Raw genomic sequence first — 115,343 nt, 5'->3', positions numbered from 1 at the left:
GGCCGACTGGGCTTGGCCCCTGACGGAGCATCGACACCACGGACTGTACGGGAGCGGATGCACCGGGTGATAGCCCGTCCGCACACGATCGCTACGCGGGCAACGGTCGCTTCTTGCACTCCTGCTACGCGGCCTGCGCCGTGTTCAGCAGCCGTACTCGGCTACCGCGCGCGACACGCCGTCGAAGACCGAAAGCGCAGGGGCGCCGAGGAGCGGAAATCCCGGCTCGGTACGATCGGCAACATGGCAAAACACCTGTTATTCGTGACCCTTTTCGGACACGGACATGTCAATCCCACATTGCCACTGGTAGAGGAACTCGTACGCCGGGGGCACCGGGTGGACTATGCCACCAACGCGGAGCACGCCGAGGCGGTGACCAAGGCCGGTGCGCACTGGGTGGAGTTGAAGCTGCAGTCGCCCGCAGTGCTCACTCCGCCCCGCCAGTTCGACCTCGAAGAGATCCCCGTCTGGATGCGCAGCATGTTCGCGGAGATGCGTGCGCTGTACCCGGTGCTGCGAGAGTACTGTGCCGCAGAGTCGCCGGACGTGATCTGTTACGACTTCATGAACTGGCCGGCCCGGGTCCTCGCCGAACAACTGGGCCTGCCCGCCGTGCGGTCCGTTCCCAGCTTCGCCTCGAACGAGTCGTTCTCGCTGTTCGACGACGTCATGCGCGAAGTTGGCGACGAGAATCCCATGATGGCCGCGCTCGCCGCCGACTGTGCAGACTTCTCCGCCGAACACGGTGTCACGCTCGACCCGAAGAGCGTCCTGAACTTCACCGAAGAACTGAACCTTGTGTTCATACCCAGGGAATTCCAGCCCGCCGGTGACACCTTCGACGAACGTTTCCACTTCATCGGCCCCTCCTTGGGCAGCCGGGAGCACGCCGAACAGTGGTCGCCGGCCGACCCCGAGTCCCCCGTACTGTTCATTTCACTCGGCACGGTATTCAACGACCGGCCCGAGTTCTACCGCACCTGCATCGAAGCCTTCGGCGACGGGCCCTACCAAGTGGCCATGACCATCGGCAATCTGGACCGGGCCGAGCTGGGAGAAATTCCGCCCACCATCGACGTCCGACCGTACTTCCCACAGCCGGCCGTGCTACGGCATGCCGACGCTTTCGTCTCCCACGCCGGAATGAACTCCACAATGGAGGCCCTGTATTACGGGGTGGGACTGATCACCGTCCCCCAGATGCCCGAACAGGCCGCCAATGCCGGGCGCGCACAGGAACTGGGGCTCGGAGAGCAGCTGGACACCGCCACGGTCACCGCCGAGGCGTTGCGCGCCGCAGTCGCCCGAGTCGCCTCCGACACCACCGTGCGCACCAATCTCGATCGGATGCGCAAGGTGGTCAGGGACAGCGGCGGAGCCGTCCGCGGCGCGGAGGTGATCGAGGAATATCTTCGCTGAGGCCCGCCTCATGACGCCGGGGTGCGGGAGTCGGACTCCTGCACCCCGGTGCCCCGCGTGGAAGGCGTCAGCTGCCCTTCCTCCGTACACGAGCGGGCCGGTCAGCGTCGGCCAACGGGCCGGTCAGCGGGTCGGTCAGCGGCCCGATGACCTCCTCGAGCTCCAGAAACGAGGCACTGGCGCCCTTGGGCCGTCAGGAGGTGATCATCAATGGCCACCCTAGCCGCCGAGGACGAGGACGAAGACGTAGTTGTAGTTGTAGCCGCAGTCGCCGTAGCGACCATCGTCGTAGCCATTGCAGTCGCCCCAGCCATGGCCGTTGTAGTGGCTGGAGTAGCTGAACGCCGCATGCGTCGGGGCGGCGGAAGCCGTCCCGGCGGTGGTAAAGGCGGCCCCACCAGCCAGCAGCAGACCTCCTGCGGTCACAGCGAGGGCTCTCGTCAAACGCTTGGTGGACATAGGCCCACACCTTCTCACTGCTAGGGATCAAGCGGCCCACACCGATGGCAGGCCCCCGCGGCAAGCGGGAACCGAAGGTTCGGGAGGTGCCCTGGGCGCCGCCTTCTACTGGCCGCGCAATGGCAGGTCAGGTGTGCCGCATATCCATGTCTTATTCGAATTTTATACCCTCTCGAAGGGTCGAAAATGGGAGATGGATAGGCAAGAGAACTCCGGCCGGGCACCGAACCGAGGCCGGACACGCAATCAGCGCTCAGCGCTCACCCCTCACCGCAAGGTGATCGACGCTCCATGCCGGAAGCTGTCGGTGCCCCGGCCGGCACAAACCCGAGCCTGGCCGCCACCAGCTCCGCCGGTCCGCGATCGCCATCGGGACCAGGCGCGCCACGACAGCCCTGCCGGGGCGCCGCCACGGCCGCACCGCCCAGTCGTGCGCGTACGCCCAGGCCAGGTCCGCTCAGGCCTGATATTCCGTGAGGTCGATGCTGTGGACGGTCAGCGCATGCCCGAATTCCGGGTGCACGGTCTCCCGCTCGAAGGCCATTCCGAGCTTGCGCATCACATTCACGGAGGCTTCGTTGCCTGGCCGGTCGATGGCGATGACGCGGTCCAGGCCGCGGTCCTGCAGGGCAAACTCCAGCACCGCCTGAGCCGCTTCGGAAGCATAGCCCTGCCCCCAGAACTGACGGCCGAGGCGCCAGCTGATCTCAATTCCGGGGAGCGCCTCGGGCAGATACTCGGGTACGGACAGACCCACGAACCCGGCCAGCTCACCCGAGGCCAGCAACTCGACGGCGAAGAGGCCGAAGCCCTCCTCGTCCCACTCCTCCTCCCACCGTTCGATGGCCTGCGCGGTCTGCTCCAGGTCGAGGACGGTGCCGTCGCCGATCCAGTGCATGACCAGCGGGTCCGCATTGATGTCGGCCATCGGGACGAGGTCGTCGTCCTGCCAGTGGCGCAGGAGGAGGCGGGGGGTGTGGATCTCGGTCATGCCGCCATCCTCTCGAATGCGCGGGCGGATCGGTAATCGGCCGTTGCCCACATGTCCGCAGCCGTAAGCACTCCCGCTGTCGCCGAACATCGACTCGGCCAAGGCGAAGGCTTGGGCAACTGAGGCGACCGGGCGCTCATCCGCGTACTCCCCGCCCGCCGCTCGGATCCGGCACGGGTTCTTGCGGATCTCCACTCAAGGACGGAAACCGCGAGATGGGCGGCATCGTGGAGGGGGTGGACTACCGCAAGAGGTCTGTGACCCCGCGTCCCGGAACTGATGGGGTTACGGCCGGGTGCACAGCGCATGGCCGAGGCGCTCGGGCGACTGCGCCGATGACCGTTGTAGCCGACAGGTACGGTTTGGCCATGGATGTTTCCGGAACAAGCGCCGCCGATGAGAACACCAGGCCGGCGGCGGCCATCAAGACGACGGCGCGCCAACTGCTGCTGAAACTGGGTGCCGGAGGGCTGTCCCTGGAGGCCGTTGCCGGTGGCAGCGGTCTTGCCGTCACCGACGTGGAGGCCACCTTCCCGCATCGGGACGACCTGCTGACCGCGCTGGTCATCGACGCCTACAACGAGTCCGGCGCCGCGATGGAGCAGGCCGATCAGGCCGCCAGGGACGCCCATGCGTCGGCGGGCGCGCGGCTCCTCGCGGTGACTCGCGCACTGCGGCAGTGGTCCTTCGACAACCCCGCCGAATTCACGCTGATCTACGGATCGCCCGTTCCGGGTTACCACGCCCCGCAGACCACGGTCCCGCCCGCCTCGCGCACCCCCGCGGTGCTGGGCGGCATTGTGCGTGCGGCGCTGGAGGCCGGTGAACTCACCCCGTCCCGGCGGGCGGTGCCCGGCCCGCCGCTGCTACTGCCGGAGGCCGTGGAGGTCTTCGGCGGCGTGCCCGAGGCTCCGTTCTCGGACATCATCGAGCGCGGCATCGTGCTGTGGAGCAATCTGATCGGGCTCCTGGTGTTCCAGGTCTTCAGCCGTACCCACGACAGCGTCCGGGACGAGTCCGCGTTCTTCGACTACGCCATCGCCGTGGCGGCCGAAGGCATCGGACTCGTGGTTCCCCTGGGCGAGAACACCGACTAGACCGTCCGCCGCGTGTGCGGTATCGGCTGCTCCAGTGCCGCACGTTCACCATGGGTGCCCCGTCGCCGTGGGAAGCCCACCACGGCGACGGGGGCAGCCGCCAAACCGCTGGAATGGGCACGCAGTTACCCGTCGTACCGGGCCCTCAACCCACCCCGGCGGGACCGGTGGGAGTCCTCCCCGGACATCGTCCTGGAGCCGCCCGGGGCTTCGCTCTCCGACCTCAATTACCGCCTCCGCGTCTTCACGCTGTCACCCGGTGGTGGCCAGTCGCTGACGCCACCAGTCCACCGTCGCCTTGACCTGCTCATCGACGGGAGTCGCTCGTACCGCGAATGCGGCTTCGTAGGCGCTCGCATCCATCACAAACGGCCGGTCGAACTGATATCGGATCTCCTTCAGTTCGCGGATCAGCGGTGAGACGAGCGACACGGCACCCAGCACGGCCGGCGACAGGCGCCGCACCGCGACCGGCCCCGTTTCCGACTGGGCGGCAAGGTGGCCGACCATCTCCCGGGTGGACAGCGCGGGCTCCGTCGGGACGTGCCAGGCCCGTCCCCAGGCCCGTTCCTCGCCCGCGACCTCGACCAGGGCCGTGGCCACATCGGGGAGATAGGTCCAGCTGTGCGGGGCGTCCGGATCCCCGAGCGTGGAGACCGGCTTGCCGCGCAGCAGTCGCGGCATGACGCGCGCGGCCAGGTGCCCGCCGTCGGTCACGCCGGGCCCGAAGAAGTCCGAGGCCCGCACCTCGACCGCCTTGATACGACCCTGCTCATGCAGGTTCCGCGCCTGCTCCCAAACGGCGGCGCGCACCCGCCCCTTGACTCCGGTCGCCGCGAGAGGCAGCTCCTCGGTCAGCGGACCGTCCACCGGACCATAGCCGTAGAGGTTGCCCAGCATGACCAGGACGGCTCCGGCCGCCTCGGCCGCCGCGCAGACCGACGAGGCCAGCGGCGGCCATTCACTCGCCCAGCGATGGTAGGGCGGTGCGGCACAGCTGTAGATCGCGGTCGCGCCCTGCGCCGCCTCGATCAGTCGCTCGCTGTCCGTCGCGTCCAACGCGACGTGCTCGATGCCGGGCTCCGGGCTTCGGCCCGACTTGGTGACGACCCGTACCGAGTGCCCCTTCTCGACCAGCAGTCGAGCGGTAGCCGCCCCGGCGGGCCCAAATCCTATGACGACATAAAGGCTCACCCGCGCACACTAGCGCGATGTGTGTTGCTGTTGTGTCCGGTGAGAGTCAGGGGTGTGCCACGCAGAGGCGGATGCCTGTGGTCACGGTCAGCTTCACGGCCGTCCGAAGGTCACCGGTCTCCAGAACGGCCCTGCGCCGGCGCTTGATGACGACTCCCTGGCCGACGCTCTCAACACTGCCTGGTCCGAGGTCCCCTGGGATTCCCTCTAGGGCTGTGGTGAAAGTACTGGTCCAGGACGCCGCGAGGTGGTCCAGGTCTGTCTGGGCCAGCCGCAGTGTCGGCGGAGATGCCCCCGGGCCGACGAAACCGTCGTATGTGGCGCGTCGGCGCCTCGCGAAGGGCTTGCCCGTCCAGAGCGGACGATAAAGGCAAGGGGAGGTACCCACTCCTTGCCACTCTTAACTTATAGCGCACCGGGGGGCTTGCGGCAAGGCCCCGGTCCTACCGCAGAATCGCTGCTCGAGGCCAGAACCTGAGGAAATAGGAGATTCACGAGGTGCGTGTGTTGTTGTCGGTTCATTGGTTGTGCGGTGGCGTCGAGCCGGTGGTGGGACTCCCGCCGCGGTCGCAGGCACGTGGCGCCGAGGTGCGGGTGTGCGCGCCGCCGGCCGTCGCGGGCGCGACCTCAGATCGGGGCTGGTGACATGAACCCCGTAACCACCAGTGCGTTTGACCTTCCCGGCCGCCTCTCCCCCAAGGCCGAGCCGACGCTGATCGCCGGCGACGAGCAGCACTTCGCGGCCATCGCGGAGAGCCTCGAGCAGGCGATCACCGAACTGTCCGACCGCCTCGATGACCTGCGCAAGGCACCTGGCGGCCTGGGCCGGGCGGCGATGGACCGGGACACCGAGGTCCACCACCTGAGCGGCCGCCTGCGCGCCCTGCGACGCTTCGGCCTCGACCTGTGCCTCGGCCATGTCGTCGCCGCCGACGGCTCCGAGCCCCTGTACATCGGACGGCTCGGCCTCACCGACAGCGAGGGCCGCCGGCTGCTGGTCGACTGGCGTTCGCCCGCCGCCGAGCCGTTCTTCGCGGCGACCCACGCCAACCCGATGGGCCTGGCGAGCCGCCGCAGGTACCGCTGGACCGGCGGCCGGATCAGCGACTACTGGGACGAGGTGTTCACCCCCGACGGCCTCGAACAGCACGCCGCGCTCGACGACCAGTCCGCCTTCATCGCCAGCCTGGGCAGCAACCGGTCGGCCCGGATGCGCGACGTCCTCGGCACCATCCAGGCCGACCAGGACGCCATCATCCGCGCGGGCTCCCGCGGCGCCCTCGTCGTCGACGGCGGCCCGGGAACGGGCAAGACCGTCGTCGCCCTGCACCGCTCCGCCTACCTCCTCTACTCCGACCCGCGCCTCGGCCACCGCCGCGGCGGCGTGCTGTTCGTCGGCCCGCACGAGCCCTACCTGGGCTACGTCGCCGACGTCCTGCCGAGCCTCGGAGAGGAGGGTGTGCAGACCTGCACCCTGCGGGACCTCGTCGCCGAGGGAGCCGCGGCGGCGGCCGACGCCGACCCGGACGTGGCCCGCCTGAAGTCGTCCGCGGACATGGTGAAGGCGATCGAGAAGGCCGTCAGGTTCTACGAGGAGCCGCCCACCGAGGGCATGACGGTCACGACGGCCTGGTCCGACGTCTGGGTGAGCGCCGACGACTGGGCCGAGGCGTTCCGGGCACCGGACCCCGGTACTCCGCACAACGAGGCGCGCGAGCAGATATGGGAGGAACTGGCCACGATCCTGATGGACAAGCAGGGCATGGACGAGGAAGAGGACGGCATCTCGCCCGACCTGTTCCTGCGGTCGCTGCGGCAGGACCGCGAACTGGTCACGACCCTCCACCGCGCCTGGCCGCTGCTCGAGGCCGCCGACCTCGTCTCCGATCTGTGGACGGTCCCCGCCTACCTGCGGATGTGTGCCCCCTGGCTCGACCGCGACGATGTGAGGAAGCTGCAGCGCAAGGACGCTCCCCAGGCCTGGACGGTGTCCGACCTGCCGCTTCTGGACGCGGCACGGCAGCGGCTCGGCGACCCGGAGGCGGCACGGCTCAAGCGGCAGCGCAACGCCGCTGTCGCCGCCGAACGCGAGCGCATGGCCCGCGTCATCGACGACATCCTCTCGGCCGCCGACCTCAACTCGGCCGGCGACGACAGCGAAGGCGCGGTGAGGATGCTGCGCGGAAAGGACCTCCAGGACAGTCTGATCGACGAGAGCGCCCTGCCCACCGCCGCCCCGGACCGGCTCGCCGGACCGTTCGCGCACATCGTCGTGGACGAGGCCCAGGAACTGACCGACGCAGAGTGGCAGATGCTGCTGCTCCGCTGCCCGTCCCGGAGCTTCACCATTGTCGGCGACCGCGCCCAGGCCAGGCACGGGTTCACGGAGTCGTGGCAGGAACGGCTCGAGCGGATCGGGCTCGACCGGATCGACGTGGCCTCCCTGAGCATCAACTACCGGACGCCGGAAGAGGTGATGGCGGAAGCCGAGCCGGTCATCCGGGCCGTGCTCCCCGACGCCAATGTGCCGACCTCCATCCGCAGCAGCGGCGTCCCCGTCGTCCACGGATCTGCTGCGGATCTGGACTCGGTCCTCGACGCCTGGCTCGCCTCGCATGCCGACGGGATCGCCTGCGTCATCGGCGCTGGTGACATCGGCGAAGGCAGGTTCCGGGCGACGTCCCGCGTCCGGTCGCTGACCCCGGAGCTGTCGAAGGGGCTCGAGTTCGACCTGGTCGTCCTCGCCGACCCGGAGGAGTTCGGCAAGGGGATCGAAGGAGCGGTCGACCGCTATGTCGCGATGACCCGAGCGACCCAGCAACTCGTGATCCTCACGAGCTCCTGATGCCGGACAAGGCGACGTGACGTGATGGCCGCCCGGCGATGAGGAGGACCGCCACCGAAGGCAACAGTTCCCCCGTCGCAGGGGCCTTGGAGCGACCGGGTTCGCGGCCGTTGGCGGCGCGTCGACCCCCGTGCGACGCCCCGGTACGACATGGGGCGTCGCACGCACGCCGCGCCCGGTGCCCTCCCTCTTTCGCTGTTCCTCTCGCTTCCCGGCGGATCGTGCTTCGCAGCGGATCTCGGTGCTGACTTGCCAAGCATTGCGGGAGACGCTGGAATATCGATGAAATCTCGCTGATGCGCGGGAGCGGGGGGCTTCGGGATGGACCAGGATTCACCTCAGCGGCTTCGGATCGCGGTGCTCGGACCGGTGCGGGCCTGGTGTGACGGGTCGCCGCTGGACCTGGGGCCGGTACGGCAGCAGGCGGTGCTGGCCGCGCTGGTGCTGCGTCCGGGCACACTGGTCAGCTATGACCAGCTGCTCGACGACGTGTGGGGCGGACAACCGCCGAAGTCCGGTCGTCGGGTGCTGCCGAGCTACGTCTACCGGCTGCGGAAGGTGCTCGACGCGGAGGACACCGGACGGTCGGAGTCGGTGATCCGCAGTGGCGGGGACGGGTACCGGTTCGTCCTCGACGGGTTGCAGGTCGACGTGACGGAGCTGGCCGAACGGGTCGGTGCAGCACAGCACGCGAGGACATCCGGTGACCTTGGCACCGCGATGGACCGGTTTTCCGAGGCGCTCGACCTGTTTCGCGGCGAGCCCCTGGCCGGGCTGCCGGGGCCGTTCGCACAGGGCGAGCGGCAGCGGCTGTCGCAGCGGCTGCGCGCGATTCAGCAGGAGCGGCTGGAGTGCCTGGTCCTGCTCGGCCGGTCCGCCGATGCCCTGGACGACCTCGCCGCCTTGTCCGCGTCCGATCCGTACGACGAGTCGCTGACAGCGCTGCGGATGCGTGCCCTGTACGGCAGCGGACGCCAGGCGGCGGCGCTGAGTGCCTATCAGGACATGTGCGAGCGGTTGCGCGACGAGCTGGGGGTCGATCCCGGCGAGGAACTCCGCCGGGTGCACCAGGCCGTGCTGCGCCAGGATGAAGAGCAGCTCCTCGGCCCGGCGGTGGTGCCCGCTGCCGCCGTGCAGCCCCTGCCCCGGCCGCGCCCCCACCGCACGGTCAATGAACTGCCGGGCGACGCCGGCCCCCTCATCGGGCGGGAGCGCGAACTGGCGCTGCTGACCGAGCTCTCTCCGCCCGAATACGTATCGGTCGTGGCGGTGGACGGCGCTGCCGGGGTCGGCAAGACCGCGCTCGTCGTGCGCGCAGCCCATGAGCTGCGCTCCCACTACCCGGACGGCTGCCTGTTCGTGGACCTGCGCGCACACAGCACGGAACGGCAGCGGCTCGCGCCGCAGCGAGCGCTGCGGCGGTTGCTGCGCTCGATCGGCGCAGCCGACAGTGAGGTGCCGTACGACCTCGACGAACTCACCGCCGCCTGGCGGGCCGCGACCAGCTCGCTGCGGCTGCTCCTCGTGCTGGACGATGCTCTGGGTACGCAGCAGATACGGCCGCTGCTGCCCGCCGGGCCGGGCAGCAAGGTGCTGGTGGCCGGCCGACGGCGGCTGGCCGGTCTGGACGCCGAACGACGGGTCACCCTGGAGACCTTGGCGACCGGCAATGCGGTGTCCCTGCTCAGGCATATCGTCGGTGACGATCGCGCGGGCCGGGAGCCGGAGGCGACGCAGGAGCTGGTCCGGCTGTGCGAGGGGCTGCCGCTGGCACTGCGCATCGCCGGGACACGGCTGCAGACCCGCCCCGCCTGGACGCTGGCGTACCTGGTGGACCGCATGGCAGGCGACGAGCACCGTCTCGGTGAACTGAGCACCGGGGACCGCAGCGTGGAGGCGGCCTTCCGCCTCTCGTACGACCAGCTCCCGCCGAAGCAGCAGCGCGGATTCCGCGCGCTGGGCCTGGCGCCGACGGTCGAGTTCGACCCGCTGACACCGGCGGCGATGCTCGGGTGGTCTTCCCGCGACGCCGAGCAGACCCTGGAAAGCCTGGTCGACACGAGTCTTCTGCAGCAGCCTCGTCCAGGCCGCTACCGCATGCACGATCTGGTCCGCGTGCACGCGCGCCAGCTCGCGGAGGCCTCGTCCGACGAGGCCGGCGCAGCCCGCACCGCCGCATTCCGCCTCTACCTGGACGCGGGCCGCATCACCAGCGACTGGGGCCCCAGCGGCTTCCCCACCGGGCCGCCCATCACTGGAGCGCCCTTCGCGGACTGGCACGAGGCAGACAGGTGGCTGGAGGCCGGCAACGGAGAACTCGTCGACGTCGTCGGGCACGCCGCGGCGCTCGGCGAAGCCGACTACGCCTGCTGGATCGCCGAGGCTCTGAGTGACTACTTCGAACGCCGGGGCCGTTACCACGAGCGCCGGACAGCCCTTGAGATCGCACTCGCGCACGCGGACGAGGCGACCGACCGGCGGATGGCCCCGGCACTGCGGAACTGCATGGGCATGACCGACATGTACCAGGCCCGGTACCAGCAAGCACATGCCTGGTTCACCGAGGCACTCCACCTCAGCCGTCGTGGCACCCACCCACACGAAGAGGCACAGGCCCTGACCGGGCTGGGGGCCGCCGAAGTGAATCTGGGCCGGGCCGAGCGGGGGATTCCCCATCTCACTGCGGCGGTGGACCTGTCTCAGCGGCTCGAGCACCCCTGGACCACCGCGATGGCGCTCGGCGTACTGGGAATGTTCCACCACTCGCAGCGGCGCAGCCAGGAAGCGCTGGCGTGCTTGGCCGACGCGTGCACCTACGCCGAGAAGAACGGCAGGCCTCGCATGCTCGCCAGGGCCTTGATCTGCGCCGCCGACGTCCGCCTCGACCTCGGCCACTACGGTGAGGCCAAGGACCTGCTCCACCGGGCGGCCGATCTGCTGGAGCAGGTTGGGGACGTCCTCCTCCACACCCTCACTCTGACGCGACTGGGCACGGCAGAACAGGGTGTGGGAAACCTGAGCGCCGCCGTAGCCCTCCATCAGCAGGCCCTCTCCCAACAGCGGACGCTGTCCCCGCTCACCAACCCCCACTACGTCCGGTTGGAGATGCACATCCGTTGCCGACTGGGCCGCACGTTCTCGGCGGCAGGCAGCGTCCACGAGGCACGCAAGCAGTTCCAGACCGCGCTCGCACTGCCCGAAGCCAGTGCGTACCCCGAGGAGCAGGCACCGGCGATCGCGGGGCTCGAAGAGTGCGACGAGCGGGGGTGGTGGTGAGCTCGCGGTGGGGGCGTCGCTGATCTGCGAACGAGCTGATCAGGGCTGCCCTCTCCGGTCAGGGTGATACCGTCCATCGGATTCCAAACGATCTTGCGACTCGCTTCGGAGGTGCCAATGAGTGACGCTTACTCTCCCGTTGCGGAACTCAACAGGCTCAAGGAGTTCGACGAGCGATGTGGAAGCGAGTTCTACGCCACCGGCTTCGAGCTCGTCGAGTTCGGCAGGTCCTGCGGCGCCGAGACATACTCGGAGGAGCAAGAGTTCATCGGCAGCTTCTTGTGCTTCGCCCGCGCCAACGGTTCTGGTTCGGACTATGCGCTCTGGCGCGTCGACGACCGCGAGGACTTGGCCACCTTGCCTGTGGTGGTCTTCGGAGATGAGGGAGGAATCGGTGTCGTCGCCCGCAACCTCCGGGACCTGTTTCGGCAACTCGGATGCGACTGGTGGCAGTGGCCTTCCTGGGACGGAGCTCAGTTCATGGAGCCCGACACTGACGACAAGCCCAGTCCACGCCATGGGGATTACGTCGCATGGCTGAATGAGAACTTCGGCCTTATTTCACCGGACAACCCCAACGACCTCCGGGACGCCGCAGAGACCGAGTTCGGTGCTCAGTTGGAGAGCTGGGTGGATCGCTTCTACCAAGACGAGGACGAGCGGTAACCTGCGGCGCTCGGCAAACGGCCCAGTCAGTTCCCGATCATGCGGCGGTACTCGGCCAGCGAGGCGACCGCCGCCTCTTCGTCGGCGTCGCCGCTGCGGTGATCGCGTTCGGGCTCAAGCCAGAAAGCGGTTCTGGCAGGGGCAGACCGGCGATCACAGCGTCGCGGTGGCGGTCGATGGGACGATTGGAGCTTCCTCGCCGACCTCTACGAGATCACCAGATCCCCCACCAGGACACCGGCCGGCCGGGCACCGCCGACGGCATTGCCCTGGCCGACTTGCCGCTCACGTCCCCGACCATGCCCAGGAAGCTCGGCACCTCCCCGTAACGCATCAGCGGCAGGGACTTGAACCCCTCGAATGCCTCGCCGATCTCGTCGTACTGCTGCACGCTCACGTGCCGCCCCCCGTGCTTCGCCCAGTGCTTCGCCCTGTGCTTCGTCCTGTACGCGGCCACGCCGGTCCTCCGGATGCAGAGGCTCAACGGGTCGCGGTCGTGGCAGAGAGTCTCCTCCGCCCTGTCTGGCCGCCGTACTGGCAGATGACACAAGGAAGTTGGCTGGGTGATTCTCCTATCGCCCAACACCCCCTCCACACTCCGCCTCTCTCCCCTCTCAGAAGTTCACCGATGCCTGCTGGACGGGCACGGCGCACCGCGTGCTCACCCACGCTGCCATTTCTCGTGAACGGTCAGCGCCAGCAGTCCCCGTGCCAGCTCCCTCGCCGCCAGGTCCGGGTGCGGGCTTCCGTCGCACGGGAAACCGGAGACGACGCGGCGTGGGGAGGAGGCGATGAGCTCCACCGCGGGACGGGCCTCCGCCGGGAGCAAGCGCATCGCCGACAGTGCGCGCAGAGCGCCGAGGTGCGGCTGGTGCAGATCGCCGCGGCGGGCGAGCTGGTCCGCGATCACCGGCGCCGTATCGTGCTTGCGGCCCGTGACGCGCCAGATCGCGGCAGCCGCGTCCGCCCGGCTCTCCCGGTCCGGCGCTTTCAGCCGTTCCTCCACCAGAGGCAGCAACACCGCCGCACCCGGGCCGAGTTCACCCGCCACCCGGACGGCTACCGTACGCCGCGCCACGGCGTCCGACAGCGCCCGCACCACGTCCACCGCGGGCCCCGCGTCCCCCGTGACCCGCGCCAGCGCCATCGCTGCCGTCAGATCGCCGGCCCCGGCACATGCGCGCAGGGCCCGCGCCGCCACAGGACCCGCCGCCCGGCCCAGCGAGGCCAGCACATCGGCCGAGGCGGGCAGCAGACGGACCAGATCGTCGAGGCAGCCGACCGCGAGCGCGGGGAAGTGCCGCAGCACGTCCAGCCATTCGGCACGCGGCCGGGCCACGACCCGTCGTGCCACCGGCTCGGCAGCCGTGCCGAACACCTCCACCGCCGCGGGCACGACCGTGCCGGGCGCGGTGAACGGAGTCAGCTGCAACGTTGCCGCCTCCTCCGGCAGTTCGTCCATCAGACGCAGGACGAGACCGATCGCGCCGGGCACGCGCAGCCGCACCGCGGCAAGCGTCGCCGCCACCCGCACGGCCGGGTCCTTGGACCTCAGATGCGGCACCAGCCACGGCGCGGGCTCACCGCCCTCCAGAGCGGCGCCCACCCGCGCCACCCGGCAGAGGTCCTCCGCTCCCCCGGCCGACGCCGCGAGCCATGGCAGGACGTCCCTCTCCCGTTCGCGCCATGCCTCGGTGAGCTCCCAGGCCAGCGGCAGCCCTCGCGCCACCCCCCGGAGCGCCGCATCCGGGTCGTCCATCAGCCGTTCCATGAGCGGCCGGTAGGAGGCGGGCCATGGATGGTCCGTGTCGTCGGCAGGCGCCGCCTCGTGCGCGTCCAGCGCCGACTCCACCAGATCGGGCGGCAGCGGCAGCGGGGCCGTACGCAGCAGATCCGTCGCCGCTGCCGTGCGTACCAGCGGCTCCGGCGCGGACAGCAGCGCCCGGTTGCGCGCGCTCCTGATGTCCGGCGAGACATCGAGCAGGCCGAGAGCCGTGACGAGATCGGCCCGTACCTCGGCGTCCTCTTCCTCCTCCAACCGTGCCCGCAACAGCGGGAGCAGCGGCAGGGAAGCGTCCTCGCAGGCGGCGACGATCCACACCATCGCCCGCCGTACGGACCGGTCCTCGTCCGCCACCAGGCCCAGCACTGCGGGGAGGGCCGCGGCCACCGCCCGGCGCACCTGCCGATACTCGCGGCCGGTGCCGTCGGCCGCGCCGTGCAGCAGCCACAGCAGCGGCAGGCGGCTGCCGGGCCCGTCCAGGGCGAGCCGCGCGATGAACGGCACGGCGGCGGCCGTCGCCGAGTAGATCGTCCCCTGGTGGCAAAGCGACGAGAACAACTCGTCCAGCGCCGCGTCCCGCATCCGCACGTCCACGGAGCCGGCCGCCCGCAGCAGGCCGGGCACGTCGTCCGCCGGCCCGTACGCGTGCTCCAGCGCCGCCCAGTCGATGTCGTCCATGTCGTCGATCCCGTCCAGCATGCGCGTGACCCTATGCCAGAGGGGTGTCTGTCTCGGTGGGCGCGTCTGTCTCGGTAGGCGTCCTTCCGGCGGTCGGTAGGCGTCCTTCCGGCGGTCGGTAGGCGTCCTTCCGGCGGACGGACGATGATCAGGCCCCGAGTGGTCGTTCTCCGGTCGGCAGACGGCGACGCGTTCGAGCAGACCTGCCGTGGCTGAGGTGCCGGTCCACCCCCACTACGTGACGGGCATGACGCCGGGAACCCAGCCGGTCACCGCATCACGCGGGGACGCAGAGCCATCGCGGTCCGCTCCGCGCCGACATCACGTACCGGCCCTCTCGTACGAGCCGGGGCCGGCCGGAGCCGGGCCGGAACATCAGCTGCCGCGTCGGCGAGGTCGCTGCGGCCACGGCGTTTGCGCGGTTCCCGCGCCGTCGTCGTCCTGCCCGCGCCGAAGGTCCCGTTCAACCGGACGGTCAGCCGAGGACGAGCGGGAGTCTCGCGGCCAGCTCGCCCAGTTCGGCCTTCTCCGCGCCAGTCGGGGCACGCCGTCCGGTGCCGACCAGCAGCGCGTCCTTGTCGGAGAACGACGCGGGGAACGCGGTCCCGGCGATCCTCTCCAGCATCTCGCGGGACCGGGCGAGCCCCTCCGCGGGCGGTTCCGCCGCGTCCGGGAGGTGCGCGACCAGGTCGAGGTGGTGCAGCGTCCACTCCAGGACGTACGCGGAGAGGTAGTCGCCCACGGTGAGGACCACGTCCTGGGTGGCGACCCGCAGGCCCGGGTCGGCGAGTTCGGCGGCGCGGCCGGCGGCGGAGCCGACGTCGTCGAAGTGGAACTTGAGCAGCCAAGGCTCCTCGTAGGCGGCGGCCAGCCGGACGATCAGCGCGTCAAGGGGGTCGTCGCCGGTCGGCGGCGTTTCGGCAACGTCCCAGTAGGTCACCGCGTCGCGGGTCGGTTCCGTTGCGGCGGGGGTCACGAGGGTGATCAGGACGTCCTGAGCGTCGATGACCAGATGGCACACCAGGTCCCGCACGAGCCAGCCGGTACAGCCGGACGGCCGCGCGAAGTCCTCGTCCGGGAGTTCGGCGACCGCCGTGCGCAACGCCGTCCAAGAGCGTGAGAAGAGATCCACCTCGGCAAGGTAGTGCGGTGCCGCAATGGCGGACAAGCGCATTTGGTCGGTCGGCTGGGCTCGGCTCGCGTTCCCAGACGGTCGACCGTGCTCTTCCCCCGTTGTGGGGCGTTGAGGGGGGTGTGGGCGGGCGGTGCGTGGACCCCGTGACGTGCACGCCGCCACCCGACCGCCACAGACGCTGCGCCGGCGCATCGATCGCATAAGCGAGAACATCGACGCAGCATCAACTGACGCTTGGCAAGAGGGATTTCATCACCCACCGATGAAGGCAGCCCCGCCATGCCGCGGGTGCAGGCATCGGTGTGGCGGGCCACTCCACCTCCTCAGGCTCGGCGTCCAGGTCCACGTCGATGTCCTCGGTGCGGGACTCGCCGCACTCCACCTCCACCCGGCCAACGGCGCGGTGGGAGAATGGTGATATTGCCGCGCCGTCTTCGGATGGGATCCAGGCACCCGAGCAACGCATTGAGGGCCGTTCTCCCCTTTGTGCCGGACTCCGGCACAACGTGGGCACAGCGGTCCAGGACTTGTCCCCAGGGGCTGCTGCAGGGGCGGGCTGCGTGCCTACGGTCAGTCGGTTCCGGCGGTACTGACCGTGATCGGAACGGCGAGCGAAGTCCACCACGTTTTCCTCCGCGAACTCGGCGCCATGCCGGTCACCCACCGCCCGTGCCTGCCCGAGCGTGTCGCCGCGCTGCCCTCGCAGAACATCGACGTGGTACTGGGGACGCGGCCGGTAAGGGCGGACTCGCCGATCAGGGCCGCCTCACGGTTCGGCTGCACGAGGCGTACCCGTTGAAGGAAGCTGCCGCAGCTCACGAGGCCAGCGCCGGCGGCCCCAGCACGGGGAAAGCTCATGCTGCTGGTCGCGGCCCCTTCATCATGTGAAGGGGAATTTCCCCTGGCAGCACATCAGCCACTTCATCAGTTAGCGTTGCCACTTGAGCGAGGGGGAGAAGGCAGCACGTGATATCGACTGCGTTTCGTATCGGCGGGGATTTGAACGTACGGCGGCTCGGGTTCGGGGCCATGCACTTGCCAACAGAGGCGGGCCCGGCCCGTGAGACCTCTGTCGCGGTTGCCCGGCGGGCCGTCGAGCTGGGCGTCACTCTGATCGACACCGCGTATATGTATGGCGGGGGAACCAACGAGGAACTCCTGGCTGAGGCCCTGCACCCATACCCGGATGGGGTGCTGATCACCACCAAGGTCGGCATCGCCCGATCGGGCCCGTCAGGCGAGTGGAAGCTCGACGGACGGCCGGCTGTTCTGCGCGATCAGGTCGAGCAGGCTCTGCGCCGACTGCGCGTCGAGCGGATCGAGCTGCTTCAGCTGCACCGTATCGATCCGGAGACGCCACTCGCCGACCAAGTCGGCACGCTGCAGGACCTACGGGCCGAGGGAAAGATCGGCCGGATCGGGCTGTCCGAGGTCACCGTCGACGAACTCAACCAGGCACGGGAGATCGTCGACATCGCGAGCGTGCAGAACCGCTACAACCTGCTCGCCCGCGAGCACGAGCCTGTGCTCGCGGCCTGCGAAACGGCAGGGATCGCGTTCCTGCCGTGGCGCCCTGTCGCCTGGGGGGAGTCGGGGGCAAGAGCCGAGGTCGCCGCCGTGGCGGCCGAGGTCGACGCCACCCCCACCCAGGTTGCGCTCGCTTGGCTCCTCGGCCACTCGCCGGTCATCCTCCCGATCCCGGGCACCTCCCGGATCCACCACCTGGAGGAAAACCTCGCTGCGGAACGCCTCCACCTGCCCCGGGCCCACCGCGATCGCCTCGACCGTCTGGCCGAGCCGGCATAGGGCTCTGTCTCTTCGGTCATCGCCGAAGAGACAGATGAATGTACCGGTCCTCGTCAAAGCCCGGCGGCCGTCCGTCGCCTGAACCTCGGCGCAGACGGGCAGCCGTGTGATCCTTCTTCTCGGGGATCACATGCCAGATGCCGCGCCTGCGCAGGTACAGACGGATCTTGCGGTTGCTGTACGCCCTGGTTGTCGTACGCCCTGTCCACACCCACGCTGTCCCGGAGCGACCGAGAACCTCGCCTTCCGCAGCACCTCCTCCAGCAGGAGCCGCAGGCTTGCCTCGACTGGCATCTGAGCCAGCCAGTCCTTCCGGTACCCCCTTTGGTGCGGCGGGCGGCACCGGCGGCCGGGCCTGGAGCGGTCCGGCGGCATGCCGGTGGGGCAGGTAGGTGGGCAAGTAGGAGTCGGTGGGGAATCAGGAACCCCCGGCGCTCGTGGGAGCGACCGGGAGGCTTTGCCTCTGTGCCTCAGTGGCGCAGACTCGGCTTTATGAACGCCTGAGTCAGCGACTCGGGGACGGAAGGAAAGTACGGGGCCGCAAAGGGAGCCGGGGACATTGCCGGCTTCTCGCCCGTGCCGTGTACATCGACGCCGCACATCGCCTCTGCGGAGAAGGACCTGGACGCGTCATCGATCGGGCCCGGCTCGATCTGGCCATGCTCATCGAGCTGTTGGTACTTCGTCCGGTTGTAACCTATCGTCATCTGCCGTCGGCCATCCGGAGTGGAATAGGTCACCGATTCGGCACCCCAAACGGCTCCCGTGTGACCCCAGAAGCGCCCGCAGCTGGTGTCTACGGCTTGTATTCCAAGTCCGTAGCGCGCCTGCACCTTGCCGTGCTCGTCCTTGACCGGGACGGTGGTCTGCATTTCCCGGAGCTGGGCGGGGGGCAGCAAGGTGCCGCGTAGCAGCGCGCGGTAGAAGACGTTCACCTCGCCCATCGTCGAGACGAGCGCTCCTGCGGTGCCGCCCCAGGACATGTCATAGGTGCTGTAATCGCGTGCCGGGTCGACGATCCCGTAGAGCGACTCGTACATCTTGGAGTGCGGGCCGGCAATACGGGGAGAGTTCGGAAAATAAGTGTGCTTCAGCCCGGCTTTACGGATGACGTTGCGGGTGATGTACTCCTCGGCATTTTCGCCGGTAACCTTCTGCAAGAGCATTCCGACGATGATGTAGTTGGTGTTGGAGTACCTCCAGTTCGCACCCGGCTCGTTCGTCGGCTGCGCCGACAGTCCCAGGCGGGCCAGCTCCTCGGGGTCGAAGTGGCGGAAGCGGTTGTCGTCCAGGCTCGTGGCCGACCCCTTGAGCAGGGAGGGGAAGGCGCCGGGGATGTAGTCGGCGATACCGCTGGTGTGGTTGAGCAGCATCCGCACCGTGGTCTTCCGGCCGCGCTCCCCCGGAATCAGATCGGGAAGGTACCGCCCGATCGGCGCGTCCAACTCGATCCGTCCCTTGGCAACTTCCTGCAGCACGGCTACGGAGGTGAACGCCTTGGTGATACTGCCCATCCGATGCCGCATCTCGGGGCGCACGGGCCGCTGGGAGTTGACGTCGGTGACTCCAGCGGCGCCCCGCCACTCGTCCCTGCCGTCCCGCACAGCCGCGTAGACGCCGTACATGCCGGCTGCGTGTATTGCCGCCATCTTCCGGTCCAGGGCCTGATGATTCAGGGCTTGATGATTGCGGGTCTTGCGTTCATGTCCCTGGGTTTTCACTTCACTTGGAGAGAACGGCGTGGATACGGCATCCGTAGAGGCGGTGTTGGCCGCAGCTGCCTGCGTGGGAGCCGCCGCTGCCACTAAAGACAGCAGCACGGCCGTTGCCGTACCGACGGCCCGCGCTCGGCGGTGAGCCGTGTGGGACAGACGAGTTGGGTCAGATGGGTGGCCCGGTCGGGTCGGTCGGGTCGGTCGGAATGAGGTCATGGTGTCTCCCCCTCGCATCAGGGCCTCGGGATCACGGCTGGGCGATGATCTTGCTCCACATGATTCTCACCGCGCAGAAGGGACCTGCCATCAACCGCAGGGACGACCTCGTCTCATCAGAATCCGTGACGTTTGTCAGTCGTAAGGTGTCGATCGCGGCGGTATGAGGGAGGCTGCGTTTCTCCGAGCCGCGCCTGGCCCGCCGTTGCCGGGCCTCCTCCGCAGCTGCCCGCAGAGCCTGGCCTCGCCGGTGCGGACCAACTCGGCTGACTCCAGCAGCAAGTGGTGGATCTCTGTGATCACAGGCCAGTCCGGCATCTCTCTTCGCCGAGGACAGGCGTCCTGCTGGTCACGGGCTAGCCAGCCGGTCGGGGTGGCCAGATCACTCCCCCGGAAGGTGGATCAATGATGAATCGATGAACTGTCCCATGTCGCGAGGTAGCGCTTGATCACATCACTTGAGGTGTCCGTGAGACGGGTGCAGAGGTCGTTTTGATCTCTAGACTTCTGGGTGACGGCTGGGGCGGGACGGGACCTATGCCTGTCTCCTTCCAGGTCACCCCGTTCCGCGGCCGTGCTTCCGACGCGCGCCTGGGCGCATTCACCTCCGGGCGGTAGGTCCAAGTCATGAGTGAGCGACGCGCCTGTCCGAGTGATCTGTCCGATGCCCGCTGGGAGTTGATCGAGCCCGTCCTGGCGGCCTGGCGCCTCGAGCGCTGCGGCCGGGCCCTGGACTTCGGGCGGCCGCCGGAGCACGAGCTGCGCGAGATCATGGACGCGATCTTGTACGTCGACCGCACCGGGGTGCCGTGGCGCTACCTGCCACACGGCTTCCCGCCCTGGGAGACGGTCTACGGCTACTTCGCCAAGTGGCAGAAGGACGGCGTGTTCGCCCAGCTCAACGGCCTGCTCAGGGCGCTGATGCGGCAGAAGGAAGGCCGGAGCACGAGCCCGTCGGCCTGCGTGATCGACGCACAGAGCGTCAAAACCTCCACCAGCGTCCCCACCACGAGTCAGGGCACGGATGCGGGCAAGAAGATCGTGGGCCGCAAGCGGAGCATCGTGGCGGACACATTCGGGCTCCTGCCCGCGGTGTTGGTCACCGCAGCCAGCGCCCAGGACTCCGTGGCTGCAACCCAGCTGCTCGACCAGGTCGCCGCCGACCATCCCGGCATCTGCAAGGCCTGGGTCGACGGCGGCTACCGCCAGCACCTCGTCGAGCACGCCGCCACCCTCGGCATCGACAGGGAAATCGTCCAACGACCCCCCAGAATCAGGGGATTCACCGCGATACCAGAACGCTGGACTGTCGAGCGGACCTACGGCCGGCTGATGCTCCACCGCCGTCTCGCCCGCGGCTACGAAACCTCCTCGCCCGCTCCCAAGCCGTGATCCACTTGGCCATGACGGACCTCATGGCCCGCCGCCGCACTGGCGAGACCACCATCTCCTGGCGCGACCCGACACCCCACGAACAAGCACCGAATGCGCGAGGAAACATCAGGAGAAAGCGATCAGGTGTCCGACCCGAGTGGAGGTTCTCATCGTTGCGGTTCCCCGCCCGGCTGTAGCTTCACGACCACGGCTCGGATTGCGTTGCCGTATTGCGGACGTTTCCTGGACAGCGGCAAGGCAGTCTTGGGCGGTAGCGGAGCGTGGGCTGTCTGAGGGAACTCGTTGCGGACTTCAATGAGCACGTCATGCCATCTGGTGCCGTGGGCGCCGGCGGCGGCGTGGAGCGCGACGAGCACGGCTTTGAGTGGATCGGGGTCCGCCCCGACGATCAGGGCGAGAAGGGCCACTTCCTGTGGGGAGCTGTTGCTGCCGTCCGGCAGTGTGATGACGGTGTGGGGAATCTGCGGGTCGGCGGAGAGGAGATCCCGCGCTGTCGTCGGGGCATCCAGTGGCGGGGAGAGGGACAGGCCCCGGTCCAGTTCGGCCAGGCCGCGGGCGATCCAGTCCACACCACTGAGGCCGGCGACATCGCAGGAACGGTGTGCGGCCCAACGCGCTATCGCGCGCTGGGTCTCCGGCCCGGCCTCGTCGACCGCGTGTGCAAGAGCGACATCAAGTCTCCGCATCCCTTTCGCAGCACTGCCGACGGTGCGCAGCCGGTCACTGGGCAGCCGCCCGCCCCATTCCCTCTTCTCAGCGCGCTCCCGCCGCTCTCGTTCTTCCTGCTCCGCCTTCTCACGCTCCAGGCGTTCGGCCTGAGCCCTCTCATCAGGGGTCGGTGGCGGGGGCAGTTTCCTCGCGAACCGGTGCCAGTAGGCGGCAGATTCGCTGGTCTGCTTCACGATGCGGTCGCGCTCCTGCGGGGCGGGCCAGAACTGGAGCAGATACTCATCCAGCACCGGCTCGTCCTCCCACCGGTCTCCGCCGCGGGCCTCGTCCATGCCGCGGCAGTGGTAGCGGACGCGGTACGTGCCTGCCGGCAGACCGAGGCTCCACCCCTCGCCCTCCCACGGGACCAGATACGCGCCCTCCTCCGCCGCGCGGAAGGGCGTCTCCACGATGTCCTCCCAGCCGTCGAAGTCCACAGACGGCTCCCTTCCGTGCAGTTCGACGGTGAGGGGAACAGAGCCGGTGTGCAGGCCGGTCAGCAGCAACAGGTGTCCGGGAACAGCCGCCCCGCACAGTCCCGACCGCTGTCCCATGAAGCACTCGTGGAGACCAGCCTCCGGGTCTTCCTCCGCTTCGGCCTCGGTGCGGCCGTCGATGTACATCTGGCCGTAGGCCACGCTGAACTCGCCGTTGAAGAGTGTCCGCATAGCCACCAGGGTGCCCCAGGGCTCTGACAACGCCTGCGGACGCCTGTGGCCAGTACTGCGGCAGGGAGACTGCGCCGGTTCGGTCAGCCCGGACCTCAGGACTCGATCGCACCGATAGCCTCACCGGCACAAAACTCCCGCAGTGCAAAGCCGGGAAGCACCATCACATACCAGGTAGAAACGACCTCTTAGTCACCCACGAGGGGCGACCAGGGCAGGTGGGGCGATCGATGCATGCCGAAACGATTCCGTGCCCCAGCCTCTGACCAGGCTCCGAACGGAGCCGCTATCCGAGGCCAAAGGAAGCCGCTATGTCCCTGCGTCATCGTGCCGCCCTGGCACCAGCCACCGTTGCCACCGGTGCTGTGCCTCATCAACTACTGGTCCGAAGGCGAGCCCCTAACCCTTGACGGTGACTTCAGCCCCCGCACCGAGAGGTGGGTCGTTCACTTCCAGGACGTGAACGGTCTTCAGGTCGACGGAATCGTCGGACCGGAGACCTGGGGCGCCCCTGCGCGCGCTCTGACTGGCCGAGAGGTTCAACGCACGCACGGGTGCCGCTCGGCTGGTCGGTGTCGTTGCGGCCGGCGCTTCGCACCTTCCACGGCCGGGTTGCAGTATCTTTCGGCGCGGTTGCTCTTCTGTGGGCCCAATTGGCGTGCAGTGGCTCGGCGTTGCCGTCGCCGGGCGGGGTGCCGAGCACGTAGGCGGCAAGGGCGGCGCCTTCGAGTTGCGGGCCGATCCGGGCGTCCGGCGCTCACGATGCCCGCCGCGCTCTCGGCCACGGTGAACAGGGCGCGTCCTCGGCGCCGGAGGCGCCACCCTAGGACCACGCGTTCTCGCGCTTGACCAAGATCCCGTCGTACTCCTCCACGGGTGTGACAGCTGGGGTGGCGTCAAGGACTGCGCGGGCGCGGGCGAGGAGGTCGAGTGCCGTCATCAGGCGGCCTTACCGAGGTGGGAAGTGGCTCGCTTCGGGTCGCCCTTGACGAAGGTCACCACGTACTGGTGGTGCCGGCCCATCTTGCAGGAGGCACGCCATGGGTTGCCGATCCGCAGCGGCACCGTGCCGAGTGTGTTCATCAGTACCGCGTCGTACGGGGGCGTGATGTTCGCCGACTGGGCACACAACACACTGAAGTCCTACGAGGTCGCGATGTTGATGCACCCGCTCGGTCTGAGTGCGGCGATAGCCAGGTTCCGGAGGCGGCCATGGTCCGGAGTCCGACTTGCGTCTCACGGTGACCCATTCGTCAGCAGGAGGAGGAACACGTCGCCCCGGTAGAAGAAGGTGGCGGTATCGGACTTGCCGCCGTCGAAGTACGACAGTTCGGGGCAAGGTTCTTCGGTGTAGTACTCACTTGAGGGCAGGAAGTCGGGCTGCACGGCGGCGAACGACCATCCTTGCGAAAGCCATTGCTTGTGGCCCGCTTGCATGGCAGCAGAACCGCTGTGTGCGCTGCACACCTCCCACAAGAACGCCCTGATGATTTCTTGAGCATGTTCTTCCTGGAGATGGGTGCGATATGGGCTGAACGCCTCACAGAGCATCCACCGAAGTCGGGCGAGCAAGCCCGCTTCGTCGAGCGGGTTAAGGGTGAGGGGGACATCTTCGCGCACCAGCCACGGGCCCGCATCCATGGAGTTCGTCAATGACGGGTCCGGAGTCTGCCATGGGGCCTCGTGGAACATCCACCAGTCGCGCTCCTGGTCTGCCTCGAGCATCATCGCGTGGAACAGCGGGTCTCGGAGGAAGGAGTTCAGGACTTCTCGGTGGTTTGCGTGGGTGACCGGAGTGTCGGCGCTTGCCTTGAGGAGAAGGGTGTTGCTGTTCATGGTCGTGTCGACCGCCGTCAAGAACGCGTTGACCGCAGGACGTTTCAGGTCCGCAAACAAGGACCGCACTCCGATGTCCCCCACCATTCCGAAAGCCACACAACTTCTTGCTGGTGGCACACCCTTTATCCCGCGACCGACACAACCTGTCGTCGCTCAGGTCGCCACATCATCATCACGACCCCAGAAACTTCGCCTCTCATTTACGGGCGGCTTCTCCCCCACAGCAGCAGCCGTCGAGGCCATCGGCGCGCTCTCCCCCGTGGTCCTCGCCACCCATCCGGTCAGGATTGTCACTTGCTGCGGCGTCAACCGGTGGCGGAGGCCACGTGCTTCCCGCGCCCCGCCGATATTCCGTACGCGCCCTTCACGACGTGGAGGGAACGGCACGACGGTGGCATGCCGGAGCGTCCGAACTTCGAGATGGAGGGATTTCCCATGAGCGCGGGGCGTTGTCAGACCTGTCTGCGATGGTGTGTTGGGGGGGGGTGCAAGGAGCCGCCCGCATCGGCGCTGGAGGGGGCATGGTGGCAGGTCGGGATGGCGGCTGGGCAGGCGTGGGCAGGGAGGGCTGGCAGAACTACAACGAGATCCGGGGGCGCCTCGATCAGGGTGCCGATCCGGAGGTATGGCGCGGTGGGCGGCCTCTGCACCAGGCGGTTGGGGTCGGCTCACCAGAGGTCGTCGCGGAACTGGCACGACGCGTGGCGAACGTGGACGCACTTGAGTACGGGACGACCGCGTTGTGGGAAGCCGTGATGTGCAATCAACCGGACAACGCGCGTGCCCTCGCCGCTGCTGGAGCAGACCCCTGGCGGTCCTTGATCGGTGGCTGGTCGCCGGGGCGGCTCAGCTTGGCCGGGCCGACGGCGGACCTGTTCACGGTGCCTGAGGGAGAACGCGGGCTGACCGAAGCGGAGCGCGCAGCGTCGCAAGAAGGCAAACGGCTTGTCGCAGCACTGGGAGACCTGTGCTACGAGGGCACGGGACTTGCATGCGTCGCCGGAATCGACGCCCCGGAAGCGGTACGTCGCCTGGAGGCGACGCCGGCGGCGGGCCAGGATCTGGAGGAACTGCTGGAGGATCCGTCCGAGTACGACATGGATGAGGGCCTGCAGATCATCGGTGTGACGACCGTGCCGGGCGGCTGCGTCGTCACCCAGCCGTGGGGGTACGCGCCGCAGATGCCAGGCGTGCTGACCCGGCTGTCCAAGGCCACCATCTGCTACGGCCTGTACGCCAACCCCAAGAGCGGCAACCAAGGCAGCATCGCCCGCAACGGGACCATCGAAGGCTGGGACCTCCACCCTGGCGGCGGACCAGACGTGGACGGCACGCCCGAGGAGGTCCTCGCCTCCTACCTCTACCGCTACAACGGGGTGGCCTACTCGTGTGCCTTCGTGGGACTGCGGCTGACCGATGCGCGCGCCGTCGTCGGGCCACCCGACATGTGGGTCGAACTGCCGCAGCGTGACTATTGGACGCATTGACGCAGGGCTGCGGCGAGCAGTTCGTGTTGATGCCCTGGGAATCTCCCCGTACTGGCGAAGGCCGGAGCGAGATTCCGGAAGTGGGGTTTCTTCACGAGTGCTATCGAGGCCCCGAGAGTGGCTTCACCGCTCTGGAGAGTCGGGGCCCCGCCAGCACTCAAGGCGCCATCGAGACCGCCTACGACACCCTCGCGGCGCGGGGCTTTCACCCGCGCATCCGCCCCGAACTGCATGGGTGACTCTGTGCTTCAGTTGGCCCTTTAGTGCGTGAGTTGGCCCGCTGAGCGTGGGAGTTGGCCCGCAGGTGTGACGTTTCGAGACAGATGACTTCTGGTCGAGCGACCTGACGCCTCAGCGCAGTTCCCCACCATCGGCGGCGAGGCGAGTAAGTCGTCGAGGGGGCTGCCGGTGCCACCGTGATGCGGCACCTGGTCGCGGTCACCCGTCCCGACCGGGGCGATCTTCCTGTCGCGCCAGGGGGGTGGTGGCCCAGCCGTGTTCCAGCAGGGCGAACAAGTCACGCATGGTCCGGGCCGGGTCTTCGCTTGCACGGGCGATGCTGGGGGCTTCCAGGGTGAAGCGTGCCAGGCCGGTGACGGCGGAAGCGTCCGGAGCAAGCCCGGTGGCATCGGCAAGGGTGGCGGCCAGCGTCTTCTCGTGGCGCGACCACATGCGCCGGGCGTAATCCCGCAGCGCGGGAGTGGATTCGACGAGGACGAAAGTGGGGTCGTCGGTCCGCACGACGGTACGGGTGTGCACCATGTGGTCGCGCAGGGCGTGCAGCACGGACTGACCGGGGGCTCGGTCGCGAACGGCGGCGACCAGGGCGCTCTCAACGTCCGCGTCCAGGTCGAAGACGAGGGCTTCCTTGCTGGGGAAGTGCTTGAAGAGCGTGCTCAGCGAGACGTCGGCCGCCTCCGCCACCTCGCGTACACCGACGTTGTCGAAGCCATGCTCGGTGAAGAGTCGCGCTGCGGCATCTGCCAGAGCCTGCCTGGTCTGGGCCTTCTTGCGCTCACGGCGTCCTGTCGTTGTCTCGGCCATGCCCCCACCTTATCCCCTTGTGGGGACTCGATCGTAAAGGCGATCGGATGAAAAGTCGGAGCAGTTGTACTTTTGGAGCTGCTGTGTTTCTGTGTGCGGGTACGTGTGACCGGCACCCAGCCGCCGGAACCCGGGGAGCCGCGATGCCCCGCGCCATTCCCCAGGGCCTCGACACAAGACGCCGGCCACTCCCTTCATCCGTAGAACGGAGCGTGACCCTCATGTCCGCCACCCCTCGCATCGCGATCACCGGCGCCGGCCTCGGCGGCCTCGTCTGCGCGCGCGTCCTGCAGCAGCACGGCGTGCCGGTCACCGTCTTCGAGCAGGAGACCGACCCCCACTCCCGCGCGCAGGGCGGCACCCTCGACATCCACGAAGACACCGGCCAGGCGGCTCTGCGCGCAGCCGGACTGTTCGACCAGTTCCTCGCCCTGTCCCGGCCCGAAAGCCAGGAGTGGCGCCTGTACGACCGCCACGCGACCCTGATACGCCACGACCAGGCCGGCGAAAGCGATCTGAGCAGGCCCGAGATCGACCGCGGCCAGCTGCGCACCCTCCTGCTGGACTCCCTCGACCCCGGCACGGTCCGCTGGGGCCACCCCGTAAGGGCCGTCACCCCGCTACCCCGCGGCACCGCCCGCCTGCACCACCACGACGGCACCGCCGAGGACTTCGACCTGGTCATCGGCGCCGACGGCGCCTGGTCCCGGGTGCGCCCCGCGCTGTCCGACGCCCAACCCTCCTACGCCGGTGTCACGATGGTGGAAGCCCATTTCGACGATGTCGACCTCCGTCACCCTGGCATCGCCCACCTGGTCGACCGCGGCACCATGTCGGCCAAGGCGGGCCGCCGCAGCCTGGTGATGCAGCGCAACAGCAACGGACACGTCCGCGCCTACATCACTTTCCGCGGCCCCCAGGACTGGCACGCCGGCCTCGACCTCGCAGACACCGAAGCCGTACGCGCCCGCCTCCTCGCCCAGTACCAGGGCTGGCACGAAAGCCTGCTGGCCATCCTGCGCGACAACGAGGGCGGTTTCATCAACCGGCCCATGTTCGTCCTTCCCGTCCCTCACTCCTGGCAGCGCGTCCCCGGCATCACCCTGCTCGGCGACGCCGCCCACCTGATGCCGCCCGTCGGCGTCGGTGCCAACCTCGCCCTGCTCGACGGCGCCGAACTCGCCCAAGCCGTCATCGGCCACCCCACCATCGACGAGGCCGTCGACGCCTACGAGAGCGTCATGCTGCCCCGCGGCATCGACAATGCGAAGACCGCCCAGCAGATGCTCAGCACCCTCATGCCCGACACCGACACCGACGACGCCGCCTTCCCTGACACTCTCTGGCCGGCCAGTAACCTCCCGGACTCGCGCCCCGCTCACGCCGGTTGAGCCTGGCCGACAACGCACCGCCCCGACGCCCGCCGAAGGGACAGCAGTCCACCGGATGGCGCGCGCAGCAGCTACGCGACCGACCAGCGAAGCACCTGGGCCCAGGTCAGGCCATCGTCTCGATGTCATCCACTTCTCCTTCGCATCGAAAAGTCGCAGCAGGATGACGGATATGCGTCTGGGGTCTCGAGGAAAGAGGTACGGCTCAGCGCTCGCGACGCAGGAAGTCGCGGGCGCCGCGCAGCGTGGTGCGCAAGGTGCGTTGCGTCCGAGTGCTGTCCAAGCGGACGTCCAGCGCCCCTGGGGAACCGGTGCCGGCGCGGCAGCCGGCGGTCAGCACGGAGGCGTCCAATTCATCGCGGTCGGCGATCAGAACACCGAGCTCATGCCGGCTGACTGCCTCTGATCCTGCAAGGTGGCACACGCCTGCGTGATCGGAGGCAGCCAGCTCAAGGATGGCTCGGGCGAGGTCGGCGACATGAACAGGGCACCGGATGTCATCGGTGAACAGCACGCCATTTCGTCGTCCGGCGGCCAGATCGTGGAGGAATGTCTCGTGCACGGAGCCACCGTCGCCGATGATCAGCGAGGTGCGAGCGATGACGGCGGCCGGGGCGCACAGGCGGATCGCCGTTTCGGCCGCAGCCTTCGCAGCCCCGTATGGGGTGATCGGATCCGGCGTGGCGGACTCGTCGTAGCGGACGTCGGCGCCGGAGAAGACTGCATCACTGGACACATGCACCAGCCGGGATCCGTGCGAAGTGGCAGCCATCGCCAGGCAGATCGCGCCGTCGGCCGTGGTTGCCCAGTCGGCCTTGCGATACGCCGCATTGATGACAACGTCCGGCTGAGTCTCCCTGAGCGCCGGGGCGATCTCCTCGCTGCGACGTAGGTCCATGGACAGCCAGTGAATCCCGGGGATGTCGCCGGCGCGGGTCGCGAAAGTCGCCGTCACGGCGTGCCCGGTGGCCGACGCCTGCTGAGCCAACTCGCGGCCCAGAAAGCCACTGCCGCCTACGATCAGGATGTTCATGATCCGCCACGTTAGGGCCCCGCGTTTCGTCACGTCATCCGGCTACCGGGCCAGTCCAAGGCTCAGCCGGGCCAACTCAAGCGCTAAAGGGCCAGCCAACTGAAGCCCTCAGCGACCGCCCGCGACCGCTGGCGTCAGCTGGCACGCCTGAATATTCGCTTGAACGTCGGGCCGCTGCTCGGCATCGTGAACACGGTGAACGACGTACCCGAGCGGTGGAGCCAGGCCAGCGTCTACCCCGACATGTGGGCGGACCCCGAGGAGGATCCCCGCAACAGTGACGGGGTCAGCCCGGACGGTGAGTTGGCCACGCTGCAGGACTTCCTGAGCGGCTATCGACTGACCCTGCAGATGAAGTGCGAGGGGTTGGAACCGGAGAATCTGGCGCGCCGGTCGGTGCCGCCGTCGACCATGTCCTTGCTGGGTCTGGTCCGCCATCTTGCCGAGGTGGAGCGGGACTGGCGCAATTGGGTTGCGCCAGGAGACCCGGCACCGAAGCTGTACGGAGCGCGTGATGGCGACTTCGAGGGAGCCGTTGCGGAGCAGGCGCTGGTCGAGGGCGCCTTCGCCGATCTTGCTCGCGAACAGGCGGCAACCGATGCGGTACTGGCCGAGTATCCGGATCTGGGCGCGCGGGTGGGTCGCGACGGCAACACGGTCCGGGAGCTGTGGGTCCACCGGATCGAGGAGTACGCCCGCCACTGCGGGCACGCCGATCTACTGCGCGAATGCATCGACGGCCGGGTAGGGCAATAGCACTCTCGACCCGCGGGAAGTCCGTCCCGCGTCCGTCCCGCTTGAGCGGAGACAGCCGGGCGACGTCTTCGTCCCGGCTCTCGTGGCCCTCGGCCGTGGCGCCCTCGGTGTGGAGCTGGGCGACGGCGGCGTCGATGTACCACGTGACCAGGGAGCCGGCCACCCACAGCCCGGCAGCGTCGCCCGCCAGAACCGCTGGTCGTCCAGGCCGCGGAAGCGCGGGAAGAAGGTGTAGCCCACCGGACGCCACAGGCCCGCCAATCGTCGACCGGATGGAACCGCCCGGACCACACCGGGTCGACGAGACGAGGTGAGCGATGCAGCCGTGGCACAAGGACGCCGGCGCGGACAGCGCTGCGCCGGGCACTTGCGGTTCTCCCCCAGTCGGGCCCCGATTCGTACTGCTACGAGCAGCGGTTGCGCGGCCGCCGCGGCTGAGGACGCCACCCCCTCGCAGCTCGCCGCGGTCTCCCACCCAGCGCGCCGGCAGCCCCGTACGCAGCAGGCCACGCGGACCAGCTCTGGGCGCCGACCCGGGCGCAGATTCTTGAAAACTTCAACGGCCAGGGGTGCTCACGTTTCCTCAGTTGGTTGTGGGTGGGGGGAGGGCGGAGAGTGCAGAGCGCGACGGCGGCCCGCCGGCGGTGAGATCGGCGGGCCGTCAGGGTGCCGGGCCGGGGCACCCCGACGCTACCCAGGACGACCTCGAACTGTGGGGAGTCCCCGCGCTGCCTGGCGGTGATCACGATGGACATGGGCTTCTGCTCCTGCTCGACGGCCAGGTGGAGCTTGGTGGTCAGACCGCCGCGCGAGCGCCCGAGGCCGTGGTCGTCGGGCTCGGTGGTGACACCGCCGGGCCGTCCTTCTGCAGGTCAGGGCCTTCGCGTCGGCCCGGGCTTGGCGCTGGGTGAAGATGCGCTGCCAGGTGCCGTCGCGCTGCCATCGGCGGTACAGGTCGTACACCCGGCCCCACGGCCCGTACTCGGCGGGCAGGTCACAGCGCCGCGACGTCGAGCACCAGCTTGCCGGTGGTTGCCCCCGCCTCGATCCGGCGGTGCGCTTCGGCGACTCGCTCCAGCGGTAGGGCCTCGACCTGTACCTGCAGCTCTCCCTTGGCTGCGGCCTTCACCGCGCGGTGCAGTGCCCGGCCCGTCTCGTCGGGGTGGGCGGCGGCGAAGGCGGCCAGGTTGAAGCCGGAGACCGTCTTGTTGGTGAACCACAGTTCGTTGGCCGGGACGCCGACGTCCTCAGCGCCCGAGGCATTGCCCATGATCACCAGACGTCCCATGGAGGCCAGCCGGTCCAGGCTCGCTCGGCGGGTGGGGCCGCCGACCATGTCGACCACGATGTCGAACTCGCCGGCGTCGGCGAGCTGGTCACGGAGGATTACCTCGTCGTAGCCGAAGCCCTTGGCGGTGTCGATCTTGGCGGTGCTGCCGACCGTACCGACCACGCGGCCCGCGCCCAGTAGACGGGCGGCCTGGCCGAGTTGGCTGCCTACGCCGCCGGCAGCGGCGTGCACCAGGACGCTCTCGCCGGGAGCGATGCGGGCCACCCGGTCGAGCACCAGGAAGGCGGTGGTGCTGTTGGACGGCAGAGCCGCGGCCGTGCCCATTCCGATGTCCAGGCCGTCCAGCGGGGCGACCAGGTCCGCCGAGGTGACCGCCACCTCGGCGTAGCCGCCGGAATCGACGATCGTCAAGGCGGCCACCGGCTGGCCGGGCCGCAGATCCTCGACGCCCTCGCCGACGGCACGGACGTATCCGGCGACCTCGATGCCCGGTACGAAGGGCAGCGGCACATCGACCACGCCGCGGCGGTAGAGGATCTCGGCGAAGTTCGCCCCCGCGTAGGCCACGTCGATAGCGACCTGGCCCGGCCCCGGGGTGGGGATCGGTACGGTGTCGACGCGGAGCACCTCGGCGTCGCCGAACTCGGGGATGGTCACTGCCTTCATGTGCGTGTCGTTGCTGTTCATGGCAGTGATCCTGCCGCCTCGTCAGGGGACCGGACAGTGTCGGTTCATCCTGGGTGTGCCACTACCAGGCTGCGCCGCCGCATCAGCTCCTCCAGCCGCTGCTGGGTGTCGGTGCCCGGGCGGGGGTTGTGCAGGATCAGATGGTGCCCGGGGTGCTCGGGCAGCGGCAGCAGTGTGGCGTCGAAGACCAGAGTCCCGGCCGTGGCGTGGTCGACCGCCTTCACCGCACTGGTGTGCTCGGCCACATCGTGGCGCGCCCACAGCTCCGCGAACTCCGGGCTGACCACGGCCAGGTCGCCGGCGATGCGCTCGAACTCCGGATCGTCCGGGTAGCGCGCCGCATCGGCCCGGAAGCCGGCGGCCACATCCGGCGCGGTCTCGGCCCAGTGCCGGTGCAGTACCCGGTAGCGGGCGTTGGTGAAGAAGGAGACCAGGCAGTTGTGGTCGGTCTCGCCATAGCCGAACACCTCCCGGGCCATGTCGTTGACGGCCGTGAAATTCCAGTGGCGGTCACGGATGTAGCCGGGCCGCGGCAGCCAGGAGTCGAGCAGCCGTTGCAGCTCCGGCGAGGTGGGCATGGACGGCGCGGACACGTCCCGTGGTGGGTTGAGCCCGGCGAGCCGGTACAGGTGCACGCGTTCGGCCGCATTCAGCAACAACGCGCGAGCGATGGCGCCGATGACCTCTTCGGACACCGTGATGTCGCGCCCCTGCTCCAGCCACGTGTACCACGACACCCCGACCCCGGAGAGCACCGCGACCTCCTCGCGCCGCAGTCCCGGGGTGCGCCGTCGACCGCCTTCCGGCATACCGACGTCGGCCGGCGAGACCCGCGCCCTGCGGCTGCGCAGGAACTCCCGCAGCTCGGTGCGGCGGCGGTCACGAGATATGGAGGAGTCAGCACTGGCCATGAGTCAAACCTTAAGGCCGTGCCGTTGCACAGCCCGCAAAGGCCCTCTGGTAGGACTCCGTTAGGTCTTCCTGTCGCTCTTGATCAGGAGCATGTGGAGTGTGTGGAGTGTGTGGATGCACTCGAAGTGACCCGGGTTCGGGCGAAGTTGGCGTTGTTCGTGGAGGATGTGTTCGCCTCGGTACCGCGAAAGGACCAGCGGGCCAAGGGCGACTGCTATCTGCGGGGACTGATGCTGGATGGTCGCCGCAAGTCCGTCCAGGCCATGGCTTCGCGGCTGCGATTGACTCCGGGTTCCCCGGCGACGGATACAAGCGCACTGACATGGACGGCTACACGCAGTTCTACTGCACCGGTCACACCGAGGACGCCACCGACTTGTTGCCGCTGGATGACCGGCTGCTGATGCGCTGCGACATGGGGCACGGATCGTCGGGCGGCCCGATGGCCAACACCAATGGCCAGATCATCGGTGCCAACAGCCACGGTGAAGACGACAGCGACGGGCATCCGGCCAGCGACAAGCTGTTCTCTTCGGCTCACCAGGACAATGCGGTGGCCGTGATCAACAAGATCAACGAACTCAACTGACGTACCCAGCAACACCGGGGCCCCCGCATCCACGACAGGATGCGGGGGCCCCTTGCTGTGCGGCCCTACTCGGCGGCTGTATCGGTCTTGCGCCTGCGTGCTGCCCACACCACGGCGCCGCCCGTCAGGACCGCGCCCACTGCCACGGCGAGCGTCTGCGCCGGGCCCGTCGTCCACACGTCGCCCGGCTGCGGCCCGGCAAAACCTGGGTCGATGTTGTCGGCCTTGGGGGTGTTCACCGTCTGCTGGTGGATGTACCGGCCCCGGATCTCGCCGGTGGTCAGCAGCTCCCACCCGTCCGGCTTGGTCTTGCCCGCCTTGTCCAGTTCGGCGGTCCAGGCCGTAATGAGGCCCTCTCGGGTCTGCGGGATGGGCTGGGCCGCAGCCTTCGAGGAGACCGTCACCTGCGGCTGATGGTCCCAGGGGGATGCGACCGCGAGTGCCGTCGCCGCCCCGGCCGCGAACGCCACTGCTCCTATCGCCCATGCCTTCTTGCGTGTCACCGTGCTCCCTCCCGTGCCGCGCCCATCTCCACGGTGCCATATGGGTGGCGCCCTGTGCACTGGAGCGGCTTTCCGCCGTACTGGGCAGGGGAGTTGTGCGGCCCGGCACCTGGCTACTGGATACTCGCGGCGCCCTGTGCCGGTACACCGGGCGGGCGCCTGCGGTCCGCCGTGGTGCGGCGGCCTCCCATGCTGTGCGGCGTTCCTCCCACCGGTAGGTGTGGTGGTAGCCGACGATGCGGGCTTCGGTGCAGTGGTGGATGTCGGCGACCTGCCACAGGTCGTGTTCGGACCGGCCGATGGTGAGGAAGGTCCGCGCGACCCGCCACAAGATCAATTATCAGACACGGCCTGGTGTCCTGCGCCGGGAATTCGATCAAGATATGCGGCGAGGCGTTCGAGGATCTCGTCTGCGCTCTTCGTCCAGGTGAAGGGGCGGAGGTTCTCCTTCCAGGTCTTGATGCAGTCCCGGATGTCCCTCTCCAGCGCCTGGAGGTTCTTGTGGACCCCGCGTCGTATCTGCTGGTCCGTCAGGAGTCCGAACCAGCGCTCGACCTGGTTGAGCCAGGAGGAGTAAGTGGGCGTGAAGTGCATGTGGAACCTGGGGTGGGCCTCCAGCCGCTTCCTGACCGCCGGCGACTTGTGGGTGCCGTAGTTGTCGCAGACCAGGTGCACATCCAAGTGGCTGGGGACCTCCTCGTCGAGCTTGGCGAGGAACTTCTTGAACTCCACGGCCCGGTGGCGCCGGTGGATCGAGCCGATGACCTCGCCGGTGGTCACGTCCAGAGCGGCGAACAGGGTGGTGACGCCGTGGCGCACATAGTCGTGGGTGCGGCGCCCAGGCATGCCCGGCATCATCGGCAGTACCGGCGCGGACCGGTCCAGCGCCTGGATCTGCGACTTCTCATCCACACACAGGACCAGGGCACGCTCGGGCGGATCGAGGTAGAGGCCGACCACGTCGCGGACCTTGTCGATGAACTGCGGGTCGTTGGACAACTTGAACGTGTCCACCTGATGCGGCTTGTGGCCGAACGCCTTCCAGAGCCGGCCGACCGTGGACTTCGACAGTCCGCTCTCAGCGGCCATCGAAGCTCTCGACCAAGGGGTGGCGTCCTTCGGGGACCGCTCCAGCGTGGCGACAACCACCTCCTCGACCTGGTCATCGGTGATCTTCCGCGGGCCGCCGGGCCGGGGCTCGTCCACCAGCCCGTCCATCCGGAGTTCCAGGAAGCGCCGCCGCCACTTGCCCACGGACTGCGGCCAGATGCCAAGCTCCTCGGCGACCGGCCGGTTCGACTTGCCGTCCGCGCACCCCAGCACGATCCGGCACCGCTGAGCCAGCGCCTGCGAAGACTTCGCCCGCCGCGACCATCGCACCAACGTCGCCCGTTCCTCTTCGGACAACACCAGCTCGGCCATCGGCCGCCCCATCTTCGCTATGAAAGCAGTCTACTTATTCAACGAATTCCCGGCGCAAGACACTGGGCCCTGTCGTGAGTACTGGGTCCGCGTCGCTCCGCCTCGGTCCGCGTCGGTCCGGTCGATACCGGTCTTCAGGTCAGGCAGTCGGACGATAGCGGTCCGGTACGGGAGGTGTGGGGCAGGTCCTCAGGGTCGATGTCTCAAGGCTGCGCCAGGTAGTCGGCGAGGGTGCGGCGGTTTCGTTGGAGACCGTCGATACGCTCGTCCACGGCCGCCAACTCCCGTTCCAGGATGTCCCGCAGGTCCCCACACCAGTCGAACGCCGGCCGTTCGCCCTGGGCGCACGGCAGCACCGAACGGATCACCTCGGTAGACAGACCTGCCGTCAGCAAGACACGCACCTGCCGCACGGTGACCACCGAGTCCTCGTCATAGTGGCGGTAACCGTTCGGACCACGCCTGACGTCCAGCAGTCCCTGCTCCTCGTAGTACCGCAGCAACCGCGTGCTGACCCCGGTACGCCGGGACAACTCCCCGATCAGCATCTAACCCGCCCCGTCCGAGGTTGACCTTCCCATCGATGTGAAGGCATAACGTCGACGCGTGAGCAGGCATTCCGCGCGCGTCAACCGCGGTGCCGGCAGGCTCCGTTCTTCCGTTCACTCGATTACGTACTGCTGGAGTGATGTATGACCTCTTTCGTTGCTCAACGCAATGGCCGGGCGGCGACCGCCGAGGAGTTGGCGCCGCTCGCTTTCGCGGGCTACGCCCATTTCACTGTTCTGCAGGTGCGTGGGGGCCGGGTCCGGGGCCTCGACCTGCATCTGGAACGGCTGCGGTCCGCCTCGAAGGAGATGTTCGGGCAGGCATTGCCCGACGACCGGGTCCGGTCATATCTGCGGGCGGCGCTGGCGGCCGGACCGGCTGACCTCTCACTGACGGCCACGGTGTACCCGCCGTCGGGCGAGTTCACCGTGCCTGGGGCCGATGTCGAGCCCGAGGTGCTGGTCCGCACCGGACCGGCCGCGTCCGGTCCGCAGGGCCCGTTGGCGCTGGCGACGGTCGCCTACGAACGGTTCCTCCCGACCGTGAAGCATGTGGGTGAGGTGGCCAAGACGCATGCCCTCCGTCAGGCCGTTGGACGGGGCTTCGACGACGCCGCCTTCGTTGACCGTCAGGGCCGGCTCAGCGAGGGGTCCATCTGGAATCTGGCCTTCTGGGACGGCACCGCGGTGGTGTGGCCCGCGGCCGAGATGCTGGGCGGGACCACGATGGGCATCGTCCGCCGGCAACTGGATCGCCTCGGTGTCCCCCAGCGCGTCCAGGAGGTCACGCTCGCCGACCTGCCGATGTTGGCCGGGGGTGTCGTCATGAACTCATGGACGCCAGGTGTGGCGGTACACCGGATCGGCTCTGCCTCCTTGCCTGAAGCACCGTCCTTCTTGGAGCTGCTCCACCGGGCCTACCAGGCCGAACCCCTCACCTCGCCGTGAGCCGGGTCCTGCTCAGCCATCGGCCGGGCCCGGTCCGTCACCGCGGTCCATCACTCCGGGAGACGGCAGCTGCGCCGCCCGGTCCACCGGCTTCGTCGTCGAGCCGGTCGACGAGGAGCATCGCCGCATCGTCCGCCAGGAGGTCCTCGGTGTGGCGGAGCAACCCCTGCCGCAGGTGTTCCAGGAACTCCGGCGGGGTGCAGGCCTGCACCGCTTCCATCGCCTCGGGCAGGGGGAAGAAGTCGTTGTCGCGATTGCGGGCTTCGGTCACACCGTCGGTGTGCAGCAGCAGACGGTCGCCCGGTGCGAACGGATAGCTCTCCGCCTCGGCGGGGGAACCGGTGACAAATGCTTCCAGACCGAGAGGCGGCAGTGGCGAGGCGGGCGTCAGGGCCTGAGCCTTGCCCCGGTGCAGCACCAGCGGAGGGGGATGACCGCGGTTGACCAGCTGAACCACAGGCCCGTCCGGCACCTGGGCCACGAGCGCGGTGACGAATCCTTCTGCCAGAACTTCGTCGTCGACGGCACCGGGCACGGCGCACTCCCGTTGCAGCGCGGCCGCGCAGTGGTTCATGACCTCCACCAGTTCCTCCTCGTAGTGCACCGCCTCCCGGAATGCGCCCAGCACGGCCGCGGCCGAGCGCACCGCAGGCAGTCCCTTCCCGCGGACGTCCCCCACGATTATCCGGACCCCATACCGGGTCTGCACGGCCTCGTACAGATCACCGCCGATCTGCGCCCCGGTCTCGGCCGCGAGGTACATGCTGGCCGCCCGCACCGGGCCCAGCCGGGCGGATACCGGGCGCAGCAGGACCTCCTGTGCTGCCACGGCGATCCGGCGGACCTGGTTGAGTTCGTTCCGGCTGCGCGTCCGCATGGCTGTGCTCATGACGAAACTGGCCGCGGACACCAGGAGAAGAGCCAGGAGGTTGCTATAGACCTGCTGGCTCCCCCACGCCTGGTTGTAGGTGGCGGTGGTCACGCTGACGGCCAGGGCCAGAGCCGCCGCCGCGACGGTGCCCTTCGGACCCATCGTCACCGCGGCCAACGCCGGAGTGGCGGTGAGGAGAGGGCCGGTATACAGAAAGTGTGCGGGTGAGAGTTCGATGGCCACCACGAACAGTGCGATCGCGAAGGGCACCCACTGCAGGGATGTGCAGAGGACCCGGCTTTGACCGCCCGCTCCTGATCGAGGAGATGAGCGGGGAGGCGACCGCATGGCTACAGCCTGCCTCGGTGAGGCCCAACGTTCCACTCCGTGCGTCCGAGGCATGCGGTGCCACGTCACCGAACGGGGGCGTGGGACCGCGCCAGCTCTTGGCAGCAGGCATCGGCCCGTCCATGGTCAGGATGGCGGTGCAGCGTCTGCGGTGGGCCTCCGAGTGGGCCAAGATCGAGTTGTCGGCGGCCGACGGGACCGCCGTCGATCCGGCGTACGCCGCGTCGGTCCGCCAAGGATCCGCTGTGCCTGGACGCGACGCCCGGACCGCAGCCCATCCGCCTTGGAGCGCTGATGAGCAGATGACCAGCAACCCCAGCGATGCACCGGTTCCCTCGACGGCCGGTATCGGCAATGGCCCTGCCGTCTCCCGCGAGGAGTTCGACGCGCTCTTCGAGACGGTCCGTACGTGGGGCCGCTGGACGCCGGCCGACCGCGGCGCCTGGAACCGGGTGTCTGCGGAGCACGTACGGCGGGCCACCACCCTGGTCCGGTCGGGAACCGTCGTCCCGATGGGGCGCCCGTGGGACACGGCACCTGGACCGGACAACAGTCGGCCCGCCCTGCATTACATGTCTGACCTGGGTGATGTTGAGGCCCCCGAGCCCTCCGTGCACAAGGACTTCCTCGCCGTCGATTACCACGGCAAGGCCGTCAGCCATCTGGATGCGCTGTCCCACATCGCCTACCGCGGGCACCTCTACGACGGCGGCGCCGCGCGTGAGCTGGTCACCGCCGCAGGTGCCCGCTTCGGGGCCGTCTCCGCGCTTGGCCCCCTTGTGGCCAAAGGCGTGCTCCTGGATCTTCCCGCCGTTCTGGGCGAGAAGTGGCTCGAACCCGGACGGGCTGTGCACGCCGAGGACATCGTTGCCGCGGAGGGGGCGCTCGGCGTGACGATCGGCGAGGGCGATGCGGTGCTGCTGCGGTCCGGGCGCTTCCGCCGCCGCCGGGAACTGGGTGCCTGGAATCCCGACGCGGCGAGCGCGGGCTTCCACGTGGACGCCATGCCCCTCCTGGCCGAGCGCGGCATCGCCGTGCTGGGCGGCGACGGCGACAGCGATGTACGGCCCTCGCCGGTCGACGGCCTGCATTCCCCGGTTCATGCGCTCGCCGTCGCCGCGATGGGGGTCCCGCTGCTGGACAACCTCGACCTCGAGGCACTCTCCGCGGTCGGGGCCGATACGGGCCGTTACGAGTTTCTCTTTCTGGTGGCCCCCCTGAACATTCCTGGCGGCACAGGGTCGCCCGTCAACCCGATCGCGGTCCTGTGACGGCCGTCAACGCCATGATCACCTCGGTCGGTTCGCCGAATACCCGGAGCCCCTCTTCCCTGCCCGCGCTCGGCGGCGCCATCTATACATAGGCCTACAATTGGATCAAATGGGACGGCTGCTCCGGCGTACGGGTGGCCCTTGGCGGCACGTACGGATGTGGGAAGTGATTGGGATGGGGCTCGCGGGAGATGACATCGGTCCCGCACGCGCCCGTGAGCAGTTTCTTCGCGGTGAGCCGGTCGAGGGCGCCGTACGCAGCTCGATCTTGAATTCATGGCAGCGTTCCCAGTCGCTGGGGCTCTCACCGGACGGATGCGAGCTGCCTTACGACCAGGATCTCGACCTGGACGGCCGACTCGTCCGCGCCGCGGTGCCCGTACTGGACCGGCTGCAGTCCAGGTTCGCGGGCAGGACCATGAACGTGTCCCTTGCCGATGGGCGCGGTGCCGTGCTGCAACGCCGTTTCGGCCAAAGCGCGATGGTCCGGCATCTGCCACCGATCCAGAGCGTCCCCGGCTTCGTATTCGCGGAACAATTCGGCGGGACCAATGGAATCGGTCTGGCACTTGCGGAAAGAAAACTGATCAACGTTTACGGAGCCGAGCATTTCGCCGAACGCGCCCAGTCGAATGCATGTGCGGCGATTCCCATCCGGGATCTGCTCAGTGGGCGCATAGAAGGCATTCTTTGCTTCGGCTATCCGATGGCCGATGCGGATGCCGCGCTGAACGCCCTGATCCGCAGGGCGGCCGGCATCATCGAGCGCCGGATGCTGGAACAGAGTTCGACGCGAGAGCGCGCCCTGCTGCAGGCGTATCTCGACGCCAGGCGCCGCTCGCCGACCGGGACAGGCAACGGGCAGCTGGGCGAGCTCGCCGAGAGCGGGCTGGACTGGCGTGACCAGATGATCCTCAAGGAGCGGGCCACCGACCTGATCTCCTCGGCCCAACGAGCCGCCGTCGAGGTACCCCTGCCCGGCGGCCGACGCGTCACCTTGCTGAGCAGCCCGGTGACCAGCTCCTGCGGAGTGGAGGGCGTCATCATCGAAGCGGTCCTTCCCTCGCAGCAGCAGCCCCTCGCCGTCCGCGCCGAAGCCGGCGTGCCGCCCAACCCGCCGGCACAGCCGGTCCTCGCCCCCACCACCGCGCTGCGCGAGAGCCGCCCCGGCCCCGTACCCGGCCGAGCGGTCACGACGGCCCGCACGCCCGGCACCACCGGAAGTACCGGCACCCCCGGAAGTACCGCTGACGGTACGACCAGTGGGCTGGTGCTGCTGGGCGAGCCGGGGGTGGGCACGTACGCCGTGGCGGCCCGACGACGCCTGGAGCTGCTGTCCGAGGCCAGCACCCGCATCGGCACCAGCCTGGACGTGAGCCGCACCGCCCGGGAACTCGCCGAGATGGCCGTCCCGCGCCTGGCCGACTTCGTCACCATCGACCTTCCCGAAGCGGTGCTGCGCGGCGAGGAACCGACCGATCCGCGCGCCGGCCTGCACCGCACGGTGGTCCACGGCTATCGCGACGACTGCCCCTTCTACCCGGCCGGTGCGCGGGTCGATCTTCGCCCGACCACTCCCCAACTCCGCTGTCTGACCAGCGGACAGCCGGTACTCGAGCCCGACCTGAGAGCCGCTCCGGGCTGGATCGCCCAGGATCCCGCGGCCGCCCAGCGCATCCTCGGCCACAACGTCCACTCCCTGATCGCCGTCCCCCTGATCGCCCGCGGCATCGCCCTGGGCGTAGCAAGCTTCTACCGTTCGCGGGACCCCGCCCCCTTCGGGGACGACGACCGTTCCCTGGCCCAGGAACTCGCCACCCGCGCTGCCATCTGCATCGACAACGCCCGCCGGTACACCCGCGAACACACCATGGTCGTGGCTCTGCAGCGCAGCCTGCTGCCGCACAGCTTCCCCGAGCTGAACGCCGTCGAGGTCGCCTACCGCTATCTGCCTGCCGAGTCCGGAGTCGGCGGGGACTGGTTCGACGTCATCCCCCTCTCCAGCAGCCGCGTCGCCCTTATCGTCGGGGACGTCGTCGGCCATGGAATGCACGCCGCCGCCACCATGGGCCGACTGCGCACCGCCGCCCGTAACTTCGCCGAACTGGACCTCGCCCCGGACGAGGTCCTCACCCACCTCGACAATCTGGTGGGGCGCCTCGACCGGGACGAGGGCCATGAGGAATCCTCCGCCGATGGCACCGGCATCATCGGCGCCACCTGCCTGTACACGATCTACGACCCCGCCTCGCAGCAGTGCGTGATGGCCCGAGCCGGCCACCCCCCGCCCGCGCTGGTCCGCCCCGACGGCGCCGTCACCTTCCCCGACCTGCCGGCCGGCCCGCCTCTGGGCCTGGGCGGGCTCCCCTTCGAAACCGCCGAATTCCACCTCCCCGAAGGCAGCCAGCTCGTCCTCTACACCGACGGAGTCATCGAAGACCGCCACCGCGACGTCGACGCGGCCCTCGACCGGCTGCGCCAAGCCCTGGCGCACCCGAGCCGCCCGCCCGACGACACCTGTGAGGCCGTTCTCCGGACCGTGGTGCCCGACCGCCCCTCGGACGACATCGCACTGCTCGTCGCCCGCACCCACGCCCTGGACCCGCACCGGATCGCCACCTGGGAGCTGCCCGCCGACCCGGCGCTCGTTTCCGGAATCCGTGCCGGTGTCGCTCGCCAACTGACCGAATGGGGGCTGGATGAGGTCGTCTTCGCCACCGAACTCCTGCTCAGCGAGCTGGTCACCAATGCCATCCGCTACGGCACCGCCCCCATCCAGGTGCGCCTGCTCTACGACCGCACGCTGACCTGCGAGGTCGCCGACACCAGCAGCACCGCCCCGCACCTGCGCCAGGCGGCCACCACGGACGAGGGCGGCCGCGGCCTGTTCCTCGTCGCCCATCTCACCCAGGCCTGGGGCACCCGCTACACCACCGATGGCAAGGTCATCTGGGCCGAGTGCGCTCTGGAGGTACCCGGCACAAAGCCCGGCACCGTCGAGAGCTCTTTCGACGACATTCCCGCTCTCTCCTAGCCCATCCGGCAGAGAAGCCAAATAGGGCCTTAGCATGCGGAAATGCGGCAACAGGTGCTGGTAGGGCGCTGCGGGACCACACCACAGGACGCCATCACCACCGCGAAGCGCCCGGCGCCCTCGCCCCTTCAGCCAGGAAAGCCCTTCAGTCAGGAAGAACCAAAAGGCCGGCCCCCGGAGAATTCTGTGCCTGACGCCCATGAGACCGCCCCTCCCCCGCGCCGAGGCCCGGAGCCTCTCGTCCGCATACGCGGTCTCAGCAAGCGGTTCGGCGGCACACTGGCACTGGACGCGGTCGACCTCGACATCGACTCCGGGAGCATCCTCGCCCTGCTCGGTCCCAACGGTGCCGGAAAGTCCACCCTCATCAAGGTCCTCGCGGGCGTCCTCCACGCGGACCAGGGCGAGGTGACGGTTGCCGGGCACCCGCTCGGCACCGAAGCGGCCTCCCGCACCATGTCCTTCATCCACCAGGACCTGGGACTGGTCGAGTGGATGACAGTCGCCGAAAACATCGCTCTGGTGGCCGGCTATCCACGCCGCGCAGGACTGCTGTCCTGGCGGATGAGCCACCGGCAGTGCTCCGAGGCCCTGGGCATCATCGCCGCGCACCTCGACCCGCGCGCCACCCTCGGTGATCTCCCGCGGGCCGAACGCTCCCTGGTGGCCATTGCCCGCGCACTTGCCACACAAGCCGAGCTGATCGTCCTTGACGAGCCGACCGCCAGCCTCCCGGCGGCGGACTGTGCCCGTCTCTTCGGTGTGCTGCACTCCCTGCGCGACCAGGGCCATGCCATCGTCTTCGTCACCCATCGGCTCGATGAGGTGTACAAGGTCGCCGACACCTTCGCCGTCCTGCGCGACGGCCGCCTCATCAGCCGGGGCCCGCTCGCCGGCTACCGCCCCGCCCGGCTGGTGCACGACATCGTCGGCCACGAACCGGGCAGCTACCGGATCGCCCCCGCCTCGGGCTCGGCAGTCCTGAGCCTCGACGGCGTACGGACCGCGAACACGGCGCCGGTCAGCCTGGAAGTGCGCGCCGGTGAGATCCTCGGCCTGGTGGGCCTCACCGGCGCCGGACACATGGAACTGGGCCGCGCCCTGGCCGGCGCCCGCCCGATCATCGGCGGACGGGCCCTGCTCGACGGGCGCCCCTACGCACCGAGCACGGTCACGGCCGCAGTCGATACCGGCGTCGCCTTTGTGACCAGCAACCGTCAGGAAGAGGGCTGCGCGGCCGAGCTGACCGTACGGGAGAACTTCCTGGCCAACCCCCGGGCAGACGGCCTGACGGCCTTTCACTGGATCGGCCCCCGGCGCGAGCGGGCCGAGGCCACCGAGCTGGTCGAGCGGTTTTCGGTCCATCCCCGGGACAGCGAGGCGCCGATCTCCACCCTGTCCGGCGGGAACCAGCAGAAGATCATGGTCGGCCGGGGGCTCAGGACGAGCCGACGGCTGCTGATCCTCGAAGAGCCGACCGCCGGGGTGGACGTCGGGGCCAAGACGGCGGTCTACCGCCTGCTGCAGGACGCGCTCGCCGAAGGCCTCGCCGTCCTGCTCCTCTCCACCGACTTCGAGGAGGTCGCCAAGGTGTGCCATCGCGCCCTGGTGTTCGTCCGCGGGGTGGAGACAGTGGAGCTGAGCGGTGCAGCCCTCACTGTCACGGGACTCGCCCGCGCCGCTTCTGCCATGGCCCCTCTTACCGGGACGACGAGACGATGACCCCCTCCCCCTCCCCCCGTTCCCCGCTGCGCCGCCGGACGGGGCACCTCATCAGTTCCTACGGCCTGTTGGCGCTCACCGCCGTGCTGTTCCTGGCCTTCTCCCTCGCCCTGCCGGACACCTTTCCCACGCTGGACAACATCTCGGCGGTCCTGTCCAACCAGTCGATCCCCGCCATCCTCGCGCTCGGCGCCACGATCCCCATCGTCACAGCCCATTTCGACCTGTCCATCGGCTATGGTCTCGGCCTCGCGCACGTCATGACCCTGCAGCTCATCGCCAACGAATCCTGGCCCTGGCCACTCGCCTGCCTCGTGGTGATTCTCGGCGGGGCGGCAGTCGGTACCGTCAACGGTGTCGTCGTCGAATTCGCGAGGATCAACTCGTTCATCGCCACCCTCGGCACCGGCAGCATTCTCTACGCCCTCACCGGCTGGATCACCAACGGCGCCCGGATCGTCCCCGGCCCGCACGGCCTGCCGGCCGCCTTCACCGACCTCTACGACTCCAGGTTCCTCGGCCTGCCGGTCTCCGCCTTCTACGTCCTCGCCCTCACCGCCGTACTGTGGCTGCTCCTGGAACGACTGCCGCTCGGCCGGTACCTGTACGTCATCGGCTCCAACCCCCGCGCCGCCGACCTGGTCGGCATCCCCACCCGACGCTACGTCATCTACGCCTTCGCCGGATCGGGTCTGATCGTCGGTATCGCCGGTGTCCTGCTCGCCGCGCAGCAGCGCATCGGCAACCCCAGCGTCGGTCTGGACTACCTGCTGCCCGCGTTCGTCGGTGCGCTGCTCGGCTCCACCGCGATCAAACCCGGCCGCGCCAACGCCCTGGGCACCCTGATCGCCGTCGTCATCCTCGCCGTCGGCCTCGCCGGCATCGGCCAGCTCGGTGCCCAGTTCTGGGTCACCCCGCTGTTCAACGGCGCCACTTTGCTCATCGCCGTCGGCATGGCCGGCTATGCCGCGCGGCGACAACTACGGCAACGCCGGACGGAACCTCCCCGAGCGCTCCACGACAGGCCCAAAGTCCCCTCGTAACCACGCCTGTCGTCACCACGCCTGTCGTCACCACGCCTGTCGCGCCCCCGCCCATCGCACTCCGCGGTCACCACCACGCCCCGTCGCCACCACGCCCTCCCCTCCGCAAGGAAGCGCCCCGTGCACGCGAACCGCAGGACCGTCCTCGGCAGCGCAGCCGTACTGGCAGTCGCGGCCACCCTCATCGTCGGCTGCGAGCGCGGCACATCGACCGGTGCCGGCTCCTCCTCTGCACGGCTGGAAGGACCCGGTTGCCCCGCTGTCCTGGCCAGAGCCAAGGCGGCCGTGCAGCATGCCGAGAAGGCCCACTCCGCATGGCACGGACCGGCCGGTGGCCCCAAGGCAACCTCCGGCATGAAGATCGTCTATGTCGCGCAGACCATGACCAACCCCGGTGTCGCAGGCGCCGCCAAGGGCGTGGAGGAAGCCGCGAAAGCCCTCGGCTGGAACGTCCGGGTGATCGACGGCCAGGGCACGCCCGCCGGGATCCAGGCCGCATTCAGCCAAGCCATCGCCCTCCGGCCGTCGGGCATCGTCATCGGCGGCTTCGACCCCCATCTGACGTCACAGCAGGTCGCGACGGCCCACGCACAACACATCCCGCTCATCGGCTGGCACGCGGTCGCCGCTCCCGGCCCGAGCCGGGACCCCGAACTCTTCAGCAACATCACGACCAGGGTCGAGGACGTCGCGAAGATCAGCGCGGACTGGATCATCACGCACGCCAATGGCAACGGCGGAGTCGTCGTGTTCACGGATGCGTCGATTCCGTTCGCCAGGAACAAGTCCGAACTGATCAAGAAGGAACTTGCCACGTGCGCCGGCCTGAAGCTGCTGGCAGAGGAGAACATCCCGATCTCGGACACCAGCAGCCGAACCCCCCAGGAAGTCTCCTCGCTCCTCTCCCGCTTCCCTGACTCCTGGACACACTCCGTAGCCATCAACGACGTGTACTTCGCCGACGCCGCCCCGGCCCTGCGCGCAGCACGCAGGAAGGGCGCCGACGCCCCCTTCAACATCGGCGCGGGCGACGGCGACCCCTCCGCCTTCCAACGCATCAACAGCAAGCAGTTCCAGACAGCCACCGTCCCCGAACCCTTCGCCCAGCAGGGCTGGCAGATCCTCGACGAATTCAACCGCGCCTTCTCCGGCAAACCCGCCAGCGGCTACGTCGCCCCCGTACACATCTCCACCGCCGCCAACAGCAAAGGCGCGACAGCCTGGGACCCGCCCGGCTACCGCACGACGTACCGGAAGATCTGGGGCAGGTAGCCCCCGTAACACACATGACGTTGAGTAATCATCGGCAGGGCCGGCAACCGTGCGGTCGTTCCCCCACTCTGGGCACACTGCACCGCCCCGTGGGCCCTGGGGAGAATCTGGGGAGAATCGAATGCGGACCGGCCCGCGCGGCAGTCACTGCAGGCCGCATTCCGGGTCGTGTGGTTGCTACTGAACTTGATGGGGTGATATCAGGTCAGTTGCCTGACGGCACTGGGGTGGCCTCTGGGTGAGATGTGTGGTGACGGCCAACGCACGGCCACCTGAGGCGACCCGACGACCGCGACAAGTGCATCCGCCTGGTGCGCCGCGCGGTCGAACTCGGCGTGCAGCTCATCGACTCCGCCGGGTGAACTCGCCTGCCCCGGCGGGCTGGTCGACCGATCGCGTCCGCGCCTGGGATGACCTCGTCCCAGGTCACGCTTGCCTGGCTGCTGGCCCACTCCGAGGTCATGCTGCCATTCCCAGCACATCCAAGGTTGCTGCTCCATGCCCGGCCACGGATCGCACCTCACCGGCACTTCGGCTACCTGACGGCCCGATTCGAGGGGACGTGGAGGGAGCCGAGCAGGCCCAGGGCCTGGGCGCTGGGGCTGCCGGGTTCGGCCTGGTAGATGACGAGTTGCTGGCCTGGAGCGTCGCGTACGTCGAAGGACTGGTAGGTGAGTGTCAGGGGGCCGACGTCCGGGTGGAGGACGTGCTTGGCGTCCTGGTTCTTGCCACGTACGGCGTGGGCGTTCCACAGGCGCGTGAAGTCCGCGCTGTGCTCGGTGAGGGCGCGGACGAGTTCCCGCAGCCGCGGGCTGTCCGGGTCGAGGCCGGCCGCCTGGCGCAGGTGGCCCACGGTGGCCTGCGCCGTGTGGTTCCACCGGGTGTAGAACTGCCGGCCTGCCGGGTCGAGGAAGGTCATGCGGGCCAGATTGTCGGCCGGTGCGAAGGGTGAGTGCAGGGCATCGGCCAGGGTGTTGGCCGCGAGCACGTCCAAGGTCCGGTTGATGACGAACGCCGGGGCGCCCGGGTAACCGTCCATCAGCTGCCGCAGGGCGGGACTGACTCGGTCCGTGGTGTGGGTGAACTGGTTGCTGGGTGCTGTCCCGGCCAGCTGGTGCAGGTGCGCGTGGGCGTCGGGGCCCAGCCGCAGGGCGCGGCCGAGCGCGTCGAGTACCTGGGCCGATGGGTGGCGTTCACGTCCCTGTTCCAGCCGGGTGTAGTAATCCGCGTTCACCCCGGCCAGGACGGCGACCTCCTCACGGCGCAGCCCGGTGACCCTGCGCGCGCCGTGGCTCGCCATGCCGAGGTCCTCCGGCCGCAGGGCCGCCCTGCGCGCACGGAGGAAATCACCCAGGTGGTTGTCGGTCATGTCCTCAGGCTAGGCCGTAGGGGCGGTGTGCTGCCTGGGTGTACCGCACCCAGGGAGCACAGGTCCTGGTCGGCGGTCTCTGCCCCGCTCAGACTCGGTCGGGCAGGACAGATCCGCACCCATGGACGAGGGGAGTCCGTCGTGGCAGGGAACACGGCGCAGGACGATGCCGACGTGGTCGGCATGTGGGTGACCGCGGACGGTCACATCCGTCAGGAGTTGCGGGCGGACGGCCGGTACGACGAGGCCCGCGGTGACCGGCGCGGCGCGTACACGGGCCGCTACACCGTGACCGGCCGGCACATCGATTACGTCGACGACTCCGGGTTCACCGCGACGGGCGACATCCGTGACGGTGTGCTCTACCACGAGCACCTCGTGCTCTATCGAGAGGACAAGCAGGCATGACAGACGCAGCCAAGGTCGTGGTGGTGACCGGAGCGAGCAGCGGGATCGGAGAGGCGACCGCCCGCCGGCTTGCAGCCGACGGTCACCGTCTCCTCCTGGGAGCGCGGCGCACCGACCGTCTCGACGCGCTGACCAAGGAAATCGCCGCCGAGGGTGGCTCGGCGGCGTTCCAGCGGCTGGATGTGACAGATGCCGCCGATGTCCGGGCTTTCGTGTCCGCCGCCCGCGAGCGCTACGGCCGGATCGACGTGGTGGTGAACAACGCCGGAGTGATGCCGCTTTCGCCGCTGGAAGCGCTGAAGGTCGACGAGTGGGACCGGATGATCGACGTGAACGTGCGGGGAGTCCTGCACGGGATCGCCGCCGCGCTGCCCGCGATGCGGGCTCAGGGCGGCGGGCACTTCGTGAACATCGCCTCCGTCGGCGCGTACGAGGTCTCTCCCACCGCCGCCGTCTACTGCGCCACCAAGTTCGCCGTCCGCGCGATCTCCGAGGGACTGCGCCAGGAGTCCAACGGAAGCATCCGGGTCACCCTCGTCTCCCCGGGCGTGACCGAGTCCGAACTCGCCCACAGCATCTCCGACCCTGCCGCCAGGGAGGCCATGAAGACCTACCGCGCCGTGGCACTGCCCGCCTCCGCCATCGCGGAGGCCATTGCCTACGCCATTTCGCAGCCTTCGCAGGTCGACGTCAACGAAATCGTCGTCCGTCCCGCCGCAAGCGCCCAATGACCCGTCCGGGAAGGAACTGACATGCCGCACACCGCCGCCGACTACGACAGCCTGGCCTGCAGGCTGCGGGCCCTGGAGGACAAGGAAGCTCTGCGCGCCCTCATGATCCGCGGGTGGAGGGCGCTGGACACCAAGGACTGGCAGACCTGGATCGATTGCTGGGCCGAGGACGCGGTGCTGGAGTTCGGGCCGTGGGAGAAGACCCAGGGGAAGGAGGCGGTCCGGGCGAAGGTGGAAGAGGCGGAATCGCCTTACTCGAGGATGCAGCATCACATGCTCAACATGCACTTCGACGTAGAGGGCGACCGTGCAACTGGCATCGGCTACATGTGGTTTGTCGCCGTCACCGCACCCGGGAGAGCCTCCTCTCTCTACGCCATGGGCGGGCCCTACGACTGGGAGTTCCGTCGGGGCCCGGACGGCTGGCTCCTGGTCCGCCAAAGGCTCTGACGCCCACGGAGCAGGTGAAATAGGAAAGTACGGACGTACACACCACCGAGGCGACCGTGCCGAACGTCAAGGTGGCCTCCCCCGTCCAACAGTGCCTAGCCGCGCATAACCTCAAGCCCACCGAGCACTACCTCGATGCTGGCTGCCCCTTGGCCGACCGGATCACCGCCGTCCGCCAGCAGGGGATCACCATGGTCACCCCGCTCCTGCGTCCGTATGGCCACCAGCCGCGCCGACGGCCCGTCCGGCGGCTCCTTCGACGCGGCTGGCCCGGTCCCCTGGTAGCGGCGCCAGAACCTGCGGCTGCACAAAGCGCCGAACTCCCCGCAGGGGCGAGGTGTTTCGCCGTACGCTTGCTGCTCATGGAGCGCTTAGATCCCGTAAACCCTCCTGCTGTCAGGCGTGCAGTGACGCACGATGCGGTGGTGATCATCCCCGGAATCATGGGGAGTGAACTCGTCGAGGCCGACACGGGTCGCGTCCTGTGGGGGATGAGGCAGGCGCTCGCGTACGCCGCGCGCTGGCACCACAAGAGCGGGATGGCGGCGCTGGCCGTCACGGAAGACGAGCGGGCCGGGAAGGTCGGGCGGGTCACCGCACGGCGGCTGCTCAAGTTCGCCTCTTGGTCTCCGCTGCTGGGTGGTGTGGAGCCGTACACCAACCTGGTGAGGGGGCTCACGCCAGCCGTCGCCGACCCCGCCGCGATCTGCGAGTTCCCGTACGACTGGCGGCTCCCGGTCGCCTACAACGCCCGCCGACTGGCCGAGGCCGTCGACCGGCATCTGACGGCCTGGACCGCGCATCCCGCGTACGAGGCGGCTCGGCGCCACGACCCCGACGGGCGGCCCGCCGAAGTGGTCCTCATCGCCCACTCCATGGGCGGACTGCTGGTCCGGGAGCTGGCCCGGATCCCCGGGGCGGTCGAGCGCGTACGCGCCACACTCACCCTCGGGACGCCGTTCCACGGCGCGGTGAAGGCTGCGGCGATCCTCAACTCCGGCCGCGGGGCGCCCGTACCGCTGCCCCACCGGCAGCTGCGCGACCTCGCCCGTACCTTCCCCGGGCTGCACGACCTGCTCCCCGCCTACCGCTGTGTCGAGACCGACGACGACATGGTCCCGCTGACCCCCGCCGACGTGGCGGACCTCGGCGGCGACCGCGAACTCGCCGCGCACTCCCTCGACCGCCTCAGGGTGCTCAGGGGCGCGCCGCTCCCGGGTCACCGGATGGCCGTGGGGATCGCCCAGCACACCATGCAGAGCCTGCGGCTGGACTCCGGGGTCGTCACACCCCAGGCGTATGTGTTCCAGCGGCGCGACGACGACGAGATCTGGCGGGACGAGATCGGGCGGCCCTTCACGGAGGACCTCGGGGGCGACGGCACCGTCTACCGGTACGCCGGACATGCGGGCGGAGTCGAGGAGGTCGCCCTCGCCCAGCAGCACGGCGCCCTGGCCACCTGCGGCGGTGCGATCGACCTGGCGCGCGGACTGCTGACCGGGCTGCGCCGGCTGGAGGACCTCGGACAGCGGCTCGGGCACGGCGAGACCGGGCTGGAAGTGCCCGATCTGGTCACCGCGGGCGAGGAGTTCGAGATCACCGTGACCGGCGAGGACAACCCCCGCAGGATGAGCTGCGTGGTCCAAGACAGCGGCGACGCCGACCGGGTCGTCGCGAGCCCGCAACTGCCACCGCGTAGCGACGCGTCCGGTGCCCTGCGGGCCCGGTGCCGGCTGCGGGAACCCGGCCTGTACCGGATCAAGGTGTCCGGCGGCAGCGAACCGGTCACCCGGCTCGTCCTGGCCGCCACCGAGGACCCGGACCTCGGCAGCTGATCCATGCACGAGGGGGAGGAAACGGGCGAGAAGCCCGGCGCGCAGGGCTTCGACGTCTACACCGTGCCGCTCGGCGAGTACCTGAGCGAGGAGAAAGTCGCTGCCGACGAGGAGGCCTGCGCGATCGGCGCGATCCTCGAACCGCTCGGCGGCGCTCTCGTTCCCTGGGAGGTGAAGCCCAAGGAGCGCGACCTGGGCCGGGTCTTCACGCGGCTGAGAGGGTGGTCCACACCCGTCGAACTCCACAACTCCCTTCTGCTGTGGGTCGGTCACGGCTGGTCGAACGGCAAGAAGGCCGCCCTGTACATCAGGGGACACGACCCGGACACGGACGACGCCGAGTTCCTCCCCGAAGCGTTCGCCGACCACGTCGCGGAGGCGCGTCGGCAGCGCTCCTCCGACGGCCTGTGGGACATCGTCGTCGTCGAAGCGTGCGGCGCCGGCCTGTTCGTGAGGAAGGCACTGTCGTACCTGTCGGGCGGCGAGGAGTCGGCGACCCGAGGCCTGCTGCTCGTCGGCTCCGGACGGGACGAGGGCGAGGGACACTTGGGAACCTTCCGACGGACTCTGGAGCACGTCCTCACCCACAGCTACAGCGATCACGACACGGTGATCCCCCTCCACGACCTGGGCGCGCGCCTCGACGAGACCCGTACGCTCTTCGTCGCCGCGCTCAACCTGGGCGGTCTGCCGCCGCTGCGCCGCCGCACCGCCCTTCCGGTCACCGCCTCGGTGGAGATCCACGCCCGGCTGCGGGAGGCGGTCGATGCGCTGCCGGAGGCCGACCGCGCCCACTTCGCCCGCAAGGGGCTCGGCTCGGGGTTCGGCGAGCTGTCCTGGGGTTTCGCCGGGCGTACGGAGGACCGCGCGGCGATCGCCGACTGGCTGGCGGAACACCGCTCGGGGCTCCTCGTGGTCACCGGGCGCGCCGGGTGCGGCAAGTCCGCACTGCTCGGCAACGTCCTGCTGCACGCGAACGCGCGGCTCGGCGAGCTGCTGCCGCTGCTCTCCCGGGCCGGTCTCGCGGCCGGCCCGAGTGACATGGACCCGGAACTGCCCGCCTTCGACCTCACACTCCACCTGACCGGGGCCACCGCCCACGACGTCACCGCCCGGCTGGCGGCAGCCCTGGGGGCGCAGCCGCGCCCGGACGTCCGGCCCCCCGTCGACGAGTTCAACGACCTGATCGCCACGTTGCGTTCAGGTCCCACCCACCACGAGCGCCCGTACACCCTGCTGGTCGACGCCCTCGACGAGGCGCAGGAGCCACCGCTGCTCGCCGGGCTGCTGCGCCAGCTCGGCACGCTCCCGGGCATCCGGCTGGTCGTCGGGGCGCGCCCTTCGTCGTACGAAGCGCCGGACCGCGCCCCGAGCGCCGACCACGACCTTCTCGACGCCCTCGGCGCGGCCGAGGACCATGTCTCCGTGCACTGGTTACGCCGCGACGCGCAGGCCCTGGACGACTACGTCACCAGGAGCCTGGAACAGGCGCGTGCCTCCTACCTCGGTCGGCCGGAGACCTTCCCGGACGCCGTCCGCCGCGCCTGCGCACTGATCGTGGGCGGCACGGAGGGCGACACGGCCGACGACACGCAGGACCGGGACTTCCTGTACGCGGGGCTCGCCGTGCACGAGATCCTTGCCGACCCCGGCCTTCTGCTCGCAGACCGCGCCCGTGAACTCGCCGTACTCCTGCGGGGCGATCACCTCTCCCTTTTCGCCACCGCCGTCCGGCGCCTCGGCGCGCGCCACGCACGGGCGGGCCAGCTGCTGGAAGCTCTCGCCCATGCGCAGGGCAGGGGACTGCCCCGGGCGGATCGGATCTGGGCCACCGCGGCCGCCGCCCTCGGCGGCACCGGACAAGAGGCGGTCTCCTCCGACGACATCGACGAGATCCTGAAGGCCGCGGCTCCGTACATCGTGCTCGACGGCGAGGACGGCCAGAGCGTCCACCGCCTCGCCCACCGCACGTTCGCGGAGCACTTCACCGCCGCGTACGGCAACGCGGCGTACGGCACGAGCGATGTGGGCGAGCGCTGGCGTCGGGTCGCGGAGGCGCTGGTACGGCTGGCGGACGAGGGCCCCGAGCAACCGCTCAACCCCTATCTGGCCCGGCATCTGTCCAGCCACGCCGCGGCAGCCGGGATACCGGGATGGACCGCGCTGGCCGGCCGCCCCACCGTGCTCGACAGACTGTCGGTGGAGGCCGTCGCCACCGATGTGCTGCGCGCGGTGGGCGAGGCGCGCGGGCTGCCGCCCTCCGTCCTCGGCGTGCTGGACGCGGCCCATCTGCTGCGGCGCTGCGGACCGGCCGACCGGGTGGGGCTGCGGCAGTTCGGTACGGCCCGCGCGGCCGGAGTCGCGCCCGTACGTGAGGAGGCGACCGACGCCAGCCGGGGCGCGGGCTGGCAGGTGTGCTGGGCCCGGCTGCGGCCACGCCCGCCGCGGCTGACCCTGGCCCGCCGGCCGCTGCCGGTCCGCTCCCTCACACCGGTGGCGGGACCGGGCGGGAGCACGCTGCTCGCCGGGGTCGACGACAGTGGTGGCCTCCAAGTCTGGGACCCGGCGCGCGGGTATGCCGCCGCGGCGGCCGAGCCGTTCGCCCAGGGCCCGGTGACGGCGGTGACCTCGATTCCCGGCACCACCCTGCTGGCGACCTCTGGCCACGACAAGCGCATCCGGATCTGGGACGTGTCTTCGGGGCGGCCACGGCTCTGCCGGGTGGCTGAGAACGGGATGTGGCCGCACATGCTGCACGGTTGCCTGCTGCCGGCGGATGCCGCCGGCTCGGACTGCTCGCACGGCTCGCAGGACCCGGGCGGCTCCGCTGCCGTGCCCCTGGTGGCCGTCGGGGAGGTCGGCGGCGGGATCCGTTTCCTCGACCCGCTGACCGGGCAGGTGCACAGGCCCTGGTTCCGGAGCCACGACAGCGGACCGGTCTGGGCCCTGACCACCTTCCAGGGCGGCGGCAGCACCCTGCTGGCGAGTGCGGCCGGTGACGGGATACGGGTCTGGGACGCGTGCACCGGTCACCGGGTGGGCGCACTTGTGCAACGGGCCGGCGCGACGGCGCGAGCCCTGGCAGCGTTCGAACGGCCCGACGGCGGCGGCACGTTGCTGGCCGGGGGCTGGGACGACGGCGGAGTACAGGTGTGGGAGCCCGTCTCCGGAGAGCTGGTCACCGAGTTCCGCTCGGACGGCCCCGTGAACTGCCTCACCCTTCTCGCCGCCGCCGTCGGCCGTCGCCCGCTGCTGGCCGCCGTCGCGCGGAGCGGTGCGGTCCGCGTATGGGACGCGCTCACCGGGCGGGCCGAGGACCTCACGGACCGCGCCCCGCTCGTACCCGGCCCACGCGCCCGCTTTGCCCAGGGCCTCGCCATCACCGCCTTCGAGGGCCCGGCCGGCGACACCCTGCTTGCGTCCGCAGCGGACGACGGCACCGTCAGCGTCTGGAACCCGTACCTCCCGCAGGAGCCCACAACGATCCCCGGCCCCCGGTCCGCCACGGCGACCGCCGCCATCGCCGCTGCCACGGCCACCGCCGCCGATCCGTCCGCGGTCCGGAACGAACGACTGTCCACCATCGGCGGGCCGGACGGCACCACGCTGCTGCTCGCCGAGGACCACGGGGGCCGCCTCGCCGCCTTCGACGCCACCACCGGTGAGCCCGCGGCCGTGCCCCAGGGCCACCACCCCGCGGGGCCGCCGACCGGCGCGAGCCGACTGAGCGGACCGGGTGGGCTCCCGCTGCGCGCCACGTACCGCAGGAGCGAAGAGATCCAGCTCACGGTAGAGGCCACCGGCCGCCCGTACGGCGGGCTGCTGACCGGCCACCAGGACTGGGTCACCGACGTCGTGGAGTTCACCACACCGGACGGGCGGCTCCTGCTCGCCTCCTGCGGCGACGGCAACGACCAGACCGTGCGCTTCTGGGATCCCGATCCGGCGGGAGGCCGGACACCGCTGTACACGCTCTCGCTGGAGATCCAGTGCCGCAGCCTCGCCGCGCTCGGCGACGGCCGGATCGCGATCGGAACCGACGAGGGACTGCTCGTCATACGCATGGAGTCCTGGCTGCTGACAGGACAGACGGGAGGGGGCCGTAATGTCCGGAGCAGGCAAGGACACTGACAGGTACGCCGAACTGGTCGACAGGCTGTTCTGCCGCAAGGCCACGGCCTCGTACGGTCCGTACAAGAGGATCGACGAACCGGTCGTGGTGCTGCAGGACCGGCTGATGCGCGTCCGTATGCAGACCCCCGGTGACGACTACGAGACCTTCGAGATGTCGCTCTTCGCCGACATCCACAAATTTGCGGGCGAGCTGTGGGAGCACGAGGTCCGCAGTCTGCTGCGGCTTCAAGCGCTCAACCACCCCGCCCTGCCCGAGATCACCGACGGCAGCTTCGACGCGACCGAGAGCATCGCGTTCACGATGACCAAGGAGAACGGCAGCCCACTGGACATCGACTGGGCCGTCTCGTGGGCCCAGGAACACCGGATCGCCGCCTTCGAGCAATTCAGTGTGCTCGTCGACGCCCTCAGCCAGCTGCACGGCTCCGGGATCCTGCACCGCAATCTCACCCTCGGCGCGCTGCGGGTCCACACACCGCCCCACAGCGACGCCGCCGAGCACCTGGCGTTGAGCCTGGAACGCTTCGAGATGAGCACGCTGATCGGCAATCTGCTGCGCGCCATGGGCAGTTCCACCCAGGCCGACGAGGCCCAGCAGAGCATCCGGCAGCTCTATCTGACGCCTCCCAAGAACGTCGAGCCGGCCCGTCATCTCGCCTACCTGGCTCCCGAGACCCACCCCTCCCTCTTCGAGGGAGCCCCCTCGTCCCGGCGCGACTGGGACACGACGGACGTGTTCGGGCTCGGCGTCCTCGGGTTCGAGCTGTTCTGCGGGCCGATCCACAGCTGCGTCCCCGTCGAGTACGCGGCCGTCGCCGTCGCCGACGACACCGGGCTGCGCACGGCCCTGAACAAACTGCACCGGGCGATGCGCACCCACCTGGCCAACCGGCCCGAACTCCCCGGCGCGCTCACCCGGGTACTCCGCAGCATGCTGGAGCCGACCCCCAAGTCACGCATCACCTCGTACGAGGCGGCCCGCCGCATCGAGCAGGACTGGGAGGCGGTCTGCGGCTTCTGGGAGGACAAGGAAGAGAACCAGCGCCCCCATCTCGTCGCCTTCATGCCGGACGAGTCCGTCGAGACGATCTACAAACAGCGCAACTGGATCTCCCGCAGCCCTGACGACGCCGCCGGCCGCGAGGAGCTGAGGGCCTTCTTCGAGAAGGAGCTGCGCCAGGCGGAACTGGTCCGCTCTCCCAACGGCGCCTTCGGCTACGCGACGGGCGCCCGTGAGGAGACGCTGCGGGAGGCGGAGTGGGTCCTGATCGGCGAGAGCGCGATCTGGTTCTGCGCGTATTTCATCGAGAACCCGACGTACCGCGACCGTCAGCGGGTCTGCGACGACATGCTGGTCATCAAGTACCTCCGGGACCGCGACTACGCCCAGGAACTCGTCAACGCGCATCCACGGCGCCGCCTGTCCCGGATCGACCTCGTGTCCTACCGGACCGGGCAGGACATGTCCCACCACCGCACCGGCCGCCCGTCGTGGACCCGGCTCACCGAGTCGGTGTCGGTCGGGGCGCGGAGCAAGGACCCCAAGGACGAGGAGTTCCTCAAGGCCCTCGACTTCCTCATCGACTACCAGGCAGTCGAACTCAACGCCCGGAAGTACCCGTTCATCCGGACCGAGCGGGCAGCGGAGGACACACCGGCCGGCGACACCCCACAGGGCACCGCCGTCCTGATGTACGACCAGCAGCGCGACGACGAACGCAAGCACCGCAACGCGCTGCTCACCGTGTACGCCATGGATCCCGGTCGCCGTCCGCATCTCGGTGACTTCGTCGCCGATCTCGGCTCCGACGACGATGACTTCATCAAGCTAGACGTGGTGGGGACACCCGACCGGCCGCATTTCGGCAGAGACCGTATCCAGGTCAGAGTCCTGCGGCGGCTCGACGCGCACTCGGTCGAGGTGCGCCGGATCGGCGGCGGGCGGATCCCCGCGTCGGGCTGGCTGCGGCCCTCCACCGACTCCGGCTCCGACATCCAGCTCGGCCGGCAGGCCCGGGCCTGGCACTCCCTGCGTAATCTGCCCGGTCTCATCCGGGCCCTGCGCGAACCGCTCTCCTTCGACCTCGGCCGCGGCCGCTACAACGACGCCGACGACAGCGGCCTGGAGGGCAACGCCCCCAGCGTGATCCGGGAGATGCTCTCGCTGCACCCCTTCTACGCCCTCCAGGGCCCGCCGGGCACCGGCAAGACCACCGTCGCCACGCATGCCGTCAGCCGCTATCTCCGGATGGAGAAAGGCGCTCGCATCCTGGTCAGCGCCCAGTCGAACTTCGCCCTCGACAACCTCGGCATCCGGCTGGCCGAGGAACTCGGCGACGGCATCGACAAGGGACAGATCCTGATGCTCCGGGAGATGCCCCAGATGGGCGGGATCGACAAGGTCGACCCGCGGCTGCACCAGCACACCCTGGAGGCGCTGACCCGGCGGGTCGTCAGCAACATCGAGCACAAGCTGGGTGGCGGGCCCGGCGGGTCCGGTGCCCGGACGGATGTGACCCCGAGCGAGGCCGCCCTCGTGCAGCAGTGGCTCGAGCGTGTCGTGCCCGACCAGGTGGAGATCTCCGACCGGATCAAGGCGGGCGCCAACATCGTCCTGGCCACCTGTTCCATGGCCGCCACCATCACCGACACCGTCCGAGACCCCTCGGACCTGTTCGACTGGGTGCTCCTGGAGGAGGCTGCCAAGGCCTGGCCGACGGAGGTGGTGACCCCGCTGGTGCTCGGTGTCCGCTGGACTCTCATCGGCGACCACCGGCAGCTCGGCCCCCACCGGGAGAACGACGTACGGGCCTTCCTGCACAGCCTGTACAGCCACCCGGACCCCGACGTCCAGCGCCACTATGACGCCCGCGAGAGCTACTTGAAGGTGCTCAGCCTCTTCGGGGAACTGTTCCGCACCGAGCGGGAGCGGCCCGCCCAGAGCCGGCAGGTCCCGCCCCTCGGCAGCCTGGACAAGCAGTTCCGGATGCACCGGACCATCGCCGAACCGGCCAGCCGGGCCTTCTACCCGAAGGACCCCGTCGAGCAGGATCCCGACCTGGGTCTGCCGAACAGCTTCCTCACCACCCACGAGGCGGCCAACGTGCCGCACAGCGTCCGGGAGCCCTGGTTCCTGGAGGGGCATCCGCTGGTGTGGCTCGACACCACGGGCCGGCCCGGCTGTGCCGATGAGGGGTACTGGACCAACGTCGGCGAGGTCGACCTGGTGGACCGGCTCGTCACCGGCATGGACCCGGCCCCGCCCGACCCGTCGCTACCCGACGCGCCCGGCAGCCTCGCCGTCCTCACTCCGTACGCGGCCCAGGTGGCGCTGCTCAATCAGCGCGGGTCACTGCGCAACCGGGTGCACACGGTCCACTCCTTCCAGGGGCGCGAGGCGCACCGGGTCGTCGTCTCGCTCGTCAGGTCGACCAGAAGAGGAGACGTTCTGAAAAGCGTCGGACACGTCGGGCAGGCCGAGGTGATCAATGTGCTGATGTCCCGGGCCCGCCGTCTCCTCGTCATGGTCGGCAGCCTGGAGCACTTCGCCGAGCACGGCGGCCAGGACTGGCGGCTGGTGACGGACACCGTGAAGCGGTTCGGCAAGGTCGTCCGCGCCGATGAGTGGGAGTGAGCATGGCCCAGGACGTCGAACTCGCCATCCCCTGCAGGCTTGTCACCCTCTCCCTGCTGCTGGGCCCCGGGGACGGGCTGACCACCCTGGAGGACCTGGTCGCGAAGGCCATCGCGGCCGGCCGCAGCACCGTCGAGGACCAGGCTGACCTCTTCGCGCTGCCCCGCCGCATCGTCCTCGACGTGGTGCACAGCCTGTGGCGCAAGGGCCACATCATGGTCGGTTTCCAGGACGGCACCCTGGAACTCACCGACGGGGCCCGTGAGGTCATCGCCTCGGGCGGCTCACTGCGGGACAGTGCCGCCAAGCAGGAGCACCGGCAGTTCCTCTTCGAACCGGTCACCGGCCGGGTCTTCCCCGCCGACCACGGCACCCGCCGACCGTCCGTGGGCAGCCTGCGCGTACCGCTGCACCAGGTCCTCAGCGAGACCGACCTGCCCGCCGACGAACTGCTGCGGGCCGTCCAGACCGCCATCCGCAACGACCGCCGCAGCAGAGGCTTCCGGAAGAACGTCCTCGATGTCGGCTTCCGCAGCCCGGTGCTGCGCCCGGCCAGCGAACTGCGCTGGCTGAGCGCGCAGGCACAGGTGTTCCTCGACAACGACACCGGGCGGATCTCGGCCCAGCTGCTGGAGCGGGACCAGCCGGGGTGGAACTCCCGCTCCCGCGAGCGGATGCGCCAGCACCTGGCCGACCTCGCCGAGCAACAGCCGGACCACAAGTTCGTCCAGGCGCTGCGCGGCCGGGCCGGCGTCCAGCTCGTCGCTCCCGAGAACGCCGACAGCCTGCTGCGGCGGATGGGCGAGGCGGTCCGCGCCCTGGCCGACGTCGAGCCCGAACACATCGGTGTGCGGCAGGAGTTCCTTGCCGATCTCTCCCGGCGGCTCTCCGCCCGGATCGCCGAGACGGGCAGAGCCAAGGCCGCCGTTGTCGTCGTGGCCCGCGCCGCCGGTCACGAGTGGACGGTCAAGGACCTCATCCAGTCCGCCAGGACCCAACTGGTCTTCTCCGCTCCGGACATCAGCTACGCGGCGCTCAGCGGGCTGCTGCCGGATCTCCGCAAAGCTCTGGAACGCGGAGTGCATCTGGTCTTCCTCTGGGGCAGGAGGGACGGCGACACCCTGCCCAACCGGGTCAGGACGGCCCTCTTCGACCTGGAGGCCCGCCACCCTTCCAAGGTGCTCTTCACCGACCGCAGCGCCCGCACCGCCGCCTGCGTGGTGGTCCAGGACAACCAGCGGGCCTTCGTCGGCACCCACAGCCCGTTCGGTGTCGACATCACCCGGGACACCCGGGGAGAAGTGGGCATCCTTGTCGAGGGCACCGCCCAGGACGGACCGCCCGGCACCCCGCAGTGCGTCACCGATCTGCTGATCTGGGCACGCAAGTCCTTCCCGTACTGGCAGCTCGGTCAGCGCATCCTCATCCAGGACGACTCCTTCGGGCCCGTACCGGAACGGCGGCGCGCCGAACCCGTGGCCGCCGTACCGCCTCCGAGCGAGGAGGAGGGACACATCGACAGGCTCCGCCAGGATCCTGCGGCCCGGGCCCTGTGGGTGGAGAGCTGGGTGGAGCACCACGCGGTGCTGACGGGGGCCCTGCACCGCGCCACCGAGGGCGACCCGGTCGTCGAGATCCTGGAGGACGGAGCGCCCCGGGATCTCGTGCAGCAGGCCCTGCACAACGCGACCCGGCGGCTGGTGCTGGCCGACGACAGCTCCGACGCGCAGACCTCCGACGAGCGGTTCGTCGCCGCGCTCGGCGAACGGCTGGACCAGGGGGTCGCGGTCCAGCTGATCCGGCCCACCGGGCGCGGCCAGGAGAGGACGCCGGCGCAGCCGGAGCTGAAAGCGCTGATCCGCCGAGGTCTGAAGGTCCGAGACGAGCGGGCCGGAGCGCGGGCCGCCATCTGGGACGACGAGGCGATCATCGGCAGCCTGTCGCCGCTGCGCGACCGGCGGCGCACCCTGCGGCCGTCGGAGCGCACCAGCCATGTCGGTGTACACGTCCGGGGCGCTGCCGAGGCCACGACGATCGCCGCGGAGCTCGGCGTCCCCGCCGAGCTCCGCACGGAGCCGGAGACCGTCGCCGAGCCGGGCAGCCGGCCCAGCGGGGCCACCGCAGTCGCTCTGTCGCTGCTGGTCGACGCTGGCACCGAGCGTGGCAGCGCGCGGTACGCCGCGATCGTCGCCGAACGGCTCCGCCAGGTCGACGACCTCTGGGGCGTACTGGATGTGTGGCACAGCAAGGTCCGCCCGGAGGACATGCGGCCGGTGGTCGCGGCCGCACTGCTCCAGGAGCGGGAGAGCCGGGACGAGCACTGGTCCCGCTGGGCGGGCTGGCTGGTCGCCGAGGCCTGGGACCGGCGCGCGTTCGTCGAGGCCTCCCTGCTGGGTCGGCTTCTCCACGGGGCCCAAGGGGCGGTGCACCCGGCGGCCTGTACGGCGGCCGTGGCCATCGAGACCGGCCCACTGGGCCCGGTCCTGTCCGAGGCGGCACTGGAGCTGTCCTACAGCGAGCTGCCCGCGCAGGCGGTGGGCGCGGCGGCCGGTCTCGCCGAGACGCTGCTGCGGGCCGTTCCCGACGACGGGCTCATCGCACTCGCACTCCTCGACGAAGCGCTGCCACCGTCGTGGCAGGAGCTGGCGGCGGCCGCCAATCGGCACCGGGAAGCGGGCCACGGGCCCCTCCCGCTCGCCCTGCTCGCCTCCGAGCTGTCCCGGATGACGGAGCTCAGCGAGACGGCGGAGCAGTGGGAGGAACTCGTCGACCAGATCGACCGGATGGAGCGCCTGCATCGCTTCACCTTCGACTCTGGCAAGTTCCTGCACCGGGAGCTGTTCGCCAGAGACGGAATGCTGACGGCGATCCGGGCCGCGGCGGAGGGCAGTGCCGAGGACTGCGCGCGGATGCAGGACTCGCTGCCCGTCCATGTCCGCCGCCATCTGGACCAGATCGTGGCCGACGGCGGACGGCCCGAGATCCAGTGGGGCAACCAGCGGACCTTCCTGCAGACCATCGAGGACATCGTGCGCCGGGCCCGGTCGATCGCCCCGATGCCGAACGGGCCGGGCTCCACCGCCGCGACGGCCCCGGAGGCGGCCGGCTGCGGGGAGCTGGCGGAACTGATCGCGGACAAGTGGGACGCACTGTTCAGCGACGCCAACGGACTCGGCCGCCCGTACGCCTCACCCCTGCTGGCCCTGCTGGACCGGCTCGACCCGCTCGCCCAGTGGCAGCGGTCGCAGCGCCGAAGGAGGACGGACGACCGATGACAGACACCGACGACTCCCTGCGTGGACTCCTCGCGGCATGGCCGGGACGGTTCCGTTTCCCGGGCCTGCTGGTGGCGCTCTCCGACGGGACACCCGCCTCCCTGGAGCAGCTTGCCCTCGCCGGTCTTGAGGACATCGCCGGGGACCACGACGAGTACCGGGCCTGTACGGGGCTGATCTCGGCCGGTGAGTTCCAGGTGGCCGAGGAGGCGCTCGCGGAGTGCCAGGCGCTGGAGATCTCCCAGATCGAGGAGTTGCGGACGCGGCTGAGCCGGCGCAGGGCCGAGTGTCTGCAGAGCCTCCTGGGGCGGGTTCAGCATCTCGTGGACCGGGCGAGTGCGGCCGATGTGGCCGTCGTACCGGAGCGGGACGCGCTCACCGCGTTGTGCGCGCGGTCCTGGCCACAGGTGGAGGAGCGCCTGCGGGCGGACGAGGCAGCGCTCGAACAGGCCCTGGAGGAGAAGCGGGCGGAGCTGCGGGAGCGGTGCGAGAAAGCGGCCGTACGTAACGCGGAGCGGGACGGAGGACGGGGCGGGGAGACGGACGCCATGAGCGCTGTCGCCGCGCTGCTGGAGGCCGGACAACTGCGCGCCGTCGAACTGCTGCTGGCCAACGGCGCCTCACCGCGCCGGGGCCCGGAGAGCGTGCCGCCGCTGCGCGGCTGGACGCAGGCCGCGGAGACCCCGTCCGAGATCCTCCTGTGGCATCTCAACCCGCTGATCAGGCCCCCGGGTTACGCCCGCTGGAATCCTGTGGACGAGCGGGGTCAGGAGCTGCTGGAGGCCTTTGACGCGCTCGGCAACAACAACGAGTCGACAGCCGCCCAGTTCGCCCGCGCGCTCGCCCGGTTCCTCAGCGCGGAGGACCACCCGGCGCCACCGGTGCACCGTATCGAGGGCGGGTATCTCACCACGATCACCGGGGTGTTCGCCGAGGCGGAGACCGCGCGGTTCCGGCCCACCGGAAGTGTGGAACTCTTCGTCGCCGCTCCGGACGCGAAGGACCGGCCCGATCTCGACCTGCGCCAGCCCTACATCGCGGTGGGCCGCTCACTGCAGGCGTCCGATTCCCCCGAGCGGACCGCCTGCGCGGCGCTCGACCTCAGGCATCTCGTCGAGCTGGTCACCCTGCGGTCGCAGGTACCCGTTCAGCTGCTCAGGGTGCTGGGGCGGCAGTGGTCCCTCGACGCCTTCACCGGAGGTTCGGCGGCCTCGCTGGAGGCACTGCTCGGCAGCGAGCCCGGCGAGCGGTGGCACGTCCTGCGCTGGATCGTCGATCTTGCCGGGCTGGGCGATCTGACGACGGCCGACGCCCTGTCGTTCCAGGCCGGTCCCGATCTGGCGCTGCTCCATCTGTTCCTGGAGTTCCTGGCGCTCCCCAGGACCGCGGCGCGGCCGGAGCGCGGCGCGTACGGCGTCGTACGGGACTGGGCCCGGGATCCGTCGTTCGCCCGGACCGTCGAGAACGCGGCCCTCACCCCGATCGCCGACTCGACGGCCGCCCGGGTCGCCTTCTGGGCCGCGCTGTCCGCTGCCGTTCCGGGGCAGCCGGTCACCCTCGACGAGATCCTGCTGTGCGCCGCGTCGGTCGCCGGGGACGACATGCCCGACGATGGCCATGAGCCGGAGATCCGGCGGGGCCTGGCCCGGCTGGCGGCGCTGCCGCTGGTGGCGGGGGCCGACGCCGGCGAAGTCCGCTTCCACCGCTGCGGAGTCCTGCTCATCCTGGGCGGCGACGCCGATCGGAAGCTCCAGGAGACACTCCTCAAGTTGACGGAGGAGACCGCGTCCGCCCGGGCCGGTCTCGGCGACATCCTCCGCCCCGGCGACTGGCGGCTGTATCGGCACGCCCTGCGCCCCGAACTGCGGAGGTACGAGGAGCTGGCCGCGTCCCCGGCCACACCCGCTGAGGAACTGTTGACGGCGGCCCGGGCCCTGACCGCTACGGCGGGTGAACTTCCGTCGGGAGTCTCGGTGGACGGCAACAGCGATCTCGCCGTGGCCCTTCTGGAGATGCGGGAATCGTTCACCGCCTACTACCCGGAGGTCGCACTGCAGATCCACGCCCCGGACAGCGCCCCGGTGGCCGTCTCCCCCGCCGGGCTCCGGGCGATCCTGTACGAGGTACTCACCAACGCGGCCGAGGCGGCGGCAGAGAACGGGGAACAGATCGTCCGGGCGACGGTCACCCCGGCGAGTACGGAGTTCGTCGTCGACATCCAGGACAGCGGGAAGGGTCTGCCGTACGCGGAGGGCTCCGAGTACCGGGTGTTCCGCAAGGGCGAGTCCACCCGTGGCCCGGACCGGGGCCACGGTCTGCACATCGCACGCCGACTGGCTCGTGAAGTCGACGGTGACCTCAGCGTCCGGGCGCGCATCCTGGGCCACCCCGTGCTGCAGGGCGCCCATTTTCAGCTGCTGCTCCCGGGGGCGGGCAGGGAACCCGGTCAGTAAAGGAACACAATGCCGCTCCTGAACGCGACAGGGGCCGAAGGCCAGCTCCAGCAGTAATGCGACACGACCTGTGTGGGGCACAGCAACTGCAACGACTCACCCCCTCCTGCTCCCCCTGCTCCCTCTCTCGGTCCTGCCTGTGGGAGCTGCGGCGGTGCGTACCGCGCGAGCGCGCTTCCACCGACACCGCCCAAAGGGCCTTGCTCGACGAGCACCACCGGCTCACGTCGCGCATCGCCGAAGAGGACACCCGCCTCGGGGTGCACGCCGCTCTGCTGACACTGGCCGGACGCGCCCTGGGCGGGACCGGCGCCGGCGTCACCTACATCGCCCTGGGCGCCATGCTGATCGCGGGATGGCTCCCCCTGGCGGCCGGCGCGGGGGCAGTCGTCGCCATCCAGGCCAGCCAGACCTCCCTGACCCGCTTCGTCGATGTCGCCCATCTCGTCTACGAGCACGCGATGTGGGTGAGCGACCTCCGCGCCTTCCAGGAGCGATGCCGCCTCGTCCAGCCCCGCCGCCGGGGGGGGAGACCGCACCCGAGACCGTCAAAACGATCTCCCTCAGGATTGTCGGCTACACCTACCCCGGCAAGGACGTTCCGGCGCTCGATGACATCTCGATGCCCTGCATGTGATCGACCGAGGCATCGACACGGGGCCGGTGATGGCGAGCGCCGCACGGCCGGTGGACCCGACTCGCTCGTTGTTCTGGCATCTCATGCCGTTGTACGTGCTGGGCGTCGAATCCTTCTTGCAGGTGCTGCCCGGCGTCGCTGAGGGCAGGCGGCCCGCGGTCCGGCCGCAGGACCGGGCCCGGCGCCGCTATCGCGGCGAGCCGACCGCCCAGGAGATCAACGCCTTTGAACGGCAGGGTTTTCGCTTCCTGCACGAACGCGACTTCGACGAGACCGTCCGACGGTTCGGCGCCGACGGGTACTTCAGCGCGACATCGTGAGCGCGGCGACGCCGGTGCTGCCGGTGCTGCCGGTGCCGCCGCTGATCACGCCGGGCCCGGCGCCGCTGCCGGCCGCCCGGCCCGATGCCCGCTCGTCGCCCCGAGGAGGGCTCCGAGGGCGGTCCGGTCGACCTTGCCGTTGTGGTTGAGCGGGAGGACGTCCAGTCGGGTGAGTGTGGCGGGCACCATGTAGGCGGGGAGCCGGTCCCGGAGGGCGGCCCGGAAGCCTTCCCCGCCGTCGGCCGTCCCGGTGTAAGCGGCGCCGAGTTCGACGCCACCGGCGTTCGCCAGCGGCACGACGGCCGCATCGAGGACGCCGGGCAGTGCGCGCAGCGCCGCCTCCACCTCGCCGAGTTCGACGCGGTAGCCGTGCACCTGGACCTGCTGGTCACCGCGCCCGAGGTGCACCAGCGGCGGGGCGGCGTCCGCGAGGTGGCCCGGGGTGCCGGGCAGGGTGGTGACGCGGTCGCCGGTGCGGTACCAGTGGCCGTCGGTCAGGGCGGTGGCGGGGTCGTATGGTGTGCCGTCGGACGCGAGGAAGCGGCCGGCGTTGTTGGCCGGATCGAGGTAGCCGGGAAAGCGTTGGGCGCCTCGGACGCACAACTCGCCCTTGTACAGGCGAAGTTGCAGGCCCGGGTGGAGTGTGCCGATCGGGACGGTGCCGTTGGCGGGGGCCGGCCAGTCGGTGCGGTCCGCCGGCAGCCGGTAGGTGGTGCAGGTGACGGTCAGTTCGGTCGGGCCGTAGGCGTTTTCCATGGCGCTGTGCGGCGCGGCCTGTTGCCAGGCGTCGGCCTGCTGGAGGGTCAGCGGTTCGCCGCAGAACATGCTGTTGCGCAGCGTCGGCATGCTGCCCGGCCGCAGGGCGCGGAACCGCTGGGCGAGGGAGATCACCGACGGCACGGAGTTCCAGTGGGTGAGGGCGCGTTGGGTGACGAAGCGGACCGGTGCGAGGAGTTCGTCGCGGGTCGCTGCCACCAGTGTGGCGCCGCTGCCCCAGGCGGTGAACATGTCGTGCACCGAGGGGTCGAAGGTCAGGTCGAAGGTCCCCGAGAAGCGGTCGCCGGGCCCTGCCGCGCAGCGCGGAACGACGTGCGCGAGGTAGGCGCAGACGTTCCGGTGCTGGATGGGGACGCCCTTGGGAACGCCGGTCGAGCCCGAGGTGAAGAGGAGATAGGCGAGGTCTTCGGGGCGGGCGGTGCGGCCGGTGGGGGGCGCCGTCGCCGTGAGGCGAAGCAGTTCGGGGTCGGCGAGGGCCAGCGTGGGGATGTCGGGCCACCCGGAGTGGTCGGCGGTCCCGTCTGTCAGTACGGCGTCGAGCCGCGCGGCCCGTACGATCCCGGCGTTGCGCTCGGCGGGGAAGCCGGGGCCGAGGGGGACCACCGCGGCGCCGAGGCGCTGGACGGCGAGGTATCCGGCGTAGGCGACGGCGGTGCGGCCGGCCAGCAGACCCACCCGGCGGGGCGGTGTGCCGTCCAGCCGCAGGAGGAGGCGCGCGGCCAGGGCGTCGGCGAGGCCGGCGAGCTCGGCGTAAGGTCAGCTCGGTGTCGCCGATCTCGAGTGCGGTGCGGTCCGCGTGGGTGGCGGCGGAGGCCGCGAACCAGTCGTAGAGGGTGTGCCGTTCGGCGGGCATGCGTACCGTTCGCCTTTCTCGGGGGGTCGGTTCCGGCTCGAGGGCCGCGGCGGGTGCCGCGGTACCGGCCGTGCGGGCAGTCACCCGCGGGCCATGGGAAACGCGCAGCTCAGGGGCAGCGAGGAGCGGTCGCGCAGGCTGATCCAGCGGTAGTCGCCCCAGTGGCCCGACCGGGCGCCCGGCGGCACGTCGATGGTCCAGGGGCGCCCGGCGAACCCCGCCCCGCTGGCCTTGACGCACGCCTCCTGGGCCGTCCAGACCCAGGCGACCTCCTCGGCGGCCCGCGCCGGGGGCAGCGCGGCGATCCGCCGGGCGTGATCGTGCAGCAGCCGCCGGGCGAACGAGGCGGTGACGGAGGTGCCGGGGCGCTGCACGTCCACGCCCACGGCGCGCCCGATTGCTACCCCGACGGCGACCGCGCCCTGGCTGTGCGAGACGCTGATGCCGACGCCGGGGTGTTTGTGCAGCCAGGGCTTGCCACGCGGATCGGTGGTGATGTCGGCGTCGGCCAGGGCCGGGCGCAGCGCGCCGAGCGTCTTTCTCAGCAGCCCGCGGCCGGCGAGGAATTCCCGGGCGCGCCGGTCGGGCAGGGCGGCGGCGCGGCGCAGGTCGTCGCGGTGGGCGCTGGGCGCGATCCGGTCCTCGGTGGCCGTGGTCACCCAGACCTGGTCGGCCACCAGGAGGGGCGTGGTCACGGCAGGGTGCCCGGCCGTTCCAGGCCTGCCAGGACGCTCCCGGCGGCGTCCGCCAGCATCCCCAGCACCACTTCGTTGGCTCCGCCGCCGATGCCGAACAGCGCGGCCTGGGCGCGTATTTCCTGGATTCCTCCGGTGGTGAAGCCGGCCGCGCCCCACAGCTGGCCGCATTCGGTCAGTACGTGGTTGACGGTGGCGCCCGCGGCGGCCTTGAGCGTGGCGGCGGCGGTCGCGTCGTACTGCGCGACCACGGGCTCCGCGCACTCGGCGACCAGGGCGTGCAGTTCCCGGACCCGGAGGAGGCAGGCCGCGAACCGCTGCCGTACGGCGGGCTGGTCCCACAGGGTGCCCGCGCCGTGCGGGCGGCCGGAGAGCCGGTGGTGGGTGCCGGCCAGGATGCGGCGGCACAGGGCCACGCCCCACTGCGCGCCGGCGAGCCGTTCGGTGGCGATGTGGCGGGCGAAGAGCGGGAGTCCGAAGCCGACCCGGCCGAGTACATGGTCCCGGTCGAGCCGTACGCCCTCGAAGGCGACATGGCCGACGCCCGAGTCGGCGAACAGCGCGGTGTCCGCGGGGCGCACGGTAACGCCGGGCGCGTCGGCGGGCACCAGGACCCAGGTGAAGTCGGTGAAGTGCCGTCCGGCGCGGTGCCGGGCGAGAACGAGGAAGGACTCGGCCGTGGTGGTGTTGGCGATCCAGTTCTTCTCGCCGGAGACCTCCAGCACGTCGTCCTCGATCCGCACCTGGGTGCGCAGCGCGGTGAGGTCCGTGCCTGCGGTGACGTCGGTGGCGGCCAGGGCGACCGTGGCCCGGCCGGTCAGCGCCCGCTCCAGTGCCCGCCGGGCCACCGTCGCCCGGCCCGTCGCCAGGACCGGTAGTGCGGTGGCCAGTTGGACGCTCACCGACAACGTGGCGGCGAGGGAGCAGCGGGCGTCCACGGCGGTGAGCAGGTCCGCGAGCCCGCCGGGGTCGGTGCCGGTGCCGACGGTGCCGTCGCGGTAGGCCCGGGTGATCAGGCCCGCGCGGCCGAGCGCGGCCCATACCTGCGCGCCGTCCGCGGTGCGCGGCAGCGCGTCGAGCGCGGCGAAGCCGGTGGCGGCGGACGGTGGTCGGCCGTCGTCGGCCGGGGGTGGTGCGACGGGCGGTTCCTGGGGCAGTGGCTCAGGCAAAGCTCACTCCCTGGTCGCGCAGTGCCAGCCGGCCGTCGGCGAGGTGGAGCCGGTCGTTGCTGTAGTTCAGCGGGGCCGAGCGCAGGTCCCGCAGAGCCCGTTCGAGGCGGGTGGGCGAGTCCTGGAGATAGCCGTGCCGCAGCCCGACCGCGGTGATCAGGTCGTCCACGGCCGCTGCGCATTCCTCGGAGGCGGTGATCTTCAGGGCGTTGAGCTGGAGTTGACGGGCGGGTACGGAGAGGTCCGCGCCCGAGGTAACCGTCCGGAGGGTCTCCTGCAGCAGGGCGTGGACGGCGTCCAGCCGCCTGCGGGCCCGGGAGATGCGGGTGAGCAGCAGTTCCGAGGAGAGGTCGAAGCGCTCGCGCCCCCCGGGGCTGCGCAGCAGCCGCAGCACGCGCGAGAGCGCTCCTGCCGCCGTTCCGAGCCACACCGCCGACCAGCCCAGATGCGCCAAAGGGCCGAAGACCTTGGCGGCGATCTCGTGGAACTGGCCCGGCTCGCCGACGATGTGGTGCTCCGGGACGCTGCCGGTCAGCCGGAGGGCGACGCTGTGGCTGGCGCGCATGCCCATCGGCTGCCAGTCCCCCGATGCGGTGAGGTCCAGCTGGTGGCGGTGCGCATACACCAGCGACACCTGGTGTTCCGTGGCGGCGCCGGGGCTGCGCATGGTGAGGAGGAAGCCGTCGGCGTGGGCGCCGCCGGTGACGATGGGCGCATGCCGGTCGATCGTCAAGTGACCCTCGTCGGCGGTCAGTTGTGCCTGTGCGCTGAGCAGGTGGCCGCCCTTGCCGGCTTCCGTGGTGACGGAGGCGAGGTAGTTCTCCCCCGCCGCGATCCGCGGCAGCACTTCTTTGCGGAGCCGCTCATGGCCGTGGCGGACGAGGGCCTCGGTCTGCTGGCAGTGCATCGCGAAGATCATCCCGACGGACATATCGCTGCGTCCCAGGGTCTGCGCGGCCGCGACCATGTCTCCTACGGTGCCGCCGAGTCCGCCGTACTCGGCGGGGACCAGCAGACCCAGCAGGCCGGTGCGGCGCAGTGCGGCGAGCGCGTCCACCGGGAATTCCGCGGCCCGGTCGGTGCGCCGGGCGTGCTGCGCGGTGACCTCGGCGACCTCGGCCAGACGGGTCGTCAGGTCCAGGGAGGCGGCCGTGGGCGCCGGGCTCATGCGGTCACCTCGCCGGCGTCCTGCCCGGCGGTCCCGTCGGGGAGCTCCGCGGCGATCACCCGCCACAGGTTGCCGGCCGTGGCGAAGGTGGCGTCATTGAGCTGGTCGTCCGGCAGCGATATCCCGAAGGTGTCCTCGATGGCGAAGAGCAGCTCGATGGCCTGCATGGAATCGACGCCCAGGGCGCGCAGGTCGGTGTCGGGGGTGAGGACGATCTCCTCGGGTCCGGAGTGCTTGAGGAAGGGGCGCAGCAGTGCGGTGAAGCGGGGGTCCATGGGGTCTCTCTTCGGTACGGAGTGGTTCAGCGGGCGATGCGGCACAGGTCGTCGACCCGGCGGAGGTTTTCCGGGACGAGCGCGTCGGCGTCCAGTTCCCGGCCCAGCTCGTCCTCCAGCCGCTCGATGATTTCGATCAGTCGGAAGGAGCTGAAGGAGGCGAAGGCGTCGAACGGGGCACCGTCGAGGAGTGCGGCCCCGTCCACGCCGAGCACGTCACCGGCCAGGGCGGCCACGCGGTGCCGCAGCGCATCGTCCGGGACCGCGGGGGCGGCGGCGGGCGGGGCGCCGAAGACCGTCCGGTCGGCGGCGAGGACGTCGCGCAGGCGGTCCACGATGCCCGGCGGTTCGGCCCGGCCCCGGGACACCCGTCGGTGGGCGACGTAGGTCTGCTCGACGACCTTGTCCCAGGCGCGCAGGTGCTCGCGCTCGGCCTCGGTCACCTCGGCCCGGCCGGCGAAGTGCGCGCGGTAGCGGGCGTGCAGCTTGCGCGCTCGGGACAGCAGCCAGGTCTCGGCGGTGAGCCGTTCCACGGCCTGCGCGCGGTGGGGGCAGTCGTCGTACGCTCCGAGGTAGGCCGCCACGGCGCCGTCGTCCACCGAGAGCGTCGGCGCCGGCGCGGGAGCCACCCGGCTGCCGGCCGGGGCCAGTTCGACGACGTCGGCCTCCTCGACGGCGGCCAGGTCCGCCTCGGGCAGCACCCAGCGGCCGGGCGCGGCCGGTCCCCAGTGGGTCTCGCTGCGGTAGGCGTCCGTGATCTGCCAGCCGCCGGGCGCCGCGGCGAGCAGGAAGCTGTGCTCCATGTGGGCGTGTCCGTGGTACGGCAGCCAGGGCAGGGTGAAGGCGTCGGCGACGACGTAGCGGACCCCGCCGTCGGCGCGGAGCCGGGCGAGCAGGCCGCCGGCGGCCATCCGCTCCTGTCGCACCACCGTGAGCCCCAGGAGTTCCGGTGCCCTGTGCAGCTGCTGCGCCAGCGGCGGGTCGACCGTGGGCAGACCGTCCGCCCCTTCCCGGGAGCGGAAGGTCAGCGGCGCGCCGAGCCGGAGATGCGTTCCAGGTCCGTGGTGGTGGTCCGCGAGCACCGCCAGATTGGCCTGGATGCAGTCCAGTAGACCGCTGTGCACCGAATCCAGGCCGAAGTGCTCCGGTTCGCTGGTGACGGCCATGTACGTTCACCTTTCCTGTTGCGTGGGGGCTGTGCTGAGTGGTAAGGGCGGGGGCGCGGGCCGTCGGTCACAGCCACGGTGGCAGTGCGGGCAGCGGCGCCGTGCCGTCGAGTCCCGTGCCGGTGGACCGTCCGGCGAGCCAGCCAAGCAGGTCGGCGGGGGTGCCGGAGACGACCGGACCGCCCGTGCCGAAGCGGGCGAGGAGTGCTCCTTCGGGGTCGCGGAGGGTGAGGTCCGGCATGCCCTCTGCCTCGGCGTAGTAGCCCAGTACGTCGTCGAGGACGATCTGCCGGGCCGGCGCCGGAATGTCGGCGACGTCGTACCCGATGTCCAGGTCCACGTGGTGCAGGACGAGTTCGCGCACCCGGATCACCAGGATCCGGCAAGGGGTGCAGAGTTCACCGGTGAAGGGCCGGACGGTCGCCCGCCAGGCGGGTTCGGGAAGCTCCTCGATCGTGCGCCGGAAGTGGGCGGCGCTGGTGCGGACGTCCGTCACCAGCGCGGCGGCCGGTCCGCCGGCCCCCGCCTCGATCTCGGCGTCGCGGGCCCGGCGGTCCGGGTACTGCGCGGTCTCGACCCCGGTACGGGCCCACTGAAGCAGCCGCTCCAGCGCCGGGGCCTGGCGCGCCAGATGGCTGAGGACGTGGCCGCGGGTCCAGCCGGGGAGCCGGGACGGGGCCGCGATGTCCCCGTCGTCGAGCCGTGCGAGGCCGTCCAGCAGTCGGTCCGTCGCGGCGTCGATCACTGCGAACGATTCCGGGGTGGGGGGTATTTCCTTCACGATGCTCCCGTCAGCCGGGCGAAGCCCTGGGCGATCCTGGTGAGTTGGCCGGCGATGTGGGGCAGGCGGGTGGGGTCGTCGGCCCCAAGGGCCTGCTCCTGCTGTTGCGCGTCGCCGTACAGCAGACTGGTGGCGGCCTTGAAGCGCAGCGCGTGCGGATCGTCGCCGAGCAGGTGTCCGGCCAGTACGACGATCCCGGAGTCGTCCAGGAGCCGGGCGGCGAGCGATGCCGAGTCCGTCACCCCGCGGGCGGCCAGCCGGTCGCGCAGCGGTGCGAAGTCCGGGTAGACGTAGAACCCGCCGGTGGGCGGGCGGCAGTCGGCGCCCGCTTCGACGGCGAGGCGGTGCACCGCCCTTGCCACCGCGCCGTGCAGCCGGGCACTCCCACGCATCCGTTCCACGATTTCCGGCGGCTCGGCGTAGGCGTACTGCGCGACCTGCTGCATCGGTCCGGCGAGCGTCGACCAGATCTCGCTGGCCGCCGCCACCACGGCGTCCCGCAGCAGCGCCCCGGTGTCGCCCTCGGGGAAGCGGGCCACGCCGATGCGCCACCCGCCGAGCCCGAGCGTCTTGGACAGTCCGCTGGTGACGACGGTGCGCTCGGGTGCCACCTCGGCCGGGCTGAGGAAGGGCGTGGCCCGGGGGTCGTGGACGCTGTCGCGGTAGATCTCGTCCGAGACGATCAGCAGGTCCTCGGTCCGGGCGAGCGCGCACAGGGCGCGGATCACCGAGGGCGGCGCGAGGGTCCCGGTGGGGTTGTCGGGGAGGGTGAGGACCAGCAGCCGGGGGTCGGCGCCCGACGCCCTGGCCCGGCGGATGGTCTCGCTCAGCGCGTCCGGGTCGGGGACGCCGCCGCAGTCGGCGGGGATCGGCACGCCGAAGACCTTCTTGCCCGCGTAGGCCGCCTGCGGGGCGTAGGTGTTCCAGGCGGGTCGGGGCAGCAGCACATCACCGGGGATGACGAGTTGCAGCGCCATCAGCAGGGGTTTGCTGCCGGGCGCGACGATCACCCGGTCGGGTTCCGTGGGCAGCCGCCGGCGGGTGAAGTAGCCGGCCACCGCGCCGCGTACGTCCTCGGCGCCGGCCACCGGGCCGTAGGCGGAGCGGGCGGCGCCGAGCGTCAACTGTTCGGCCAGTTGCGGCAGTACGGGCAGCCGGGCCTCGCCGAACGCGAGGTGGACCAGGGACGCTCCCGCGGCCCGGCGCTCGTCCACCAGCTGGTTGAGCGCCAGGTTCGGGGAGGGCGGGGCCACGGTGACGGAGGTCATGGCGCCTTCTTCTTCGCGCGGTGCGCCCCGTGGGGCGCGCGGTCGGGTGGTGGGGTGCTTGCGGCCGGGGCGGTGCCGCGGACGGCGGCCGCGAGGTCGGCGGGGGTGGCGGGGTCCAGTTCCAGGTCGTCCAGCCAAGCGGCGGTCGGCGAGTAGCGGGCCCGGAACGGCCGGCCGACGAGTGCGGGGTTCCGCGCCTGGAGCATCCGGAGCCGGAAGTACGCCCCCTCGGGTGTCTCCTCGACGCCGTCCACCACGACCTTGCCGGGTGTCGCCGACATGACCGGGCCGCGTACGGTGCGGGCGAGGCCGGGCAGCGTGCGGTACGCCGCGGTGAAGATCTCCACGGCCCGGGCCAGCGGCACCTTGAAGTAGTCGTACGGCCCGGTGTCCCGCTCAACGAACAGGTAGTAGGGCACCGCGCCGACCGCCAGCTCCGCCTGCCACAGCTCGCTCCATGCCCGCGCGTCGTCGTTGACGTGCGCGATCAGCGGCGCCTGGCAGTAGACCACCGCTCCCGTGGCGCGGATGCGGGCCACCGCCTGCCGCGCGAGGTCGGTCGCCAGCTCCCGCGGATGGCTGAAGTGCGCCATCACGGCGAGTTGCCGCCCGGAGGCGACGACACGCTCGAACAGCCGCAGGACGTCGTCGGCGTCGGGGTCGGTGACGAAGCGCTGCGGCCAGTAGGCCACGGACTTGGTGCCGATCCGGATCGTGCGGACCGATGAGACGCCCAGCAGCGGCTCCAGGTGGCTGCGCAGCCGCTCGGTCGACATCACCATCGGGTCGCCGCCGGTGACCAGGACGTCGTGCACTTCGGGGTGTTCGCCCAGGTAGTCGAGGAGTCCGCCGGGGTCGGGGGCGGCGAAGCGCAGATCCGCGTCCCCGATGAACTGCGCCCAGCGGAAGCAGTAGGTGCAGTAGGCGTGGCAGGTCTGGCCCTGGCCGGGGAAGTAGAGCACGGTCTCGCGGTATTTGTGCTGGAGGCCCGGGAGTTGCACGCCGTCCTGGCTGGGCACGTTGAGCTGCTGCTGGCCTGAGGGGTGGGGGTTGAGGCGGCTTCGGATCTCCTGCACGGCCTCGCGCAGCAGCAGTTTGTCGGCGGGGTCGGCGGACAGCTTCGCGAGCTGGTCCTCGTCGGCTTCGGCCAGCATTCCGCGCTGCGGGAAGGTCAGCTGGAAGAGCGGGTCCTCGGGGACCCGGTCCCAGTCGATGAGCTGGGTGAGGACGTAGGAGTTGACGCGGAAGGGCAGCACCAGCGACACCCTGCGCACCGTCTCGCGGATGTCCGCGGGCAGTGAGTGGCGCCGGGCGATCTCGTCGAGGTGGCGCGGGCCGAACGCCCGGAAGCGCGCCGGTTCCGGCAGGCCGGCCGGCATCAGCGGGTGCCTCCCGTCCGGTTCGGTTTGCGGTACAGGTCGTCGCCGAGCACGAGGAAGTCCAGGTCCATGGAGCGGAAGGCCGCCAGCGCGTCGGCCGCGGTGTTGACGATGGGCTCGCCCTTGTCGTTGAAGGAGGTGTTCAGCAGCACCGGTGGCGCGCCGCGCCGCTCCAGGCAGTCCAGGGCCGCGCCCACGGCCGGGGCCTCGTCACCGTGCAGCACCTGCGGGCGGGTGGTGCCGTCGATGTGGACGACGCCGGGGGCGACGCGGCGGCCGAGCGCGGTGGCCTTGGCCGCGCCCAGCATGTAGCGGCTCAAGTGCTCCTGCTGTTCCCACAGTTGGGCGCCGTAGCCGGGTCGGGTCACGCCGGCGAAGGGGCGCCACTGCTCGCGGTTCTTGACGGTGTTCACCCGGGTGTTGACGTCCGCGGTGTTCGGTACGGCGATGATCGACCGGCGGCACAGGGCCCGCGGGCCCACCTCGGAGCGGCCCTGGGCCACCGCGCCGATGCGGCCGTCCAGCAGCAGGGTGGTCAGCTCGTCGATGTCCAGGTCGGTCCGGATCAGGTCCGAGGTGTCCGGCGCGGCCGCGCCGTGGGCGCCGCCGTGATGGATGTCCGTGCCCAGGTAGGGGCTCAGCGGTCCGGTGTGCTTCGTGGGCGGGCGTACGGTCCATGCGGCGCCCAGGGCGACGCCGGCGTCGTGCGGCACCGGTGGGACGTACAGCGGGCCGGGCAGGGTGCCGTTGGTGCTGCAGTTGAGGGCGACGCCGCCGCTGAGGCACAGCTGGTCGACGCCGGACGCCTTGCGGGTCAGCGCGACGAGGTGGGTGACGGTCTGCTCGATGAGGCGCTGCGCGGTGTAGGCGACGAGGATCGCGTGGGGGTCCTCGGTGAGCCGTTCCTCGGGTGCGGTCGGGCCGTCGGCTCCGGCGATCTTCGTGTAGCGCTCCCGCCAGCGGCCGACGACGGTGTCGTAGTGCTCCTTGATCTCGTCGGCGGTGGCGCTCCCCCGGCTCTCGGTGAGCGGCTCGACGGCGAGGCGGAAGTCGTCGGCCGCGAGGTCCACGAGGGGTTCGACCTCGAGGTGCGCGGCGCGTCCGTAGGCGGCCAGGCCCATCGTCTTGCCGGCGTTGAGGAAGGAGAAGCCGAGCCAGGTGGAGGCGGCGTCGTAGGCGTAGCCGAGCGAGGCGGTGCGCTGCCAGGTGTGTTCCAGGCGGGGCGCGGCGCCGTCCTCGTACGTCCAGATGGTGGAGGACTCGTTCTCGCCGTGGCCGTCGACGACCAGCACGCCGGCCTTGCTGAAGGGCGAGGCGTAGAAGGAGGAGGCGGCGTGCGCCTGGTGGTGGGGGACGCGGACGACCTCGGGGGTGCGGTCGCCGAAGTCCAGTCCGACGGCGTACGCGAGGAAGTCGGCGTCGCCTGCGAAGCGGCGCGGGTAGAGCTGCTCGCTGTCCCAGCCGAGGGCGACCACATCGATGTCGGCGGCGCTGATGCCGGCCTGCTCCAGGCAGAAGCGGGCGGCACCGAGCGGTTTGCGGTAGAGCGAGTGGCGGTGCCGGTTGCAGCGCTCCTCCTCGGTGAAGGCGACGATCTCGCCGTTCTCGTCGATGAGGCAGGCGGCGCTGTCGTGCCAGCCGGTGGGGGGCGCGTTGACACCAAGGATCCACGTCATGGGTATCTCTCTTCGTCTGCGGACGGGCGGTCAGGGAAGCGGGGTGAGGGTGTGGCGGACGGCGCGCTGGGCGCGGCCGAGCGTGGCGGCGCAGTCCTCGGGGGTGTCGCCGACGGCCACCAGTGCGGCGAGCCGTGGCACGATGCCGCGGGGCGGCAGCAGGAGCCGGGTGCCGGGGGCGGCGAGCGGTACGGCCTCGACGATGCCGGGCTCGGCCGCGGCGGCGGCCAGGTCCAGGGAGCGCACGGTGCCGTCGGAGTCGGGGTAGACGAAGCGGACCTCGGCGCAGCGGTCGCGGTCGGGGGTGAGGTGCGGGGTGCGGCCGAGTGCGATGTCGGCGGCCGCCGCGACCGGGTCGACCCCGGTGGCGAGGGTGCCGAGCAGCGGGATGAAGTCGCCCCCGAGCCGGCCGTTGACCTCGACGATGCGTGGGCCGGTGGGCGTCAGGCGCAGCTCGGTGTGGGTGAGGCCGGTGCGGATGCCCAGGGCGGTGTGGGCGTCGGTGACGACGGCCTGCATCTCGTCGGCCCAGGGCTCGTGGCGCCAGGGGGCGACCAGATGGCCGACCTCCTCGAAGTACGGCGCGAAGCCCAGGCGCTTGTGTGCGACGTTCACGATCCGAACCGTGCCGTCGAACACGGCGCAGTCCACGCTGATTTCGGCTCCGGACAGATACTCCTCCACGATCACCCCGGCCAGTCCGTGGATGCCGGGGAAGGAGGAGCCGAGCGCCTGCTCGTAGGCGCGGGAGACGTCTTCGGGGTTGGCGGCGAGGGTGACGCCGATGCTCCCGGCGAGGGCTCGGGGTTTGACCACGACCGGCCGGCCGAGCGCCTCGGCCGCGGCCAGCGCCTCCTCGCGGGTGTGGACCTGGCGGAATTGCGCCGAGGGCACCCGGGCGGCGGCGAGCAGTCGGCGGGTGGCGAGCTTGTCGCGGCAGCGGCGGGCGGCCTCGGGGCTCATATGGGGCAGGCCCAGTCGGCGGGCGACCTCGGCGGTGGTCTCCAGGAGCGTCTCGTCCCAGGTCAGTACGGCTCCCGGGCCGCGGTGCCCGGCGAGCAGCGCGGCGACGGCGCGGGTGGTGGCGGCGGGGTCTGCGGTGTCCGCGAGGCGGAACCGGTCGGCCACGTAGGGGCGTTGCCAGTCGATGTCCGAGCTCTGGACCAGCGCGGTGGTGACCCGGTCGGCGAGGGAGGCCAGCGCATAGGCGCGGTAGGGCGGATTGCCGCAGCCCACCACGACGAGCCTGCCGGGAGCCTGGGGATCGACGGGGGTGCACTCCAGCGCGGCGTCCCGCATCGTGCGGCGGACGGCGGCCTCGATCTCGGCGCTGTCGGCGCCGCGGAAGCGGAATCTCGCCCCGGCGTGTTCGTAGCCGCCGCCGCTGAGCACGGCGCCGGTTTCCGGGAGGACTTCAGCGTAGGGCCCGTCTCCCCGGTGCGAGGTGACCGTGCGCACCCGGCAGGGCGTCGGCGCCGTGGGCGGCACCAGCAGCCAGCCCGCCACCTGCGCCGGGCCGGTGGCGGACCGGGCCGAGCGGTCCTCGGTGCCGGTCTGGTGGGCGACGGCCGCGGCCATCAGATCGATGCCGTGCACCTCACGCCAGGTGAACGGCACTTCGGCGCCGCCCGGCCGGGCTCCGATCTCCAGGACGGTCAGCTCGCCGGTGTCGCTCGCGAAGAGTTCCAGGTGGAAGACCGAGGGACCGGTGAAGAGCGCCGCGGTGGCGGCGGCGGTGATCTCGCCGATCCGTGACAGGAGTGCGCCGTCGTCGATCTCGACCGAGCCGAGGGCGGTGCCGGCGGTGAATTCCAGGCAGGTGTTGAGGTAGCGCGAGGCCCGCCAGGCCCCGAGCCCGTCGCCGGTGAAGACACCGTCGACGTGCAGGACCTGGTGCGGCAGCCATGCCTGGACGAGCATCTCGGCGTCCCGGGGGAAGTCGTAGGCCCGGATCGCCGCCTGGGTGTCCAGCCGGGTGATGCCCGCGCTGGCGGTGCCGCGCCTCGGTTTGACGAGCACCGGCCGGCCGTGCCGGGCGGCGAAGGCGGCAACCGAGTCGTGGTCCGGGGCGGCGGCCGTCGTCGGCACCGCGACGCCCACGGCTTCGAGCCGCTGCGCCATCAGCAGTTTGTCGCGCAGCGGCAGCAGGTCCGCGCTGCGCTGTCCCGGCAGGTCGAACTCGCCGCGCAGTTCGGCCGCCAGATCGAGGTCCGTCTCCTGCAGGGCGACGATCCGGGTCGGCGGCCCGACCTGTGCGACCAGCGCGTCGAGGGCTGCGCGGACCGACTTGGCGTTCTCGGTGCTGTCCACCAGCCGTACCGCTGCGGCCTGTTCGGCCGGCAGGTGGCGGGCGGCGCGTTCGGTGGTGAGGTAGCTGACGCGGTGCGCCGCGTGGTCGAGGTAGGCGGCGTAGTCGGCGTACCGGTCGGTCCAGCGGTGGATGATCACGACATGTTCGGGCACGGGCGGCCTCCTGGGAGGGGACGAGCACGGGGAAGCGGTCGGTCCGCGGGCGGCGGCCGGGCGGATCGGCGCGGCGGAGTCTTCAGGCGGGCCTGCGCCTCCGGGGGCGAGCGCCGCAGAAGTCCGGCAGGACTTCGCGGCCGGTGGGGGGGCACAAGTGGGTGGGCGAGGTGTGGCCTCCGTGGCGGCGGGCCGGGCGGGGCTGCTCGTTCAGCGGCCCTCGGCCGCGGACAGCAGGCTCTCGTGCATGTCCCACAGCAGTGCGGCGCACCGTTCACGGCCGAGGTCCTTGGCGGTGAGGCGGACGGTGAGGGCGTCCTCGCTCTCCAGGGCGCGGGCGTAACATCGCGGACCGATGGTGGTGAAGGGCTCCTCCCAGGTGACGGTGGGCGGACGGCCGGGCACCGGCTCCCGGCGGGGTGCGGCGTCCAGTGGTGCGGGGTCCGGTACGGCCACGTAGTTGAAGGCGCAGGCCGGTTCGGCGGCGGCGGGCAGCTCGGCGCGCAGCGCCGCGACGGCGGTGACGTCGTGCATGCCGTGGCGGAAGGCGCCGAGGCCGCTCCAGTGCACGGCGGCGGCCAGTTCGACCAGGTCGTCCTTGCGGGCGTCCTCGATGAGCGCCGGTACCCACTGGTTCATCGACGTCACCAGGTTCTTCCAGCGGCCGGCGAAGCGGTTGGCGCTCATCAGTTGCACCAGCAGCGCGTCGGTGCCGCACATCCGGGCGACGCCGCGGGCGTAGGCGGCCAGGACGACGCTGGCGACGGAGACCCGCGCGCGTTCGGCGAGGGTGTGCGCGGCGGGGCGGGCGGCTGTGGAGTGCAGCGTGCCCTGGACGACGTCGTCGACCGCGTCGGCGGGGCGCGGCAGGGCTGCCATGGGTGCGCGGCCCAGCAGTTGCTTCCAGTGGTCGAGCGCCGCTGATTGCCGGTGGAGCCCGGCGGCGGAGTGCTGTTCGGCGGCGAGGTCGGCGGGTCCGGGCGGCGGTGGTCCCAGCCCTTCGGGGTCGGTGAGCGCCTGCCGGAATTCCTGGTAAAGCAGCTCTTGGGCCCAGGCGTCCGCGGCGATGTGGTGCTTGACGAAGAGCAGGTGTGCGGGGACACCCGACCGGGTCAACAGCCGGGCCCGCCAGCCGTGTTGGCCGCCGAGGTCGAACGGTTCGGTGGCCAGTGCGGCGGCGAGGTCCGCGGGTTCGGCGGTTTCGTCCTCGAGGGTCGGCAGCGCGTCGTCCCAGTCGGTGTCGGGCGGCAACTGACCGGGGACGTCGGGGTCCCGGAGGTCGTAACGCGTCCGCAGTGACGGGTGGCGGGCGGCGATGGCGCGCACCGCCGTGCGCACCTGCTGCGCGTCGACGCCCCGCGGCAGGGGCCAGGTCGCCGCGTTGTTCGGCTCGTGCCGGCGGGCGGCCGGCAGGCTTCGGATGTCGTGCCATACCGAGAGCTGTCCCAGCGACAGCGGATCTGCCTCGGACATACGCCCCCCCATTGACACACTTCCATTATGCGGAATATGAATTCCATGCAGAGCTGACGCTGCCACAATCCGCCGAAGTCTGTCCAGAACCAGCCATCGCCGGACGCCCCCACTCCCCCGCGAGCCTGAACCCCCCATAACGGCAACCCCCTTACGGGGAGGCGCCGAAAACGCACCCGGCAGCCACTCCGCGACGGAAACCCGAAGTCGGCAAAAGTGACCCACCTCACATCCCATCGCCATGGCGGCCATGAGAGCCTGAGTGCCACTTCCCGGAACTACCTTTCCGCGTAACGGAAGTTCGGAAGGGGGCGGTGGTCGCAGCGACCGACGGCCGGGCACCCGCACGGGACGACCGCCGCGCCCCGAGCCATGGCCGCGCAGCCCGCCCGGCCCGCCCCGGATCACCGTTCTCGAACACCACGAGGGGTCTTTGCCACGTGAGTCAGCAGCTGCCCGCCCCGGCCGATTCCGTCAGGGAATTCCTCCACGAGTTCCTGCTCGACCCCGCCCGCCACTCCCCCGACGCCCCCGCCGTCGTCGAGTCCACGCAACCCGGCAGGATCACCACCACGACGTACGCGGAACTCGGCGCCCTCGTGGACGTCTACGCCGCCGGTCTCGACGCCCTCGGCATCGAGACCGGCGCCCGGGTGATCCTGGAGTCCGACACCACCGCCCACTCCCTCGCGCTGCTGCTCGCCTGCTCCCGGGCGGGCCTCACCTTCATCCCGGTGAGCCCCGAAATGCCGCACCAGCGGCTGCTGTCCATCATTGCCACCGCCCGGCCGGCCCTCCATCTCCAGACCCGGGACGGCACCCGCACGGACCTCCCGCACCCCGTGGGAACCGCCCGGTTCGGCCCCACCGGACTGAGCGTCGAGCGGGCCCCCGAGCGACACAGGCCCCGGCGCCGGGCGCCCTGCGCCACCGACCCCGCGTACATCATCTTCACCTCCGGCACCACGGGTCGTCCCAAGGGCGTCGTGATGAGTCACCGTGCGGTGATCGCCTTCTACCGGGGCATGCTGGCGCACCGCATCGCCACACCCGAGGACCGCATCGCCAGCACCTCCCCCCTGCACTTCGACTTCTCCCTGCTCAACATCGGCCTGGCACTGGGCAGCGGCGCCAGCGTGGTGCCGGTCCCGCAAGACCTGGTGCGCTGGCCCCGGCATCTGCTGCGGGTGCTGCGGGAGACCGGGGCCACCCAGGTCAACGGCGTACCGTCGATCTGGCGCCAGACGCTGCGCTACGAGCCCGAGCGGCTGGCCGCCCTCGACCGGCTGCGCGGCATCCTCTTCTGCGGCGAGGAGTTCCCGCTGCCCGAACTGCGCAGACTCCAGCAGCTCCGGCCCGACGCCCGCATCATCAACTGCTACGGCGCCACCGAGTCGATGGCCTGCTCCTTCAAGGACGTGCCCAACCCCCTGCCCGACACCGTGGAGAGGCTCTCCATCGGGATCGCGCACCCCGGCGCGGAGATCCTCCTCGTCGACGAGACCGGCAACGTCGTGACGGAACCCGGCGTGCTCGGCGAGATCCATCTGCGCAGCCCCGCGCTGTTCTCCGGATACTGGGACGATCCCGCCGCCACCCGGTCGGCGCTGGTGCCCGACCCGCTGTGCCCGCAGTCCGGCCGGCTCGTCCTGCGCACCGGGGACCTGGCGGTCCAGCGGGAGGACGGCGAGTTCTCCTTCTGCGGCCGGACCGATTCCCAGGTGCAGATCAACGGCAACCGCGTCGAACTGGGCGAGGTGGCACGGCAGTTGACGGATTTCCCCGGCGCCACCGCCGCGACCGCCATGGCCCTGCCGCGGCCCGACGGCGGCGTGCAGCTGACCGCCTTCGTCGTCCTCGCGGCGGACCGGGCCGGGACGGACCCGGCCGAGCTCCGCGACTTCTGCGCACGCACCCTGCCCGCGTACATGGTTCCCCAGGACATCGAGCTGCTGGACCGGCTGCCCACGACCGCGAACGGCAAGGTCGACCGCGCCCTCCTGGCGGACATGGCGGGGGCGGACCGGCCGGGCGCGGCGCCGGCCGGGCCCCGCGGCCGCGTCCGCCGACCGACCCCGGAGAAGTGAGCCTTGAGCGGAATCGACACGCCCCGCACGCAGACCGGTGAGCACCCCCGGAGCCGGCTACGCACCTCCGTCCAGGTACGGGTGGGCGGGCTGCCCGGCGCATTCTGGGTGCTGTGGGGCGGATCACTGGTCAACCGGCTGGGCTCCATGGTCAATCCGTTCCTGAGCCTCTATCTGACGGCGGTCAGAGGCGTCTCGCTCGCCGACACCGGAATCGTGCTCGCCGTCGTCGGCGTCGGTTCGGTCCTGTCCCAACCGCTCGGCGGCTTCCTCGCCGACCGCTTCGGCCGCCGGGTGGCGCTGACCGGCGGGATGCTGGCGAACGGCGCGACACTCCTCGCCCTCGGCCACGCCCAGAGCCTCACCGTGCTCGTCGGGTGCTGCTTCGTGCTCGGCATCACGATCGACCTCTTCCGCCCCGCTGCCCAGGCGCTGGTCGCCGACGCCGTGCCGGACGCCGACCGGACCCGCGCCTACGGCCTCCTGTTGTGGGCCGTCAACCTCGGGTTCTCGGTCGCCATGGTGATGGGCGGCTTCCTCGCGTCGCACGGGTTCCAGCTGATCTTCTGGCTGGACGCCGGGGCCTGCACGGCCTTCGGGGTGCTGGTGTGGCTGGCCATCCCGGAAACCCGCCCGGCCGTCCGGGAGGCGACCGCGGGCGGCTATCGCACCGTGCTGCGCGACCGCGTGATGCTGGCATTCGCCGGGATCATCGTGGTCTACGCGATCGTCTTCCAACAGGCCTTCGCCACCCTGCCGCTGGCGATGAAAGCCGCCGCACTGCCCAACAGCGCCTACGGAATCGTCATGGGGATCAACGGCATCGTCGTCATCGCGATGCAGCCGCTGATCGGCCACCGGCTCACCGCCCTCGACAAGAGCCGGGTACTCGCCACCGGCTTCGCCGTCGCCGCCTGCGGCAACGCGCTGGCGGCCACCGCCTCGGCGACGGCGGGATACGCCCTGGCCGTCGCGGTGTCGACGCTGGGGGAGATCCTGGTCTTCGCCACCACCGCGGCCGTCGTCGCCGCCCTCGCCCCGGCCTCCCTGCGCGGCCGCTACAACGGCCTGATCGGAATGGCCTGGGGCACCGGCTTCCTGATCGCGCCGGTCATGGGCACCCGCCTCCTCGACACCGGCTCCACGCCCCTGTGGCTGAGCTGCGCCGCCCTGTGCCTCGTCGCCTCTCTCGGGCAGCTGTCCCTGGCTCCGTCGCTCCGCCGGCGCGCGGCGGGATGAGCCCGGGAGCGGGGAAAGAGCCGCCGACGCCCCAACCCACCCACCGGCCCGGCCACCGGCCCGCCGCGCACCGGAAGAAGCCCCCAACGTGAAGAGAGTCCAGTGAAGAAAGTCCTGTTGATCGAGGCCGATGTCGCCGCGGGCGAGGACCTGCTGACCGCCGCCGCGGAGCTCGGCCTGGAAGCCTATGTGGCCACCCACAAGGAGCTGTACCTGCGCTACCGGCCCGAGTTGCGGACGAAGATCGCCGCCCCCGTCTTCACCGACTTCCGCAACCCCGCGGCCGCCCTGGACGAACTGGCCGCCTTCTGCCGCAGGACCGGCATGGACGCCGTCGTCGCCTGCTGGGAGTTCCTCTCCCCGCTCGCCACCCGGCTGGCGGCCGAGCTGGGCCTGCCCGGCCACCGCCCCGAACTCGCCGACGCCTGCCGCAACAAACGGCTGATGGCCGAGGCGTTCGCGGCCCACGGCGTGCCCTGCCCCCGCACCGTAGTCGCGGCCGATCATCCCTCCCTCGCCCGGCGGATCGCGGAGGCCGGGCTGGCCTACCCCCTGGTCGTCAAGCCCGCCGAGAACGCGGCCTCGATCGGGGTGTCCGTCGTCCGGTCGCCGGAGGAACTGTCCCGCGCGGCGCTGCTCGCCCAGTCCCAGACCCACAAGTTCCCGCACGGCATCGTGCTGGACACCACCCTGCTGGCACAGGAGTACGTGGACGGGGACGAGTTCAGCGTCGAGACGATCGTCACCGACGGCGAGGCGCACCACCTGACCCTCACCGAAAAGTTCACCGCCCAGGGCACCAGCCGCGCCGAGCTGGGCCATACCGTGCCGGCCCAGCTGCCCCCGCGCCTGAGCGCGGCCGTCCGTGCCGCCGCCACCGAAGCCCTCGCCGCGCTCGGGTTGCGCAACGGCATCGCACACACCGAGGTGAAGGTCGACCCGCAGGGACAGCCGAAGATCATCGAGGTGGGCGCCAGGCCCCCTGGTGACCACATCATGGGGCTGGTCAAGGACGCCCTCGGCATCGACGTCGCGCGCGCCTACCTCCAGGCCACGCTGGGTGAACGCCCCGACCTGGCCCCGGAGCGCGCGACGGCCGCCGCCATCCGCTTCCTCACCGCTCCGCAGGCCGGCACCCTCCGGTGGATCAGCGACCTCCCTCAAGGTGAGCACATCGTCGCCACCACCCTGTCGAAACTGCCCGGCGACGAAGTCGGCAGCCCGGACGACAACATGGGGCGCATCGGTCAGATCATGCTGCGGGCGGCCACTGCCGCGGAGGTCAACACGGCAGCCGCGGCGGCCCTGCGCTCCCTCACCGTGGAGATGGCCACGCCGTAGCGAGCGGCGCTCTGCCGCGGTGTTCGCTCAACGGAACGCGTCGGCATGGTCGCTCACCCCTGCACGGAACGTGCGCGCCGGCGTTCCGGTGATCTCTTGCACCGTGGAGGTGATCACGTCCGATTGCGGCCGCGTTTCGGCGCTGGCCAACAGGGCTTCCACCAGGGCGGGCGGCCGACCGTCAGCGAGCATCTGCTCGCGTGCGGCCTGTACGGGGACCTTCTCGAAGCGCAACGGCCGGCCGATCGCCTCCCCGATCGCGTGCACCTGCTGGGCCCTGCTCAGTATCTGAGGCTCCGTCAGGATGCGCTTCACGCCCGCATGTCCGTCATCGGTCACCGCGCGTACCGCCACGGCCGCGAGATCGCGCTCGTGGATCACCGCCGTGGGGGCGATGTCGGGACCGCGGACGACGCCCGCGCTGCGGATCTGCTCGGCCCATCCCCGCGCGTTGGAGGCGCTCGTGTTCGACCGCAGGACGGTCCACGCCGCTCAACGGGTCCGGCAGGAGCACCTGTTCACGTCTGCTCGCCGGCCTCTACGACCCGCAGGAGGGCTCAGTCCCCAGAGCGATCACCCCCCGGCCCACCTCGGCGATGGCACTCTCCACGTCGGTGAGGGACACGTCGGTGTTCTCCCGCACGTACAGCTCGGTGAGACGGCGTGCCGGGATGATCTCACCGTGCGCGGCGCGGACCGCGGGATGGGAGCGGCATCTGTCCCAGTACATGCGCGAGCCCGGGATGATGCCGGGGCGGCGACGGACACGATAGTGATGGCGTCCTGATAGGTCTCGGCCAAGGAGAGCCAGTTGTCGACCTCGCTGCGCAGAAGCTCCGGGGTGGTGCCGGGCAGGCCCATGATGCCCGAGACGTGAAGCTTGTAGCCCAGCTTCCGAGCCAGCCCCAGCGCCTCATGGACCCGGTCCGGGCCCTTGTTGATGCCCTTTGAGTCTCCCTTGCCCGGACCACTGGTTACGGGAGAAGCCCAGCGTGGAGTCGCCGGCCGCGTACACGTTCGCGCCGAGCTCGCCGACCACACTCTCCAGCACGGGGACGGCATCCTGGGCCCGGGTAGTCTTGGGCGTCAGGCCCTGGATCGAGCAGTGCTTGCAGCGGCGCCCAACACTCGACGCCGACACACCGCGCTCGCAGGCCAGCCCCCGATCAGCCGACTGTCACCAAAGTCATGACCGACTACACCTAGGCGCGGGAGCGCGCCGCGTGTGCGCGCGCCCGCGGTCTCAGGTCACGAACTCAGGCAGGGCTCCGGCTGCGCCACCACGTTCGGCACCTTTAGCCCAGCGGTGGGGCCGATGACGAATACTGCGGGTGGTGTGACGTCATGAGTACGGCAGTCCTCAGCGAGGTCGGCCAGGGTGGACGTCAGCACTCGCTGGAAGCGGGTGGCGGCATCCTGGACGACGAGAGCGGGCGTGGTCGCATCCCGGCCCGCGCGCATCAACAACTCCGTGGTCCTCGCAACATGGGTGACTCCCATGAGGATCACCAGCGTGCCCTTGCGCTGCCCCAGTGCGGACCAGTCCACGAGACTGCGCTCCTGATCCGGTACCAAGTGACCTGACACGATGGTCACTTCCTGGGTCATGCCCCGGTACGTCACCGGAATCCCGGCCAGCGCCGGTGCGGCAAGCGCGCTGCTCACGCCCGGCACCACGGTCACCGGCACGCCGGCCTCGGCGCAAGCGGTCACCTCCTCGAAACCACACCCGAAGACGTACGGGTCCCCGCCCTTCAGCCGAACCACGAACTGCCCGGCGCGGGCGCGGTCCACCAGTAGTTCGTTGAGCTGCTCCTGTGCGGTGGTCCGGCTGTAGGGCAGCTTGGCCGCATCGATGATCTCGACCTCCGGTCGCAGATCGGCCAGCAACTCCAGCGGCGCCAGACGGTCGACGAGCACCGTGTCGGCGGCCCTGAGCAGGTCCCGGCCCCGCACGGTGATCAGGTCCGGATCCCCCGGCCCCGCCCCGATCAGGGCCACGCCGGGCCCCGGGTGGTCCGGCGCCGGAGTCCTGATGGCTTCGGTGGCCGTGCGGGTGCAGAACACCCGCTGCTTCTCGGCGGCTTCAGCGATGGCCGCATCGTCGCCCCGGGTGGAGGCGATGGCGTACCAGGCGTACGCCAGATCGTTCAGCTGCCAGGAACGGGCGTGCCACCGCAGCCGTCCCGCCTTCGCCATCGCCTCGATTGCGGGGCACACAGCAGGTGCCACGACGGTGATCTCCGCACCGGTACCGAGCAAACGCGCCAGATGCCGCAGCACCGTGGCCTCGCCCCCGAAGACGACCACCCGACGCCCGGCCAGATCGAGCTCGGTCGAATACGTACGTACATCCTGAGGACCGGCCATGGGAAAGAGCTACTCCTGTCTGTGTTCTGATCAGGCGGACCAGTCGCGAGCGGCGGAATGCAGGACGCTGTCCGGAAAGCCCTCGGCTTCGAGGGTCCGGCCGACGAGCAGCGTCGCCAGCCTCGCCACCCCGGCCGCCCGCACATCGCCTGCGACACAGGAGAGCGTCGAGCGCACGACCGTCTCCCCGGGCTGACTCGCCAGCGCCACGGCAGCCGCCGGACAGTCCCCGCCGTAGTGCGGGAGCAGGTCCGCGACCACGTCCTCCAGGTGATTGATCACGAGGTAGACCGCCAGCGTCGCCCCGGTCCGCGCGAAGTTCGCCAGCGTCTCGCCAGGAGGCATGGACCCCGACCGCGAGCGGGCGCGCGTGATGATCAGGCTCTGCCCCACCCCCGGCACGGTCAGCTCCCGCCCGAGCACCGCCGCCGACGCCGCGAACGCGGACACGCCCGGCACCATCTCGTGCGGCACACCGGCCTTGTCCAGCACCCGCATCTGCTCAGCGACGGTGCTGTAGAGGGACGGATCCCCCGAGCACAGCCGCGCGACATCGACCCCCTTCTCGTGCGCCTCGAGGATCCGCGCCATGACCTCGTCCAGGGTCAGGCTTGCCGTGTCGACGCGCGTCGCGTCCGGGGGACAGTGCGCGAGCAGTCCGACCGGCGTCATGCTCCCTGGATAGAGACAGACGCCACAGCGGCCGAGAACCTCCCGGCCACGGATAGTGATCAGATCCGCCGCCCCGGGCCCGGCACCGATGAAGTAGACGGTCAATCGAGCGCTCTCCCCTGCATTGCCTCGTGCGTAGGTGCACTTCGGCCTGATACTTGACAGGGGCTCCGTCCGGGGAACTCAAGTCGCTGCTGTCTCGCTCCAAAGAGTGGATCTCACACGAAAGCCGCCGAAGGGCGGTGCCCCCGCCCGCACCGTCGCCGACATCGCCGCCGGCGCCCCTCCGTACGGCGTCAGGGACGTCGCCGGTCAGCCGAGTAGGGGCAGGCCGCTGCGGCGGGCTTACCCGTGCGACAGCCGCTCGCGGGTCACAGGGTGATCCGGAGGAAACACCCTTGGGCACTTCGAGGAGATCGCCGCCGGCAGGCAACAGGTGCCGTGTGCCGCTGTGACGGCGGATCCCGCTTTCCTGGCGCAGGACGACGAGTTGCCGGTACCACGGGTCCGCGACATCGGGCGGTGGGCCCGGTGCGGCTCACCCCGCGACGGGAACAGGTCCACTGACTGCTCGTCGGTGAGCAACCGTCCCTGCTCGTCCCAGTCCCGGATCGCCAGGCTCCCCTTCGCCGCACAGACATCGTCAGCCGCCGCATACGGCAATGTCGGCCTCCACGACCACAACCAGGTCTTGAAGGCCGACGACACACAGGACCCTGAATTACCCCACGACGGCTCGGGGTGGTGCCGGGGCCCGGTGGATGAGCACCGTGCTACAGCGGTATCTCAGCCCTGGATCGGGCCCAGGGGGATGTCGGAGACCGTGAGGCTGACGGACTTCACGGAGCCGCCGGTCAGGATCGGGATGCCATTGGGGCCCGGGGCGAACGTGGCGGTCAGGCCGTCCACGGAGCCACTGACGGAGAGACCACCCGCGACGCTGTCGAGGTCGTCGTCGGCTATCTCACGGGTCTCAATGCGGGACGTGTTGCTCATGAAGTTGAGCGTCCTTCCTCGGTGGTGGGTCGCAATGCGTGGCGCACTGCAGCGGAACCCACGGACGGCGTTGACGCTAACCGTGGCCGATGAAATTCCGCTGAAATCGCTGGTGGGCATGGTGCGTGTATCGACGTGGCGCAGGCTGCGGTGCTGAATACTCGCGGGGCGTGGGAGGGACCGGGCAGGGTGGGCAGGATCGGGCAGGTGCTGTGTCCGGTCCGGTGCAGGCCGGGGGCGCGGGCTTGGGTGCGAGCAGAGCGGCAGATTGCCGCCCGTCGCGGTATCCAGGCCCGCAGCAAGCCTCACGCCTCCTCGTTCCGGCGCCCGTCCCGCGGCAGCGTGAGCGTCGCGTCAGCGGTCAGTACGAGCCCGGCCGCCGCGATCAGCATGTCGACCGCATGCCGGCCTGGAACGTGTCCGCCCCGCCAGCAGCGCCCCGAAGACCACCACCGCGATCGCTCCGCCGACCTGGGCGGCCGGTGTTGAGCACCGCGGCGGCGGTGCCTGCCCGGTCCGCGGTAGCGCGTCGAGCAGCATCGCGGTCAGCGGTTCGGGCAGCGGAACCAGTCGCCGGACTGCCTTTGGGCGAGTGCGGCGACGACGGCCACGCCCAGGCCCGTCTGAACCACCCCGCTGGGGATTCCCTGGCCCAATGCCCCTGCGCCGAAGGGGACCGTGAGCGAAGCAAGGACCATCGCGGTCACCTTGGCCCCCGGACCCGCTTTGCCGAAGAGCAGCGCGCAGACTACGAGCCCTATGACCGGGAACGCCGCCCCGACCGCGGCACCGCCCCGTCCGCCTCGGCGCCCGCGAGCACCCCGACGGCGACAGCGGCGACCAGGACGAGCGCGACGGCCACATACGCCATAACCCGCGTGGCACGCACCGCCCCCGGCATCACCGCGTTCGCCGACGCTGGTCAGGCGGCGAGTGGATGGGGCTGCTGCCCGCCGGGCTGATGCGACATCGGAGGCACAGCAGACCTCGAGTCGAACGGGCCTGGCTGCGCGCCTGGAGTGGTCATCGGGGCATCCCAGAGTTGTCGGGACGGATACTCGTGGGCCGGCGCAAGTAGTGCTCGTGCGTCGGCTCGTCGTCTACGCCGGTTGCTTGCGGTGTGGCGGTGTCCTGGCCCCCGCCCCCTGCTGCACTTCGGCCACCGCTGCACTTCGGCCACCGCACCCGCACCGTCGCCGATGGCCTCCCCACGCCGTCGAGAACGGCCAGCCGGAGCACAGCAAGACCGCGTCGAACACCACGCTCCAGGCCCGTCCCCGAACGCAGAACCCCCCGCCGGAGCCAGCCGACGGGGGTTCCTCACCTCTCACTTGCTATCACAGTCGCCCCTGTACCGGGGGGCTGCGGGTGCGGGCCGCAGCAGGTTGAAGAGCGGTCTCAGTCGGTGTAGACCTCGGCCCGGTCCACGCTCACGAAGGATGCGGTGGACGGTGCGCTGTGTTCCCCGGTAACCCGAACGCGCAGGGTGTGCCTGCCGGAGGGCAGCCGCGGGCTGAGGTACTGGAGCGCCTCGCCCGTCCGGGGAGAGCCGTAGAAGTCGACGCGCTGTTCGGGGCCTCCGTCGACGCTGATGGCCGCGATGCCGTTGCCGGTGTCCTGTACGGACAGCAGCGCGATGCGGGTGCCGGTGAAGGTGAAGGCCGCAGTGTTGCCCGCCCGGTCGCTCGAGTGGTCGTCGTCCCAGAAGCACTGGGTCGCGCACCCCGTCCCCGAGTTCCAGGCACCCTGGTAGGAGACCTGGCCGGCTCCACTGGATCGGCCGTCGTCGTTGATCCAGTAATTGCCGTTGCCCGGGTCACCCGCTGGCACGTCCTGCGTCGCGCCCAGGGCGAACGGCCGGCCCAGGTCCGGGCTGCCGTCCGCGTGCCAGCCGATCGGCTGAGTCCGGGTCGTGCGGTTGCTGTAGGTGTAACCCGCGGTCGTCTTGGCGTGGTAGACGATCCAGTCCTGGGTGCCGTCGGGCGACCGGAAGAAGGCGTGGTGGCCGGGGCCGTAAGCCCCCTTGGCGTCGTCGCGGGCGAAGACCGGGCCGGGGTGCTGCTGCCAGTTGGCGGGCGTCAGGGGATCGGCGCTGTCCGGCAGGGACAGCATCCACAGCTGGTAGTCGGGCTTGCCGGTGTCGCAGGTCGAGTACGTCAGCCAGGTACGGCCGTTGCGGTTGAGGAACTCGGGGGCCTCGCGGACCTCCGGGCAGCCCCCGTCGGCCTTGAGGGCCACCGCGTCTCCGGAGACGGTGTACGGGTGGCCTGTATGAAGCGCTCGCCCGCGTCGGGTTCTCCGCCGCGGGCGGCCAGCGCCAATTCCGTCACCTGAGCTCGCCGTCGTTTTCCGACCGGCAAGCCTGCCAGCGGTCCGCATGCTGATCGGCCGGACCGACGGTTCGTCGGCCGGGTCCTCGCAGCCCGTCACACCCCTTACTGCCCTTACTGCTCGGCCGCATCGGCCGGCCCTGATGGCATTTCGGGGGCGCTGGCGCGAACGTCGAGGCGATGGACGGCGGTCAACTCCCCGGCTTGCTCCGCGCTCAGCCGGCTCCTGCCGCTGACGGCGTACGTCGGCGTACGTCGGCGTCCATGCTGGTGACGATTTTGCGCTGGTGAGTTGAGGCGGGCTTTCTTGCTGTGCCCCTGCGCGGAAGCTCCGGTGCAACGGAGGGGCGGCGGGCGCAGGCGGCGAAGACCCTGAACGGTACGCTCGCAGCCGGCGATCAGCCCTGCATGAAGTCCACCTTGAAGTCGAGACAGACCATGTCCTCTTCCTCGACTGTGAAGCCGCGGACGTTCACGGTGAACTTGGCGCGCGGGGTCTCTTTCTCCAGCTTCTTGGCGAGCGTCAGCGTCACCGGTCCCTCCTTGATGGTCTCGTCGCCGCCGCCGGTGTCACGAGTCAGGGTCCAACCTGCGGCGTCGTAGCCACGCAACATCTCGAACATGTCGAACTGCTTGTGGAGAAGCTTGACGAGGCCAAGCCTGACCGTGACGTCCAGGTAAGCGCCGTCCTTGATCTCCGTCTGGGCGACCGCCTTGATGGTTGCTTTCCACTCGCTGGCCGGCTTCATCGAATCCGGGGTGCTGGTGATGCTCTCGATCACCAGCGCGTCGTCCGGAAGTCCGCAGTTTGCGTAGCTCCAGTTAGTCATACACAAAGAGTAACGCCAGGACTACTCCCCGCGCCCGTTTCCGTCAGCCGCGGCGGGTGGACCGGCGAGGGATTGCCTCGTACCGGCCGGTCGGGCGCTTCTGGGGTGGACACGGCGGCCCTTGATCGTTTGCGGCAGGACGCCAGCATCTCCTCGAAGTCCGCCTCCAGGCCCAGGTCGCGCAGGTCGCGCTGTTCGGCGTCCGCGGGCAGCTCCAGCAGCCGCCGCGCCTCGTCATTGGCCAGCATCAGCCGCCGGTCGGGCCCGCCGATGAGCACTCCTTCACGGACGGCGTGCAGCACCACGTCGGGTGCTCGTACATGCGCGTCATCTCGGCCGGTCCCATACCGTGCGTCTGGAGCCGCAGCCGCCGGCTCACCAGTGCCGCACCGCCCACGGCCAGGGCGAGCGCCTCGGCTCCCGCCGCGGCGAGGAGCGGCAGTCCCTGGTTGACCGCTGCGGAGACGGTGGTGATCTCGACGCCCGCCGTGACCACGCCGACCACCCTCCCGCGGGCGTCGGTGACCGGCACCACCGCCCGGATCGCCCCGGTGGGCGCGCCGACGAAGGCCTCCGTGAACGACGCGCCGGTCAGCGCGCGCCGGGTCTCCTCGGCCAGCGGCTGCAGCACGGCCGTGGGATCGAGGGACCGCAGCGCCGCCGCGACAGCCGGCTGATGGGCGAACGCCTCGGCCACACCCAGCGACCGGGCCCCGGCCTCGGCTTCGCCGGCGTGCCGTGCCTGCACCACCTGCGCCACGCCCGCAGTACCGATCAGCAGGATAACGATCGCCGACTGCAGCCGGAACACCTGACCGGCGACGCCGCTCAGCGCACGCCGGCCGGCGCGTCGCGGCGCGTCTTCAGCAGGTGTGCTCGCGCCCGGGGGAGGCGCCGTCCGGGCCGCCTCGCGGCGGTTGCCGGCGTCCCGGAGAGCACGCATGGGTCGGGCCGCAGCCCGGACCAGGGCAGCCCGCATGTGTCGGAGCAGCGCCGAGACCTGACCCCTTTTCACCGCATATCAACACTTTTAACACGCCCCGCCTTCCGAGGAGGCCCACGGCGCTGCGGGACGCGCACCTGCGGCGGCGCGGACGTCCCGAGGGGCCGCACGCTCAATCGGCAACGTCCTCAATCGTTATGCGGAACCAATGGGACGAGTGATGTTCTCTACGGCATAAGCGTTTCCGTATGCCTTGACGGACTCGTGAGGTCGCAGGAAGCTGAGCCGCCCCCCACGGCAACCTTCCTCTTTCACCGATGGACTGCCCATGCGCCCGCTTGTTTCCGCAGGCACGCTCACGGCCGCCGTGGCCGCGTCCCTGCTGCTTGCTCCTTCCGCTTATGCCACCGCCCCCGGCGACAACGGCACCGTGAAGATCCACGACGCCACAACCGGGGAGGAACTCCGCAAGAACGAGCCCCACGTCTGCACCTTCTATCTCGACGCCTTTGGCTTCGACGACGGCCAGCAGGTCGACTGGCACATCGAAGCCTGGGCCCCGACCGCCGACGTCAAGGGCGAGACCGTGAAATCCGGTGCGCTGAACCTCGACGGCGAGGGGCACGGCCGTTCGCAGGACCTGGCCCTGCCCGACGGCCACTACAAGCTGTTCTGGAACTTCGACGGCGAGCACGGCCGGGCCAAGCACAAGGTCTTCTGGACCGACTGCAAGGACGCCGCCCAGCCCGGCGGCGGCAAGCCGTCGGCATCCGCCGCCCCGTCCGCCCCTGCATCCGCCACCCCGGCACCCGCCGGGGCCACACCGTCCGCCGCCGCGGCGGCCTCCTCGCCGTCCCCGTCCGCACCCGGCGGCGACCTCGCCGAAACCGGCAACGGTGCGCCCGTGGGCCTGCTCTCCACGGGGGCGGCCCTACTCGTCGCGGCCGGCGCCTACCTGGTGATCCGCCGCCGTAAGGCATAGCAGCAGAACTGACCCGGCCGGGCCCGTGCCTCGTGCCACGGCCTCATGGCCCATGCCCCCGTGCGACCTGGACCGTCCCAGGCCCACGGGGGCACTGCCGCGCGCGAGACGGCTCGTCCCTGGCCGGACGACATGAAGATCGCGTTGCTGGGCACCGGATTCGGGCAGGCACACGCCGCCGTGTACGCCGCGCGCCGCGGGGATGTCGAGGTGGTGATGTTCGGCCGGAACCCGGACAAGACCGCAGAGACCGCGGGGAAATTCGGTTTCGCCTCGTCCAGCGACCTGGACCAGGCATTCGAGGACGACTTCGACCTGGTCGACATCTGTCTGCCGGTACCACTGCACGCCGAGTACGTACTGCGGGCGCTGGACGCCGACAAGCACGCGCTGGTCGAGCTGCCACTCGCCGGCACCATGGACGACGCCCGGCGCGTGGTCGAGGTCACCGCACGCAGCGGCAAGCAGGTGTTCGTGGACATGTTCGAGCGATTCATCCCGGCCAACCGGGCGCTGTTCGACGCCGTCCGCGACGGCACCTACGGCCGCCTTGAGCAGCTGACGCTGTGGAACTGGACCGCACACTTGTGGCCGGGCGTCTCGCTGGGGCTCAAGACGCTGCCGCTGGAGGCCATGCACAGCGACATGGACATCGTCACGCGCACCCTCGGCCGGCCACGCAGCGTCGAGGTCACCACGGTGGCCCGCGACGGCGACAGTGCCGCGATCGAGGCGACCCTGGGATTCGACGGCGCATTCGCCCGCGACTCGGTCTCCTCGCTGATGCCCATGGCGTGGGGCGCCCGCGGCGGTTACACCGCCACCTTCAGCGACGGTGTGCTGGAGGCGGCCTCGTCGATGGGCTTCGACGGCAAACCGACCGGCACGCTCACTGCCTACACCGCTGCCGGTGCCCGCGAGCTGGATCTGCCGCCCGCCGACCAGTACACCGCGGTGATCGACCACGTCCTGGCCTGCCTGCGCGGCGAGGTCGCCAACGAGATCGCACCGGCCACCGCGCTGGATGCTCTCCAGCTCACCCTCGACATCGACCAACAGGTCAACGGCACCAAGTAGACGGGCCAACAGCGACCGCCCGGCATCTGCTCAGCGTGGTCGGCAGATGGCACCGCGCCCCTTTCCGAACGCGAACTTTCAGAGAGCTCATGAACGAGGAAATCCTCATCGAGGGCGCACGCGAGCACAATCTCCACAACGTCTCGCTGCGTATCCCCAAGCACAAGATCACGGTGTTCACCGGTGTGTCGGGCTCGGGCAAGTCGTCGTTGGTGTTCTCGACCCTCGCGGTGGAGGCACAGCGGCAGTTGAACGAAACCTTCACCACGTTCGTCCGCAACCGGCTGCCGCGCTACGAGAAGCCCGACGCCGACCGGATCGACCATCTGTCCACCGCGGTGGTCGTGGACCAGAAGCCGATCGGCGCCAACGCCCGGTCCACCGTCGGTACCGCCACCGACCTCGCCTCGATCATCCGGCTGCTGTTCTCGCGCACCGGAGAACCCTCGGCGGGCATGGCGACGGCGTACTCCTTCAATACGCCCGAGGGCGCCTGCCCAACCTGCGCCGGGCTCGGCCGGACCGTCCAGCCCGACCTGGACACGTTCTTCGACACCGCCAAGTCGCTGAATCAGGGCGCGCTGCGCTTCCCGCTGTTCAACATCGGTGGTGTGCAGTGGAACCTGTTCACCCGCACCGGCCGGTTCGACCTGGACAAGCCGCTGAAGCGCTACGGGCAACAGGAGTGGCGACGCCTGCTGCACGGCGAATCCGGCTCCTTGGCGGCCTGTGACGAGGGGCTGATCCCGCGTTTCGAACGTCTCTACCTGGGCCGGGACATCTCCACCCTGTCGCCCCGCACCCGTAAGGCCGTCGAGGATTTCACGGTCCAGGGCACCTGCCCCAGCTGTCACGGGGCACGGCTGAACGAGGCCGCACTGGGGACCCGCGTCAACGGACACCGCATCAGCGACTGGATGGCGATGGAAATCACCGAGCTGATCGACGTACTCGGCCGGGTCGACCACCCCTTGGGCACACCGCTCGCCGAACAGGCCGCCTTGGGACTGCGGCGCCTCGACGACATCGGGCTGGGATACCTCAACCTGGGCCGCGAGACCTCGACCCTGTCCGGTGGCGAGGCGCAGCGCCTGAAGACGGTGCGCTTCCTCGGCTCGTCGCTGACCGGGATGACGTACATCTTCGACGAGCCGTCCACCGGCCTGCACCCCCGAGACGTCGGCCGTATGAACGCCCTGCTGCGCGAGCTGCGCGACCGCGGCAACACCGTGCTCGTCGTCGAGCACGACCGCGACGTCATCGCCGCCGCCGACCACGTCATCGACATGGGCCCCGGCGCGGGCACCCACGGCGGCCGCGCCGTCTACCAGGGCACCGCCGCCGGGCTCCGCAAAGCCGACACCCTCACCGGCCGCTGCCTGCGCCGCACTCCGGCACTGAAGGAACAGGTCCGTACCCCGACCGGCTGGCTGACGGTCAAGGACGCCGCCCTGCACAACCTCAAGGACATCACGGTCGAGATACCCACCGGTGTGCTGACCGCGTTCACCGGGGTCGCGGGATCGGGCAAGTCCACCCTGGTCACCGAGGTGTTCACCGCCCAGCACCCCGAAGCGATCATGGTCGGCCAGGGCAGCATCGGCGCGTCCTCCCGCTCCACTCCGCTCAGCCACCTCGGCGTCATGGACACGCTCCGCAAGGCGTTCGCCAAGGCCAACGGCGTCGACACCGGGTACTTCAGCTTCAACTCGCGCGGCGCCTGCCCCGTCTGCCACGGCAAGGGCGAGATCACCACCGACATGGCCTTCATGGACCCGGTCACCACCACCTGTGAGACCTGCGCCGGCACCCGCTACGCCCCCGACGTGCTCGCCCACACCCTGGGCGGCAAGAACATCGTCGACGTTCTCGGCCTCACCGCCGAGGAAGCCGCCGGCTTCTTCACCGACCGCACCCTCACCCGCAAGATCGGCCTGCTGAACGAGGTCGGCCTCGGCTACCTCACCCTGGGCCAGCCCCTCTCCACCCTCTCCGGCGGCGAACGCCAACGCCTCAAGCTCGCCGGGGCACTCCACAAGACCGGCGGCATCTACGTCCTGGACGAACCCACCACCGGCCTGCACATGTCCGATATCCAGACCCTGCTGGCCCTCCTGGACCGGATGGTCGACGCGGGCAACACCGTCCTGGTCGTCGAACACGACCTCGACGTCATCGAGCAAGCCGACTGGATCATCGACCTCGGCCCCGACGGCGGACGGGGCGGCGGCCGGATCGTCTTCGAAGGCACCCCCACCGACCTCCTGACGGCCGAAGGGTCCTTCACCGCGGAGCACCTCCGCCGCGACCTCGCCGGCTCATGACCGGCCGGGCATCCCCCGTCGTCCGCAGCGTCGGTCTCCTGCCCATCGGAACCGGCGAGCTTCTCGGCCAGCCCCTCGTCCGGCCCGCCCGAGGCCGCTCCGGCAGTTCCCGCAGACGAGCAACTCCCAGACGAACAACTCGCAGTGCGGACAGTGCCCTTGGCCATGCCCTCAGCCGTCCAGGTATGCCGCTCAGCCCCCGCCCCGGCTCTGGACCTGGAGGGCGCCCAGGGCACGTTCGGCGATCCGCTGCAGGTGCGGGACGATCTCGGGCGGTCCGACGAGGGTGTAGTCCAGGCGCAAGGCGGCGATACGGAACGCCAGGTACTCGGGAGAGTCCACGGCCGTGCGCAGCCGACAGCGGTGCTCGTCGATCCGCTCAAGCACTCCGAGCGAGGACGGCACGCCCTCGGCGGCGCGCTCGATCGGTGCGTGGACGATCAGTTCGGCGCGGCAGTTGCCAGGCCCGGCGGCCAGGGCGTCGGCCACATAGGCGGCGGCGTCCTGGCCGTCGGGCAGCTCGCGTTCGGGGACGCGGGAGCCGGTGCCGTGCAGGTCGTCGATCCGGTCGACGCGGAAGGTACGCCAGTCGGCGCGGTCCAGGTCGTACGCGACGAGGTACCAGCGCCGCCCGGCGGCCACCAGCCGCTTGGGCTCGGCCAGCCGCCTTGAGGGCGCCCCGCGTGCCGGGGCGTAGCCGAAGCGGATCTTCTCGTGGGCGACGCAGGCGGCGGCGAGGGCGGACAGCAGCTCGGCGTTGGCCCCTTGGACGGGCTGGGGCAGGAAGGTGGCGGCCTCGGCGAGGTGCGACACCCGGCGGCGCAGCCGCGAGGGCAGCACCTGTTCCAGCTTGGCCAGGGCTCGCAGTGAGGTGTCCTCGATGCCGCTGACCGCTGCCGTGGTCGCCGCGCGCAGGCCGATGGCGATGGCCACGGCTTCGTCGTCGTCCAGGAGCAGGGGCGGCATCGCGGTGCCCGCGCTGAGGCGGTAGCCGCCGATGTTGCCCTGCGTGGCCTGGACGGGATAGCCCAGCTCCCGCAGGTGCTCGATGTCACGGCGGATGGTGCGGGGCGTGACCGCCAGACGCTCGGCGAGCTCGGCGCCCGTCCAGTCCCGCGGGGCCTGCAGCAGCGACAGCAGCTGCAGCAGACGGGCAGCGGGATCTCTCGTTCCCCGCACCGCTCCTGGATCGATTGGCATACCGCTCACCATCACCGACCTCTAGGACGTCGAGTGACCTATTGAGCCCCTACCGTCGAAAATGCCGGATGAAACACCCGTTTCCTCCCCATTGAGACGCGCCGACCTCCACCAAGGACTCCTCAGCGGCGTACGACTTTGACACCGAAGTGGCCGCCGAGGGCGAGGCCGATGGCGCTGTGCATGCCTGCGTACATCTCCATGCCGCGGGCACAGACGATGTCGCCGACGTCGAGGACGTCGGTCCAGCCGTAGGAGGTGAGCAGGTCGGTGACGGCCTTCTTCGCGCCGGCGTCCTGGCCCGCGACGAACATGGTGTGGTCGCCGCCGCCGATCGCCTTGGGGTTGACGACGGTCTCCTGCTCCTGGGTGACGAAGGACTTGACGACCTTCACGTCGGGCAGGGCGCGCTGGATCTGCTCGCCGAGGCTGTCGGTGTCGCAGGGGTCGAGCTTGGGCATCACGCCCCACGGCGTGGGCCAGGGGTGTTCGATGTCGGGGTTGTAGAGGTACGGGACGGCGTAGTCGATGAGGACCTTGCCGGCCAGCTGGTCGCTGATGGCGGTCAGTGTCGCGAGGGCGTTGTGGCCGTCGATGCCGTTGATGACGAGGTTGTCGGCGGCGGACGCGGCCTCGCCGAAGGGGAGCAGGGTGATGCCGGGGTGATCGGTGAGCCACTCCTTGTAGGGGACGTTGCCCATCATGTCGGGTTCGGTGCGGGCCAGGGTGGCTTCCGGGTCGCGGGTGCCGACGTAGACGTCGTGGCCGAGCTCGGCGAGCCGTGCGGCGTGGGCGCGGCCGCCGCCTCCGGTGCCCAGGACTGCGATCTTCATAGGGAACTCCTCGTGATTCATGGCCGGTTGGCCGATTGGTAGTTGGCCGGTTGGCCGGTTGGCCGGGGCGTTGAGGGAAGGGGTGGGGTCAGGGGTCAGGCGCCGGTCATCTTGCGGAAGGCGTCGATGTCGTTGGGGCCGAAGACGCCGATGATGTAGCCGTCCAGGTCGCGGAAGAAGAACTCCCGGCCGGTGCGGTCGTAGCTGTCGACGGTGCCCAGGACGCCGAAGCCGAGCTTGTCGTAGAAGGCGGCGGTGGCCAGGGGATCCTTCACGGCCAGGCAGGAGGCGCTGTTCATCATGGCGGAGCTCTCCTTTGTGGGGGTGGGGACAGGCGGTCGTGGGGGTGGCGCTGAGCCAGAAGGGCTGGCCGGAGGGGCCGGCAGGACCGTCCAGCGGCCCTCGCCGGGCCGGCGGGCGGGCTTGGTGGCACCCGGCTCGATCAGGAGCTGCTCGGCGGCTTCGGCGCCGTCGAAGGCCAGGTCTTCCATGGGGCTTCGGATACCGACTCCATCGATCGGCACATTTGTACCGTAACCCATGCAGCACGAATGCGCAATTAGGACATAAAAGCCCACGGTGCGAGAGTTTCTCGCTGGCGTTCATCGCCGGGTGGAATCGATAACCTACGCACAGTAAGCAAATGGCCCGGTCGGGGGCCTGCGACCCGGTACTCGCAGAATGATTGCGGTACATTCGTGCCGTAAGGTCTTGTCAACAGGTGACGGTCCGGGAAGGGGAGTGTGGGCATGGCCAGGGAGGTGCCGGCGAAGCGGCGGCGTGATCCGCAGCGGCGGATCGAGGAGATCAGCGCCGCGACCGTGCGGGTGATCGCCGCGCGCGGCATCGAGGGGCTGACCCATCGGGCCGTGGCCGAGGAGGCCGGGGTGCCGCTGGCGGCGACGACGTACCACTTCGCCGCCAAGGACGACCTGATCGAGGCCGCGCTGCGGCGTTCGGTCGACGGCTACGCCGCCTACCTGGAGGACTGGGTGGCCCAGCGCCCCGGCCTCACCGCCGAACAGCTCGTCGTGCTGCTCACGGATGTGCTCATGGGCTGCTTCGGGCCGCAGCGCGACCAGCAGACGGTGGAGTTCGAGCTGTTCCTGGCCGCGCTGCGCCGCCCCGCCCTGCAGCCGATCGCCGACCGGGACATCCAGCTGAGCATCGATGCCCTGTCGCACTACGTCGACCGGGACACCGCCGAGGCCGCCGCCGTGGCCATGACGGGCCTGGGGCTGCGCGGTCTGGCCGGCAGCAAGGCCCCGACCCGTGCCGAGGTGGAGCGCATCCTGCGCCGCATCCTCACCCCCAACCCCGCCCTGCCCACGCCATCCTCCGACCAGCCGTGATCCCCGAGGGGCCGCCATTCGTACCGTCCGTCGCCGTATCACCGCCGCCCAGCGCCGTACCCGCCTGGTACAGCGCCAGCTGCTGGAGCCGGCACGGCGGGCGGCCACCGTGCGGGAGGTGGCCGGTGCGGTGCTGGCGCTGCACGCCACCGACGCCGCGACCGTCTACCTGACGGCCGCGGCCCGCCTCGCCGAACCACACCACGGCGAGGTGGAACGCGCCTTGTACGAGCGGGAGTCGCTGCTGCGGATGACGGCGATGCGCGGCACCCTCTTCGTGACGACCACGGACCTGGCACCGGTACTTCTGGCGGCAGCCGGACGGTCCACCGCAGCGGGGCGTACCAAGCACCTGCTGGGCCAGCTGGAGCAGGGCGGCATCGGCGACGGCGAGTGGCTGGCGAAGGTCACCCGCGATGCCGTGGCCGTGCTGCACGAGCGCGGCGAGGCCACGACCACCGAACTGGCCGCCGAGGTACCGGGGCTGGAGCGGCAGCTGGTCATCTCGCCCGGCAAGAAGTACGAGTCGCGCCGCAGCATCGCCACCGACGTGCTGTTCGCACTGGCCGCCGACGGACGCATCGTGCGCGCCACCCGCCGCGGCGGCTGGACCAGCAACCAGCACGCCTGGGCGCCGGCCCCCGAACTCCCCGACATCGCAACGGCCTCGGCCCGCACCGAACTGGTCCGCCACTGGCTGACCGCCTTCGGCCCGGGCACCCTCGCCGACCTGAAGTGGTGGACCGGCTGGACGGTCACCGACACCCGCAAGGCGCTGGCCGCCACGGGTGCGGTGGAGGTCGCCCTGGACGAGAGCACCGGCTATGCGCTCCCCGAAGATGTGGAGCCGGTCACCGAGACCGCGCCGTGTGCCGCGCTGCTGCCCGCCCTCGACCCCACCCCCATGGGCTGGCGCGACCGCGACTTCTACCTCGACCCCGCCCACCGCCCCGCCCTCTTCGACCGGATGGGCAACATCGGCCCCACGGTGTGGTGGGACGGCCGGATCGTCGGCGGCTGGGCCCAGCGCCGCGACGGCACCCTGGCATACCGGCTGCTCACCGCCGTAGGACGGGAAGCGAGGTTGGCCATCGAGGCCGAGGCCGCCCGCCTCGCGGCCTTCCTCGACGACCGCCGCTTCATCCCCGCCTACCGCACCCCACTGGAGCGCGAACTCGCCGGGTGAGCCCGCCTCCAGGGCCGCTTTCCGGAAGCCGGCGGTACGGGTGCACGAGTGTCGATCCGGACGACGCTGCCGGGTGCGGCAGCGCATCGCGCTCACACCTTCCCTTACGCGGCAGGTGAGTTGACGGTGTCGTGGACGGCGAGGGTCAGGCGCAGGGTGTCCAGGACGCTCGCCGGGGTGAGCCGGTGGGCCGCTCCCGTGCGCAGACAGGTTCATGCGTGGTCAATGGCCCACTCGTAGGCGTGCGCCTCGGGAAGGGCGACCGTCCGGCGGTCCTGGCCGGTGTGTTCGGTGAGGGTGGTGATCCCGGCGTGAGCCATACCGAATCCGGTGCCCATCAGGCCGATCTTCACGGGTCGTTCCTCCTTGTGGGCTTCGGCCGATGCGTACAGATGGAGAGCAGGCGGAGTCAGGCGGGGTGGGAGCGGTTCCGCACGGGTCTGGGCGGGTGCTCTTCCCGATGGCTTCCCGAAGTTCGGAGTGTGGTCTCTTACCAGCGACCTGCGCGGAGGCATTCGCCGGCGGCACGCGGGGCCAGTTGAAGATCGCTTCCCGAGCGGAGAGTGATTGTTTCCCGAAATCCGAATCGCTGTTCCGCGCGTGCGGTTTCTCTGCTTCTCACAAGCGTGGTGGGGTCTCGGACCAGACGCAGACTGCGGGGACGTTGCCCGGGTTGTGGTACCGGTGCGCGGTGGTGGATTCGAAGCTGACGCAGTCGCCGGGCTGCAGGTGGTACTGCACGCCGTCGACCCAGTAGTCGAGTTCTCCGCTCAGGAGGAGGCCGACTTCTTCTCCGGCATGGGTGTGCGGGCTGTCGCCGGAGGACGCTCCGGGGGCTACCTCCAGCATCATCATTTCGAGCCTGCCGCCGTGTTTGGGGTTGAGGAGGGTGTAAGTGACCCCTTCCACTCCTGCCCGGGTGAGCTCGACGCGCTGGTCGGGGCGTGTGAGCACGCGGCGCTCGCGGTCGGCTGCCTGGAAGAGGCTGCTGAGTGTCGTGCCGAGGGCCTCGACGATCGTGCGCAATGTGTTGATCGTCGGGCTGTTCACGTCCCGCTCGACGTTGCTGAGATAGCTGCGGGACAAGCCCGTCTTTCCCGCGAGGTTCTCCAGCGTGTAGCCCCGCCCCAGCCGCTCCCGGCGCAGGTGCTGCCCGATCCCGTCGTTGCGCGGGGCCGGCGGTGGAGCGGGCGCTTGATCGTCGGTCGGCACAGAACACACCCTTCGTCCAGTAAACAGAACAGAGCATCCAGCATAGTGTTTGCTGACCTGGTCCTACATAATCTACGCTCCATCTCATATACAAGATGCTCCTGTGTGATGGCCGCCCTTCGTCGCAGTCCGGACAGGGCAGCCGCCTGCCCACGAGCCGGGCACGCCAGGGCGCCTCCGCACGACAGCGCCGGCGCCCCGGCGGTCTGGAGGACCGATGAACCACCACGACACGCCACCCCACGGACACCGGACCGGCGAGCTGCCCGAGCTGCGGCTCAACCTGCACGCGCTGGAACACAACGTCCAGCTCATGGCGGCCTGGTGCCACGACCAGGGCGTGGAGCTGTGCCCGCACATCAAGACCACCATGACGCGCCCCATCGTCGAACGGCAGCTGGCCGCCGGGGCATGGGGTCTGACGGTGGCCACCGTCAGACAGGCAGGCATCGCCCTGAGCTGGGGAGCACGGCGCATCATCATCGCCAACGAGGTGATCCACCGCCCCGACCTCGCCCTGGTGCGGCGATGGATGGACGAGACACCCGGGCTGGAGCTGTACTGCTTCGTGGACTCGATGACAGGGCTGAGCCTGGCCGGCCTGGCCATGGACGGCGCACGCAATCCGCTGCGCGTCCTTATCGACATCGGCGCGAACCAAGGACGCACCGGGGTACGACAGCCCCCCGCAGCGCATGAACTGGCTACGGCGGCCCAGGCGTCACCGGGAATCCTCCTGGCCGGTGTCGCCGGTTACGAGGGCATCCGGCCCAACCGCCGGGACCCCTCCACCCTGACGGACGTCGACGCACACTGCCGCGAGGCGATCACAGTCTTCCGCAGCCTGACACCGCTGTTCCAGACCGCACAGCCCCTCTTCAGCATGGGCGGCTCCGCTTTCCCCGACCGGGTCGTCCACGCCCTTGCGGAACTCACCGGACAAGGGGACGGCCCGCGGATGCTGCCCGTCCTGCGCTCGGGCTGCTACGTCACACACGACCACGGCACCTACGAACACGTCTCACCCCTGCCCGGGCTGAGCCCGGCACTGACCGTCCGGGCGGTCGTGCTCTCCACACCGGAACCGGGACGGATCGTCGTCGGCGCCGGCAAACGCGAACTGCCCTACGACGCCGGACTGCCGGTACTCGTCAGCGCCCGAGACCCACAAGGCGCACCCAGGCAAGCCGCACAGGCCACCGCGGCCCACATCTACGACCACCACCTGGTCCTCACCGACGCAAGCGGCCTGCGCGTGGGCGACCAGGTCGACCTCGGCATCTCCCACCCCTGCTCCGCCTTCGACCGGTGGCCCGACATCACCGTCACCGACGACGAGGGCCACACCCACGACGTATGGCACCCCCAATTCCGGTAACCCCGGCCGCGCCCCGGCTGCGCCTGGCGGTGGGGTGCGGGTCGAGTCACCATGGGGGCGTACGGGCACTACTTGTGAACCGTGCGTGGAGTCCTGCGGGTGGGCATGCCTGCCATCCTGCTCGATGAGATCAGCACCGCGCGGCGTGTCGCACGCCGACCAGGCCCTGGTGCATCCAGGCTGCGGCAGTCGTGACCCCTTTGCTCCTGATCGGCCCGCCAGTCATGCCCATTGCCGCCGCCCACCCGATGTCCCGGACCGCCAGCGAGCGGCACCGGCTGAAGAAGGCGGCCAGGGGCCAGAACCGAGCGCCGGCTGCGGGTGCGCGTGCAGATCGTGCTGCACGCAGCCCGCGGGATGGCGAACGCCCGTATCGCCGAGCGGGCCGGTGTTCACGTGGACACCGTGCGCACCTGGCGGGGCCGCCTTACCAAGGGGGGCCTGGCCGCTCTCGCGGGGACCGCCACCGCACCGGCCGCCCGGCCTCCCCCACCCCGCTGCAGGACGCTCAGGTCACGGCGCTGGCATGCCAGTTGCCCGCCGAGACCCGGGTTCCACTGTCCCGATGGAGCTGGCCGGAGCTGCCCGGAGCTGGCCCGCGAGGCCATCACGCGCGGTATCGCCACCGGCCTGTCGGCTTCCACCGTGCGCCGCTGGCTGACCAGGGACGCGATCAAACCCGAATTTTCCGCCGCACTGGCAGCTTGATCAACACCCGAAGAATTTCCGGAGGCAACCACTTAGGTACGGTCGGAAGAAGACTTGGAAAGCGTGTTGCGGGCACCCCCTCACGGGTTCGAATCTCGTATCCTCCGCCACGGCTGACCAAACAAAACGAAGGTCCCGACCGCTCAGCGACCTCTTCTCCCGCCGCCTGCTCGGTTACGCGACGGGCGCCCGTCACGACGCCGGCCTGGTCGTCGCCGCCCTCAACATGGCCGCGGCCACCCGTGGCGGCGACGTGCGCGGCGTCATCTTTCACAGTGATCGCGGGAGCGAGTACGGCTCCCGCAGGTTCCGGCGGGCCTGCCGCAGGTTGAAACGTCACACCACCCCTGTTGACCAGCGGCTTTTCAAGATGGAACGGCCTGACTGACCGGCGCGCCCGTATGTGACGTGTCGAGAGGAATCGGTCACGCACACACGGGCGCCGGCCGGGAACTGCCGGGACTACTGGACGAGTTTGCCGATGGCGTTGGCCTCCTCGACCTGGCTGGACAGGAAGTCCCACGACAGGTTGATGTAGCCGCCGTCGCCCCAGTTGCCGCCCCAGGAGTTCTCGACGCGGACGCCCTGGTCGTTGTAGCCCACGATGGTGATCTCGTGGCCGCCGAGGACCGGGTCCTCGTCGCCACCAGGCTGGTACGAGTAGTCGGCCGCCGTCTGCTGGGAGATGTCCTGGAAGCTCTGGTGGACCGGGAGGGAGATGGCGACCGGCTCGCCGTCGGCGAGGGCCTGCTTCACGTCGGCCTGGATCTGGTTGCCGGTGTGCAGCTTGGTGTGGCCCGACAGCTTCCAGTGCGCGGCATTCTGGCGCTCGGCGTCGCTCGGCTGGGTGGTGAAGTCGAAGTCGCCCTGGGTGTAGTCCGACTTCGAGTCGACGCCCTGCGACTCCGCGATGCTGAACGTGTCGTCCGGGGTGCTGCCCTGGTCGTTGCCCTTGGATATCTGGGCGTACGTGTACATGGGCGCCTGCGGGCCGCCGGAGATGCCCTGCTGCTTCTCCTGGATGCTGTAGCCGGAGTAGTCGATGGCCCAGGACACGCAGGAGCCCACCTGGCCCTGGTTGCCCGGTTCGATCGCGTACTTGCTCAGGTCCACGCTGTCCGGCACGACCTTGGGCGCGCCGCCCTTGTGCGGCGAGAGGGCCGCGAGGCGGGAGACGACCGAGGTGTGCGAGGAGAGCGTGCTCACCTTGCCGCCGGACGGCAGCTCGGCGCCGAGCCCGAAGTGGTGGTGCGCGCCGGCGTGGGTGTCGAACGTGCCCGAGGCCGAGGCGATGCCGGCGGACACGGCGGCGATGCCACCGGCGACGGCCACGGCGATGGCGGCGCGGGTTCTCGTGTTGGTCTTCTTCTTGTGCGAGTTGTGCGAGGGGGTCATGTGGGGGGTCTCCTGAAGGACGGACGCTCTGCGACCCGGTGCGGGTCACGGGCCGCCGGCCGTGGCCGGCCGACGGAGCTTGGATGGGCGGGGAGGCGGGGTGCGCCTGGAATCCGGTGGTGCCGGGCGCGGGAGTACCGAGCCGCGGAGGCCGGTGCTCGCACGGAACCGTTGCGACGCGTGTCGTGCCGCGGTGGCTGAGGCAGACCCGCCGGGCCTGCTGACCTGCGGCACGGAGACGTTGTCAACGACCGTGTGCGGAAGGGCGGTTCAGCAGGTGACCCCGGTAGGTGGCGCGCAGCACGGCTGCGGTGCAGTGGGCCGAGGGGTGCCTGGCTATCGCGCGGGGCGGCAGGATCCCGGGACGGCACCAGGGGTGCCCGTGGCCAGGGGCCGGGGTGCGGCGGCGGGCGCGCCGGGGCGGCGCGGTCGGGATCCAGGCGAGGTCCGCAACTGAGTCTCCTTGCATACGGCAGCAGCCCGTGCCCACCAGCCGCCGGGGGCGGTCGTGGTGCTCGGGCGGCTCCCATGGGTGTGGGGGGTAAGGAGCCTGAAGCGCCGGACTGCCGATCTTGGAGGGACCATCGATGAATTCCGGTGGAACTTCTGTTCGGCGGGCCGGCTGGGGCAGGAAGTTATGCGGCTCCCGCATCGGGCGTCAATGGCCGAAAGTCCTTGGGCAGCGCACAGTTGGGGCACAGATGACGTGAATGTGCCAAAGATTTCAAGTGTGCTGGTGTGGGGTGGTGAGGGTAGGGATCGTTCACTCGCGTCGCCAGGGTGGCGCCGGCGGTGTGTGGGGTGGCGCCGGCAGTGGCTTCACTTCCGTGACCAGGGAAAATGCGGTTGGGAGTGACCGGTTGGGCGGGGTGGACACCGCCGTCGGGAGGGGGCGGGACCGAGGGGCGGGACCGGCCCGGCGGAAAGCGCGCCTGGGCGCTGGCCGCACCCCCCTTCCTTTTCCTTCTCTTTCCTCTCTCATGGGGTTGGGCATGCGCATGAAGGATGCCGACGGGCGGCGCTCGCCGCCAAGGTCCGCTCAGGGCACCTGACTTACACCGAGGGCGTACGCGCCGGGACATACCCGCCGCTGGGCGCGGGCCACATCGACGTGGACGCCATCGCGGCCGGCCTGGACGCGCACGGCCACGACGGCTGGTCCGCCCTCGAACAGGACGCGATCCTCACCGCGGAACCACCCCCCCCGACGGTCCCGGCAGCCCGGTCGAGGCCGTGGGCGCCGGCGACGAGCGCCTGCGCGCGGCACTGCGCCGGGCCACGTGCGGACGGCGAGCCGGAGGGAGGGAGAGCTCCTCAAGACTCGTGCGGGTCAAAGCACTTGCAGATCAAGACACTTGTAGATCGGCAGGCCCGGCCGGCACGATGCGCTGCCGCATCACCCATGCCAGCGCCTCGGCCACCAGCAGATTCCTCCCCTCCGCGTTTTCGCATGCACACGGATCCACGTACGGTCGGCAACGGCACGGGGCCGAGACCGTGCACTTCAGGTCGCGCTGGTAGTGCCCGTGTCACCAACCGTGCAGGGGCGTGAACTCTCCGCACAATCAAGGGTGTTGGCTTGGCCATGGCAAATTAGCTATTACGATGAGCGCCAGCCGATTGCCGGTCACGCGGCGATCGCCCCCCACGGAGAAGGCTGTCCATGAAACACGCACGAAGGCGTCACAGCCGGTTGCGCGCCCGGGTCGCCAGTACCACTGGAGCGCTGGCCGTCGTCCTGAGCGCCGGAGTCGGGTCGGCTGCCGCCGCCGGGAAGAGCACCGGTACGCCCATGACCGCGGCGGCGGCCTTGGACGCGGCGCAAGCCCCGGGCCAGGAGGCGTCCTTGAATGTGGCGCCGGCCCCGGGCCAGCTGACTCTCCCCGCCCCGACCGGGCGCTACCGCGTCGGAACGGCCGACCTCCACCTGCGCGACTCGTCACGCACGGATCCGTGGGTGCCCGGACAGCAGCGCGAGCTGATGGTCTCGCTGTGGTACCCGGCCACACACACCAGCCACTATCCCGCCGCACTCCTCCCGAACAGTCAGCAGGTGCTGCCGGGCGGGGTGACCCTGCCCACCACTGCCGGGCACACCGGCGCCCCGGTTGACCGCAAGGCCGGCAAGCTGCCGGTGCTGCTGTACTCGCCCGGGCTGCACGGGAACCGGGGCCAGGCGACTGCACTGGTTCAGGACCTGGCCAGCCGCGGCTACTTGGTCGTCACCCTCGACCACACCCACGATTCCAGCGACGTGGTGTTCCCCGACGGGCGGCATGAGGTGAACACCATGCCGCCGGGATCCCACTCGTCCCACACGATCGCCATCCGGGCGGCGGACACCCGCTTCGTCATCGACCAGCTGGCCGCGATCGCCCACGGCCACAACCCGGATGTGGAACACAAGCCGCTCCCCCACGGGCTGTCCAAAGCCGTGAACATGAACCGTATCGGGATGTTCGGCTCTTCCCTCGGCGGAGGGGCGGTGCCCGCGGCCATGCACGCGGACTCCAGGATCGACGCCGGCGCGAACCTGGACGGCCAGCTCTTCGGATCGGAGATCGACAAGCCGCTCAACCGCCCCTTCCTGCTGTTCAGTTCCGAACACCACAACCGCAACAGCGATGGGAGCTGGGCACGGTTCTGGAGACACCTGCACGGAGAGCGGCTCGACCTGAAGCTGCGCGGCTCCGGGCACAACTCCTTCGTCGACAACCAGGTCCTGTTCCCCCAGGCGCCGGGCGCATTCGGGCTGACCCCGCCCCAGCTGGAGCAGATACTCGGCACGATCGACCCCAACCGCTCCATCGAGGTCCAACGCACCTACCTCGCAGCCTTCTTCGACAAGCACCTGCGCCACCGGCACAGCCACCTGCTCGACGGCCCCTCGCGCCATTACCCAGAGATCGACTTCATCCGCTGAACCGACCAGAGGTCACCGTCGACCACTGCACAGCGCGACGGTATGTCGCGGGCGTACGCCCGCACCGCACGCTGCGCCTGCTGCAGACGCCCGACGGACGGCCTGTGGCCCAGGCAAATCAGCGGAGGACCTTCGAGGGCATCTGATCAACGTTCACGAGGGCGTGGCATAACGTCCGTTTCGATCCGCCAGGTTGATGCGAACGGGGACGGTTCACCACGACGCCACACGCATGAGGAGAATCATGGCCAGAGCAGCCCGGTATCTCGCGGCCCTCGTGCTGCTCCTCTCCGCCCTCGTCCTCCCTGAGGCCCTCCAGCCCACTGCCGGTGCCGAGACGGCTCCGCTGCCGTACCCGACGCGGTCCGACTACCGCATCAAGGGCATCCAGCCGGACTTCTGGTCCAACAAGGACGAGATCGCCGGCAACAACGCCGGCGGTGTGTCCATGAACCTCGTCTGGGCGGACTGGGAGCCGAGCGCCAAAACAGCCCCCTGCGCTGACGGTGAGCAGGAGTTCGGCGGTCGCTGCTTCACCATCCGGCCCGAGGTGGACTCGGCCATCAAGGAGTGGACCGACCGGGGCCTGGTGGTCACCGCCATCGTCTACGGCACGCCCGCCTGGGCCCGCCAGGGCCGCCCCTGCGATCCCGCGCCCGGCTACGAGCTGTTCTGCGCGCCCACCGACCCCGCCGACTTCGGACGGTTCGCCGGAATGCTGGCCCAACGTTACGACGGCCTGCACGGGCACGGCCGGATCGCCGACTTCGTGATCGACAACGAGGTCAACACCAACACCTGGTTCAACATCGGCTGCGGCCGAGGCGAACCCTGCGACACCACACAATGGCTCGACCAGATTGCGGCCAACTACAACGCCGCCTACGACCGCATCACCGCCCAGCAGCCCACCGCCAAGGTACTGACCTCACTGGACCACCACTTCGGTACGGCCTATGACCTGCCATCCGACCACGACGCGATGCTGTCCGGCATGACCGTACTCAAGGGCCTGGCCGCCCGGACGGGATCGCGCCAGTGGCGGGTCGCCTACCACCCCTACGCCCCAGACCTGTTCAAGCCCGCTTTCTCCGCCGATGACTTCCCCAAGGTCACCTACGGCAACATCGGCGTAGTGGTGGGCTGGCTACGCCAGCAGTTCCCGCACGCCCCCTCCGCCTGGACGATCCAGCTCACCGAGAGCGGCATCAACTCCGGAGACCAGTCCAACGAGTCACAGCAGGCAGCAGCCGTGTGCGACGCCTTCCGCAATGTGCTCGGCACACCGGACATCGAGAGCTACATCTACCACCGGATGCAGGACAACCCCGCCGAAGGCGGCCTCAGGCTCGGCCTCCGCAGACAGGACGGCTCCGCCAAACCCGCATGGTCCACTTGGGCGCTGGCCAACCGCAATGACCTGCCCACACCCCAACTCTCCTGTGGCTTCGAGCACCTGCCCTACACCCTGCTGCGCCGCGGCTACCGCCCCGACCGGGGACACATCACCTCCTCCCGGCTGCTGCCGCCCGGATTCACCCAGGAGCAGACCTGGAAGCTGCTGCGCCACCAGGCGCCCGGCACCACCATGCTCTACGAGTGCAAGATGGGCGGGCACACGCTGCTCACCCGCGACCCCGGCTGCGAAGGCCAGTTCCCCATGGGACCCGTCGGCTACCTCCACACCAGCCAGGTGAGCAATTCCGTACCTCTCTACCGCTGCTACATCCCCTCCAACGGAGACCACTTCGTCTCCAGCGCCGCCGACTGCGAAGGCCACACCAGGGAATCCGTCCTCGGCTACGCGTTCCCCTAGCACCTCTCAGCGGCGTCGGGGACTGGCGGCTCGCCCTGGGCGGGATGCGTCGTCCGCAGCGGTGAGCGGGATCGACCACCGTCATACACACTGGGCCCGGCCGGGCCCGGCAAGCGACACCCTTCGCGCGCGCGGAGCCCAGGGGCCGCGAGCAGCCGAGCGTTGCCACCTCGCCGGGAGGCGTGGCTCAGCGGAAAGCGGAGTACAACCAGGCCCGCCCCGAACACGGCGCGCCGTCGTAGCCCGCCACACGCAGGAGCCCCGCCGGAATACTCCGGCGGGGCTCCTGCGTCTCACACAGCCCCTATGACGGGGGCCAAGACTATACGGGCCTGACCAGGTGGAAGACCTCCCGGGCAGCGTAGCGTTTGAGGCATCGGACGATTTCGCGTCGGGTCTTGCCCTCCTTGATGCGGCGTTCGCAGTAGTCCTGGGTGCGCGGGTCGAAGCGGCCCTGCGCAGGATTTCCCGCTCGAGCTCGAGTTCCTTCACCCGCGCCCGCAGCTGTCGGTTCTCCGGCCTTCCCCCTCACCCCGCACCACGCCACCCGGGCGGCAGCCCCGGAGCCTGCCCGGCCCCCAGGGCTGCCGGCGGTCGGCCATGCGTTGGGGCGTGCCGAGTCGGCCAAGCGATGCAAGGCCCTCTTGAACCTCGGTGCGGCGGACGGGCCTGGTTCACGGTGTAGGCCCGTCCGCCGGGGGCAACGTCTGCCGTCGCGGGGTCAGGTGTGCCCGCAGCGGTGATCAGCTCGGGCAGGTTGGTCTCGAAACGCCGTTACGAGGTGGCGCCGCGGGTGCGCAGTTCTTCGTTGATGCGCTGGGCTTCTTCGAGTTGGTCTTCGAGGATGATGATGCGGCAGGCGGCTTCGACGGCGGTGCCGGCGTCGACGAGTTCGCGGGCGCGGGCGGCGATGCGTAGTTGGTAGCGGGAGTAGCGGCGGTGGCCGCCTTCGGAGCGCAGCGGGGTGATCAGTCGGTTTTCACCGAGGGCGCGGAGGAAGGCGGGGGTGGTGCCGATCATTTCGGCGGCCCGGCCCATGGTGTAGGCGGGGTAGTCGTCGTCGTCGAACTTGTCGACGGGGCGGGAACTGCGAGGGGGCATAGACCTCTTCTTTCGGGGACGCGTCGAGGGGCCCGAGTGCCGTACTGGCACCCGGGCCCCGAGCTTTTAACACCATCTACCGGCTGACTGCGCCGGCCTTCTTGTTCCGCTGGTCCGCCTGGGAGGGCGGGGTTGCGGGGATCGCGGATGCGTGACCGGGGACCACCTTCCAATCCGGGGCCTGCGGTACCCGAGCGGTGCTCTTCCTCGCCCGGGCGATCCTGATGGCGTCTGCTCCTTACCTCATTCGGTTACTCGGTTGTACTGCTGGATATCGCGGGTACTGCATGCGGCCCCTGGGGCCGCTCGGCCCGGCAGCCAGTGAAGGGACCCACCATTTCCGGCCCTGCCACTCCACTGCCGTTCCGCATCCTGCCTGACCTGCCGGCACGGCAGGTCATCTCTGCCGAGCCCTCTTCGACTTCTTGGGTACGAGAAAACACTAACCCCCACACGCACCCATGTCTACTCCCGCTGTCACAGATTTTCTCAACATCCAGTGAGTGGACTTCTGCCTCATACACACCCGGAAGAGTGCCATCCGGGGTTGAGGACCAGCCCAGCGGGCACAAGCTGAGCCCGGCGGCACAACCGACCCAAGTGGGGTGTGAGCGCATGAACGACATGACGACAACCAGCACGACAGCCCTCAGGCCCCCTGTCGTCCTTGAAGACGACAGCCCCGCCGGCATCCCTCGCACCCGCCGCGTCGCCCGCGCTTTCGCCGACAGCCTCGACCCGGCCCTGACCCCCCAGACCGCGGAAACCCTGACCCTGGTGGTCTCCGAACTCGCCACCAACGCCCTGCGCCACGGCGGCGGCCACTACATCCTCGAACTCAGCGCCACCGCCGACGCGGTGAACGTCGCCGTCAGCGATCTCAACCCGGCGCCCCCGCGCGAACGTACCCCCGACCTCAACGACGGCACCGGCGGCTTCGGATGGCACATGATCTGCCACCTCACCGACAACGTCACCACCACCCCCGGCCCCGGACAGGGGAAGACCATCCACGCCCGCCTCACACGATGACCCCGCCCACGACGGCCTTGCACCGGTTGGCTGTCCACCTCGGCGCGCCCCGACGCATGACCAACCTGCGGAGGGCCAGGCGTCCCGTCTCGTTTGATCTTGCTGGTGACCGAGGCTGTGACCAGGGATGAGGCGAAGGCAGGTGAGACGGATCTTCGGCGGAGTCTCAGTTGATGTTGTCTCCCAGCAGCACTTCCATAGAGCTGTCTCACTTGATGTTGTCGGTCAGTCGTCTTCGACTGCTGTGCGTCGGCGGAAAGACCGAGCTGCCAGCGGCGCCGGTGGTGCCTTTCGGCGCCCACGCTGAATCTTCTGCTATTCACTCCCCACCGGGGGTCCGTCACCTCGGGCATAGAAGGATTCGACCCCGTGCCATGGGGACGGGCCGCCCAGTGTCCGGGCAAGGTGTTCCTGCGACGTATCGAGCGAGCGGCGAGCCGCGTTGGCGAACTTCAAGTGCGCCTCGTGCAACCCGCTGTGGATCGGCCGGAGCTCTTCGAGGTCTGTCGGCTGACGGCCGTGGAAGAGAATGGTGAACTCCTCGATGATGTCGCAGGGTTGCTCGGCCGCCGTGACGGCTTCCCGGCTTGCCACCAGGCACATCGATTGCAGCGCGGCGTTGAACGGTTCCCAGACGACGGCAGGCCGGCGCTTGTCGAGGAACGCGTGGCGGAGCTCCATCTCCACGGTGCCGAATGCCTGCAGGAACTTTTCGTAGGCGACCGTCCTCGACTCCCGAAGCCACTGCCGGTTCTGGCTACGACGGCCGACGATGCCGCCTGCGATGACACCCACGATGGTGGCGGCAACGCCACCTGCGGTCGATATCAAGAGCCCCCATGGGACAGCCACGTCACGTCTCCCTCACGGCTGTGTGTCACCTTCGCCAGCGATCCTGGACTGGACATACCGGGCTAAGGCGATCGCCTGCTCCACGCTTCCTGGACGTGGCTGATCACGAGAACCCCATCAGACCGGTCCAGTTACACCCCGTCAACGGCCCACCACGGGCGAATCGGACAACGTCGGATGAGACGGAGGCAAGGTCGCATGAGACGGGACACCAGGCCAACTCTCGCGCTCAGCCGAGCCACCTGAAGCACTCACGGGCCAGGTCGAGCGCTCGGTCGCACTTGGCCGGCCCCGGGCTCCGGTCGGGAAAGTCCCCGATCGCGTCACAGGCAGGCGTCACACGGTGACGCCTGCTGAACGCGAACGCCGACAGCTAAGTCCAGCGGCTGATCGACCTGTCCAACGCCCTCCTCGCGACGGAGACGACCTTCGGGCCCCTTCCCGCCGAGTCTGCCAAACAAGCTTTACTACACCCGCGACCGGGACTCGATTCCCATGATTCGCAACGCGTTCCGTACTGCCGCATTCCTGTAGCGGCAGCGTGCGACAGACCATATGCCGATGAGCGAGCGCGGGCGACGTCAAAACGCCCTGATATCCGTCACCCCGAAACCGTCCGGCGGGGTGCATCCGGGAGTACCCTGGAATTACCGAGGACATTTCGCATAAGAGTTTCTAAGCTCCTGTCGTTCTCGGCGATTCACAATACC

87 protein-coding genes and 7 pseudogenes are annotated in these 115,343 nt (G+C 70.2%); 44 read left to right on the top strand and 50 right to left on the bottom strand.

Going from position 1 to position 115,343, the window contains the following annotated elements:
* The first annotated feature begins 243 nt into the window (after positions 1–243).
* Entirely contained in the window at positions 244–1,422 is a 1,179-nt protein-coding gene (locus AB0D04_RS08165) for a macrolide family glycosyltransferase (protein ID WP_362700598.1), read from the top strand.
* Between the two features lie 219 nt (positions 1,423–1,641).
* Here AB0D04_RS08165 and AB0D04_RS08160 read toward each other — a convergent pair whose 3' ends face one another.
* Together AB0D04_RS08160 and AB0D04_RS08155 are read right to left on the bottom strand one after the other, a co-directional pair.
* The gene (locus tag AB0D04_RS08160; RefSeq protein ID WP_362700596.1) at positions 1,642–1,881 is read right to left on the bottom strand and encodes a hypothetical protein; all 240 of its coding nucleotides are present in this window, start codon (positions 1,879–1,881) and stop codon (positions 1,642–1,644) included.
* A 457-nt stretch (positions 1,882–2,338) separates the two neighbouring features.
* Positions 2,339–2,872: a GNAT family N-acetyltransferase gene (locus tag AB0D04_RS08155; protein WP_362700594.1), complete on the bottom strand. Its 534-nt coding sequence runs from the start codon at positions 2,870–2,872 to the stop codon at positions 2,339–2,341.
* Between the two features lie 368 nt (positions 2,873–3,240).
* Here AB0D04_RS08155 and AB0D04_RS08150 point away from each other — a divergent pair, with 368 nt between their 5' ends.
* Positions 3,241–3,969: a TetR-like C-terminal domain-containing protein gene (locus tag AB0D04_RS08150; protein ID WP_362700592.1), complete on the top strand. Its 729-nt coding sequence runs from the start codon at positions 3,241–3,243 to the stop codon at positions 3,967–3,969.
* A gap of 252 nt (positions 3,970–4,221) precedes the next feature.
* Here the strand turns inward: AB0D04_RS08150 and AB0D04_RS08145 are convergent, their stop codons facing one another.
* Positions 4,222–5,163, bottom strand: a complete 942-nt coding sequence (locus AB0D04_RS08145; protein ID WP_362700590.1) for an NAD-dependent epimerase/dehydratase family protein — start codon at positions 5,161–5,163, stop codon at positions 4,222–4,224.
* Positions 5,164–5,809: 646 nt separating this feature from the next.
* Between AB0D04_RS08145 and helR the strand changes: the two genes are divergently transcribed.
* The 3 genes from helR to AB0D04_RS08130 all read left to right on the top strand — a co-directional run bounded on the left by helR (position 5,810) and on the right by AB0D04_RS08130 (position 11,950).
* A complete protein-coding gene (gene helR, locus AB0D04_RS08140; protein WP_362700588.1) occupies positions 5,810–8,008 on the top strand; it encodes an RNA polymerase recycling motor ATPase HelR in 2,199 nt (732 codons plus the stop codon).
* A gap of 321 nt (positions 8,009–8,329) precedes the next feature.
* Positions 8,330–11,284 (top strand): BTAD domain-containing putative transcriptional regulator, encoded by a 2,955-nt coding sequence (locus tag AB0D04_RS08135; protein WP_362700586.1) that lies wholly within the window; start codon positions 8,330–8,332, stop codon positions 11,282–11,284.
* Between the two features lie 117 nt (positions 11,285–11,401).
* Positions 11,402–11,950, top strand: coding sequence for a hypothetical protein (locus tag AB0D04_RS08130; protein ID WP_362700584.1), 549 nt, complete (start codon positions 11,402–11,404; stop codon positions 11,948–11,950).
* Between the two features lie 214 nt (positions 11,951–12,164).
* On the opposite strand, the gene AB0D04_RS08125 is transcribed toward AB0D04_RS08130, so the two are convergent.
* The 3 genes from AB0D04_RS08125 to AB0D04_RS08115 all read right to left on the bottom strand — a co-directional run bounded on the left by AB0D04_RS08125 (position 12,165) and on the right by AB0D04_RS08115 (position 15,543).
* Positions 12,165–12,347: a hypothetical protein gene (locus AB0D04_RS08125; RefSeq protein WP_362700583.1), complete on the bottom strand. Its 183-nt coding sequence runs from the start codon at positions 12,345–12,347 to the stop codon at positions 12,165–12,167.
* 264 nt (positions 12,348–12,611) lie between these two features.
* Positions 12,612–14,432: a hypothetical protein gene (locus tag AB0D04_RS08120; protein ID WP_362700581.1), complete on the bottom strand. Its 1,821-nt coding sequence runs from the start codon at positions 14,430–14,432 to the stop codon at positions 12,612–12,614.
* 454 nt (positions 14,433–14,886) lie between these two features.
* Positions 14,887–15,543, bottom strand: coding sequence for a maleylpyruvate isomerase N-terminal domain-containing protein (locus AB0D04_RS08115; RefSeq protein WP_362700640.1), 657 nt, complete (start codon positions 15,541–15,543; stop codon positions 14,887–14,889).
* Between the two features lie 592 nt (positions 15,544–16,135).
* On the opposite strand from AB0D04_RS08115, the pseudogene AB0D04_RS08110 reads away from it, so the two are divergent.
* Both AB0D04_RS08110 and AB0D04_RS08105 read left to right on the top strand, forming a co-directional pair.
* Positions 16,136–16,434 (top strand): annotated as a pseudogene (locus AB0D04_RS08110) (hypothetical protein); the annotation flags it as partial.
* 78 nt (positions 16,435–16,512) lie between these two features.
* Positions 16,513–17,352: an aldo/keto reductase gene (locus tag AB0D04_RS08105; protein WP_362700579.1), complete on the top strand. Its 840-nt coding sequence runs from the start codon at positions 16,513–16,515 to the stop codon at positions 17,350–17,352.
* 64 nt (positions 17,353–17,416) lie between these two features.
* On the opposite strand, the pseudogene AB0D04_RS08100 reads toward AB0D04_RS08105, so the two are convergent.
* Positions 17,417–17,539: pseudogene (locus AB0D04_RS08100) on the bottom strand (IS5/IS1182 family transposase); the annotation flags it as partial.
* A 283-nt stretch (positions 17,540–17,822) separates the two neighbouring features.
* The gene (locus tag AB0D04_RS08095) at positions 17,823–19,172 is read right to left on the bottom strand and encodes a serine hydrolase domain-containing protein (protein ID WP_362700577.1); all 1,350 of its coding nucleotides are present in this window, start codon (positions 19,170–19,172) and stop codon (positions 17,823–17,825) included.
* Between the two features lie 738 nt (positions 19,173–19,910).
* Here AB0D04_RS08095 and AB0D04_RS08090 point away from each other — a divergent pair.
* Positions 19,911–20,740, top strand: a pseudogene (locus AB0D04_RS08090) (IS5 family transposase); the annotation flags it as partial.
* Between the two features lie 84 nt (positions 20,741–20,824).
* Here AB0D04_RS08090 and AB0D04_RS08085 read toward each other — a convergent pair.
* Positions 20,825–22,054 carry a hypothetical protein gene (locus AB0D04_RS08085; RefSeq protein ID WP_362700575.1) on the bottom strand — a complete coding sequence of 410 codons (1,230 nt, stop codon included), beginning with the start codon at positions 22,052–22,054 and terminating at the stop codon, positions 20,825–20,827.
* A 234-nt stretch (positions 22,055–22,288) separates the two neighbouring features.
* On the opposite strand from AB0D04_RS08085, the gene AB0D04_RS08080 reads away from it, so the two are divergent.
* On the top strand, positions 22,289–22,903 hold the full coding sequence (locus tag AB0D04_RS08080; protein WP_362700573.1) for a peptidoglycan-binding domain-containing protein: 615 nt from the start codon (positions 22,289–22,291) through the stop codon (positions 22,901–22,903).
* Positions 22,904–22,993: 90 nt separating this feature from the next.
* Here the strand turns inward: AB0D04_RS08080 and AB0D04_RS08075 are convergent, their stop codons facing one another.
* Both AB0D04_RS08075 and AB0D04_RS08070 read right to left on the bottom strand, forming a co-directional pair.
* Positions 22,994–23,188 (bottom strand): hypothetical protein, encoded by a 195-nt coding sequence (locus AB0D04_RS08075; RefSeq protein ID WP_362700571.1) that lies wholly within the window; start codon positions 23,186–23,188, stop codon positions 22,994–22,996.
* Between the two features lie 102 nt (positions 23,189–23,290).
* On the bottom strand, positions 23,291–23,989 hold the full coding sequence (locus AB0D04_RS08070; protein WP_362700569.1) for a hypothetical protein: 699 nt from the start codon (positions 23,987–23,989) through the stop codon (positions 23,291–23,293).
* Between the two features lie 425 nt (positions 23,990–24,414).
* Here AB0D04_RS08070 and AB0D04_RS08065 point away from each other — a divergent pair, with 425 nt between their 5' ends.
* On the top strand, positions 24,415–25,380 hold the full coding sequence (locus AB0D04_RS08065) for an ankyrin repeat domain-containing protein (RefSeq protein ID WP_362700638.1): 966 nt from the start codon (positions 24,415–24,417) through the stop codon (positions 25,378–25,380).
* Between the two features lie 438 nt (positions 25,381–25,818).
* Here AB0D04_RS08065 and AB0D04_RS08060 read toward each other — a convergent pair whose 3' ends face one another.
* Positions 25,819–26,424: a helix-turn-helix domain-containing protein gene (locus AB0D04_RS08060; RefSeq protein ID WP_362700567.1), complete on the bottom strand. Its 606-nt coding sequence runs from the start codon at positions 26,422–26,424 to the stop codon at positions 25,819–25,821.
* A gap of 221 nt (positions 26,425–26,645) precedes the next feature.
* Between AB0D04_RS08060 and AB0D04_RS08055 the strand changes: the two genes are divergently transcribed.
* A complete protein-coding gene (locus AB0D04_RS08055) occupies positions 26,646–27,815 on the top strand; it encodes an NAD(P)/FAD-dependent oxidoreductase (protein ID WP_362700565.1) in 1,170 nt (389 codons plus the stop codon).
* A gap of 205 nt (positions 27,816–28,020) precedes the next feature.
* Here the strand turns inward: AB0D04_RS08055 and AB0D04_RS08050 are convergent, their stop codons facing one another.
* On the bottom strand, positions 28,021–28,848 hold the full coding sequence (locus AB0D04_RS08050; protein ID WP_362700563.1) for a sugar nucleotide-binding protein: 828 nt from the start codon (positions 28,846–28,848) through the stop codon (positions 28,021–28,023).
* A 195-nt stretch (positions 28,849–29,043) separates the two neighbouring features.
* Here AB0D04_RS08050 and AB0D04_RS08045 point away from each other — a divergent pair, with 195 nt between their 5' ends.
* Positions 29,044–29,604, top strand: a complete 561-nt coding sequence (locus AB0D04_RS08045) for a DinB family protein (protein WP_362700561.1) — start codon at positions 29,044–29,046, stop codon at positions 29,602–29,604.
* Positions 29,605–30,299: 695 nt separating this feature from the next.
* Here AB0D04_RS08045 and AB0D04_RS08040 read toward each other — a convergent pair.
* From AB0D04_RS08040 to AB0D04_RS08030, 3 genes and pseudogenes are all read right to left on the bottom strand, one after another.
* Positions 30,300–30,425, bottom strand: a pseudogene (locus AB0D04_RS08040) (IS5/IS1182 family transposase); the annotation flags it as partial.
* A 173-nt stretch (positions 30,426–30,598) separates the two neighbouring features.
* Positions 30,599–31,582: a zinc-binding dehydrogenase gene (locus AB0D04_RS08035; protein ID WP_362700559.1), complete on the bottom strand. Its 984-nt coding sequence runs from the start codon at positions 31,580–31,582 to the stop codon at positions 30,599–30,601.
* A gap of 44 nt (positions 31,583–31,626) precedes the next feature.
* Complete coding sequence (locus tag AB0D04_RS08030) at positions 31,627–32,493, bottom strand: helix-turn-helix transcriptional regulator (RefSeq protein ID WP_362700558.1); 867 nt, start codon at positions 32,491–32,493, stop codon at positions 31,627–31,629.
* A 111-nt stretch (positions 32,494–32,604) separates the two neighbouring features.
* Here AB0D04_RS08030 and AB0D04_RS08025 point away from each other — a divergent pair.
* Positions 32,605–32,772, top strand: a pseudogene (locus AB0D04_RS08025) (transposase); the annotation flags it as partial.
* Positions 32,773–32,816: 44 nt separating this feature from the next.
* Entirely contained in the window at positions 32,817–33,083 is a 267-nt protein-coding gene (locus AB0D04_RS08020) for a hypothetical protein (RefSeq protein ID WP_362700642.1), read from the top strand.
* 65 nt (positions 33,084–33,148) lie between these two features.
* On the opposite strand, the gene AB0D04_RS08015 is transcribed toward AB0D04_RS08020, so the two are convergent.
* From AB0D04_RS08015 to AB0D04_RS08005, 3 genes are all read right to left on the bottom strand, one after another.
* Positions 33,149–33,586 (bottom strand): hypothetical protein, encoded by a 438-nt coding sequence (locus AB0D04_RS08015; RefSeq protein ID WP_362700556.1) that lies wholly within the window; start codon positions 33,584–33,586, stop codon positions 33,149–33,151.
* A gap of 333 nt (positions 33,587–33,919) precedes the next feature.
* Complete coding sequence (locus tag AB0D04_RS08010; protein ID WP_362700554.1) at positions 33,920–35,020, bottom strand: IS630 family transposase; 1,101 nt, start codon at positions 35,018–35,020, stop codon at positions 33,920–33,922.
* 191 nt (positions 35,021–35,211) lie between these two features.
* A complete protein-coding gene (locus tag AB0D04_RS08005; RefSeq protein WP_362700552.1) occupies positions 35,212–35,556 on the bottom strand; it encodes a MerR family transcriptional regulator in 345 nt (114 codons plus the stop codon).
* Positions 35,557–35,700: 144 nt separating this feature from the next.
* Here AB0D04_RS08005 and AB0D04_RS08000 point away from each other — a divergent pair, with 144 nt between their 5' ends.
* Positions 35,701–36,504, top strand: a complete 804-nt coding sequence (locus tag AB0D04_RS08000) for an aminotransferase class IV family protein (RefSeq protein ID WP_362700550.1) — start codon at positions 35,701–35,703, stop codon at positions 36,502–36,504.
* Positions 36,505–36,541: 37 nt separating this feature from the next.
* Here AB0D04_RS08000 and AB0D04_RS07995 read toward each other — a convergent pair whose 3' ends face one another.
* Entirely contained in the window at positions 36,542–37,723 is a 1,182-nt protein-coding gene (locus AB0D04_RS07995; protein WP_362700548.1) for a PP2C family protein-serine/threonine phosphatase, read from the bottom strand.
* Positions 37,724–38,025: 302 nt separating this feature from the next.
* Between AB0D04_RS07995 and AB0D04_RS07990 the strand changes: the two genes are divergently transcribed.
* The 5 genes from AB0D04_RS07990 to AB0D04_RS07970 all read left to right on the top strand — a co-directional run bounded on the left by AB0D04_RS07990 (position 38,026) and on the right by AB0D04_RS07970 (position 46,065).
* A complete protein-coding gene (locus AB0D04_RS07990) occupies positions 38,026–38,994 on the top strand; it encodes a cyclase family protein (protein ID WP_362700636.1) in 969 nt (322 codons plus the stop codon).
* Between the two features lie 175 nt (positions 38,995–39,169).
* Positions 39,170–42,028, top strand: coding sequence for a SpoIIE family protein phosphatase (locus AB0D04_RS07985; RefSeq protein WP_362700634.1), 2,859 nt, complete (start codon positions 39,170–39,172; stop codon positions 42,026–42,028).
* 186 nt (positions 42,029–42,214) lie between these two features.
* Entirely contained in the window at positions 42,215–43,750 is a 1,536-nt protein-coding gene (locus AB0D04_RS07980) for a sugar ABC transporter ATP-binding protein (RefSeq protein ID WP_362700546.1), read from the top strand.
* Positions 43,747–44,793 carry an ABC transporter permease gene (locus AB0D04_RS07975; protein ID WP_362700544.1) on the top strand — a complete coding sequence of 349 codons (1,047 nt, stop codon included), beginning with the start codon at positions 43,747–43,749 and terminating at the stop codon, positions 44,791–44,793. The genes AB0D04_RS07980 and AB0D04_RS07975 overlap by 4 nt, the downstream gene beginning before the upstream one ends.
* Positions 44,794–44,913: 120 nt before the next feature.
* Positions 44,914–46,065: a substrate-binding domain-containing protein gene (locus AB0D04_RS07970; RefSeq protein WP_362700542.1), complete on the top strand. Its 1,152-nt coding sequence runs from the start codon at positions 44,914–44,916 to the stop codon at positions 46,063–46,065.
* A 535-nt stretch (positions 46,066–46,600) separates the two neighbouring features.
* Here AB0D04_RS07970 and AB0D04_RS07965 read toward each other — a convergent pair.
* Entirely contained in the window at positions 46,601–47,434 is an 834-nt protein-coding gene (locus AB0D04_RS07965; protein ID WP_362700540.1) for a helix-turn-helix transcriptional regulator, read from the bottom strand.
* Between the two features lie 141 nt (positions 47,435–47,575).
* Between AB0D04_RS07965 and AB0D04_RS07960 the strand changes: the two genes are divergently transcribed.
* From AB0D04_RS07960 to AB0D04_RS07915, 10 genes are all read left to right on the top strand, one after another.
* Entirely contained in the window at positions 47,576–47,842 is a 267-nt protein-coding gene (locus tag AB0D04_RS07960; protein ID WP_362700538.1) for an Atu4866 domain-containing protein, read from the top strand.
* Complete coding sequence (locus AB0D04_RS07955) at positions 47,839–48,573, top strand: SDR family oxidoreductase (RefSeq protein WP_362700537.1); 735 nt, start codon at positions 47,839–47,841, stop codon at positions 48,571–48,573. Before AB0D04_RS07960 ends, AB0D04_RS07955 begins: the two co-directional genes overlap by 4 nt.
* A 21-nt stretch (positions 48,574–48,594) precedes the next feature.
* Positions 48,595–49,023, top strand: a complete 429-nt coding sequence (locus AB0D04_RS07950) for a nuclear transport factor 2 family protein (RefSeq protein WP_362700535.1) — start codon at positions 48,595–48,597, stop codon at positions 49,021–49,023.
* A 425-nt stretch (positions 49,024–49,448) separates the two neighbouring features.
* Positions 49,449–50,858 carry a hypothetical protein gene (locus tag AB0D04_RS07945; RefSeq protein ID WP_362700533.1) on the top strand — a complete coding sequence of 470 codons (1,410 nt, stop codon included), beginning with the start codon at positions 49,449–49,451 and terminating at the stop codon, positions 50,856–50,858.
* Positions 50,859–50,861: 3 nt separating this feature from the next.
* Entirely contained in the window at positions 50,862–54,989 is a 4,128-nt protein-coding gene (locus AB0D04_RS07940) for an AAA family ATPase (RefSeq protein ID WP_362700531.1), read from the top strand.
* On the top strand, positions 54,964–58,626 hold the full coding sequence (locus AB0D04_RS07935) for an AAA domain-containing protein (RefSeq protein ID WP_362700529.1): 3,663 nt from the start codon (positions 54,964–54,966) through the stop codon (positions 58,624–58,626). The genes AB0D04_RS07940 and AB0D04_RS07935 overlap by 26 nt, the downstream gene beginning before the upstream one ends.
* A 2-nt stretch (positions 58,627–58,628) precedes the next feature.
* Complete coding sequence (locus AB0D04_RS07930) at positions 58,629–61,901, top strand: hypothetical protein (RefSeq protein ID WP_362700527.1); 3,273 nt, start codon at positions 58,629–58,631, stop codon at positions 61,899–61,901.
* Positions 61,898–64,354 carry an ATP-binding protein gene (locus AB0D04_RS07925; protein WP_362700525.1) on the top strand — a complete coding sequence of 819 codons (2,457 nt, stop codon included), beginning with the start codon at positions 61,898–61,900 and terminating at the stop codon, positions 64,352–64,354. Before AB0D04_RS07930 ends, AB0D04_RS07925 begins: the two co-directional genes overlap by 4 nt.
* A 496-nt stretch (positions 64,355–64,850) precedes the next feature.
* Positions 64,851–64,991 carry a hypothetical protein gene (locus tag AB0D04_RS07920; protein WP_362700523.1) on the top strand — a complete coding sequence of 47 codons (141 nt, stop codon included), beginning with the start codon at positions 64,851–64,853 and terminating at the stop codon, positions 64,989–64,991.
* 29 nt (positions 64,992–65,020) lie between these two features.
* A complete protein-coding gene (locus AB0D04_RS07915; protein ID WP_362700521.1) occupies positions 65,021–65,311 on the top strand; it encodes a hypothetical protein in 291 nt (96 codons plus the stop codon).
* Positions 65,312–65,356: 45 nt separating this feature from the next.
* On the opposite strand, the gene AB0D04_RS07910 is transcribed toward AB0D04_RS07915, so the two are convergent.
* From AB0D04_RS07910 to AB0D04_RS07855, 12 genes are all read right to left on the bottom strand, one after another.
* Positions 65,357–66,787: an AMP-binding protein gene (locus AB0D04_RS07910; protein WP_362700632.1), complete on the bottom strand. Its 1,431-nt coding sequence runs from the start codon at positions 66,785–66,787 to the stop codon at positions 65,357–65,359.
* Between the two features lie 234 nt (positions 66,788–67,021).
* Positions 67,022–67,636, bottom strand: a complete 615-nt coding sequence (locus AB0D04_RS07905) for a 4'-phosphopantetheinyl transferase superfamily protein (RefSeq protein WP_362700519.1) — start codon at positions 67,634–67,636, stop codon at positions 67,022–67,024.
* The gene (locus AB0D04_RS07900) at positions 67,633–68,805 is read right to left on the bottom strand and encodes an acyl-CoA dehydrogenase family protein (protein WP_362700517.1); all 1,173 of its coding nucleotides are present in this window, start codon (positions 68,803–68,805) and stop codon (positions 67,633–67,635) included. The genes AB0D04_RS07905 and AB0D04_RS07900 overlap by 4 nt, the downstream gene beginning before the upstream one ends.
* Positions 68,798–69,973 carry an acyl-CoA dehydrogenase family protein gene (locus AB0D04_RS07895; RefSeq protein WP_362700515.1) on the bottom strand — a complete coding sequence of 392 codons (1,176 nt, stop codon included), beginning with the start codon at positions 69,971–69,973 and terminating at the stop codon, positions 68,798–68,800. Before AB0D04_RS07895 ends, AB0D04_RS07900 begins: the two co-directional genes overlap by 8 nt.
* Positions 69,970–70,248 (bottom strand): acyl carrier protein, encoded by a 279-nt coding sequence (locus tag AB0D04_RS07890; protein ID WP_362700513.1) that lies wholly within the window; start codon positions 70,246–70,248, stop codon positions 69,970–69,972. The genes AB0D04_RS07895 and AB0D04_RS07890 overlap by 4 nt, the downstream gene beginning before the upstream one ends.
* A 26-nt stretch (positions 70,249–70,274) precedes the next feature.
* Positions 70,275–71,414 carry an acyl carrier protein gene (locus AB0D04_RS07885; protein ID WP_362700511.1) on the bottom strand — a complete coding sequence of 380 codons (1,140 nt, stop codon included), beginning with the start codon at positions 71,412–71,414 and terminating at the stop codon, positions 70,275–70,277.
* 67 nt (positions 71,415–71,481) lie between these two features.
* Positions 71,482–72,195 carry a maleylpyruvate isomerase family mycothiol-dependent enzyme gene (locus AB0D04_RS07880; RefSeq protein ID WP_362700509.1) on the bottom strand — a complete coding sequence of 238 codons (714 nt, stop codon included), beginning with the start codon at positions 72,193–72,195 and terminating at the stop codon, positions 71,482–71,484.
* Complete coding sequence (locus AB0D04_RS07875; protein ID WP_362700508.1) at positions 72,192–73,463, bottom strand: pyridoxal phosphate-dependent aminotransferase; 1,272 nt, start codon at positions 73,461–73,463, stop codon at positions 72,192–72,194. The genes AB0D04_RS07880 and AB0D04_RS07875 overlap by 4 nt, the downstream gene beginning before the upstream one ends.
* Positions 73,460–74,842: a lysine 2,3-aminomutase gene (locus AB0D04_RS07870; RefSeq protein ID WP_362700506.1), complete on the bottom strand. Its 1,383-nt coding sequence runs from the start codon at positions 74,840–74,842 to the stop codon at positions 73,460–73,462. Before AB0D04_RS07870 ends, AB0D04_RS07875 begins: the two co-directional genes overlap by 4 nt.
* Positions 74,842–76,518 carry a carbamoyltransferase C-terminal domain-containing protein gene (locus AB0D04_RS07865; RefSeq protein ID WP_362700504.1) on the bottom strand — a complete coding sequence of 559 codons (1,677 nt, stop codon included), beginning with the start codon at positions 76,516–76,518 and terminating at the stop codon, positions 74,842–74,844. The genes AB0D04_RS07870 and AB0D04_RS07865 overlap by 1 nt, the downstream gene beginning before the upstream one ends.
* Before the next feature lie 30 nt (positions 76,519–76,548).
* A complete protein-coding gene (locus tag AB0D04_RS07860; RefSeq protein ID WP_362700502.1) occupies positions 76,549–78,981 on the bottom strand; it encodes an ATP-grasp domain-containing protein in 2,433 nt (810 codons plus the stop codon).
* A 210-nt stretch (positions 78,982–79,191) separates the two neighbouring features.
* Positions 79,192–80,454: a condensation domain-containing protein gene (locus tag AB0D04_RS07855; protein ID WP_362700501.1), complete on the bottom strand. Its 1,263-nt coding sequence runs from the start codon at positions 80,452–80,454 to the stop codon at positions 79,192–79,194.
* A gap of 440 nt (positions 80,455–80,894) precedes the next feature.
* Here AB0D04_RS07855 and AB0D04_RS07850 point away from each other — a divergent pair, with 440 nt between their 5' ends.
* From AB0D04_RS07850 to AB0D04_RS07840, 3 genes are all read left to right on the top strand, one after another.
* Entirely contained in the window at positions 80,895–82,541 is a 1,647-nt protein-coding gene (locus tag AB0D04_RS07850) for an AMP-binding protein (protein WP_362700499.1), read from the top strand.
* Positions 82,542–82,544: 3 nt separating this feature from the next.
* The gene (locus AB0D04_RS07845; protein ID WP_362700497.1) at positions 82,545–83,780 is read left to right on the top strand and encodes an MFS transporter; all 1,236 of its coding nucleotides are present in this window, start codon (positions 82,545–82,547) and stop codon (positions 83,778–83,780) included.
* Positions 83,781–83,882: 102 nt separating this feature from the next.
* Complete coding sequence (locus AB0D04_RS07840; protein WP_362700495.1) at positions 83,883–85,121, top strand: ATP-grasp domain-containing protein; 1,239 nt, start codon at positions 83,883–83,885, stop codon at positions 85,119–85,121.
* 27 nt (positions 85,122–85,148) lie between these two features.
* Here AB0D04_RS07840 and AB0D04_RS07835 read toward each other — a convergent pair whose 3' ends face one another.
* The 9 genes and pseudogenes from AB0D04_RS07835 to AB0D04_RS07795 form a co-directional block, all read right to left on the bottom strand.
* Entirely contained in the window at positions 85,149–85,502 is a 354-nt protein-coding gene (locus tag AB0D04_RS07835) for a hypothetical protein (protein WP_362700493.1), read from the bottom strand.
* 157 nt (positions 85,503–85,659) lie between these two features.
* The gene (locus tag AB0D04_RS07830; RefSeq protein WP_362700491.1) at positions 85,660–85,851 is read right to left on the bottom strand and encodes a hypothetical protein; all 192 of its coding nucleotides are present in this window, start codon (positions 85,849–85,851) and stop codon (positions 85,660–85,662) included.
* 518 nt (positions 85,852–86,369) lie between these two features.
* The gene (gene cobA, locus AB0D04_RS07825; RefSeq protein ID WP_362700489.1) at positions 86,370–87,491 is read right to left on the bottom strand and encodes a uroporphyrinogen-III C-methyltransferase; all 1,122 of its coding nucleotides are present in this window, start codon (positions 87,489–87,491) and stop codon (positions 86,370–86,372) included.
* A gap of 30 nt (positions 87,492–87,521) precedes the next feature.
* Entirely contained in the window at positions 87,522–88,268 is a 747-nt protein-coding gene (locus AB0D04_RS07820; protein ID WP_362700487.1) for an SAM-dependent methyltransferase, read from the bottom strand.
* A gap of 681 nt (positions 88,269–88,949) precedes the next feature.
* The gene (locus tag AB0D04_RS07815; protein WP_362700485.1) at positions 88,950–89,159 is read right to left on the bottom strand and encodes a hypothetical protein; all 210 of its coding nucleotides are present in this window, start codon (positions 89,157–89,159) and stop codon (positions 88,950–88,952) included.
* A 1,398-nt stretch (positions 89,160–90,557) separates the two neighbouring features.
* A pseudogene (locus AB0D04_RS07810) lies at positions 90,558–91,424 on the bottom strand (family 43 glycosylhydrolase); the annotation flags it as partial.
* Positions 91,425–91,887: 463 nt separating this feature from the next.
* A complete protein-coding gene (locus AB0D04_RS07805) occupies positions 91,888–92,319 on the bottom strand; it encodes an ML domain-containing protein (RefSeq protein WP_362700483.1) in 432 nt (143 codons plus the stop codon).
* Positions 92,316–92,597 (bottom strand): hypothetical protein, encoded by a 282-nt coding sequence (locus tag AB0D04_RS07800; RefSeq protein ID WP_362700481.1) that lies wholly within the window; start codon positions 92,595–92,597, stop codon positions 92,316–92,318. Before AB0D04_RS07800 ends, AB0D04_RS07805 begins: the two co-directional genes overlap by 4 nt.
* Positions 92,567–93,262 (bottom strand): hypothetical protein, encoded by a 696-nt coding sequence (locus tag AB0D04_RS07795; RefSeq protein WP_362700479.1) that lies wholly within the window; start codon positions 93,260–93,262, stop codon positions 92,567–92,569. The genes AB0D04_RS07800 and AB0D04_RS07795 overlap by 31 nt, the downstream gene beginning before the upstream one ends.
* Positions 93,263–93,590: 328 nt before the next feature.
* Here AB0D04_RS07795 and AB0D04_RS07790 point away from each other — a divergent pair, with 328 nt between their 5' ends.
* The 3 genes from AB0D04_RS07790 to AB0D04_RS07780 all read left to right on the top strand — a co-directional run bounded on the left by AB0D04_RS07790 (position 93,591) and on the right by AB0D04_RS07780 (position 97,645).
* A complete protein-coding gene (locus AB0D04_RS07790; RefSeq protein ID WP_362700477.1) occupies positions 93,591–94,244 on the top strand; it encodes an LPXTG cell wall anchor domain-containing protein in 654 nt (217 codons plus the stop codon).
* Positions 94,245–94,376: 132 nt separating this feature from the next.
* Positions 94,377–95,321, top strand: coding sequence for a Gfo/Idh/MocA family oxidoreductase (locus AB0D04_RS07785; RefSeq protein WP_362700475.1), 945 nt, complete (start codon positions 94,377–94,379; stop codon positions 95,319–95,321).
* Between the two features lie 89 nt (positions 95,322–95,410).
* The gene (locus AB0D04_RS07780; protein WP_362700473.1) at positions 95,411–97,645 is read left to right on the top strand and encodes an excinuclease ABC subunit UvrA; all 2,235 of its coding nucleotides are present in this window, start codon (positions 95,411–95,413) and stop codon (positions 97,643–97,645) included.
* Between the two features lie 192 nt (positions 97,646–97,837).
* Here the strand turns inward: AB0D04_RS07780 and AB0D04_RS07775 are convergent, their stop codons facing one another.
* The 3 genes from AB0D04_RS07775 to AB0D04_RS07765 all read right to left on the bottom strand — a co-directional run bounded on the left by AB0D04_RS07775 (position 97,838) and on the right by AB0D04_RS07765 (position 100,202).
* The gene (locus tag AB0D04_RS07775; protein ID WP_362700471.1) at positions 97,838–98,845 is read right to left on the bottom strand and encodes a WYL domain-containing protein; all 1,008 of its coding nucleotides are present in this window, start codon (positions 98,843–98,845) and stop codon (positions 97,838–97,840) included.
* 122 nt (positions 98,846–98,967) lie between these two features.
* Entirely contained in the window at positions 98,968–99,678 is a 711-nt protein-coding gene (locus AB0D04_RS07770; RefSeq protein ID WP_362700469.1) for an NAD(P)-binding domain-containing protein, read from the bottom strand.
* 95 nt (positions 99,679–99,773) lie between these two features.
* Positions 99,774–100,202 (bottom strand): hypothetical protein, encoded by a 429-nt coding sequence (locus AB0D04_RS07765; RefSeq protein WP_362700467.1) that lies wholly within the window; start codon positions 100,200–100,202, stop codon positions 99,774–99,776.
* A gap of 225 nt (positions 100,203–100,427) precedes the next feature.
* Here AB0D04_RS07765 and AB0D04_RS07760 point away from each other — a divergent pair, with 225 nt between their 5' ends.
* Complete coding sequence (locus AB0D04_RS07760) at positions 100,428–101,030, top strand: TetR family transcriptional regulator (RefSeq protein WP_362700465.1); 603 nt, start codon at positions 100,428–100,430, stop codon at positions 101,028–101,030.
* A 118-nt stretch (positions 101,031–101,148) separates the two neighbouring features.
* Positions 101,149–102,216, top strand: coding sequence for a winged helix DNA-binding domain-containing protein (locus AB0D04_RS07755; RefSeq protein ID WP_362700463.1), 1,068 nt, complete (start codon positions 101,149–101,151; stop codon positions 102,214–102,216).
* 212 nt (positions 102,217–102,428) lie between these two features.
* Here AB0D04_RS07755 and AB0D04_RS07750 read toward each other — a convergent pair whose 3' ends face one another.
* Both AB0D04_RS07750 and AB0D04_RS07745 read right to left on the bottom strand, forming a co-directional pair.
* Positions 102,429–102,569, bottom strand: coding sequence for a hypothetical protein (locus AB0D04_RS07750; RefSeq protein WP_362700461.1), 141 nt, complete (start codon positions 102,567–102,569; stop codon positions 102,429–102,431).
* 265 nt (positions 102,570–102,834) lie between these two features.
* Entirely contained in the window at positions 102,835–103,428 is a 594-nt protein-coding gene (locus tag AB0D04_RS07745) for a cupin domain-containing protein (protein ID WP_362700459.1), read from the bottom strand.
* Positions 103,429–103,645: 217 nt separating this feature from the next.
* Between AB0D04_RS07745 and AB0D04_RS07740 the strand changes: the two genes are divergently transcribed.
* The 3 genes and pseudogenes from AB0D04_RS07740 to AB0D04_RS07730 form a co-directional block, all read left to right on the top strand.
* Complete coding sequence (locus AB0D04_RS07740; protein WP_362700457.1) at positions 103,646–104,806, top strand: alanine racemase; 1,161 nt, start codon at positions 103,646–103,648, stop codon at positions 104,804–104,806.
* Positions 104,807–105,127: 321 nt separating this feature from the next.
* On the top strand, positions 105,128–105,514 hold the full coding sequence (locus AB0D04_RS07735; protein ID WP_362700455.1) for a helix-turn-helix domain-containing protein: 387 nt from the start codon (positions 105,128–105,130) through the stop codon (positions 105,512–105,514).
* 157 nt (positions 105,515–105,671) lie between these two features.
* Positions 105,672–105,902 (top strand): annotated as a pseudogene (locus AB0D04_RS07730) (DDE-type integrase/transposase/recombinase); the annotation flags it as partial.
* Between the two features lie 74 nt (positions 105,903–105,976).
* Here the strand turns inward: AB0D04_RS07730 and AB0D04_RS07725 are convergent.
* Entirely contained in the window at positions 105,977–106,909 is a 933-nt protein-coding gene (locus AB0D04_RS07725) for a C1 family peptidase (protein ID WP_362700453.1), read from the bottom strand.
* Between the two features lie 1,663 nt (positions 106,910–108,572).
* Between AB0D04_RS07725 and AB0D04_RS07720 the strand changes: the two genes are divergently transcribed.
* Positions 108,573–109,832 carry a hydrolase gene (locus tag AB0D04_RS07720; RefSeq protein WP_362700451.1) on the top strand — a complete coding sequence of 420 codons (1,260 nt, stop codon included), beginning with the start codon at positions 108,573–108,575 and terminating at the stop codon, positions 109,830–109,832.
* A gap of 244 nt (positions 109,833–110,076) precedes the next feature.
* Positions 110,077–111,648 (top strand): DUF5722 domain-containing protein, encoded by a 1,572-nt coding sequence (locus AB0D04_RS07715; RefSeq protein WP_362700449.1) that lies wholly within the window; start codon positions 110,077–110,079, stop codon positions 111,646–111,648.
* A 774-nt stretch (positions 111,649–112,422) separates the two neighbouring features.
* On the opposite strand, the gene AB0D04_RS07710 is transcribed toward AB0D04_RS07715, so the two are convergent.
* Entirely contained in the window at positions 112,423–112,749 is a 327-nt protein-coding gene (locus AB0D04_RS07710) for a MerR family transcriptional regulator (protein ID WP_362700448.1), read from the bottom strand.
* A 615-nt stretch (positions 112,750–113,364) separates the two neighbouring features.
* Here AB0D04_RS07710 and AB0D04_RS07705 point away from each other — a divergent pair.
* A complete protein-coding gene (locus AB0D04_RS07705) occupies positions 113,365–113,781 on the top strand; it encodes an ATP-binding protein (RefSeq protein WP_362700446.1) in 417 nt (138 codons plus the stop codon).
* 315 nt (positions 113,782–114,096) lie between these two features.
* Here AB0D04_RS07705 and AB0D04_RS07700 read toward each other — a convergent pair whose 3' ends face one another.
* Positions 114,097–114,612, bottom strand: a complete 516-nt coding sequence (locus AB0D04_RS07700) for a hypothetical protein (protein ID WP_362700444.1) — start codon at positions 114,610–114,612, stop codon at positions 114,097–114,099.
* Positions 114,613–115,343: the final 731 nt, after the last annotated feature.

The organism is Streptomyces sp. NPDC048483 (genome assembly GCF_040651455.1).
Taxonomy (GTDB): Bacteria; Actinomycetota; Actinomycetes; order Streptomycetales; family Streptomycetaceae; genus Streptomyces.
Note: the sequence above shows the minus strand (reverse complement) of the source record. Positions and strands in the feature narration are given on the sequence as shown.

Coding starts and splice junctions, on each gene's coding strand:
- AB0D04_RS08150 (WP_362700592.1), top strand. CDS start 3,241: ATGGATGTTTCCGGAACAAGCGCCGCCGATGAGAACACCAGGCCGGCG.
- AB0D04_RS08165 (WP_362700598.1), top strand. CDS start 244: ATGGCAAAACACCTGTTATTCGTGACCCTTTTCGGACACGGACATGTC.
- AB0D04_RS08160 (WP_362700596.1), bottom strand. CDS start 1,881: ATGTCCACCAAGCGTTTGACGAGAGCCCTCGCTGTGACCGCAGGAGGT.
- AB0D04_RS07865 (WP_362700504.1), bottom strand. CDS start 76,518: ATGACGTGGATCCTTGGTGTCAACGCGCCCCCCACCGGCTGGCACGAC.
- AB0D04_RS07720 (WP_362700451.1), top strand. CDS start 108,573: ATGAAACACGCACGAAGGCGTCACAGCCGGTTGCGCGCCCGGGTCGCC.
- AB0D04_RS07885 (WP_362700511.1), bottom strand. CDS start 71,414: ATGGCCGTCACCAGCGAACCGGAGCACTTCGGCCTGGATTCGGTGCAC.
- AB0D04_RS07760 (WP_362700465.1), top strand. CDS start 100,428: ATGGCCAGGGAGGTGCCGGCGAAGCGGCGGCGTGATCCGCAGCGGCGG.
- AB0D04_RS07890 (WP_362700513.1), bottom strand. CDS start 70,248: ATGGACCCCCGCTTCACCGCACTGCTGCGCCCCTTCCTCAAGCACTCC.
- AB0D04_RS08085 (WP_362700575.1), bottom strand. CDS start 22,054: ATGCGGACACTCTTCAACGGCGAGTTCAGCGTGGCCTACGGCCAGATG.
- helR (WP_362700588.1), top strand. CDS start 5,810: ATGAACCCCGTAACCACCAGTGCGTTTGACCTTCCCGGCCGCCTCTCC.
- AB0D04_RS07790 (WP_362700477.1), top strand. CDS start 93,591: ATGCGCCCGCTTGTTTCCGCAGGCACGCTCACGGCCGCCGTGGCCGCG.
- AB0D04_RS07785 (WP_362700475.1), top strand. CDS start 94,377: ATGAAGATCGCGTTGCTGGGCACCGGATTCGGGCAGGCACACGCCGCC.
- AB0D04_RS07985 (WP_362700634.1), top strand. CDS start 39,170: ATGGGGCTCGCGGGAGATGACATCGGTCCCGCACGCGCCCGTGAGCAG.
- AB0D04_RS07925 (WP_362700525.1), top strand. CDS start 61,898: ATGACAGACACCGACGACTCCCTGCGTGGACTCCTCGCGGCATGGCCG.
- AB0D04_RS07805 (WP_362700483.1), bottom strand. CDS start 92,319: ATGACTAACTGGAGCTACGCAAACTGCGGACTTCCGGACGACGCGCTG.
- AB0D04_RS08005 (WP_362700552.1), bottom strand. CDS start 35,556: ATGCTGATCGGGGAGTTGTCCCGGCGTACCGGGGTCAGCACGCGGTTG.
- AB0D04_RS08135 (WP_362700586.1), top strand. CDS start 8,330: ATGGACCAGGATTCACCTCAGCGGCTTCGGATCGCGGTGCTCGGACCG.
- AB0D04_RS08155 (WP_362700594.1), bottom strand. CDS start 2,872: ATGACCGAGATCCACACCCCCCGCCTCCTCCTGCGCCACTGGCAGGAC.
- AB0D04_RS07935 (WP_362700529.1), top strand. CDS start 54,964: ATGTCCGGAGCAGGCAAGGACACTGACAGGTACGCCGAACTGGTCGAC.
- AB0D04_RS08120 (WP_362700581.1), bottom strand. CDS start 14,432: ATGCTGGACGGGATCGACGACATGGACGACATCGACTGGGCGGCGCTG.
- AB0D04_RS08035 (WP_362700559.1), bottom strand. CDS start 31,582: ATGAACAGCAACGACACGCACATGAAGGCAGTGACCATCCCCGAGTTC.
- AB0D04_RS07950 (WP_362700535.1), top strand. CDS start 48,595: ATGCCGCACACCGCCGCCGACTACGACAGCCTGGCCTGCAGGCTGCGG.
- AB0D04_RS07770 (WP_362700469.1), bottom strand. CDS start 99,678: ATGAAGATCGCAGTCCTGGGCACCGGAGGCGGCGGCCGCGCCCACGCC.
- AB0D04_RS07725 (WP_362700453.1), bottom strand. CDS start 106,909: ATGACCCCCTCGCACAACTCGCACAAGAAGAAGACCAACACGAGAACC.
- AB0D04_RS07870 (WP_362700506.1), bottom strand. CDS start 74,842: ATGCCGGCCGGCCTGCCGGAACCGGCGCGCTTCCGGGCGTTCGGCCCG.
- AB0D04_RS08050 (WP_362700563.1), bottom strand. CDS start 28,848: ATGAACATCCTGATCGTAGGCGGCAGTGGCTTTCTGGGCCGCGAGTTG.
- AB0D04_RS07715 (WP_362700449.1), top strand. CDS start 110,077: ATGGCCAGAGCAGCCCGGTATCTCGCGGCCCTCGTGCTGCTCCTCTCC.
- AB0D04_RS08020 (WP_362700642.1), top strand. CDS start 32,817: ATGGACGGCTACACGCAGTTCTACTGCACCGGTCACACCGAGGACGCC.
- AB0D04_RS07795 (WP_362700479.1), bottom strand. CDS start 93,262: ATGCGTGCTCTCCGGGACGCCGGCAACCGCCGCGAGGCGGCCCGGACG.
- AB0D04_RS08080 (WP_362700573.1), top strand. CDS start 22,289: ATGCCGAAACGATTCCGTGCCCCAGCCTCTGACCAGGCTCCGAACGGA.
- AB0D04_RS07895 (WP_362700515.1), bottom strand. CDS start 69,973: ATGAGCCCGGCGCCCACGGCCGCCTCCCTGGACCTGACGACCCGTCTG.
- AB0D04_RS07940 (WP_362700531.1), top strand. CDS start 50,862: ATGCACGAGGGGGAGGAAACGGGCGAGAAGCCCGGCGCGCAGGGCTTC.
- AB0D04_RS07965 (WP_362700540.1), bottom strand. CDS start 47,434: ATGACCGACAACCACCTGGGTGATTTCCTCCGTGCGCGCAGGGCGGCC.
- AB0D04_RS07830 (WP_362700491.1), bottom strand. CDS start 85,851: ATGTACTGGGACAGATGCCGCTCCCATCCCGCGGTCCGCGCCGCGCAC.
- AB0D04_RS08060 (WP_362700567.1), bottom strand. CDS start 26,424: ATGGCCGAGACAACGACAGGACGCCGTGAGCGCAAGAAGGCCCAGACC.
- AB0D04_RS08030 (WP_362700558.1), bottom strand. CDS start 32,493: ATGGCCAGTGCTGACTCCTCCATATCTCGTGACCGCCGCCGCACCGAG.
- AB0D04_RS07710 (WP_362700448.1), bottom strand. CDS start 112,749: ATGCCCCCTCGCAGTTCCCGCCCCGTCGACAAGTTCGACGACGACGAC.
- AB0D04_RS07775 (WP_362700471.1), bottom strand. CDS start 98,845: ATGCCAATCGATCCAGGAGCGGTGCGGGGAACGAGAGATCCCGCTGCC.
- AB0D04_RS07995 (WP_362700548.1), bottom strand. CDS start 37,723: ATGCGGTCGCCTCCCCGCTCATCTCCTCGATCAGGAGCGGGCGGTCAA.
- AB0D04_RS08000 (WP_362700550.1), top strand. CDS start 35,701: ATGACCTCTTTCGTTGCTCAACGCAATGGCCGGGCGGCGACCGCCGAG.
- cobA (WP_362700489.1), bottom strand. CDS start 87,491: ATGGCCGGTCCTCAGGATGTACGTACGTATTCGACCGAGCTCGATCTG.
- AB0D04_RS07915 (WP_362700521.1), top strand. CDS start 65,021: ATGGCGAGCGCCGCACGGCCGGTGGACCCGACTCGCTCGTTGTTCTGG.
- AB0D04_RS07990 (WP_362700636.1), top strand. CDS start 38,026: ATGACCAGCAACCCCAGCGATGCACCGGTTCCCTCGACGGCCGGTATC.
- AB0D04_RS07875 (WP_362700508.1), bottom strand. CDS start 73,463: ATGACCTCCGTCACCGTGGCCCCGCCCTCCCCGAACCTGGCGCTCAAC.
- AB0D04_RS07705 (WP_362700446.1), top strand. CDS start 113,365: ATGAACGACATGACGACAACCAGCACGACAGCCCTCAGGCCCCCTGTC.
- AB0D04_RS07920 (WP_362700523.1), top strand. CDS start 64,851: ATGCCGCCTCGTCCAGCCCCGCCGCCGGGGGGGGAGACCGCACCCGAG.
- AB0D04_RS07815 (WP_362700485.1), bottom strand. CDS start 89,159: ATGAGCAACACGTCCCGCATTGAGACCCGTGAGATAGCCGACGACGAC.
- AB0D04_RS07855 (WP_362700501.1), bottom strand. CDS start 80,454: ATGTCCGAGGCAGATCCGCTGTCGCTGGGACAGCTCTCGGTATGGCAC.
- AB0D04_RS07975 (WP_362700544.1), top strand. CDS start 43,747: ATGACCCCCTCCCCCTCCCCCCGTTCCCCGCTGCGCCGCCGGACGGGG.
- AB0D04_RS07740 (WP_362700457.1), top strand. CDS start 103,646: ATGAACCACCACGACACGCCACCCCACGGACACCGGACCGGCGAGCTG.
- AB0D04_RS07930 (WP_362700527.1), top strand. CDS start 58,629: ATGGCCCAGGACGTCGAACTCGCCATCCCCTGCAGGCTTGTCACCCTC.
- AB0D04_RS08010 (WP_362700554.1), bottom strand. CDS start 35,020: ATGGGGCGGCCGATGGCCGAGCTGGTGTTGTCCGAAGAGGAACGGGCG.
- AB0D04_RS08130 (WP_362700584.1), top strand. CDS start 11,402: ATGAGTGACGCTTACTCTCCCGTTGCGGAACTCAACAGGCTCAAGGAG.
- AB0D04_RS07780 (WP_362700473.1), top strand. CDS start 95,411: ATGAACGAGGAAATCCTCATCGAGGGCGCACGCGAGCACAATCTCCAC.
- AB0D04_RS08055 (WP_362700565.1), top strand. CDS start 26,646: ATGTCCGCCACCCCTCGCATCGCGATCACCGGCGCCGGCCTCGGCGGC.
- AB0D04_RS07955 (WP_362700537.1), top strand. CDS start 47,839: ATGACAGACGCAGCCAAGGTCGTGGTGGTGACCGGAGCGAGCAGCGGG.
- AB0D04_RS08065 (WP_362700638.1), top strand. CDS start 24,415: ATGGTGGCAGGTCGGGATGGCGGCTGGGCAGGCGTGGGCAGGGAGGGC.